The 114,320-nt window shown below is 71.0% G+C and carries 101 protein-coding genes and 1 pseudogene (2 of these 102 only partly in view); 27 read left to right on the forward strand and 75 right to left on the reverse strand.

Annotated features, from left to right (window positions below; genetic code table 11):
- A protein-coding gene (locus ACFS27_RS28180; protein WP_377190503.1) for a hypothetical protein crosses the window boundary here: on the forward strand, positions 1 to 1,467 show its 3' portion. 234 nt of this gene lie to the left of the window's left edge; 1,467 of the gene's 1,701 nt are visible here — the last part of the coding sequence; its start codon lies beyond the left edge, outside the window; it ends in the stop codon at positions 1,465 to 1,467.
- A 25-nt stretch (positions 1,468 to 1,492) separates the two neighbouring features.
- Here the strand turns inward: ACFS27_RS28180 and ACFS27_RS28185 are convergent, their stop codons facing one another.
- Positions 1,493 to 2,188 (reverse strand): demethylmenaquinone methyltransferase, encoded by a 696-nt coding sequence (locus ACFS27_RS28185; protein WP_377190505.1) that lies wholly within the window; start codon positions 2,186 to 2,188, stop codon positions 1,493 to 1,495.
- A gap of 190 nt (positions 2,189 to 2,378) precedes the next feature.
- Here ACFS27_RS28185 and ACFS27_RS28190 point away from each other — a divergent pair, with 190 nt between their 5' ends.
- On the forward strand, positions 2,379 to 3,902 hold the full coding sequence (locus ACFS27_RS28190; protein ID WP_377190507.1) for an isochorismate synthase: 1,524 nt from the start codon (positions 2,379 to 2,381) through the stop codon (positions 3,900 to 3,902).
- A gap of 74 nt (positions 3,903 to 3,976) precedes the next feature.
- On the opposite strand, the gene ACFS27_RS28195 is transcribed toward ACFS27_RS28190, so the two are convergent.
- Both ACFS27_RS28195 and ACFS27_RS28200 read right to left on the reverse strand, forming a co-directional pair.
- Positions 3,977 to 5,758 carry a DUF6114 domain-containing protein gene (locus ACFS27_RS28195; protein ID WP_377190509.1) on the reverse strand — a complete coding sequence of 594 codons (1,782 nt, stop codon included), beginning with the start codon at positions 5,756 to 5,758 and terminating at the stop codon, positions 3,977 to 3,979.
- Positions 5,749 to 6,342, reverse strand: coding sequence for a DUF6230 family protein (locus tag ACFS27_RS28200; RefSeq protein ID WP_377190511.1), 594 nt, complete (start codon positions 6,340 to 6,342; stop codon positions 5,749 to 5,751). Before ACFS27_RS28200 ends, ACFS27_RS28195 begins: the two co-directional genes overlap by 10 nt.
- Before the next feature lie 129 nt (positions 6,343 to 6,471).
- Between ACFS27_RS28200 and ACFS27_RS28205 the strand changes: the two genes are divergently transcribed.
- Both ACFS27_RS28205 and ACFS27_RS28210 read left to right on the forward strand, forming a co-directional pair.
- On the forward strand, positions 6,472 to 7,101 hold the full coding sequence (locus ACFS27_RS28205; protein WP_377190513.1) for a TetR/AcrR family transcriptional regulator: 630 nt from the start codon (positions 6,472 to 6,474) through the stop codon (positions 7,099 to 7,101).
- A gap of 116 nt (positions 7,102 to 7,217) precedes the next feature.
- Positions 7,218 to 8,192, forward strand: coding sequence for a hypothetical protein (locus ACFS27_RS28210; protein WP_377190515.1), 975 nt, complete (start codon positions 7,218 to 7,220; stop codon positions 8,190 to 8,192).
- 26 nt (positions 8,193 to 8,218) lie between these two features.
- Here ACFS27_RS28210 and ACFS27_RS28215 read toward each other — a convergent pair whose 3' ends face one another.
- The 4 genes from ACFS27_RS28215 to ACFS27_RS28230 all read right to left on the reverse strand — a co-directional run bounded on the left by ACFS27_RS28215 (position 8,219) and on the right by ACFS27_RS28230 (position 13,375).
- Entirely contained in the window at positions 8,219 to 8,758 is a 540-nt protein-coding gene (locus ACFS27_RS28215; RefSeq protein WP_377190517.1) for a GNAT family N-acetyltransferase, read from the reverse strand.
- 101 nt (positions 8,759 to 8,859) lie between these two features.
- Positions 8,860 to 10,503: a S1C family serine protease gene (locus ACFS27_RS28220; RefSeq protein WP_377190519.1), complete on the reverse strand. Its 1,644-nt coding sequence runs from the start codon at positions 10,501 to 10,503 to the stop codon at positions 8,860 to 8,862.
- 107 nt (positions 10,504 to 10,610) lie between these two features.
- A complete protein-coding gene (gene menD / locus ACFS27_RS28225; protein WP_377190521.1) occupies positions 10,611 to 12,398 on the reverse strand; it encodes a 2-succinyl-5-enolpyruvyl-6-hydroxy-3-cyclohexene-1-carboxylic-acid synthase in 1,788 nt (595 codons plus the stop codon).
- The gene (locus ACFS27_RS28230; protein ID WP_377190523.1) at positions 12,395 to 13,375 is read right to left on the reverse strand and encodes an o-succinylbenzoate synthase; all 981 of its coding nucleotides are present in this window, start codon (positions 13,373 to 13,375) and stop codon (positions 12,395 to 12,397) included. Before ACFS27_RS28230 ends, menD begins: the two co-directional genes overlap by 4 nt.
- A gap of 339 nt (positions 13,376 to 13,714) precedes the next feature.
- Here ACFS27_RS28230 and ACFS27_RS28235 point away from each other — a divergent pair, with 339 nt between their 5' ends.
- Complete coding sequence (locus ACFS27_RS28235; RefSeq protein WP_377190525.1) at positions 13,715 to 14,668, forward strand: 1,4-dihydroxy-2-naphthoyl-CoA synthase; 954 nt, start codon at positions 13,715 to 13,717, stop codon at positions 14,666 to 14,668.
- Here the strand turns inward: ACFS27_RS28235 and ACFS27_RS28240 are convergent.
- On the reverse strand, positions 14,645 to 15,730 hold the full coding sequence (locus ACFS27_RS28240; RefSeq protein WP_377190527.1) for a hypothetical protein: 1,086 nt from the start codon (positions 15,728 to 15,730) through the stop codon (positions 14,645 to 14,647). The two genes, ACFS27_RS28235 and ACFS27_RS28240, sit on opposite strands and share 24 nt — an antisense overlap.
- 129 nt (positions 15,731 to 15,859) lie before the next feature.
- Here ACFS27_RS28240 and ACFS27_RS28245 point away from each other — a divergent pair, with 129 nt between their 5' ends.
- Positions 15,860 to 16,537, forward strand: a complete 678-nt coding sequence (locus ACFS27_RS28245; protein ID WP_377190529.1) for a TetR family transcriptional regulator — start codon at positions 15,860 to 15,862, stop codon at positions 16,535 to 16,537.
- A gap of 52 nt (positions 16,538 to 16,589) precedes the next feature.
- Here ACFS27_RS28245 and ACFS27_RS28250 read toward each other — a convergent pair whose 3' ends face one another.
- From ACFS27_RS28250 to ACFS27_RS28260, 3 genes are all read right to left on the reverse strand, one after another.
- Positions 16,590 to 18,257, reverse strand: a complete 1,668-nt coding sequence (locus tag ACFS27_RS28250) for an ABC transporter ATP-binding protein (protein ID WP_377190531.1) — start codon at positions 18,255 to 18,257, stop codon at positions 16,590 to 16,592.
- Positions 18,244 to 19,494, reverse strand: coding sequence for a DUF1611 domain-containing protein (locus ACFS27_RS28255; RefSeq protein WP_377190533.1), 1,251 nt, complete (start codon positions 19,492 to 19,494; stop codon positions 18,244 to 18,246). Before ACFS27_RS28255 ends, ACFS27_RS28250 begins: the two co-directional genes overlap by 14 nt.
- 95 nt (positions 19,495 to 19,589) lie before the next feature.
- Positions 19,590 to 20,645 (reverse strand): DUF3048 domain-containing protein, encoded by a 1,056-nt coding sequence (locus ACFS27_RS28260; protein WP_377190535.1) that lies wholly within the window; start codon positions 20,643 to 20,645, stop codon positions 19,590 to 19,592.
- A gap of 115 nt (positions 20,646 to 20,760) precedes the next feature.
- Here ACFS27_RS28260 and ACFS27_RS28265 point away from each other — a divergent pair, with 115 nt between their 5' ends.
- Both ACFS27_RS28265 and ACFS27_RS28270 read left to right on the forward strand, forming a co-directional pair.
- Positions 20,761 to 22,044, forward strand: a complete 1,284-nt coding sequence (locus ACFS27_RS28265; RefSeq protein WP_377190537.1) for an AMP-binding protein — start codon at positions 20,761 to 20,763, stop codon at positions 22,042 to 22,044.
- Positions 22,045 to 22,129: 85 nt separating this feature from the next.
- On the forward strand, positions 22,130 to 22,999 hold the full coding sequence (locus tag ACFS27_RS28270; RefSeq protein ID WP_377190539.1) for a 1,4-dihydroxy-2-naphthoate polyprenyltransferase: 870 nt from the start codon (positions 22,130 to 22,132) through the stop codon (positions 22,997 to 22,999).
- A 71-nt stretch (positions 23,000 to 23,070) separates the two neighbouring features.
- On the opposite strand, the gene ACFS27_RS28275 is transcribed toward ACFS27_RS28270, so the two are convergent.
- A complete protein-coding gene (locus tag ACFS27_RS28275) occupies positions 23,071 to 23,367 on the reverse strand; it encodes a DUF4229 domain-containing protein (protein ID WP_377190541.1) in 297 nt (98 codons plus the stop codon).
- A gap of 105 nt (positions 23,368 to 23,472) precedes the next feature.
- On the opposite strand from ACFS27_RS28275, the gene ACFS27_RS28280 reads away from it, so the two are divergent.
- Positions 23,473 to 23,868 (forward strand): PLDc N-terminal domain-containing protein, encoded by a 396-nt coding sequence (locus tag ACFS27_RS28280; RefSeq protein WP_377190543.1) that lies wholly within the window; start codon positions 23,473 to 23,475, stop codon positions 23,866 to 23,868.
- Positions 23,869 to 23,990: 122 nt separating this feature from the next.
- Here the strand turns inward: ACFS27_RS28280 and ccsB are convergent, their stop codons facing one another.
- From ccsB to ACFS27_RS28305, 5 genes are read right to left on the reverse strand one after another with little or no spacing between them, the layout of a single operon-like run.
- Positions 23,991 to 24,971 carry a c-type cytochrome biogenesis protein CcsB gene (gene ccsB, locus ACFS27_RS28285; protein ID WP_377190545.1) on the reverse strand — a complete coding sequence of 327 codons (981 nt, stop codon included), beginning with the start codon at positions 24,969 to 24,971 and terminating at the stop codon, positions 23,991 to 23,993.
- Between the two features lie 2 nt (positions 24,972 to 24,973).
- The gene (resB, locus tag ACFS27_RS28290) at positions 24,974 to 26,734 is read right to left on the reverse strand and encodes a cytochrome c biogenesis protein ResB (protein ID WP_377190547.1); all 1,761 of its coding nucleotides are present in this window, start codon (positions 26,732 to 26,734) and stop codon (positions 24,974 to 24,976) included.
- Positions 26,734 to 27,549: a cytochrome c biogenesis CcdA family protein gene (locus ACFS27_RS28295; protein ID WP_377190549.1), complete on the reverse strand. Its 816-nt coding sequence runs from the start codon at positions 27,547 to 27,549 to the stop codon at positions 26,734 to 26,736. The genes resB and ACFS27_RS28295 overlap by 1 nt, the downstream gene beginning before the upstream one ends.
- Positions 27,549 to 28,145 carry a TlpA family protein disulfide reductase gene (locus ACFS27_RS28300; protein WP_377191211.1) on the reverse strand — a complete coding sequence of 199 codons (597 nt, stop codon included), beginning with the start codon at positions 28,143 to 28,145 and terminating at the stop codon, positions 27,549 to 27,551. Before ACFS27_RS28300 ends, ACFS27_RS28295 begins: the two co-directional genes overlap by 1 nt.
- Positions 28,145 to 28,789: a histidine phosphatase family protein gene (locus tag ACFS27_RS28305; RefSeq protein WP_377190551.1), complete on the reverse strand. Its 645-nt coding sequence runs from the start codon at positions 28,787 to 28,789 to the stop codon at positions 28,145 to 28,147. Before ACFS27_RS28305 ends, ACFS27_RS28300 begins: the two co-directional genes overlap by 1 nt.
- Positions 28,790 to 29,030: 241 nt before the next feature.
- On the opposite strand from ACFS27_RS28305, the gene ACFS27_RS28310 reads away from it, so the two are divergent.
- The gene (locus tag ACFS27_RS28310) at positions 29,031 to 33,698 is read left to right on the forward strand and encodes a family 78 glycoside hydrolase catalytic domain (protein WP_377190553.1); all 4,668 of its coding nucleotides are present in this window, start codon (positions 29,031 to 29,033) and stop codon (positions 33,696 to 33,698) included.
- Between the two features lie 81 nt (positions 33,699 to 33,779).
- Here ACFS27_RS28310 and ACFS27_RS28315 read toward each other — a convergent pair whose 3' ends face one another.
- Positions 33,780 to 34,292, reverse strand: coding sequence for a MarR family winged helix-turn-helix transcriptional regulator (locus ACFS27_RS28315; RefSeq protein WP_377190555.1), 513 nt, complete (start codon positions 34,290 to 34,292; stop codon positions 33,780 to 33,782).
- Between the two features lie 169 nt (positions 34,293 to 34,461).
- Here ACFS27_RS28315 and ACFS27_RS28320 point away from each other — a divergent pair, with 169 nt between their 5' ends.
- On the forward strand, positions 34,462 to 35,013 hold the full coding sequence (locus tag ACFS27_RS28320; RefSeq protein WP_377190557.1) for a YceI family protein: 552 nt from the start codon (positions 34,462 to 34,464) through the stop codon (positions 35,011 to 35,013).
- 76 nt (positions 35,014 to 35,089) lie between these two features.
- On the opposite strand, the gene ACFS27_RS28325 is transcribed toward ACFS27_RS28320, so the two are convergent.
- From ACFS27_RS28325 to ACFS27_RS28340, 4 genes are all read right to left on the reverse strand, one after another.
- Positions 35,090 to 36,277, reverse strand: coding sequence for a hypothetical protein (locus ACFS27_RS28325; RefSeq protein WP_377190559.1), 1,188 nt, complete (start codon positions 36,275 to 36,277; stop codon positions 35,090 to 35,092).
- A 329-nt stretch (positions 36,278 to 36,606) separates the two neighbouring features.
- On the reverse strand, positions 36,607 to 37,254 hold the full coding sequence (locus tag ACFS27_RS28330) for a redox-sensing transcriptional repressor Rex (protein WP_377190561.1): 648 nt from the start codon (positions 37,252 to 37,254) through the stop codon (positions 36,607 to 36,609).
- Between the two features lie 60 nt (positions 37,255 to 37,314).
- A complete protein-coding gene (locus ACFS27_RS28335; RefSeq protein ID WP_377190563.1) occupies positions 37,315 to 37,563 on the reverse strand; it encodes a glutaredoxin family protein in 249 nt (82 codons plus the stop codon).
- 14 nt (positions 37,564 to 37,577) lie between these two features.
- Positions 37,578 to 38,249: a Pr6Pr family membrane protein gene (locus ACFS27_RS28340; protein WP_377190565.1), complete on the reverse strand. Its 672-nt coding sequence runs from the start codon at positions 38,247 to 38,249 to the stop codon at positions 37,578 to 37,580.
- Between the two features lie 77 nt (positions 38,250 to 38,326).
- On the opposite strand from ACFS27_RS28340, the gene ACFS27_RS28345 reads away from it, so the two are divergent.
- Complete coding sequence (locus ACFS27_RS28345) at positions 38,327 to 39,121, forward strand: HAD family hydrolase (protein WP_377190567.1); 795 nt, start codon at positions 38,327 to 38,329, stop codon at positions 39,119 to 39,121.
- 91 nt (positions 39,122 to 39,212) lie between these two features.
- Here the strand turns inward: ACFS27_RS28345 and ACFS27_RS28350 are convergent, their stop codons facing one another.
- The 3 genes from ACFS27_RS28350 to ACFS27_RS28360 form a co-directional block, all read right to left on the reverse strand.
- Positions 39,213 to 39,311: a 30S ribosomal protein bS22 gene (locus tag ACFS27_RS28350; protein WP_003792170.1), complete on the reverse strand. Its 99-nt coding sequence runs from the start codon at positions 39,309 to 39,311 to the stop codon at positions 39,213 to 39,215.
- A 206-nt stretch (positions 39,312 to 39,517) separates the two neighbouring features.
- Entirely contained in the window at positions 39,518 to 40,186 is a 669-nt protein-coding gene (locus tag ACFS27_RS28355; RefSeq protein ID WP_377190568.1) for a potassium channel family protein, read from the reverse strand.
- Positions 40,187 to 40,383: 197 nt separating this feature from the next.
- On the reverse strand, positions 40,384 to 41,784 hold the full coding sequence (locus ACFS27_RS28360) for a TrkH family potassium uptake protein (protein WP_377190570.1): 1,401 nt from the start codon (positions 41,782 to 41,784) through the stop codon (positions 40,384 to 40,386).
- 112 nt (positions 41,785 to 41,896) lie between these two features.
- Between ACFS27_RS28360 and ACFS27_RS28365 the strand changes: the two genes are divergently transcribed.
- Positions 41,897 to 43,069, forward strand: a complete 1,173-nt coding sequence (locus ACFS27_RS28365) for an acetoin utilization protein AcuC (protein ID WP_377190572.1) — start codon at positions 41,897 to 41,899, stop codon at positions 43,067 to 43,069.
- A gap of 168 nt (positions 43,070 to 43,237) precedes the next feature.
- A complete protein-coding gene (locus tag ACFS27_RS28370; RefSeq protein WP_377190574.1) occupies positions 43,238 to 44,545 on the forward strand; it encodes a phytase in 1,308 nt (435 codons plus the stop codon).
- Positions 44,546 to 44,571: 26 nt separating this feature from the next.
- Here the strand turns inward: ACFS27_RS28370 and ACFS27_RS28375 are convergent, their stop codons facing one another.
- The 10 genes from ACFS27_RS28375 to ACFS27_RS28420 form a co-directional block, all read right to left on the reverse strand.
- Entirely contained in the window at positions 44,572 to 45,297 is a 726-nt protein-coding gene (locus ACFS27_RS28375) for an ABC transporter permease (RefSeq protein ID WP_377190576.1), read from the reverse strand.
- Entirely contained in the window at positions 45,294 to 46,052 is a 759-nt protein-coding gene (locus tag ACFS27_RS28380; RefSeq protein ID WP_377190578.1) for an ABC transporter ATP-binding protein, read from the reverse strand. Before ACFS27_RS28380 ends, ACFS27_RS28375 begins: the two co-directional genes overlap by 4 nt.
- A gap of 8 nt (positions 46,053 to 46,060) precedes the next feature.
- On the reverse strand, positions 46,061 to 46,687 hold the full coding sequence (locus ACFS27_RS28385) for a TetR/AcrR family transcriptional regulator (protein ID WP_377190580.1): 627 nt from the start codon (positions 46,685 to 46,687) through the stop codon (positions 46,061 to 46,063).
- 146 nt (positions 46,688 to 46,833) lie between these two features.
- Complete coding sequence (mmsB, locus tag ACFS27_RS28390; RefSeq protein WP_377190582.1) at positions 46,834 to 48,015, reverse strand: multiple monosaccharide ABC transporter permease; 1,182 nt, start codon at positions 48,013 to 48,015, stop codon at positions 46,834 to 46,836.
- Positions 48,012 to 49,583: a multiple monosaccharide ABC transporter ATP-binding protein gene (gene mmsA / locus ACFS27_RS28395; RefSeq protein ID WP_377190584.1), complete on the reverse strand. Its 1,572-nt coding sequence runs from the start codon at positions 49,581 to 49,583 to the stop codon at positions 48,012 to 48,014. The genes mmsB and mmsA overlap by 4 nt, the downstream gene beginning before the upstream one ends.
- Before the next feature lie 177 nt (positions 49,584 to 49,760).
- A complete protein-coding gene (gene chvE / locus ACFS27_RS28400) occupies positions 49,761 to 50,924 on the reverse strand; it encodes a multiple monosaccharide ABC transporter substrate-binding protein (RefSeq protein ID WP_377190586.1) in 1,164 nt (387 codons plus the stop codon).
- A gap of 263 nt (positions 50,925 to 51,187) precedes the next feature.
- Positions 51,188 to 52,090 (reverse strand): carbohydrate ABC transporter permease, encoded by a 903-nt coding sequence (locus tag ACFS27_RS28405; protein WP_377190587.1) that lies wholly within the window; start codon positions 52,088 to 52,090, stop codon positions 51,188 to 51,190.
- Positions 52,090 to 53,049 carry a carbohydrate ABC transporter permease gene (locus ACFS27_RS28410; RefSeq protein WP_377190589.1) on the reverse strand — a complete coding sequence of 320 codons (960 nt, stop codon included), beginning with the start codon at positions 53,047 to 53,049 and terminating at the stop codon, positions 52,090 to 52,092. Before ACFS27_RS28410 ends, ACFS27_RS28405 begins: the two co-directional genes overlap by 1 nt.
- Positions 53,046 to 54,398, reverse strand: coding sequence for an ABC transporter substrate-binding protein (locus ACFS27_RS28415; protein ID WP_377190591.1), 1,353 nt, complete (start codon positions 54,396 to 54,398; stop codon positions 53,046 to 53,048). The genes ACFS27_RS28410 and ACFS27_RS28415 overlap by 4 nt, the downstream gene beginning before the upstream one ends.
- A 203-nt stretch (positions 54,399 to 54,601) precedes the next feature.
- Positions 54,602 to 55,714, reverse strand: a complete 1,113-nt coding sequence (locus tag ACFS27_RS28420; RefSeq protein ID WP_377190593.1) for a LacI family DNA-binding transcriptional regulator — start codon at positions 55,712 to 55,714, stop codon at positions 54,602 to 54,604.
- 116 nt (positions 55,715 to 55,830) lie between these two features.
- On the opposite strand from ACFS27_RS28420, the gene arfA reads away from it, so the two are divergent.
- Complete coding sequence (gene arfA, locus ACFS27_RS28425; protein ID WP_377190595.1) at positions 55,831 to 57,366, forward strand: arabinosylfuranosidase ArfA; 1,536 nt, start codon at positions 55,831 to 55,833, stop codon at positions 57,364 to 57,366.
- Positions 57,367 to 57,445: 79 nt separating this feature from the next.
- On the opposite strand, the gene ACFS27_RS28430 is transcribed toward arfA, so the two are convergent.
- The 7 genes from ACFS27_RS28430 to ACFS27_RS28460 form a co-directional block, all read right to left on the reverse strand.
- Positions 57,446 to 58,225, reverse strand: coding sequence for a GTP pyrophosphokinase (locus ACFS27_RS28430; RefSeq protein ID WP_377190597.1), 780 nt, complete (start codon positions 58,223 to 58,225; stop codon positions 57,446 to 57,448).
- A 108-nt stretch (positions 58,226 to 58,333) separates the two neighbouring features.
- A complete protein-coding gene (locus tag ACFS27_RS28435; protein ID WP_377190599.1) occupies positions 58,334 to 61,954 on the reverse strand; it encodes an alpha-L-arabinofuranosidase C-terminal domain-containing protein in 3,621 nt (1,206 codons plus the stop codon).
- A gap of 110 nt (positions 61,955 to 62,064) precedes the next feature.
- On the reverse strand, positions 62,065 to 63,063 hold the full coding sequence (gene yjfF / locus ACFS27_RS28440; RefSeq protein ID WP_377190601.1) for a galactofuranose ABC transporter, permease protein YjfF: 999 nt from the start codon (positions 63,061 to 63,063) through the stop codon (positions 62,065 to 62,067).
- Positions 63,060 to 64,127: an ABC transporter permease gene (locus ACFS27_RS28445; protein WP_377190603.1), complete on the reverse strand. Its 1,068-nt coding sequence runs from the start codon at positions 64,125 to 64,127 to the stop codon at positions 63,060 to 63,062. The genes yjfF and ACFS27_RS28445 overlap by 4 nt, the downstream gene beginning before the upstream one ends.
- On the reverse strand, positions 64,124 to 65,650 hold the full coding sequence (locus ACFS27_RS28450; protein WP_377190605.1) for a sugar ABC transporter ATP-binding protein: 1,527 nt from the start codon (positions 65,648 to 65,650) through the stop codon (positions 64,124 to 64,126). Before ACFS27_RS28450 ends, ACFS27_RS28445 begins: the two co-directional genes overlap by 4 nt.
- Before the next feature lie 116 nt (positions 65,651 to 65,766).
- Positions 65,767 to 66,771: an ABC transporter substrate-binding protein gene (locus ACFS27_RS28455; RefSeq protein ID WP_377190607.1), complete on the reverse strand. Its 1,005-nt coding sequence runs from the start codon at positions 66,769 to 66,771 to the stop codon at positions 65,767 to 65,769.
- 171 nt (positions 66,772 to 66,942) lie between these two features.
- Complete coding sequence (locus ACFS27_RS28460) at positions 66,943 to 67,218, reverse strand: acylphosphatase (RefSeq protein ID WP_377190608.1); 276 nt, start codon at positions 67,216 to 67,218, stop codon at positions 66,943 to 66,945.
- A gap of 147 nt (positions 67,219 to 67,365) precedes the next feature.
- Here ACFS27_RS28460 and ACFS27_RS28465 point away from each other — a divergent pair, with 147 nt between their 5' ends.
- On the forward strand, positions 67,366 to 68,052 hold the full coding sequence (locus ACFS27_RS28465; RefSeq protein ID WP_377190610.1) for a GOLPH3/VPS74 family protein: 687 nt from the start codon (positions 67,366 to 67,368) through the stop codon (positions 68,050 to 68,052).
- A gap of 84 nt (positions 68,053 to 68,136) precedes the next feature.
- On the opposite strand, the gene araA is transcribed toward ACFS27_RS28465, so the two are convergent.
- The 12 genes from araA to ACFS27_RS28525 form a co-directional block, all read right to left on the reverse strand.
- Positions 68,137 to 69,651, reverse strand: coding sequence for an L-arabinose isomerase (gene araA / locus ACFS27_RS28470; protein WP_377190612.1), 1,515 nt, complete (start codon positions 69,649 to 69,651; stop codon positions 68,137 to 68,139).
- The gene (locus ACFS27_RS28475) at positions 69,648 to 70,412 is read right to left on the reverse strand and encodes an L-ribulose-5-phosphate 4-epimerase (protein ID WP_377190614.1); all 765 of its coding nucleotides are present in this window, start codon (positions 70,410 to 70,412) and stop codon (positions 69,648 to 69,650) included. Before ACFS27_RS28475 ends, araA begins: the two co-directional genes overlap by 4 nt.
- The gene (locus ACFS27_RS28480) at positions 70,409 to 72,076 is read right to left on the reverse strand and encodes a xylulokinase (protein WP_377191213.1); all 1,668 of its coding nucleotides are present in this window, start codon (positions 72,074 to 72,076) and stop codon (positions 70,409 to 70,411) included. Before ACFS27_RS28480 ends, ACFS27_RS28475 begins: the two co-directional genes overlap by 4 nt.
- 231 nt (positions 72,077 to 72,307) lie before the next feature.
- A complete protein-coding gene (locus tag ACFS27_RS28485) occupies positions 72,308 to 73,744 on the reverse strand; it encodes an RICIN domain-containing protein (RefSeq protein WP_377190616.1) in 1,437 nt (478 codons plus the stop codon).
- A 148-nt stretch (positions 73,745 to 73,892) separates the two neighbouring features.
- Positions 73,893 to 75,239 (reverse strand): ABC transporter substrate-binding protein, encoded by a 1,347-nt coding sequence (locus tag ACFS27_RS28490; RefSeq protein WP_377190618.1) that lies wholly within the window; start codon positions 75,237 to 75,239, stop codon positions 73,893 to 73,895.
- A 38-nt stretch (positions 75,240 to 75,277) separates the two neighbouring features.
- The gene (locus tag ACFS27_RS28495) at positions 75,278 to 76,138 is read right to left on the reverse strand and encodes a carbohydrate ABC transporter permease (RefSeq protein WP_377190620.1); all 861 of its coding nucleotides are present in this window, start codon (positions 76,136 to 76,138) and stop codon (positions 75,278 to 75,280) included.
- Entirely contained in the window at positions 76,138 to 76,959 is an 822-nt protein-coding gene (locus tag ACFS27_RS28500) for a carbohydrate ABC transporter permease (RefSeq protein ID WP_253877156.1), read from the reverse strand. Before ACFS27_RS28500 ends, ACFS27_RS28495 begins: the two co-directional genes overlap by 1 nt.
- Positions 76,960 to 77,231: 272 nt before the next feature.
- Entirely contained in the window at positions 77,232 to 78,140 is a 909-nt protein-coding gene (locus tag ACFS27_RS28505; protein WP_377190622.1) for a CPBP family intramembrane glutamic endopeptidase, read from the reverse strand.
- Between the two features lie 20 nt (positions 78,141 to 78,160).
- Complete coding sequence (locus ACFS27_RS28510; protein ID WP_377191215.1) at positions 78,161 to 79,162, reverse strand: LacI family DNA-binding transcriptional regulator; 1,002 nt, start codon at positions 79,160 to 79,162, stop codon at positions 78,161 to 78,163.
- Positions 79,163 to 79,209: 47 nt separating this feature from the next.
- A complete protein-coding gene (proC, locus tag ACFS27_RS28515) occupies positions 79,210 to 80,010 on the reverse strand; it encodes a pyrroline-5-carboxylate reductase (RefSeq protein ID WP_377190624.1) in 801 nt (266 codons plus the stop codon).
- Between the two features lie 69 nt (positions 80,011 to 80,079).
- Complete coding sequence (locus ACFS27_RS28520) at positions 80,080 to 80,745, reverse strand: hypothetical protein (RefSeq protein WP_377190626.1); 666 nt, start codon at positions 80,743 to 80,745, stop codon at positions 80,080 to 80,082.
- 34 nt (positions 80,746 to 80,779) lie between these two features.
- Positions 80,780 to 81,703 (reverse strand): phosphatase PAP2 family protein, encoded by a 924-nt coding sequence (locus tag ACFS27_RS28525; RefSeq protein ID WP_377190628.1) that lies wholly within the window; start codon positions 81,701 to 81,703, stop codon positions 80,780 to 80,782.
- Between the two features lie 166 nt (positions 81,704 to 81,869).
- Here ACFS27_RS28525 and radA point away from each other — a divergent pair, with 166 nt between their 5' ends.
- A complete protein-coding gene (gene radA / locus ACFS27_RS28530; RefSeq protein ID WP_377190630.1) occupies positions 81,870 to 83,303 on the forward strand; it encodes a DNA repair protein RadA in 1,434 nt (477 codons plus the stop codon).
- Positions 83,304 to 83,356: 53 nt separating this feature from the next.
- The gene (gene disA, locus ACFS27_RS28535; RefSeq protein ID WP_377190632.1) at positions 83,357 to 84,439 is read left to right on the forward strand and encodes a DNA integrity scanning diadenylate cyclase DisA; all 1,083 of its coding nucleotides are present in this window, start codon (positions 83,357 to 83,359) and stop codon (positions 84,437 to 84,439) included.
- Positions 84,440 to 84,859: 420 nt separating this feature from the next.
- Here the strand turns inward: disA and ACFS27_RS28540 are convergent, their stop codons facing one another.
- The gene (locus tag ACFS27_RS28540; RefSeq protein WP_377190634.1) at positions 84,860 to 85,723 is read right to left on the reverse strand and encodes a hypothetical protein; all 864 of its coding nucleotides are present in this window, start codon (positions 85,721 to 85,723) and stop codon (positions 84,860 to 84,862) included.
- Positions 85,724 to 85,925: 202 nt separating this feature from the next.
- Here ACFS27_RS28540 and ACFS27_RS28545 point away from each other — a divergent pair, with 202 nt between their 5' ends.
- Positions 85,926 to 86,822, forward strand: a complete 897-nt coding sequence (locus ACFS27_RS28545; protein WP_377190636.1) for an A/G-specific adenine glycosylase — start codon at positions 85,926 to 85,928, stop codon at positions 86,820 to 86,822.
- 19 nt (positions 86,823 to 86,841) lie between these two features.
- On the opposite strand, the gene ACFS27_RS28550 is transcribed toward ACFS27_RS28545, so the two are convergent.
- Complete coding sequence (locus tag ACFS27_RS28550; RefSeq protein ID WP_377190638.1) at positions 86,842 to 87,366, reverse strand: amino-acid N-acetyltransferase; 525 nt, start codon at positions 87,364 to 87,366, stop codon at positions 86,842 to 86,844.
- A gap of 183 nt (positions 87,367 to 87,549) precedes the next feature.
- On the opposite strand from ACFS27_RS28550, the gene ACFS27_RS28555 reads away from it, so the two are divergent.
- From ACFS27_RS28555 to glpK, 3 genes are all read left to right on the forward strand, one after another.
- Positions 87,550 to 89,295: a glycerol-3-phosphate dehydrogenase/oxidase gene (locus ACFS27_RS28555; protein ID WP_377190640.1), complete on the forward strand. Its 1,746-nt coding sequence runs from the start codon at positions 87,550 to 87,552 to the stop codon at positions 89,293 to 89,295.
- A 106-nt stretch (positions 89,296 to 89,401) separates the two neighbouring features.
- Complete coding sequence (locus tag ACFS27_RS28560; RefSeq protein WP_377190642.1) at positions 89,402 to 90,133, forward strand: MIP/aquaporin family protein; 732 nt, start codon at positions 89,402 to 89,404, stop codon at positions 90,131 to 90,133.
- 46 nt (positions 90,134 to 90,179) lie between these two features.
- Entirely contained in the window at positions 90,180 to 91,694 is a 1,515-nt protein-coding gene (gene glpK / locus ACFS27_RS28565) for a glycerol kinase GlpK (RefSeq protein ID WP_377190644.1), read from the forward strand.
- Positions 91,695 to 91,789: 95 nt separating this feature from the next.
- Here glpK and ACFS27_RS28570 read toward each other — a convergent pair whose 3' ends face one another.
- From ACFS27_RS28570 to ACFS27_RS28580, 3 genes are read right to left on the reverse strand one after another with little or no spacing between them, the layout of a single operon-like run.
- Positions 91,790 to 92,383 (reverse strand): TetR/AcrR family transcriptional regulator, encoded by a 594-nt coding sequence (locus ACFS27_RS28570; protein ID WP_377190646.1) that lies wholly within the window; start codon positions 92,381 to 92,383, stop codon positions 91,790 to 91,792.
- Complete coding sequence (locus ACFS27_RS28575; protein WP_377190648.1) at positions 92,367 to 93,077, reverse strand: YqeB family protein; 711 nt, start codon at positions 93,075 to 93,077, stop codon at positions 92,367 to 92,369. The genes ACFS27_RS28570 and ACFS27_RS28575 overlap by 17 nt, the downstream gene beginning before the upstream one ends.
- Before the next feature lie 40 nt (positions 93,078 to 93,117).
- Positions 93,118 to 93,366: a HepT-like ribonuclease domain-containing protein gene (locus ACFS27_RS28580; protein ID WP_377190650.1), complete on the reverse strand. Its 249-nt coding sequence runs from the start codon at positions 93,364 to 93,366 to the stop codon at positions 93,118 to 93,120.
- Positions 93,367 to 93,513: 147 nt separating this feature from the next.
- Here ACFS27_RS28580 and ACFS27_RS28585 point away from each other — a divergent pair, with 147 nt between their 5' ends.
- Positions 93,514 to 94,812: an alpha/beta fold hydrolase gene (locus ACFS27_RS28585; protein ID WP_377190652.1), complete on the forward strand. Its 1,299-nt coding sequence runs from the start codon at positions 93,514 to 93,516 to the stop codon at positions 94,810 to 94,812.
- A gap of 92 nt (positions 94,813 to 94,904) precedes the next feature.
- Here ACFS27_RS28585 and ACFS27_RS28590 read toward each other — a convergent pair whose 3' ends face one another.
- The 3 genes from ACFS27_RS28590 to ACFS27_RS28600 all read right to left on the reverse strand — a co-directional run bounded on the left by ACFS27_RS28590 (position 94,905) and on the right by ACFS27_RS28600 (position 97,912).
- Complete coding sequence (locus tag ACFS27_RS28590) at positions 94,905 to 95,558, reverse strand: ANTAR domain-containing protein (protein WP_377190654.1); 654 nt, start codon at positions 95,556 to 95,558, stop codon at positions 94,905 to 94,907.
- A 144-nt stretch (positions 95,559 to 95,702) separates the two neighbouring features.
- On the reverse strand, positions 95,703 to 96,380 hold the full coding sequence (locus ACFS27_RS28595; protein WP_377190656.1) for a hypothetical protein: 678 nt from the start codon (positions 96,378 to 96,380) through the stop codon (positions 95,703 to 95,705).
- A gap of 44 nt (positions 96,381 to 96,424) precedes the next feature.
- Positions 96,425 to 97,912, reverse strand: a complete 1,488-nt coding sequence (locus ACFS27_RS28600; RefSeq protein ID WP_377190658.1) for a helix-turn-helix domain-containing protein — start codon at positions 97,910 to 97,912, stop codon at positions 96,425 to 96,427.
- A gap of 175 nt (positions 97,913 to 98,087) precedes the next feature.
- Here ACFS27_RS28600 and ACFS27_RS28605 point away from each other — a divergent pair, with 175 nt between their 5' ends.
- Positions 98,088 to 100,019 (forward strand): phosphoenolpyruvate carboxykinase (GTP), encoded by a 1,932-nt coding sequence (locus tag ACFS27_RS28605; protein ID WP_377190660.1) that lies wholly within the window; start codon positions 98,088 to 98,090, stop codon positions 100,017 to 100,019.
- A gap of 121 nt (positions 100,020 to 100,140) precedes the next feature.
- Here the strand turns inward: ACFS27_RS28605 and trpS are convergent, their stop codons facing one another.
- The gene (trpS, locus tag ACFS27_RS28610; protein ID WP_377190662.1) at positions 100,141 to 101,274 is read right to left on the reverse strand and encodes a tryptophan--tRNA ligase; all 1,134 of its coding nucleotides are present in this window, start codon (positions 101,272 to 101,274) and stop codon (positions 100,141 to 100,143) included.
- A 280-nt stretch (positions 101,275 to 101,554) separates the two neighbouring features.
- Between trpS and ACFS27_RS28615 the strand changes: the two genes are divergently transcribed.
- On the forward strand, positions 101,555 to 102,034 hold the full coding sequence (locus tag ACFS27_RS28615) for a tRNA (cytidine(34)-2'-O)-methyltransferase (protein ID WP_377191217.1): 480 nt from the start codon (positions 101,555 to 101,557) through the stop codon (positions 102,032 to 102,034).
- A 41-nt stretch (positions 102,035 to 102,075) separates the two neighbouring features.
- Here ACFS27_RS28615 and ACFS27_RS28620 read toward each other — a convergent pair whose 3' ends face one another.
- The 5 genes from ACFS27_RS28620 to ACFS27_RS28640 all read right to left on the reverse strand — a co-directional run bounded on the left by ACFS27_RS28620 (position 102,076) and on the right by ACFS27_RS28640 (position 105,278).
- A complete protein-coding gene (locus ACFS27_RS28620; protein ID WP_377190664.1) occupies positions 102,076 to 102,819 on the reverse strand; it encodes a VOC family protein in 744 nt (247 codons plus the stop codon).
- 45 nt (positions 102,820 to 102,864) lie between these two features.
- On the reverse strand, positions 102,865 to 103,014 hold the full coding sequence (locus ACFS27_RS28625) for a hypothetical protein (protein WP_377190666.1): 150 nt from the start codon (positions 103,012 to 103,014) through the stop codon (positions 102,865 to 102,867).
- Between the two features lie 23 nt (positions 103,015 to 103,037).
- Positions 103,038 to 103,706, reverse strand: coding sequence for a ThuA domain-containing protein (locus tag ACFS27_RS28630; protein ID WP_377190668.1), 669 nt, complete (start codon positions 103,704 to 103,706; stop codon positions 103,038 to 103,040).
- Between the two features lie 106 nt (positions 103,707 to 103,812).
- On the reverse strand, positions 103,813 to 104,784 hold the full coding sequence (locus ACFS27_RS28635; RefSeq protein ID WP_377190670.1) for an NAD(P)-dependent alcohol dehydrogenase: 972 nt from the start codon (positions 104,782 to 104,784) through the stop codon (positions 103,813 to 103,815).
- Positions 104,781 to 105,278: a nitroreductase family deazaflavin-dependent oxidoreductase gene (locus ACFS27_RS28640; RefSeq protein ID WP_377190672.1), complete on the reverse strand. Its 498-nt coding sequence runs from the start codon at positions 105,276 to 105,278 to the stop codon at positions 104,781 to 104,783. Before ACFS27_RS28640 ends, ACFS27_RS28635 begins: the two co-directional genes overlap by 4 nt.
- Positions 105,279 to 105,381: 103 nt before the next feature.
- Between ACFS27_RS28640 and ACFS27_RS28645 the strand changes: the two genes are divergently transcribed.
- Positions 105,382 to 106,134: a TetR/AcrR family transcriptional regulator gene (locus ACFS27_RS28645; RefSeq protein WP_377190674.1), complete on the forward strand. Its 753-nt coding sequence runs from the start codon at positions 105,382 to 105,384 to the stop codon at positions 106,132 to 106,134.
- 19 nt (positions 106,135 to 106,153) lie between these two features.
- Here ACFS27_RS28645 and ACFS27_RS28650 read toward each other — a convergent pair whose 3' ends face one another.
- From ACFS27_RS28650 to ACFS27_RS28670, 5 genes and pseudogenes are all read right to left on the reverse strand, one after another.
- Positions 106,154 to 107,389, reverse strand: coding sequence for an NAD(P)/FAD-dependent oxidoreductase (locus ACFS27_RS28650; RefSeq protein ID WP_377190676.1), 1,236 nt, complete (start codon positions 107,387 to 107,389; stop codon positions 106,154 to 106,156).
- A 179-nt stretch (positions 107,390 to 107,568) separates the two neighbouring features.
- Positions 107,569 to 108,624: an aldo/keto reductase gene (locus tag ACFS27_RS28655; protein WP_377190678.1), complete on the reverse strand. Its 1,056-nt coding sequence runs from the start codon at positions 108,622 to 108,624 to the stop codon at positions 107,569 to 107,571.
- A 111-nt stretch (positions 108,625 to 108,735) separates the two neighbouring features.
- The gene (locus tag ACFS27_RS28660; protein WP_377190680.1) at positions 108,736 to 109,653 is read right to left on the reverse strand and encodes a glycoside hydrolase family 19 protein; all 918 of its coding nucleotides are present in this window, start codon (positions 109,651 to 109,653) and stop codon (positions 108,736 to 108,738) included.
- A gap of 159 nt (positions 109,654 to 109,812) precedes the next feature.
- Positions 109,813 to 110,067, reverse strand: a complete 255-nt coding sequence (locus ACFS27_RS28665; protein ID WP_377190682.1) for a DeoR family transcriptional regulator — start codon at positions 110,065 to 110,067, stop codon at positions 109,813 to 109,815.
- A gap of 241 nt (positions 110,068 to 110,308) precedes the next feature.
- A pseudogene (locus tag ACFS27_RS28670) lies at positions 110,309 to 110,491 on the reverse strand (Fic family protein); the annotation flags it as partial.
- A gap of 56 nt (positions 110,492 to 110,547) precedes the next feature.
- On the opposite strand from ACFS27_RS28670, the gene ACFS27_RS28675 reads away from it, so the two are divergent.
- On the forward strand, positions 110,548 to 112,032 hold the full coding sequence (locus ACFS27_RS28675) for a hypothetical protein (RefSeq protein ID WP_377190684.1): 1,485 nt from the start codon (positions 110,548 to 110,550) through the stop codon (positions 112,030 to 112,032).
- Positions 112,033 to 112,105: 73 nt separating this feature from the next.
- On the opposite strand, the gene ACFS27_RS28680 is transcribed toward ACFS27_RS28675, so the two are convergent.
- Together ACFS27_RS28680 and ACFS27_RS28685 are read right to left on the reverse strand one after the other, a co-directional pair.
- Positions 112,106 to 113,704: a UxaA family hydrolase gene (locus ACFS27_RS28680; protein ID WP_377190686.1), complete on the reverse strand. Its 1,599-nt coding sequence runs from the start codon at positions 113,702 to 113,704 to the stop codon at positions 112,106 to 112,108.
- Between the two features lie 117 nt (positions 113,705 to 113,821).
- On the reverse strand, positions 113,822 to 114,320 hold the final stretch of the coding sequence (locus ACFS27_RS28685) for an ABC transporter substrate-binding protein (RefSeq protein WP_377190688.1). The gene runs 848 nt beyond the window's last position; the window shows 499 of its 1,347 coding nt (coding positions 849-1,347); the start codon falls outside the window, past its right edge; it ends in the stop codon at positions 113,822 to 113,824.

The raw sequence follows: 114,320 nt of genomic DNA on the forward strand, positions 1-114,320 counted from the left end.
GGCTGGTTCGCGCTGCTGCCGATCCCCCGGCGGACGCTCGGCCGGGGTCTCCTCGTGAGCGTCTACGTGAGCATCGCCGCCGCGATCGTGCTCGCCGCGCTGCTCGCGGTCGGGCTGCACGCCGCCCTGCTGGACCCGGTGACGCTCGTCGTCGCCATCCCGGGCGCGCTGCTGACCTGGGTGCTCGTGATCGCGCTGTCCCGCCTGGTCTACGGCCTGCTGGGGGCCGCGATGGGGTCGCGCATCGGTATCGAGATCGCGTCGATCCAGTTCGGCCTGATGTTCGCGGGGATGTTCGCCGGCTGGATCCCGGTGACCATCGCCATCGAGCGCACGCCGGACCTGCTCGCGACCGGCATCACGGACAGCGCAGTGACCCGTGGCCTGGACCTGAGCCCGACGTCCTGGTCGGTGCTCGCCGTGGAGAGCGCCGCACGGGGGGACTGGGCCGGCGCACTGCTCCTGCTGGGCGGGCTCGCGCTGTGCGCGGGCATCGTCGTGGCGGCGGCGATCCCCCTCCTGGTGCCGTCGACCCGGCCGCAGGCCCAGCGGCGCCGTGGTCGGCGCCGCTCCGCCGGCCTGGTAGCGGGCGGCGGGTTGCTGCCCCGCACGCAGACGGGGGCCGTGATCGCCAAGGAGCTGCGGCAGTGGAGCAGGGACGGCTGGCGACTGGTCGAGGTGCAGTCCGCCGTCTGGGGCGGCATCCTCATCGGCGCGCTCGCGCTGACCAGCGACGACCTCAGGGTCATCGCCGCGTTCACCGGCCTGTTCGTCGCCTTCATGCTCGGTATCGCCGCCTGCACCATGTACGGCCAGGACGGCAGCGCGGTGTGGCTCGACGTCGTCGGGCAGGACGAGACGTCGGTCCGGGCGGACGTCCGCGGCAGGCAGTGGGGCGCCGTGCTGGTCTTCCTGCCCAAGGTGCTTGCCGTGACCGCGGTCTTCGTGGTGCTCAGCCAGGCCTGGTGGGCCGTCCCGATCCTGCTGGCCGCGACCCCTGCCCTGTTCGGGGCCGCCTCCGGCGCCGCGGTGCTGGTGGCAGCCGTCGGGGTGTCGCCGGGGGTCGACCCGCGCCAGCGCGTCGGCCCCAACGACGCCGTCGGGAACATCAGCCTGCACATCTGGGTGGTGATGCTGCTGATCTCGATCATGGTGGCGCCCACCGCGGGGATGATCGTGGCGCTCGCGACATCGCCGTCGGCGTGGCTGGCAACGCTCACGGTGGCCGTAGGGGTCGCCAACGGCTTCGGCGCCGCGTGGCTGCTCGGCCGGATCACCATCGGCTACCTGACCGCTCGGCTGCCCGACCTGTTCAGCCGCATCCGGTACGACCAGGTGTTCCGCGACACCAGGACGCGGGGCACCCTCGACTGGCTCGAGTCGACGACCCTCAAGGGCGAGCAGGAGGCCAAGGCCCGACAGCAGAAGGAGCGCGCGGACCGGATCGCCAAGAGCTCCGCCCGGTAGGGCGCCACCCGCCGTCCGGCCGGCCTCAGGCCGGCCGGACCGCCCGGTGCAGCGCCACGATCCCCCCGGACACGTTGCGGTAGGCAGCGTGCTCCCAGCCGGCCCCGAGGAGCAGCTGCGCGAGCTCGACCTGGGTGTGCCAGGTGCGGATGGACTCGGCCAGGTAGTCGTACGAGCCCTTCTCGCGGGTCACGGCGTTCGCCACCAGCGGCAGCGCGCGCATCAGGTACTCCTGGTAGACCTTCCGGAACGGCGCCCACGTGGGGGTGGAGAACTCGCAGATCACCACGCGCCCGCCAGGCCGGACGACGCGGAGCATCTCGCGCAGCGCCACGCTGGTGTCCGCCACGTTCCGCAGGCCGAAGCTGATGGTCACCGCGTCGAAGGACGCGTCGGCGAAGGGCAGGCGCATGGCGTCGCCCGCGACGAACGGGAGGTCCGGCCGGCGCTCCTTGCCGACCTGCAGCATGCCGGTCGAGAAGTCGGACGGGACGACGAACGCGCCGTCGGCGGCAAAGGGCTCGCTGCTGGTTCCGGTGCCCGCCGCGAGGTCGAGCACACGCTCGCCCGGCATCGCGGCGACCGCCTCGACCGTGAGCCGGCGCCAGCGCCGGTCCTGGCCCATGGAGATGAGGTCGTTCGTCAGGTCGTAGCGGGCGGCGATCCCGTCGAACATCGACGCGACCTCGGCCGGCTTCTTCTCAAGGCTTGCGCGAGACATGCCGCCATCGTTTCACGGCGGTCCGGCACACGAGGCCGTGTGGTCGGCAATCCGTCAGGTGTTCGGTAGTCCCGGCCTGCCGAACACCTGACAAGTTGCCGACCACACGCGCCAGCACCCTCGCCCGCGCCACTGTGACCTCCGCTACGGGCTGCTTCCGTCGGCCGGACCCGCGCTTATCCTGAGGGTGATGATCGCTTCACCGGCCGGCGGCTCCCCCGGCATACCCGGAACCCCCGGCACGCCTGCCGGTACCACCGAGTACGACACCTGGGTGACCGAGGCGCCGCCCCCGTCCGACGACGCGCCACGCGGCGCGCCGGACGGCCCGCAGCTCGTCGTCCGCACCGTCGCGATCGACGACCTCCCGGACACACCGACGGCGCTCGTCGACCGCCTCCCCGACACCAACGCGCTCGCCTGGGTGCGGCACGGCGACGGGCTCGTGGGCTGGGGCGAGGCCCTGCGGTTCGAGACGTTCGGCCCCGGCCGCTTCGCCGACGCCGACGACGCCTGGCGCCGGGTGCTCGACCGCGCCGTGGTGCACGACGACGTGACGCTGCCGGGCAGCGGCCTGATCGCGTTCGGCAGCTTCGCCTTCGACGACGTCTCCCCCGGCGACGAGTCCGAGGACCCCGCGCGGGCGAGCGGCGTGCTGATCGTGCCGCGCGTCGTCGTCGGGCGGCGGGGTGACCGCGCCTGGATGACGACGATCTCGCTGGTGGGCGACCGGTCCGCCCCGGTGGGCGAGGACCTGCTGTCCGCCTACCCGCACCAGCCCGTCCCCGAGCCGGGCGCCGTGGTGCTGGCCGACGGCGCCGTGGGCGCGGCGGACTGGCCGGCCGTCGTCGCGGAGGGCATCACGCGGATCAAGACCGGCGAGCTGGAGAAGGTGGTGCTCGCGCGCGACGTCGTCGCCACCGCGGAGCACCCGATCGACGCCCGCCACCTGCTCGGCCGCCTCGCCTCCGCATACGACGCGTGCTGGGCGTTCAGCGTGGACGGCATGGTCGGCGCGACGCCGGAGCTGCTGGTCCGCAGCGAGAAAGGGCTGGTCGCCTCACGCGTGCTGGCCGGCACGATCCGGCGCGAGCACGGCGGGAGCGCGCAGGCGGCCCCCACGGGCACGGAGCCGCAGCACAGCGCCGACGCGATGCGCGAAGGGGACGACGCCGACCTCCTGCACGCCGCCCAGCTCGCCCGCTCCTCGAAGGACCTGGAGGAGCACGAGTTCGCGGTGCGCTCCGTGGCGGCGGCCCTTGAGCCGTTCTGCTCGTCGATGAACGTGCCGGAGGCGCCGTTCGTGCTGCACCTGCCGAACGTGATGCACCTGGCGACCGACGTGACGGGAGTGCTGACGGACCAGAACCCGATGTCCGGACCCCGACCGCCGTCGTCGCTCTCGCTGGCGGCGGCACTGCACCCGAGCGCCGCCGTCTGCGGTACGCCGACCACGGCCGCCCGCAGCCTGATCCGCGAGATCGAGGGCCTGGACCGTGCCAGGTACGCCGGGCCCGTGGGCTGGGTGGGAGCGGACGGTGACGGCGAGTGGGGCATCGCCCTGCGCTCGGCCGAGATCTCGCCGACCGACAGCCGCCATATCCGGTTGTTCGCGGGCTGCGGAATCGTCGCGGCGTCGGACCCGCAGGCGGAGCTGGCGGAGTCGGAGGCAAAGCTGGAGCCGATGCGCTACGCCCTTGGCGCCTCGAACTAGCTTGTTGTGGGCGTGATCGTTGCGCCTAAACCGGGCACGTAGCCGCAACGATCACGCCCACAGCAAAAAGGGGGTCAGGGGGTGCCCGCCGTGGGGCCCTTGCCGATCGGCCGGGTCGGGTCGCCCCAGACCTGCTCCCGGAAGCTGTCCCACACCTGGATGTCGGACGTCGCGCCGATGAAGCCCATCCGCGCGTCCGTGGCGGTCAGCAGGAGCTCGATGAGCGATGCGCCCTCGAGGACCTTCGTCGCCACCTCCAGGAGGTCCTGCCCGTCGGGCAGGTTCGCGTGGATCGACGACACGTACATCTGGGCGTCGCCCTCGAGCGACACGAAGTTCGCCCGGGTGTCCGTGCCCGCCGTCGTGCCGTGGTCGTAGGCGTACGACTTGAGCCAGAAGCCGTCGACGACGACCTTGTCGGCCGAGATCTTGATGGCGTCCCTCCGGCCGCCGCCGTCTCCCTTGACCGGCACGTTCGCCAGGCCGATGCCGTTGATGCCCGTGAGCGGGATCGTCAGGTCCCGGCTCTCGAGGTCGGCAGGGAGCGAGAAGACCGAGCCGTCCTCCCTGGCGCCGCACTGGCCGGGCAGATCGATGTTGAGGTCGTACCTGCCACCGAAGCTCACCTTGACGCAGGTGCCGAGCTCCGTGTGCAGCGCCTCCTCGATCGTCTCCTGCGGGTCGATCTCACCGCAGGGGTCGGACGGCGCACTGTCCTCCGCCTCGGGCGGCACCTCGCCGTCCTGCGTCGGCTCCTGGCACTCGGCCTTGTCGTCGCCGGTGCTTCCGCCGGCGTCGCCGTCGGCCGCGTCGCCTGCCGTGCCGTCCCCGGCCTCGCCGCCGTCCGAACCGTCGGCCGGGCCGGTCACGCCGTCGGTGACGTCGTCCACCGCGTCCCCGACCGGGTCCTCGTCCGCGCCCGGCTCGGTGGTGCCGGGGTCCGACGTGCTCGGCGACGGGGACGCCGACGGGTCCGTCGTGCCGCCGCCGTCGTCGCACGCGCCGAAGACCACGCACCAGAACGAGTCGTCCTGCTGCGTTCCTGCGTCCGACGTGGAGGCCGGCAGGCTCATGCCGCCCAGCGCCATCGCGCCGGCGATCACCACCGCCGCTGACTTCTGCGACAGGGCGCGCAGCGCGGTGCTGAGCGACTCCACCTGCGGGATCGCCTCCGTGTCGGCGGCGGGCTCGCCATCTGCGCGCGGTGCGGCGTCGGACGTGCCACCGGCCGGCTCGGGTGCCGCCGCGTCGCCGGCCGCCTCCTTCTCGGCAGCGGCCGCTCCGGTCTCGGCGGCGGCGGTGTCGGCGGCCGCGGTGTCGGCGGTGTCGGCGGCCGCGGTGTCGGCATTGGCACCGGCATCCGTGTCGGTGGCCTCGCCGGCCGGTTCCGCCCCCTCGCCCGCCGTCGCCGCGTCCTCGCCCTCCGCGACCGCAGCGGGCGGCGCCCAGGACACCACGACGACGCCGCCGATCACGCCGAGCAGGAACCCGACGACCCAGCCGCCGAGGTTCACCCCTGCGATGGAGTAGACGGCGATCGCGAGCGCGATCACCCCGTAGAAGATCCGGTGAACGGGCTGGGCGATCGACAGGATCCCGAGCAGCACGAGCGCGAGCGGGAGGATCGTCGCCTGCGCGCCCTCGACCCCGAACTGCAGCACGACGTTCACACCGAGCTGGTCCAGCTTGATCGGGCCGGACAGAAGCATCTCCAGACCAGCGAGCGCTACCAGCACACCCCCGACGAACGGCCGCTGCGCGCGCCAGGGACGGAAGTCCCTGCGCCAGTCAGCAAGCTTCGCGCGAAGTCCGGGGCGGCCGGCAGGGGCCTGGCCGTCACCCGGACTCAGAAGCACTCGGTGCCGTCCGTGATCTTGAGGCTGAGGTCCGTCAGCTGGAAGACGGCGGCCTGCGTGCTCCAGGAGACCTGCTCGAGGCCCTCGATGTCGATCGAGTCGGAGTCCATGGCGAAGTCGCCGACGTCGCCCTTCTTGGCCGTGTTCACGGTCGAGGCATCCACGCCGATGCGGATGTTCTTGAAGATCGCGGTACCCGACAGGTCGTTCATGCCGATCTGCAGGTCGGTGGCCTTCGCAGGCTCGTCGCCCGTGCCTGCGGAGATGAGGATGCCCACCTTGCCGAGCGGAGTCTCCTCGACGACCGACTGGCAGAGGTTGTAGAGCTTCGCGTCCTTGATGTTCGCGATGGCAGCGGGGTGCTGCGTGCCGTCGGAGGCGGTGGCCACGCCCGCGTACTGCGAGAAGCCGGTGCCCGCGAGCTGGTCCGCGCCGATCTTGAACTGGCTGCCGGAGATGGCGAACGAGACGGGCACTGCGCCCTGCGCGACCCCACCAAGCAGAACGCTGGCGGCGATCGTGACCGGAATGACTGCGAGCGCCACGCGACCCTTGCGCGACCCCGTGAGCTTGGAGAGCTTCATTGGTTTTCCCCTCGATGCCAATGTAGGGACGACTACGCCGTCGTCCCGCCGAGACGTTAGCGCGATTACTGAGTGACCGTCAATTGGCACCCTGACAGCGTCGCAAAGCCTGACGGATATGCTCGAACCATGGCAACAGCCCGACGCACGCGACTTCGCCCGGAGGAACGCCGCAACCAGCTCGTGGCGCTGGGAGTCGCAACTCTTGCGGACCGACCGCTGGCCGAGGTGACCGTCGAAGAGATCGCCGCAGAAGCCGGTGTCTCGACGGGTCTCGTCTACTACTACTTCGGCTCCAAGAACGGCCTGCACCACGAGATCGTGCGCCGCGCGCGCGACTCGATGCTGCACGCGTCCGAGCCCCAACCGGAGCTCCCGCCTGCCGAGCGCCTCGCGGGCACGCTGACCAGGCTCGTCGCGTACGTCAAGGAGCACGGCCCCACGTTCTACTCGCTCGTCCGCGGTGCGGCCAGTGGCGACGAGGAGGTGCGCGCCGTCATCGAGGACGCGCGACGCCAGCAGACGGAACGCGCCCTCGCCGTGCTCCTGGAGCTGGGCGTACCCGAGACGGAGCTGCTGCGGGTCGCGGTGCGCTCGTGGGTTGCCCTGGCCGAGCAGGCCCTGGTCGACGGTGGCATCAACTCGGACCTCACCGACGAGGAGCTGGTCGGCTACCTCGAGCGCAGCCTCGGTGGCGTCGTCGCCGCCGTGGTGCCTGGTGCCTCGGAGGCGCTGTTCGGGGTTCCCTCCGCACTCTGAGCCAGGCTCCGGTCGGACACGACCGGCCGGCCGGCCCCGAAGATCCCCCTGCGGGGGGAGCGGTATCCCCCGGGCGTGCCAGGCTTTCGGAGTCCGGGTTCGCGACCGTTGCAGGCATGGTCACCGAAGACGTCACGTCAGTTCCACGACCCCGTCCCGCCGTGCTGCGCAGACTGACACCGGTCATCGTCGCGTGGGCAGTCCTGTACGGATCGGTACGGGTCTCCTTCGCGCTGGGGAACGCACCGACGTTCTCACCGCTGCCGCAGGATCTGCTGCTCTACTCGTACTGGGGAGCGGCAGCACTGTGTGCCGCCGCCGGCGTGGTGGCTGTCGCCTTGCGTCTGACCGCAGGCAATCGAGCGGTGCTGGCGGCCGGTTGGGCAGTCACCGCCGCGATCCTGCTGGCCTGTCCGCTGGTTCTTCTGGACATCGTGGGTGGGCTGCTCGCCGGCCTGGGTATCCCGGTCGATCTGGTCTCGCTCGCCAGCCGCGCCGGAATGCTGTCCGGCGCGCTCCTGCTGGGGGCGGCGAGCCTGGCCTACCAGCGCGAGATGCGTCGAGGCTGCCAGCGGTGCGGGCGAACCCGACCCACCGTCCGGGACGAGCGGACCCCCGCGTGGGCGTGGTGGGCGGCCTACCTGGCCGTCGCTGGGTGCCTGGTGCGCATCGCGGCCCAGCTGTCCGTCGGCTTCGGCGACCTCATCGACGAGGCAGGGGTAGCGCTGGTCGTCTTCGAGGCAGGCTTCGTCCTGGCAGGCACCCTGCTGCCGTTGGCGCTGGTGCATCGCTTCGGCATCATCTGGCCCGCCTGGGTGCTGCCGCTGGCCGGCCGGCGCGTGCCGCGATGGCTGGTGCTGGGCCCGGGCTTTCTCCTCGGAGGCATGATGACCCTGTACTTCGGGTTCGGCCTGGCGCAGATGGCGGGTGCGCTGGTCTCCGGCGCGGCCGCATATGGCGACGGGGTCAGCAGCGCCGGGTTCCTGTGGGCCTCCGTGTCGGCATATCTCGTGTGGGGAGCCGGTATCACGGCCGCTTCCGTCGCGCGGTTCCGGGCCACCCGGCCCAGCTGTCGCACGTGCGGTCTGTGAACCCGGCGGACCGGCCCTCTTCGCGTTCAGAGCGACTTGACCATCAGCAAGCAGGGGTCGTCGGCCCAGAGGTCGGGAAACTCCTCCACCGGGTGGAACCCGCAGGCGGCGTAGAAGGCGCGGGTCTGGTCGAATCCGGGGTCGGACGCCGACGGGCCGAGCGTCTTGACGCTGAGCAGCCGGACCCCCTGAGCGCGGAGGTCGTCCTCGACGCGCTCCATGAGGGCCCGCCCGATCCCCGCGCGGTGATGCTTGCGCCGGACGGCGAGCAGGTGCACCTCCGCCGACGTCGGATAGCGCTGGTCGAGGAGCAGCACGCCGAGCACGTCCTCGGAGGGGATCTCGCTGCCGTCGGCCCCGACCGGTGGCGCCGCGCCGGCCGAGACCGCCCACGCGGACGGGGTCTCGGGCGCGGCGACCGCCACATAGTTGGGGAACTTGGCCGCCGCCTCGACGTACTCGTGCGTGAACCGGTCGATGCCGAACCACTCCGGCAGCTCTTCGAGGATGTCGTGCGCGGCATCCGATCGGCCGAGGGTCCTGACCACGGTGAACGTCCCAGACACGCGGCCTAACTTAGACCCGTGGGGCGAGGTTCACCCGCTGAACGCGAATACGCCGAGGCAGGACCCTGGCGGGGTCCTGCCTCGGCATGGAAGGAGGGTTATCAGCCCTGGTCGCCGAAGAACTCCTGCATCCAGTCCGGGATGTTGTTCGGCGCGCTCTGGTCCGAGCCCGAGCCGGAACCCGAGTCCGAGCCGCCGTCCTGACCCGGCAGCTGCTGGTCCGACGAGCCCTGGTCCGACGCCGGCGACTCCTCCTTGACCGCGAGGGTGACGGTGACCTCCTGGGTGCTGCCGTCGCGGACCACGGTCAGCACCGACTCGTCACCGGCGTCCTTCTCACGGACGAACGCCGTGAGCGATGCCGAGCCGTTGACCGGGTCGCCGTCGATAGCGACGACGACATCGCCCTTCTGGAGGTCGGCCTCGCCGGCCGGCGAGTCCGGCACGACCTCGACGACGCCCGCTCCGCGGCGGGTGACGTCGTCGGCCGTGGCGGTGGCGTCCTGGAGCGTGACGCCGAGGAACGCGTGCTCGGCCGTGCCGTCCTCCTTGAGCTGGTCGCCGATCTGCGTCGCCAGGTTGGACGGGATCGCGAAGCCCAGACCGATCGAGCCGGAACCGCCCGACTGCATGCCGCCCGACAGGGTGGCGATCGATGACGTGATGCCGATGACCTCGCCGGAGGCGTTGAACAGCGGCCCACCGGAGTTGCCGGGGTTCACCGCGGCGTCGATCTGGATCGCGTTGGTGACGACCTGGTCGGACCCGTCCTGCGCGCTCGCCGTGACCGGGCGGTCCAGGGCGGACACGATGCCCGTCGTTGCGGTGTTGGCCAGGCCCAGCGGGTTACCGAGCGCCATCACGGGCTCGCCCACCACGACGCCGGCCGAGTCGGCGAACGTCGCCGCCTTGAGGTCGGACGGCGGGTCGGACAGCTGCACGACGGCGAGGTCGGTGGCCGGGTCGGTGCCGACGATGTCGGCCTCGTAGACCCGGCCGTCGCTCAGCGTGACCTGCACCGTGTCGGCGTCCGCGACCACGTGGTTGTTGGTCAGGATGCGACCGTCGGAGTCCAGCACGACACCGGACCCCTCCGCGCCGCCACCCTGGCTCGCCACCTGGATCGCGACGACGGACTCCTGCACGGCCGACGTGACCGACGTCCAGTCCGGGTTCTCGACGGTCGAGCTCTTCACCGGCACGTTCTCGCCGGCCGACTGTCCGACGTCGGCGAGGGAGGCCGCACCGTCGGAGTCGTTCGTGAGCGAGATGGCACCTGCGGTCCCCAGGCTGGCCAGCAGCGCTGCGGCCGCGGCCGCACCGACCACGGGAACCCAGAGACGGTTCTTCGCCTTAGGCTCGTCCGACGTCGACGCGGTGGCAGGGGCTGCGTACGGGTTCACGTAGCTGGGGCCCGTGCCCGGAGCCGCGTTCTGCGCGGGCACCGGGTGCTGGGCCGGCGGCCCACCCACGGGCACGGACGCGGGTGGCTGCGCGGAGTTCGAAGTCTGCTCGTGGCTCGCGGGGTGCTCCGGGCGCACGGGCTGCCCGGCGTTGGAGGACTGCGGGGTGCTCGCGGGCTGCTCGGCGTTCGAGGGCTGCTCGGGGGCCGCGTCCTGGGCGGACGCCGGGCCAGAGACCGGCAGCTGCTGGGTCGGCTGCGTGACGGGCGGCAGCTGCTGGGTCGGCTGCGCCGCGGGCGACTGCTGCTCCGGCTGCGGAGTGGTGCTGTTCTCGTCGGTCATCGTGACCCTCCTTGAAGTCAGAACCAGTTGACACCCCCTTCCTTGTCCCAGCCTTGGACGAGTCTGTGAGTTTGCTGCATGCCCTCAAGGTTCCGGCGCTGGAGCGCTCAACGAGAAGGGGCGCCTTCTTCCACGATACGGCGGGCCAGGTCCTTGGACTCGGCCAGCCGGTCGGCACGCGGCACCCGCACCTCGATGACCTGGACACCGTGGCTCGGCGCCTGCAGCGCGTGCCGCAGGGTCGGCACGTCCTTCACGAGCTGGTGGTCCACGCCGTACCCGGCGCACAGCTGCGCGAGGTTCGACCCGTGCGAGGTCCCGAAGACCCGCTCGAACGTGGCGCTCGCCGCACTGCCGGTCGCGGCGAGCGCGCCGTGCTCCAGCGTCGCGAAGATGGAACCGCCGTCGTCGTTCACCACGACGATCTCGAGGTCCACCGATGGTTCGTCGGGTCCTCGGAGCAGCCCGCCGACGTCGTGCAGGAACGTCAGGTCGCCGAGCAGCGCACGCGTGCGCAGGCCGCTCCGTGCGGCGGCGAGCGCCACGCCCACCGCCGTCGAGACGGTGCCGTCGATGCCGGCGAGCCCACGGTTGGCGAGCACCGCCGGGCCGGGCCCGTCGAGACCGAGCACCAGCTCGAGGTCCCGCACGGGGTTGGACGAGCCGACCAGCAGCAGGTCATCGGGCCCGAGCACCCCGGCCACGGCACGTGCCACGGAGAGCGCTGTCGGGCCGCCGATGACCGCGTCGTCGCAGGTGACCTCGTCGAGGACGCGGGAAGCTCGCGCCCCGGCGGCCCGCCAGCCCGCCAGGAACTCGGTGGGCTCCGGCGAGGAGGTCTCGAACCAGGCGGGCGCGACACCCGGGAGCACGACGGCGGCGTTGCGGGCGGCGTCGGGCCACGGGCCGGCACCCGGTGCGACGACGGTGACCGCGACATCGGGCCGCCCGAGGAGCCGCTGCACGGGCCGGGACAGCGTCGGCCGGCCGAGGACGACCACCTGCTCGACGCTCGCGGCGAGCTCCGGGGAGCCGAGCAGCAGCCGGTACGCCGCTATCGCGTTGGGGCCGCCGGTAGCGCCGGACGACGGCTCGGCGAACAGCGGCCAGCCCTGCGCCTCGGCGAGCTGCCGGGCCTCGGGACCCGCACCGTCGCCGGCCACGACGACGGTGCGGACGGGGTCGCCGGGCAGCGCCGGCGAGGCGACGTGCTGCAGCACGGCCGGGACGACGAGCGGCGGGTGGGGCTTCGGGTATCCCTCCTGCGCGCTGTCCGCCGGTCCCGGCAGAGGGGCCGACGGCGCCAGCGGGTCCCGGTAGGCCAGGTTGAGGTGCACGGGGCCGGGATGCCCGGACCGGAATCCGAGGGCCGCGCTGACCGCACGCCCGGTGATGCTCCTCAGGTCCCGCAGCTCCTGCGCGCTCGCGATGCCGGGCTGGGCGGCCGGCTCGGCGGCCGGGGTGCCCGACGGTGCCGGCACGTCCACGGCGAACCGCACGGCCGTGCCGAAGATCCCCACCTGGTCCGTGGTCTGCGATGCCCCGGTTCCGCGCAGCTCGTGCGGCCGGTCGGCGGTGAGCAGGATCAGCGGCAGCCCGGTGTGGCTCGCCTCCAGCACGGCGGGGTGCAGGTTGGCGACGGCGGTGCCCGACGTCGTGACGACGGCGACCGGCGCTCCCTCGGCGCCCTTCGACAGGCCGATCGCCAGGAACCCCGCCGTCCGTTCGTCGACGCGCACGTGCAGGGTGACCCGGCCGGCGTCGGCCGCCTCGGCTACCGCGTAGGCGAGGGGCGCGCTGCGCGACCCCGGGGCGAGCACCACGTCCTGCACACCCCTGCTGACCAGGTCGGCAACCAGTGCGCGGGCGGCGGTGACGGCGGGCGGGATCGTCATGCGTCCTCCAGGGTCCGGATCAGTCGGTGGTACCGCGCGAGCCAGCGCTCAGTCGTCGGGCCGTCGGCCGCGGCAGCTGCGAGCGCCTCGGGCGAGGGTTCGGGCCGGCGAACGGGAAGCGCGCCGTCGACGGGCAGCAGTGGCGCCGCGACGACGTCGTGCACCAGGAGCTGGGAGGTCGCGAGGCCACAGGCGTAGGGCAGCTCGGGGAGGGCCGCGGCGAGGGCCACCCCTGCTGCGAGGCCCACCGAGCTCTCGAGCGCGGACGAGACGACCACCGGCAGGCCCACCTGTTCGGCGAGCTCGAGGCACGCACGGACGCCGCCGAGCGGCTGGACCTTGAGCACCACGATGTCGGCGGCCTCCTGGCGCACCACGCGCAGCGGGTCGGCGGCACGGCGGATGGACTCGTCGGCAGCCACGGGGACGTCCTGCTTGCGGCGCACCAGCGCCAGCTCGTCGACCTCTGCGCACGGCTGTTCCACATATTCGAGCCCGCCGGCCGCGCGGTCGATCAGGGCCAGGTGCGTGAGCGCCTCCTCGGGGGTCCAGGCGGCGTTGGCATCGACCCGGATCGCACCGTCGGGCCCCAGGGCCTCGCGGACCGCCGCGACCCGCTCGATCTCGGCGGCCACGGGTTCGAGCGTCCCGTCGGGGCCGCGCTGAGCGACCTTGACCTTGGCGGTGCGGCACCCGCCGGACGCCAGCACAATCTCGCGGGCCCGTTCCGGCCCGACGGCGGGGACGGTCACGTTCACCGGCACGCTCTGGCGGACGGGTTCGGGCCAGCCCACGAAGGCCGCCTCGTGCGCGGCGCGCAGCCAGGTGGACGACTCCTCGTCGTCGTAGTCCCAGAAGGGCGACAGCTCGCCCCAGCCCGCCGGGCCACGGAGCAGGACGCCGTCGCGCACGTCGATCCCGCGAAAGCGGGTCCGCAGGGACGTGGACCAGACGACGGGCTCACCGATCAGCAGCACAGGGCCAGGCTAACGACCCGGGTGGCACCCCACGGCTTGGCAGGGCGTGAGTTCGGTCGGTTGCACGGTGAACGGTGTGAGTTCGGTCCGATGGGATGAGATCGGTCCATTAACCGACCGATCTCATCCCATCGGACCGAACTCACATCGGCCAGCGCTGCAACCGACCGAACTCACACCCGTCAGTGCAGCAACCGACAAACTCACACCCGTCAGCGCAGCAACCGACCGAACTCACGCACAGCACTCCGCCCCACAACCCCGTCAGCCGCCACCCGCCCCACTCCGCACGTCGCCAGCCCTTCCGGCTCACCGCACCGCCCGAACTAGGCTTGCCCGGTGAGCACGAGCACCGAACTGCCCCAGCAAGTCTCCGAGACGTTCGACCCGCAGCGCTGGCGCACGGTCACGGGCTTCGAGAACCTGACCGATCTGACGTACCACCGCGGTGTCGACCGCAGCGGCCCCGAGCCGCGCGACCTGCCGGTGGTCCGCATCGCGTTCGACCGGCCGGAGGTGCGCAACGCGTTCCGCCCGCACACGGTGGACGAGCTGTACCGGGTCATGGACCACGCGCGCATGACGTCCGACGTCGGCACGGTGCTCCTGACCGGCAACGGCCCCTCTCCCAAGGACGGCGGCTGGGCATTCTGCAGCGGCGGTGACCAGCGCATCCGGGGCCGCGACGGCTACCGCTACGCCGAGGGTGAGAACGCCGACAGCATCGACCCGGCCAAGGCCGGCCGCCTGCACATCCTGGAGGTGCAGCGACTGATCCGGACCATGCCGAAGGTGGTGGTCGCGGTCGTGGACGGCTGGGCCGCCGGCGGCGGGCACTCCCTGCACGTCGTCGCCGACCTGACGGTCGCGTGCCGTGAGCACGGCAAGTTCAAGCAGACCGACGCCGACGTCGGCTCGTTCGACGCCGGCTACGGCTCCGCGTACTTCGCCCGTCAGATCGGGCAGAAGCGCGCCCGCGAGGTGTTCTTCCTCGCCCGGGAGTACTCCGCCGACGACGCCGAGCGCTGGGGCTCCGTCAACGAGGTAGCTGCCCACGAGGACCTGGAGGGGCTGGCGCTCGAGTACGCGCGGATCATCGCCGGCAAGTCGCCGCAGGCGATCCGGATGCTGAAGTTCGCGTTCAACGCCGCCGACGACGGCATCGCCGGCCAGCAGGTGTTCGCCGGCGAGGCGACCCGGCTGGCGTACATGACGGACGAGGCCGTCGAAGGCAAGGAGGCGTTCCTGGAGCGCCGGGAGCCGGACTGGTCAGGGTTCCCGTACTACTACTGATCGTTCCGCCCACCCGGGCCTGGCCGCCACCCTCCGCGCGAGCAGCCTGAGCAGCACGACAGTCGCCAGGATCACGGCCGGTCCGGTGGTGAGCGCGACGGTCGTCGTCAGCGTGTCGACGGGGTAGCGCAGCACCATCACGATCATGAAGAGGGTATGGCCGACGAGCGCACCGCCGGCCGCCCAGATCGCGTGCTGGTCGGTCATCGCGGGCGAGCCGGACCAGCGGCGGAACAGCAGCAGCATCCCGATCGCGAGCAGGGCCGCCACCGCCATCGGCAGGTAGACGAGGTCGCCCTCCCCGAACGCGGGGCCCGACGGCGGGTTGCCCCGCGGCATCAGCAGCCCGAGGAAGCCCAGGGTCGCAGCGAGCGCGACGACCCCGAGGACCGGCGGACCGGGTACGGACGTCCCGGGGCCGACGTCGGGCGGCGGCACCGGGAAGCGCCGGGGAACCACCCGCAGGGCGAACCACGACAGGCCGAGCATGATCACCAGGAGTCCCGCGAGGAACGGCAGCGGCGCCTGGTAGCCCGGGTCGACCGACGGCGGGAACGTCACCCGGAGCAGCGCGACACCGACGACGGCGGTGGCCGCGATCCCGACGAGCCCCCGACCCCGGAAGTAGGGCTCGCGCCGGAGCTCCGGGAAGAGCAGGTCGGTGAGCAGGACCGGGATCAGCACGCTGAACACGATGTGATACCCGACCTGGGCCTCCCAGTAGGTCAGGTTGACGCCGAGGACGCGCGGCCCCCACTCGGCCGCGTTGTACATCACGGGGCTGGTCAGCGCCTGGAGCCCGAACCCGTCCTCGGCGAGCTCGTACACGAGCCCGAGCACGACCAGGGTGGGCCAGGCCCCGCCCGCCCGCACCGTCAGCTCGCGGACCAGCAGCACGCCGGCGCCGTACATCGGCACGAGGAACGGGAACGCGAGCCACATGATCGGCATCCCCACCGCGCTGAACATCAGCTCGCCGCAGATCGGGGCGAGCAGCATCAGGGTCCAGGCGGCCTTGCCGCCCCGTCGTCGCGGTTGCGTCGCACCCGTCGGATCGCCCACCGTCGCTCACTCCCCGCCTGCCTCGAGGCGCCGAGCCGAGGGCTCCCGCGCCGATTTACTCAGCCAAGTAATACCTTAGGGTTGGCCGTCTCCGCTGGGCAAGCGCGCGTACGACGAGACGGGGAGCAGATGGCGACAGTGGTGGGCGAAGGTTCAGCGGCTTCAGCGGCGCGCCGCGCGCAGATCATCGACGCGACCATCGAGACGGTCGCCGAGCTGGGGTTCGCGCAGACCACCTTCGCGCGGATCGCCGTCCGGGGCGGACTGAGCAGCACCCGGCTCATCTCGTACCACTTCCAGGGCAAGGCCGAGCTGATGCAGGCCGTGGTCGACGACATCTACCGCTCCATCAACGAGTTCCTGCTCGGCCGGGTCGACGTCGACCCGGCCAGCCGACCGATCGTCAGGCCGGCGGGCCGGCCCGACCTGCCGTCGCCCGGTTCGGCGCCGGCCGAGCTGCGGGCCTACATCACCGGCGTCGTCGCCTACATCGGGGCCCACCGTTCGCGGATGCGGGCCATCCGGTCGATCTCTGCGGCCGTCTACGACGAGCCGGGCAACCCGGCGGTCGGTCAGGCCGACCCGGCCAGCCCGGTGATGAGCCATCTGCAAGACATGCTGCGGCGAGGGCAGGCCGACGGAAGTTTCCGGACTTTCGACCCCCTCGTGGTTGCTGCCATGGTCCAGCAGCCGCTCGAAGGCCTTCCCTTGCTGCTGCAGAACCGGCCGGACCTGGACCTGGAGCGGTACGCCGCCGAACTGGCGACCGCCGTCGACCTCGCGACCCGGCGACCCGACCGCGGCTAGGCACGTGCGGGCCACCCGCCGGCGGAGCCCGGCGGGACCAGGGCTCGGGCGTCTACTCCTCGTCCCCCACGAACCCGCGCCCACCTGCGGCCGCCGGCTCGGGAGCCGGCGTCGCCTCGACCCGGACCTCCTCCGCGCCCAGCGCCCGCGCCAGGTCGTCCGGCCCGGTGAACACGACCACCCCCGGATAGCCCGCCAGGATCCGCCCCAACAGAGCGCGCCCCTCCTGGTCCAGGTCCCGGTCCAGGTCGGCGACCAGGAGCAGCGGCGGCTCACCGTAGATCGCGCGGGCGAGGGCGAGCCGCGCGCGCTCGTCGGTGGACAGCGGCTCGCCACCGGCGCGCAGCTCGGTGCGGAACCCGTCCGGCCACCGATCTGCAGCAAGCCCGACGGTCTCGAAGACCGCCACCGCCGTCTGCTCGTCCAGGTCGGGACGCCGGTAGCGCAGTGCCCGGCGCAACGGTCCGCGCTCGAACACGGCGCCCCTGGTCGCGAGCCCCACCAGGGAGCGACCACGCGCCGGTGCGACGGCCCGCAGGTTCTGGCCGGCCACCCACACCTCGTCCGTGGTGCCCCGCGGGGCGGCGTCGAGCCCCACGGCGCGACGCATCAGACGCAATGGCGCGTCCGGGTCGTCGCTGGTCAGGCGGATCCGGGCGCCGCCACCGCCACGCAGCGGCGCGTCGTCCCTGGTGAGTCCGGGGACGGCCACGTGCACCCGGTCGGGCCCCTCTGCGCCGTCGGGCACCGTGGCCGACGCCGCGGTGTGGCGCGCGTGCTCGTTCTCGGTGCGCCGACGGGCGGCGTCCGCGAGCGCCGGGCCGAGCACCGCGCGGGCGGCCAGGTAGGTCTGGCGGTACTCGACGATCCGGCCGAGGTCGATGATCGGCGTCGACGCGATGCCTGCCACGGCCATCGCGGCCATGGTGACCGCTGGGTCGAGGCCCCTGACCACGCCGATCGCCGCGACGGCGAGGGTGGCCAGCAGCGCCGCCACGGTGCCACCTGCCCGGATCGTCCCGACGATCACCGAGCGGTCGACCGCTCGGTCGACGACGACGTCCGAGGCCGAGTCGATGTGGCCCAGCTCGCGGCGGGCGCCCCGCGCCGCGATGATCCCTTGCGAGGCCCCGACGGTGTCGGCGATCCGGGTGGCCATGCGCCCCCTGGCGCGCCGCAGGCTCCGCGACTTCAGGTACGCGGTCCGAGCCCAGGGCACCATCACCGCGGCGAGCACGCCGAGCGGGACCAGGAACCCGATCCCGAGGAACGGGTCGATGATCGCGAGCCCCACGGCGGAGCCGGCGATCAGCGGGATCCCGGCCGCGAGCGGGCCGACGCCCTGCGACACCCAGTTGCGCACGCTGGAGAGGTCGTTGGTGGTCCGGGCGACGGTGATGCCGAGGTGGGTGCGGCTGCCCGGGGTGAGCTCGGCCTCCAGCAGGTCGCGGCGTACCTGCCGCACGTAGTCCTGACCGAGCCGCTCGGCGACGATCCGTTCCTCGACCCGCAGCCCGCCGAGCGCCACGGCAGCCGCCACGATGCTGACGACGACGACCGCCGTCGGCCACGGGCTGCCCGCCCGCAGCTGGGTCAGCGCCCACGCGCTGACCGCGCCGAGCGCACCCTGGCCGAGCCCCAGCCCGACCAGGCCGGACAGCCACGTCCGGCGGGCGCCGGTGAAGACCTTCGGCAGGTCGCCCGGCTCAGGCGACCGCATGACCGTCCCCTGCCCGCCCGGTCGCGGGAGCCCCGCCGGCGGGAGCGCCGGCGGGAGCGCCGGCGGGAGCCAGGCCGACGGCGCTCAGCGCGACCGAGGGCAGGCACAGGTCGTAGGTCGGCACGACCCGCACGTCGAGCGCCGCACGGGCCTCCGCGGTGGCGAGCGGCGAGGCCGTGAGCACTCCGGACACGACCGACGGCTCGCACCCGACCGCGCGGAGCGCCCCGACTCCCCCGCTCGCACCGAGCGCGTCCCCTGCGGCGAACACCACGCGGTCGACCACGGTGCGGAACGCGTCGTCCATGAGGAGCCGGCGGGTGTCGCCCTGGTAGAGGCCGTCGGCGATCTCGATCAGGACGACGTCAGGGGCGCCGCGGCCGGCTGGGGACGCCAGGACGTCGGCCATCGTCGCGAACACGTCGCGCACCTCCTCGAAGCCGAGGCCGAACGTGCTCGGGAGGCCGAAGTCGGTGAAGTCGATGACGTGGTCGGCGCCCGCGTCGGTGTAGTGGTGGGCGTCGTTGCCCGCGCCCGTCCCTGTCGCCTTTCCCGCGTGGACGGTGCGGCCGGCGGCGACGAGCCCGCGGGCGAGGCAGGCCAGCGTGGTCGACTTGCCGGAGTTCATCGACGTGCCGACCACGGCGACGACCGGCACGCGTGACGCCGCCCCGCTGACCGACGCCGCCGGGCGCACCGGGTGGGTCGCGAAGGCCGAGAGGTTCACCACCCCGTTCGCGTTCGAGAGCAGCCCGACCGGCTCGATCACCGTGGCGTCCTTGATCGCGGCGTGCTGGTCGACGACGCGCGAGGCGAGCCCGCCGGCGGCCGCGAGATGGCACGGTCCGAGGTCCTCCGGGATGACCGCGTGGAACTGGTCGGCGGCGTAGCGCGACCCGTAGGACACGACGATCTCGTCGCCCTCGAACAGGATCTGACGGCGGGAGGCCGGGGACTCCAGCCGACGGTGCTGGCCGATCGTCACGACCCGCGCCAGCACGACGTCCCCCGGCCGCGGCGCCTGCGCCGGGTCGGTGATCAGGTCGAAGGCCGCTGGGTCCGCCTCGACGGCCGCGGCGACGAACCGCGTGGAGTAGGCCTTCTTGGCCCGCAGCAGGCGGCGCACGAGCGGGTCGGGAGTCCGCGCCGCGACGTCGGCGGCGGGGACGCGCAGCGGGGTGGCGACGGGGCGCGGGGCGTAGCCGCGGGTGTGCGGGGACGTGTCGAGAATGCTCATGGCAGCCACGCTTTCTGGTCGAGGGACGCACGGTGCAACACCGTCACTCAACTAGGCCGCCATGAACCCGTCATGAGACCGGGATGAAAGGTCTCTCATCGAGGGACCAGCTCGATCCACGTGTTGCCGGGGTCGAGCTGCGCCTCCTTGCCGCCGGGCAGCTCGAGCACGACGGGCGCGCGGTGGTTCTTCTTGGACCAGCGCACCGCGATGCTGTGCCCCATGGAGGCCAGCGTGCCCTCGCCACCGCTGCCGGCGAGCCGGTGCTCGGGAACGGGAGCCCCGGACGGGTCCACCCACTTGGTGTTGAACACGAAGGTGGACAGGACGAGCACGTTCCGCGCCGCGTGCCGACGACCGTCCGCGGCGACCGACGCCACGGAACCCTCGCTGCGCAGGTAGCGCTTGCCCTTCGGGTCCCACGTCCAGACGCTCCGTTGGGCGGGAGACAGGCGCACGTCGAGCTCCCGTGCGGGCTTCCCCGCCCGCGGGGCCGACCCCTCGCCCACCGTGCGCGCGTACTCGAACTGCGCCGGCGGCGGGTTCGTCCGTCGGCCGTCGGCCTGCTCGAGGAACGTCGGGACGCTCCCGATCACGTTGTGCGGTGCGACCCGGCCGGGATCGCGCGTGAAACCGGCGGCGCCGTCGTCCATGATGACGGTCTGGGTGCCCTCCCGCTCCGTCGCGGCGATGAACGGCCCCTGGCCTCCGGAGAACGCCAGGATGCCGTCGAGCGGAGCCACGATCGCCGGGTCCATCGGCCGCACCGAGCGGACCGGCTCCACGGCGTCCGGGATCTTCGAGTGGTACGTCGCCACGAACCGGGAGATGCCGCCCTCGACCACCTCCTCCCAGACGATGTCGGCCTCCACGAGGCCGCGCTGGGGCCTGGCCTCCACCGCGTTCTCGACCTTCACCGACACCGCAGGGCGGTGCGCCACCTTCTCGGTCTCCACCCCGGTGAGCGGCCAGACCAGCGGCACGTCCGGCTTCGGGGGCCCGCTCCGGTCGCCGCGCACGGGGGCGTCGACGGTCGTGGTGGGTGTGGGCACCGGCTCCTCCGGCTCACCGAGTCCGCACCCGGCCAGCCCAAGGACGATCACGAGGGCAGCGCCCGTGACCCGCACGGCAGTCGTCCAGCGTGCTGTCATCCGACCTCCTCCGCCGGCGCTCGGCCCCCGGGCACTCCCGGGAAGCCGGTCCGGGTGGCGCACACCCTACCGATACGGTAGTCCCGCACACCTGAGGCACGCTTACCCTCGTGAGGTGGCCTCGACCGACCCCCTGACCGACCCCCTGACCGACGTCGTCCGCGCCGTCCGGGACGCCCTCGACGGTGGTCCCGCCTACGCGCCGGAGCCCCGCCTGTCCGACGCCGCCCCGCCGCCCGGCACCGCGCTCGTGCTGCGGACGTCCGGTTCCACGGGAAACCCGCGCGAGGTCGCGCTGAGCGCCGCCGCCCTGCGCGCCTCCGCCGGGGCCACCCATGATCGGCTCGGCGGCCCCGGCAGCTGGCTGCTCGTGCTGCCGCCCACCCATGTCGCGGGGGTCCAGGTCATCACCAGGTCCCTCGTGACCGGCAAGGGGGTGTACCCGCACACGCTGGACCGCTTCACGCCGGAGGGCTTCGCGGCCGTCGCGACCGACTTCGCGGACCTGCTCGTGCACGGCCCGCGTGCCTATGTCTCCCTCGTCCCCACCCAGCTGCACCGCCTCGTCACCGCGGCCGACGGCGGTGACACGGCCGGCCTCGACGCCCTCACCCGGTTCGACGCCGTGCTCGTCGGCGGTGCGGCGACGCCCTCCCCCCTGCTGGCCGCCGCCCGGTCCGCCGGCGTCCGCGTCGTCACGACCTACGGCATGTCCGAGACGAGCGGCGGCTGCGTGTACGACGGCGTCCCGCTCGCCGGGGTGCGCGTCCGGGCCGCCGGCACCGGAGCCGGGCCAGGACCCGGCGCAGCCCGCGGCGCCGGAGCCGGCGTCGTCGAGCTGTCCGGTCCGGTGCTCGCAGAGGGCTACGTGGGCGACCCAGCGGCGACGGCAGCCGCCTTCCGCACCGACCCCGACGGCACCCGCTGGTTCCGTACCTCCGACCTGGGCCGCCTGGACGACGACCGCCTCACGATCCTCGGCCGGGCCGACGACGTCATCGTCACCGGCGGGGTCAACGTCGCCCCCGCGGCCGTCGAGGAGGCGATAGCCGAGCACCTCACCGGGCTCGGCAGCCCCGGCGAGGCCTGCGTCGTCGGCGTGCCCGACGCCGAGTGGGGCCAGGCCGTCGTCGCCGTCGTCTCCGTCGTCTCCGTCGGGCAGGCGCCGTCCGCCCGGGTACCCGCCGACGGCACCAGCCTGACCGACGGCGGCGGCGAGCTGCTCGCCGGGCTGCGGTCCGCCGTCGGGCAGCGGCTCGGGGCTCCGGCCGCGCCTCGACGGGTATACGTCACCGCCGCCCTGCCCGCCCGCGGTCCGGGCAAGGTGGACCGCCGGGCGGTCCGGGACGCCGTCGTGCGGGCCGAGCGGGAGGCAGGCCGGGAACCCGTGCGACCATGACTTCGTTCCTCCGCCAGGGCCGCGCACAGGCGCGGCGCCGGCGTCTGAAGAACCAGACAGCACCCCACGAACGAAGGACACCCTGATGGCGACTGCCGCCGAGTGGATCTCCGGGGCACGGCCCCGCACGCTGCCGGCGGCGGCGGCACCTGTCATGGTCGGTACCGGCGCGGCCGCCCAGGTCGACGCAGCCGCCTGGCTGCCCGCACTGCTCGCGCTGGGCGTCGCCCTCGCGCTGCAGGTCGGGGTCAACTTCGCCAACGACTACTCGGACGGCGTGCGCGGTACGGACCTCGACCGGATCGGCCCGATGCGCCTGACGGCGTCCGGCGCCGCACCCCCCGGCGCGGTGAAGCGCGCGGCGTTCGCCGCGTTCGGGGTGGCTGCGGTGCTCGGCCTGGCCCTGAGCGCCGTGTCGGGCCACTGGTGGCTGATCGCGGTCGGCGCGGTGTGCATGGCGGCGGCCTGGTACTACACGGGCGGCAAGACGCCGTACGGGTACCGGGGGCTCGGCGAGATAGCGGTGTTCGTGTTCTTCGGCCTGGTCGCGGTGCTCGGCACCACGTACACGCAGGCCGACCGCGTCACCTGGCCGGCGGTGCTCGGCGCCGTCGGCGTCGGCCTCATCGCGTGCGCGCTGCTCATGGTGAACAACCTGCGCGACATCCCGACCGACGTGCTGGCGGGCAAGCGCACCCTGGCGGTGCGGCTCGGCGACCACCGGGCCCGCAGGGCCTACGTCGCGATGCTGTGGATCCCGGTGCTGCTCGCCGCGGTGTGCGCGTTCTGGGCGCCGTGGTCGCTCGTCGTGCTGCTGCTGCTCGGGCCGGCGGCGCTGCTGACCATCCCGATCCTCGCCGGGGCGCGCGGGAAGCTGCTGATCCCGGTCCTGGCCGGCACGGGGCTGTACGAGCTGGGCTACGGCCTGCTGCTCTGGTTCGGCCTGTCGGTATGAGCCGGCCGAACCGGCGGTGATCGGTAGAACGTCAGGAGGTCGGCAACCCGGGTTGCCGACCTCCTGACGTTCTACCGATCATCCGCGGTCGGCCTGGTCAGCTTCTCGTCCAGCGCGGCGTCCTCGTGGGCCGCGTCGGCGTCCACCTTGGGTGTCGCGGCGCGTACTGCGGCACGACGGTCGGCCCGGCCCGCCATCCACCGGGTAGCGGCGTCCCGCGGCCTGCGCAGCGTCAGGTACGACAGCGCCAGCGCGACCACCACCGCAACGATCGGCAGCAGCACGCCCCGCAGCCCCACCAGGTAGAGCAAGCCGAGCACCACGCCGAACAACGCCAGGCGGAGCAGGGAGTAGATCAGAAGAGGCACCTACCCATGGTAGGCCGCGCCCGGGCACGCTCCGGCGGTCCACAAGGCGGGCAAGGTCACAGCACGGGCTCACGTATCGCCCCTCACCCGCCGTAGGCTGGGGGTATGGCACGCATACTCCTGATCCTGGTCGTCGTCGGACTCATGGCGTATGCCCTGGCCGACGTCTGGGGCGCGGACGAGGACGAACGCGGCGGGCTGCCCCGCTGGCTCTGGGTGCTCCTGATCGTGCTCCTGCCCCTGCTGGGCGCGATCTCGTGGATCGTCGTGCGCGTCGCCGCCCGGCGCAACAACGCGGGTCCCTCGGGACCCGGCCGCGGTGGCAGCCGCCCGACGCCGCCCCCGCGCTCCCCTCGCCCGGGCCCGCGCCGCCCGGCCGGCCCGGTCGCTCCCGACGACGACCCCGAGTTCCTCTGGCTGCTGGAGCAGGAGAAGCGCAAGCGCGAGCGCGAGGCCAGGAGCCACCAGGACGCCAAGGACGACGACGCAGAGAACGGCTGACCGCACGGGCTGTCGCCGGACCAACAGCGGTCCGTCCCGGACATGACCTGAGGCACCGATCCGAGCCGGATGCGGTGCCTCAGGTCATGCTCCAGAAGGACTGCGGACGGTAGCGGTCACCGTCAGAGGCCCGAGTACGAGTGCTTCCCGTTGAAGATCAGGTTCACGCCGGTGAAGTTGAACAGCACGCAGGCGTAACCGGCCACGACGAACCACGCAGCACGCGTCCCGGACCAGCCGCGCGTGGTGCGCGCGTGCAGGTAGGCCGCATAGACCACCCACACGATGAAGCTCCAGACCTCCTTGGGGTCCCAGCCCCAGTACCGGCCCCAGGCGTCCTCTGCCCAGATGGCGCCGCCGATGAGCGTGAAGGTCCACAGCACGAACGCGACCGAGTTCAGCCGGAACGAGAGCGACTCCAGCGACGCCGGCGCCGGGGTGTGGTCGAGCCAGCCCCAGTTCTTGCTGCCGAGCAGCGGCGAGCCGTTGTCCCGGCCGTCCCGCAGGAGCTGCAGCACCGACGTCACGAACGCGACGGTGAAGATGCCGGTCGCACAGATGGCGACGCCCACGTGGATCACCAGCCAGTACTTCTGCAGCGCGGGCTGCACGCCCATGGCCTCGACGAAGAACTGCTGCTGCGCCAGCACGAGGAACAGCACGCCGAGCCCGGTCACGAAGGCGCCGAGGAACCGCACGTCACGGCGCGTGTTGACGCCGACGAACACCGCGATCGCCACGAACGTGCCGACCAGCGCGAACTCGTACATGTTGGCCCACGGCGCGCGCCCCGCCGCGACACCGCGCAGCACGACGGCAACGAGCAGCAGCGCGGTGGCCAGCCAGGTCACGGACATCCCGATCCCGGCCAGCCTGCGGTTCACCGCACCGGCAGCCGGCGTTCCGGTGTCAGTGTCGTGCGGCGAGCTCGGCTCGGCGCCCCTGGCGCCGACCGCCACCTGCTCGCGGCTCCTGGCCGCGTCCCGTGCGTCGACTTTCGCTCCCGACAGGCGCGACAGGTCCACCGCGAACGCGATGAGCGCGACCGCGAGAGCAGTCGCGGCGCCCCAGACGAGCAGCACACTCAGGTTTGCCAGGTCCATGTTCAGTCCTTTTCCGATCTGGTCCGGGTCTCGACAGGCTCGACCACCGGGTCCGGTTCGACCACCGGGGCACGCTCGACCACCGGGTCGGGCACCGCAGCGAGCGCGCGGTCGACCTCGGCCTGCAGGCCGGCGTCGTCCCCGCGGGCGAGCCCCGCGACCTCGACCACGGTAGCCCCATCCTGCGCCACGTACGCCCGCGCCCAGACGCGCCGCCGGGGCGTGAAGAGCGAGACGGTGAGCCCGCCGAGCGCGAGCAGCGAGAACACGAGCACGAACCCGAGCGACGGGTCGTGCCGCAGGTCGAGCGCCACGTACCGCGGCAGCTCCTCGCCGAGGGTCAGGGTGCCGAGCCCGTCCGGGAGGTCGACCGTCTCCCCGGGCCGGGCCAGCACCTTGACCCGCTCGCCGGAGTCCTCGACGGCGGGGGTGAGCGACGCCGTGTCGAGCTCGTACACGTTCTGCGGGGTGCCCTCGTCCAGCCCCAGGTCGCCCGTGTACACCTCGAGCACGAGCAGCGGGTCGACGGGCTGCGGGAACACCGAGCGGGCGGATCCGTCGGGCTCGACCTCCGCCGTGGGCAGGAAGTAGCCGACGAGCCCGATCTGCTCGAGCCCAGGGGACACGTCGGGCACCTTGACCACGCCGCGGGACGTGTACATCGTGTCCTGCGGGACGAAGGTCACGCGGCCGGAGAAGGCGAGCTCGCCCTCGGCGTCGCGCACCGTGATGTCGGGCGCGAACCCGTTGCCCTGCAGGTAGATCTTGGCGCCGTCCACGACGAGCGGGTGGTTCACCTTCACGGTCTCTGGCCGCTGCTCGCCGGAGGGCTCCGTGACGGTCACGTAGGCCGTGAAGTCACGCGCCTGCGCGAAGGCCACCGTGTCGCTCGCGAACTCCGACACGAACCTGTCGAGCGTCATGGAGAACGGCATCAGGGACTCCGGCCGGAACCACGAGCCCTTCTCGAAGGTGTCGTAGTCGACGACCGCGTTGGCGAACCCGCGGCCCTCCGTGACGATCGCCTGGCCGCGGTAGTGCAGCAGCTGGCCCGTCGCCACCGACACGAGCAGGCCGACCAGGGCGAGGTGGAACACCAGGTTCCCGGTCTCCCGCAGGTAGCCACGCTCGGCGCTCACGGTGGCCGACGCAGGGCGCACGCCTCTGGCGGGCTCCTCACCACGGTCGACACGGAAGGTGGGCAGCCAGGAGATCTTGCCGCGCAGGCGGGCCGCGACGGCGTCGGCGGCCTCCTCCGGCGAGGCGTCGGTGGTTGCCGACGCCTTGGCCGGGAACCGGTCGAACCGGAACGGCACGCGAGGCGGGCGCCCGCGCAGGGCGCGGTAGTGGGCCATCGACCGCGGCAGGATGCAGCCCACCAGCGACACGAACAGCAGGATGTAGATCGCGGAGAACCAGACCGAGGTGTAGACGTCGAAGAACCCGGCCCTGTCGAGCCACTCGCCGGCCGTCGGGTGGTCGGCGAGGTACTCGATCACGCCTGCCGCGTCCTGGTTGCGCTGCGGGAGCACGGACCCGGGCACCGCTGCGACGGCGAGCAGCATGAGCAGCATGAGCGCCACGCGCATCGACGTGAGCTGGCGCCACATCCAGCGCAGGGTTCCCACCAGGCCCAGCGCTGGCGCGCTGGGCCGGCTCGGCCGCGGCTGCTCCTCGCCCGACGCCGGAGCGCCCCGCGCAGGCTCACCCTGCGTGAACTCGTCGGCTATCCCCTCGGGGACGTACCTACCCTCCTCGGCCATCAGATCACCGTCTCGAATCCGCCGATCCAGAGCTGCATGGCCCCGGTCAGCCGCGTCCACAGCCCGGTGACCAGCAGCAGCCCGACCAGCACCAGCATTCCGCCACCGATCCGCAGCGCCGCGAGGCGGTGCCTGCGCAGGAAGTCCAGCATCCGCTCGGAGCTCTGCAGCCCCAGGGCGACGAGCAGGAACGGCACGCCAAGGCCCACGCAGTACGCGACGCCGAGGAGCGCGCCGCGGCCCGCCGACGCCTCGTCGATCGCGAGCGCCTGCACGGCGCCGAGGGTGGGGCCGATGCAGGGCGTCCAGCCGAGCCCGAACACGACGCCGAGGAGGGGCGCGCCCCACAGGCCCGCGCGCGGGGTCATGTGGATCCTGGCCTCACGCTGCAGGAACGGGACGGCGCCGAGGAACCCGAGGCCGAGCAGGATCACCACGGCGCCGAGCACGCGGGTGATGACGTCCTCCCAGCGCACCAGGTAGGTCCCCAGGCTGCCGAACGCGGCGCCGAACGAGACGAACACGACGGTGAAGCCGAGCACGAACAGTGCGACGCCGCCGACGACGCGGCCGCGGGCGGGCTTGACGCGGGTGCTCACGGCCCCGGCCGTGGTGTTCATCGAGGCGGCAGCCATGCCGCTCACGTAGCCGATGTAGCCCGGCACCAGCGGAAGCACGCACGGCGAGGCGAACGAGACCAGACCGGCCAGCACGGCCACCGGTACCGCCAGCAGGAGGGATCCGCTGAACGCGGTGCTCGCGAGGCCGTCGCCGACGGCGGTCGCGACGGCGCCGAGAGGACTGCCGGGAAGCATCAGGCGGCCTCCGCCAGGACCTCGTCGATCAGCGCCTCGAGCGTGGAGTGCTCCGCCTGCCCGATGACGCGTGCAGCGACGTTGCCCTCCTGGTCCAGCACCACGGTGGTGGGCACGGCCTGCAGCGGCACGACGCCGTTCAGGCCGGCGATCACGACGCCCGTGCGGTCCTCGATGCTCGGGTACGGCACCTCGAACGTGCGCTGGAACGCCAGGGCGGCACCGGCGTCGTCCTCCGTGTTGATGCCGAGGAACTGCACGTCGTCCTTGGAGTTCGCGAGGTCCACGAGGTCGGGCGCCTCGGCGCGGCATGGCGCGCACGAGGCGTACCAGGTGTTCACGACCACCACGTCACCCGCCCACTCGGCGGTGTCGACGTCGTCGCCCTCGAAGGCGGTGCCCGTGATCGCGACGGGACCCTTGCGCTCGCCGGGGTCGTAGGTCTGCACCGACCCGTCCCCCGACACGTATCCCTGCCCGACGACGTCGCCGGCGCCGGAGTCCTCCGGCGAGCACGCCGTGAGTGCCGCGACGAGGCCGATGACGATACCGACAGCTACCACTACCTGAACGACCTTGAAGGCCTTGCCCCGCATCACGCGCCGGCGACCTTGCTCGCGCCGTCGTACAGCTCCGCGGCGGGTTCCGTGTAGTGCAGGCCCACGAACCGGTCGTCCTCGAAGCTCAGGGACGTCAGGGAGGCGAGGTTGCACTGGCGGCTGCGCGGGTCGTGCCAGAGCTGGCCGCCCTCGAACGACCGGCGGGTGAGCCACACCGGCAGCTGGTGGCTGACGAGCACGATCTCGTGGCCCTCCGCGGCTCGGCGCGCGTCCTCGACGGCGCTGCGCATGCGCTCGACCTGGTGCGTGTACGGCTCGCCCCAGGACGGGCGGAACGGGTTCCACATGTACGGCCAGTTCCGCGGGCTCTTGAGCGCGCCGCCGCCGTCCCCGACGGGGAGGCCCTCGAACCGGTTGCCCGCCTCGATGATGCGGTCGTCCGTCGCGAGGTCCAGGCCGAAGCTCTGCACAAGGGGCGCTGCGGTCTCCTGCGCGCGCTGCAGCGGGGAGGCGACGACCTTGATCACGTCCCGGCCGGCGTTCGTGAGGTGGTCGGCGACGATCTTCGCCATCGCCTGGCCACGGTCGGAGAGGCGGTAGCCGGGCAGCCGCCCGTACAGGACACCGTCGGGGTTGTACACCTCGCCGTGACGCAGCAGGTGAACCGTCGTGGAAACCATGGCGCCCAGTCTCGCACCCGACCCTGGGTGCCTGTGACCTCGAACGGGTGTGGATTGCCGTATCTCACACCGATCCGCGCCCGCAGGCCCTCGGACGGAGGGCGGCGGTCGCTCACCATGGGGTGAAATCCGAAGATCGGGATAAAACCGCCCTGACGACCTCTTGACCTTTAACGTTTAAGCCGCTTAACGTCTCCGCCAGTTTCACCATCGCCGCTGAAACGATTCAAGGGAGATCCCGATGTCGCTCGCCCTTCGCGCTCCACGATCCCGGAGCGCCCGGCTGTTCAGCCCGTTCCTCGTCCTCGCCCTTCTCGTCCCGCTGGCGGCGGCGCCACCAGCCGCCGGTATCCCCGCGCTCGAACCCACCGGTCCAGCCCTGGCCGTGACGGCGCCGACCGTGGACCGCCGCACCGACCCGACCGGGATCCTGCCGACGGATCCGGTCAGGTTCTCGTGGCAGCTCGACACCGACCGGCGCGGCGTCGTGCAGCGGGCCTACCAGGTGCGCGTCTGGGCCGGCGAGACCAGCTCGGGCAGAGCCATGTGGGACTCCGGCCGGGTCACCTCTGACCAGTCCGTGGACGTGCCGTACGGCGGCCCGGACCTCACCGCCCAGAGCGAGTACACCTGGTCGGTCCGGGCCTGGGACGACGACGACAACGCCTCCCGGTGGAGCACGCCGGCGCACTTCGAGACCGCGCTCGCCGACGCCGCAGCCTGGACCGGGCAGTGGATCGGCAAGGACACGTCCCAGGTCGGCGACGAATGGACGGACTACACCGTCTCGGTGACGGCGTCGCGCATCGAGGGTGCGCTGGGGATCTACGTCCGCGGCTCGGACCGGGCCAACGCGTACATGTGGCAGCTCAGCGAGACCGGGCACGCACTGCGTCCGCACGTGAAGGTGAACAACGGATACACCGTGCTCGACGCGGCGCCCTTCTCCGCGGACCTCGACCTCGCCGACCAGCACGAGTACACCCTCGAGGTGGCGGGAGACACCCTGACCACACGCGTCGACGGCGAGGTCGTGGACACCCGGACCGACGCGACCCACGCGGCGGCGGGCCTCGTGGGCCTCCGCACGAGCGGGGGCGAGTCCGCGCTCGTGCACGACATCAGCGTCACGACCCCGGACGGCGACAGCCTGCTGGACGCCACGTTCCCCGGCGACGAGCACGAGCTGTCCGACGGGCGGGCCACCCCCGACGGGCTGGCGGTGAGCGAGGGCGACGAGCCGTGGGCCGAGCAGTCGACCGACGTCCAGCTCCTACGGACGGAGTTCGACCTGCCGGACGTCCCGGTGACCAGCGCACGCGTCTACGCGACGGCGCGCGGACTGTACGAGCTCGAGCTGGACGGCACCGCGGTCGGAGACCACCAGCTCGCCCCCGGGTGGACGGACTACGAGGACCGGATCCAGTACCAGACCTACGACGTCACCGACCTGCTCCGCCCCGGCACCAACGTGCTCGGGGCGCAGCTCGCGAAGGGCTGGTTCGCCGGCCGCATCGCCCAGGCCGGATCGGAGCGGTACGGCACCACGCCGAGCCTGCTCGCCCAGCTCCGGGTCGAGCTGGCCGACGGGACCACCCGGACCATCACGACCGGGGACGACTGGTCGGTCGGGGAGAGCCCGATCCGCACGTCCGACCTCCTGGACGGCGAGGGCTTCGACGCGCGCGCCGCGCACGACACCGACGGGTGGTCGTCCCCCGGCTTCGACGCGACGGGCTGGGAGCCCGCCGACGTCATCGAGCCGCCGGCAGCCGAGCTCGTGCCGCAGCAGGACCAGCCGGTCCGGGTGCTCGAGGAGCTGGGCGCCACGGCACTCCCGTCCCCTTCCGAGGGTGTCCACCTCTACGACCTGGGGCAGAACATGGTGGGCCACGTCCGCGCCCGGCTCACCGGGGCCCCAGGCACGACGGCGACCCTCCGGTTCGGCGAGGTCCTCAACCCCGACGGGACCCTGTACACCGACAACCTGCGCACCGCGAAGGTCACCGACACCTACACCTTCGACGAGTCGGGGACCGGCGTCGTCGAGCCGACCTTCACGTCGCACGGGTTCCGGTTCGTCGAGATCACCGGGGTCACCGAGGCGCCGGCGCCCGCCGACGTCGTCGGCGTGGTGGTCAGCACCGACACCGAGGAGTCCAGCGAGCTGTCGACGGGCTCTGCCATGGTCGACCAGCTCGACAGCAACATCCGGTGGGGCCGGCGCGGCAACTTCCTCTCCATCCCGACCGACACCCCGGCCCGTGACGAGCGGCTCGGCTGGACCGGTGACATCAACGTGTTCGGCGAGACCGCCGCGTACACGGCCGACTCGCGCGAGTTCCTCCGCAAGTGGCTGCGCGACCTGCGCGACAGCCAGCGGGCCGACGGCGCCTTCCCCGGCTTCGCGCCGATCATCCCCGGCCACTCCGACGGCGGGATGGGCACCGCCGGCTGGGGCGACGCCGGCGTGCACGTGCCATGGACCCTCTGGCGCGCCTACGGCGACACCGACGTCGTCGAGGAGAACTACGAGGCGATGCGGCGCTACGTCGACTACCTGCACGCCGACTCCGAGGACTGGATCCGCGACGAGGGCGGCTACCTGGACTGGGTGAACCTCGACGACCCGACCGAGGCCGGCGTGGTCTCCACCGCCTTCATGGCCAAGAGCACGCAGGAGCTCGCCGAGATGGCCCGCGCCATCGGCCGGACGGCGGACGCCGACGCGTACGACACCGCCTTCGCGGAGATCCGGGCCGCCTACCAGCGGGAGTTCGTCGCCGACGACGGCACCGTGAGGTCCGACAGCCAGACGTCGTACGTCCTGACGATCACGCACGGCCTGATGCCCGACGAGCTCGAGGACGAGGTGGCGGCGAAGTTCCTCGCGAGCCTCGAACGGCGCGACCGGCACCTGTCCGTCGGCTTCCTCGGCGTCGAGGGGCTGCTGCCCGCCCTGTCCCAGATCGGGCGGGACGACGTCGCCTTCGAGATGCTCCAGCACGAGGACTACCCGTCGTGGGGCTACGAGATCGCGAACGGCGCGACGACCGTGTGGGAGCGGTGGAACTCCATCCTGCCGGACGGCTCGTTCCACGACCCGGGGATGAACTCGTTCAACCACTACGCGTACGGCGCCGTCGGCCGGTGGATGTACGGGACCATGGCCGGCGTCCGCTCGCTGGAGCCGGGCTACCGCAGGTCGCTCGTCGCGCCCCGGGTCGACGAACGCGTCGGGCACGTCGACTACCGCCTGGACACCCCGTACGGCGCGGTCGAGAGCGGGTGGGACGTCGAGGGAGACCGCCTGGAGCTGACCGTGACGGTGCCCGCCAACACCACGGCGGAGATCCGGGTGCCCGCCACGTCGCGGCACGCCGTGCTCGAGTCCGGCACACCGGTCGCCCGGGTGCGGGGTGTCGAGTTCGAGCGCATGGTCGACGGTGCGGCCGCCTTCAGCGTGGGCTCCGGGACGTACCGGTTCGTGGTGGACGAGGCGCTGGGCGACCTCGGCGACGCCCTGCAGGGCCTGGCCGAGCTCGGGGACGCCGTCGACGACGCGCGGGCCGACGGCCACCTGACCCGGTCGCAGGCCGCTCGCCTCGGCCGGCTGGCCGACGGCGCCGACCGGGACACCGCGCTGGCCTGGTCGGCCTACCTCCGCTCCGACGACGACGCTCCGGCGCACGTCCACGCGGCCCTTGCCGACGTCGGCGAGCTCAGGACCGCGATCGAGGACGCCGTCGGGAACGGGCTGCCCGAGACCGTCGCCGAGTCCCTGCTCACCGCCACCTCCGCTGTGGCCACCACCCTCGCGGATGCCTCGGGGGCGCTGCTCGGGGCGCGCGCGGAGCTGGCGGTTCCCGACGGGACCGCCCTGCCTGGGTCGGTCGTCCCGGTCGAGCTGAGCCTTGCGAACACCGGACGGCAGGCCCTCCTGCGGCCCGAGGTCGAGCTCGCCCTGCCGGACGGCTGGACGGCGACCCCGGTGGGGCAGCTCCCCGACCGGGTGGAACCGGGGACGACCGCGGTGCAGCGCCTCGACGTGTCGCTGCCCGCAGGGCTCGCGGCGGGCAGGGCAGAGCTCGCCGGGACGGTGGCCTACACCTACGGCGACTCGACGGCAGAGCTCCGGGTCGCCGGTGGGCTCTCCGTCGTGCCCGCCGTCGTGGTCGACTCCGCCCGGACGACGCCCGGCGCGGCGGGACCGGGAGACAGGGTCACCGTGCGTACCGCGATCGAGAACCGGTCGGCCGTGGAGCAGTCACGCACCGTGACGGTGACGGTCCCGGAGGGCTGGCCCGCACCCGAGCCCGCCGAGCTGACGCTGGCGCCCGGGGAGGCCGTCGACCACGAGGTGGAGGTCCGGGTCCCCGGGTCGGTCACCGGCGGTCCGACGTCGATCGGGGTCGCCGTCGGCGCGCACGACGACGAGTCGGCGCGGGCGACGCTGGACGTGCGCGTGCCGACGCCGCCTGCGGGCGTCGTCGACCATGTCGACGTCGGCGACGCCGCGTCGGAGGCGGCGCACGGGCTGACCGCCTCCCCCGGCTCGGGGACCAACGTCGAGGCGGGGCTCACCCGCAGGTACACGGGCGTCACCGGGGGCGACGGACACTTCGAGCTCGACCTCGACGTCCCGGCTGGTGAGGCGTTCGTGCTGACCGTCGTCGAGACCTACGACGGCGCGCAGCGCAAGACCTACGACGTCCTCGCCGACGGCACCCGGGTGCTGGGCAGGGACTACCGCAAGACGTCCGGCGGTGCCGGGACGGTCACGTACCGGTTGGTCGTCGAGCCGTCGGCGGCGACGGCGGACGGCGTGGTGCGGCTCCGGTTCGAGGACGTACCGGGCGACTACGACCCGTCGGTGGCCGACGTCTGGACCAGTACGCAGGAGGTCTAGCGACAACGCCTACCCAGCGATCCTGCCCGCATCTCCCCGGGGAGGCGGGCAGGATCGCTGGGTAGGCGCAGCCAACACCCGCTAGTCGCAGAGGGCCGTCAGGCCCTCCTCCGTTCCGCCGGAGAGCTTCGACGACTCGGCGACCTTGGCCATGATGCGGCCCAGCACGGCGAACTCCTCCGGCTCCAGCGCGTCCACCATGATGCGGCGCACCGCGGCCACATGGCCGGGGGCAGCGGTCTCGAGAGCCGCGTACCCGGCGTCGGTCATGGTGCAGTTCACGCCACGCCGGTCGCCCTCCGCCGCACGTCGCTCGACCAGGCCGCGTTGTTCCATGCGCGCGACGGTGTGCGTGAGCCTGCTGCGCGAGAGCACCAGGCCGTCGGCGAGAGCCGACATCCGCATGGTGCGCTCCGGTGCCTCCGAGAGCTGCACCAGCAGGCTGTACTCCCCGAGGGAGAGGTCGAGGGTCCGGTCGTGGACGGCACCGAGCGCCTCGACGAAGCGCGCGGTGCCCTCGAGGTAGTGCCGCCAGGAGCCCTGCTGCTCCTCGGTCAGCCAGCTGTCGCGCTGCTCGATCGTCTCTGCTGCCATGTTGCCCATCGCTTTCGTGCTTGCCGAGCCGCTCGTTCCACCGCCATCCGCGACCAGTGGAAACATGCTGTGGGAATACGTTACGGGACCGGCTATGTTAGATGTGATCGTGACTAGTTGATCTCTCAACTATCTACCCGAACCGCCGCACCGACAAGGAGCCTCACTCATGGCCACCTCCCTTCCCGCAGGTCTGACCACCGGCACGTACGACCTCGACCCGTCCCACACCACGGCCGCCTTCTCCGTCCGCCACGCGGGCATCGCGAAGGTCCGCGGCACCATCGGCGTGGCCTCCGGCACCATCACGGTGGGCGACGACCTGGAGTCGTCGAGCGTCACCGCCGAGCTGGACGCGGAGTCGGTCAACACGGGCGACGCCGGTCGCGACGGCCACCTGAAGAGCGCCGACTTCTGGCACGCCGAGGAGAACCCCGCCTGGACCTTCACGTCCACCGGCATCCGGCCCGAGGGCGACGCCTACATCATCTCGGGCGACCTGACCATCAACGGCGTCACCAAGGGCGTCGAGCTGGAGACCGAGTTCACCGGCACCGCCAAGGACCCGTTCGGCAACGACCGTGCCGGCTTCGAGGCCAGCCTCGAGATCAACCGCAAGGAGTTCGGCCTGACCTGGAACGCCTCGCTGGAGACCGGCGGCTTCCTGGTCGGCGACAAGGTCAAGATCACCCTGGACGTCAGCGCGATCGCCAAGGCCTGACCCGTCCCGGTGCGCCGACACCGGCGCCTCCCACTTCGCGTTCAGCAGGCTGCAGGCGACCGTAACCCCCCGGGGGTTATGGTCGCCTGGAGCCTGCTGAACCGCTGTCAGGGGCGGACCGTCGGCGGCCTTCTGACGCCAGCACCAGCCAGGTCACGAACCACGGGACGCCCCATGCTGCGGACAACACCGCCGCACGGCCGAGATCAGCCTCGGTGGCGATGTCACCGGCGTCGGCGAGGTCCGTCCCCGCGACGACCAGGTCAGTGTCCTCCGGATGCTGGACCACGGTGAACGTGCCGGCATACGGGGCGGGTGCGTCGGTCCACGTGCGCATCGGGGTGCCCGGCAGATAGGGGTCCTGGTGGTAGTCCAGGTGAACCTGCCTCGCGCCGTCGGCATGCTCGACGACAGCCCGCACCTTGACGTTCCGGCCGCCACGGCCCCTGCTGAACTCCGCGTCGTGAGCAGTGATCCGTACGCCGTCCGACGCCAGCTCCGCCAGCCGCGCACTCTGGTACGTCCCGTAGACGGCGCCGCCGACCAGGGGCAGAGCGAGCCCGAACACGGTGATCCAGACGGACATAGCAAGGCCGCGGGAGTGCGTGCCCCCTCCCGACGGCCGGTGCTCGCCACGGTCCTGGCCCCCGGTCCTCAGGAGGTCGTCGGCCCGACGGCTCGCCACCATCATGACTGCCCCGCCAAGAACTGCCGACGCCAGCACCACGCCCAGGACGATCGGCGCGGCGAACCGCGTCTCGTCGTAGCCGGCCAGGAGCTCGACGACGAAGAACCCCAGCGGCGCCAGGGCCGCGAGCATCCAGCCCCAGACCACACCTTGCCGAACGCTCCAGGGCAGTGTGACGAACGTCCTGGGCCTGCCGGCGAAGAGCTCCTCGTCCACGCCCTCTTCCGCTTCATCGGCGATCGCGGGCGGCCCGTGCCCGCGCCGCCCGCCTCCGTGCCTGGCATCGGCGCGGATCGCCGCGACCCGCGCCGCACGTTCTGCCCGGGTCAGGTCCTCTCCCGCGAAGCTGACGAGCCTGCCCGTCCGCGGGTCCACGTGCTCCACATCGACCGGTCCGGTGCCCTCGACGAGCGTGATGTATGCCGCCGCGTGCTCCCTCGCCGTTCGCGTGCTCGCCATGCTGTCGAGAACCCGCGCCGCAGTCACCCCGAACGCACCAGGAATGGCGAGCACCGCCGCGAAGATGGGCTGGTCAGCGCCCCACAGCAGCACCATGCCCACAACGAGGCCGACCATACCGACGCCCAGGCACCAGCTCCCGGCGGCGGAAAGACTCCGCGCGGAGACGCCCGACAGCATCCTTCGCCCGATCCTCGGGTGCCATCCGTCAGCCACTCACGTCCCCCGGTCCATCAGCTCGGTCAACAGGTCAGCCTGCTGTGTATAGCACCGCGCCCCACGTCACGGTGGGCCCCGACCCGAGAATCACCCGGCCCCGGTCGGACGTCGGACCGAACTCGCTCAGTTCGGTCCGATGACCTGAGATCGGTCAGTTAACCGACCGATCTCATCCCATCCGACCGATCTCACCGGTGTGGTGCAGCATCATCCGCGCCCGAGCAGCCTCAGAGCGCTGCGGCCCGGGTCGCCGCGTGGAACGCCAGGATCTGCAGCTCGCCACCGACGTCGACGGACCGCACCACCACGTCGTCCGGGACCTGGAGCGCTATGGGCGCGAAGTTCAGGATCTCGCGGACGCCCGCGCCGACGACGGCGTCGGCCACGTCCTGGGCACCATGACCCGGCAGCGCGAGCACGACCATGGTGACCCGCTCGCGGTGGATGACCTCGGCAACGGCGCGGACGTGCTCGACGGCCACTCCGGCCACCCGCGTGCCCACGACGTCGGGCGACGCGTCCAGCAGTGCCACCACCTGGAAGCCGCGCGTCGCGTACCCGGAGTAGTTCGCGAGCGCGTGCCCGAGGTTACCGATGCCGACGATCGCGAGCCGGTGCTCCGTCTCGAGCCCCAGGGCGACGGTGATGTACGAGGCGAGCGACTCGACGTCGTAGCCGACGCCGCGCGTGCCGAACGAACCCAGGTACGACAGGTCCTTGCGCAGCTGGGCCGAGCTCACGCCCGAGCGTTCGGCAAGCTCCGTCGACGAGGTGAGGCCCACCCCCTCGGCAGCGAGGTCGCGCAGGGCGCGCAGGTAGTACGGCAGCCTCCCTACGGTTGCTGCCGGAACTGTGCCGTCACTGAGTTCGACCACGTGCTGCTCCCCTCCCCGCGACCACTGTGTCGCGGGCGTACGCACACACTGCCGGGATGATCATGCCAGGAGGCGGGCCAGGCGCGCACCGTCCACGCGCCAGAATCCTTGCTGGACCCCGTCCACCTCGACCACGGGGACGTATTCCCCGTACTTCTCCCGCAGTGCGGGCGCGCTGTCGATGTCGACCTCGCGCCATTGGGCTCCGGCACCCTCGCACACCTGCACCACGACGGCTCGTGCGTCTTCGCACAGATGGCACGCCTCGCGTGTGTACAGGACTACCCGGGCTCCGGCAGGACTTGTCACGCCCCGAGGTTACGTCACGCGCGCGACGGCGAGCGGTCGGTGTCCGGCAGTCGTCGGTCCACCCACAGCGCACCCCACGCCAGGACGAGGAAGACGACGGCGACGAGCCCCGCGTTGGTCAGCGCACCGGGGTAGCCGAGCACGTTGACGTCGAGGAACGGGTACGGGTACCAGTCGGTCGCCGCGCCCCGGAGGAACGTGTAGACGAGCCAGGCGATCGGGTAGACGACCGACCACCACACGGTCCGCGCGGACACCCGTGGGCGCGGCCCCGCCCACAGCCAGACGATGACGGCGAACAGCGGTGCCAGGACGTGCAGCATCGTGTTGGAGACCAGGCCGGCCCCGGTCAGCTCGACGATGCCCCGCAGCACGGTGTTGTAGACGACGCCGGTGACGGCTATGCACAGCAGCGCGTCGAGGCGCAGCACGCGGAAGACCGGACCGTCCCGGCGCGGGTCCACCGCGAGCGCCAGCGAGACCCCGCCGATCAGCAGATTCGACTCGATGGTGAAATAGCTGAAGAGCCGGACGATGCGCTCGGCATGCGTCGGGGCCAGGCCTGGGCCCTCGACGATCGCCACGACGAGCTCGATGGCGAAGCCGCCGAGGGCGAACACCGCGACCAGCAGGTGCAGTGCTCGTGCCAGCGTGGCCCGTTCCGGCATCCTGCTCTCGTGCGTCACTCCCCGGTTTTATCACGGTCGGCCCCGCCCACCGGGTGGGGACTTGCGCGACGTGACACGCGGATAGAGTGACCTCCATGCCGTCGACGCACCCCTCGTCCGCCACTGCGGCGTTCTTCGACGTCGACAACACGATCATCCGCGGGGCGAGCGCCTTTCACCTGGCCAAGTCCGCTTATCAGCGCAAGTTCTTCGGCACGCGCGACATCCTGAGGTTCGCGGTGATCCAGGCGCGCTACCTGATGTGGGGCGAGAACAAGGAGCAGATCGACGAGGTGCGTCACCGCGCCCTGTCGCTCATCGCGGGCCGCAGCGTCGCGGAGATCGCCACCCTCGGCGAGGAGGTGTGGGACGCCGTCCTGTCCTTGCGGATCTATCCGGGCACGCGCCGCCTGCTCGACGAGCACATCGCGGCGGGTCACCAGGTCTGGCTCGTCACCGCTACCCCGGTGGAGGTCGCACAGCTCATCGCCCGCCGGCTGGGCGCCACGGGGGCGCTCGGCACCATCGCGGAGCACAAGGACGGGTTCTACACGGGCCGGCTCAACGGTGACCTCATGCACGGGCAGGCCAAGGCTGCGGCCATCGTCGAGCTGGCCGAGATCAACGACATCGACCTCGCCGAGAGCTACGCGTACGGGGACTCGCTGAACGACCTGCCGATGATGGGCGTGGTGGGCCACCCCTGCCCGATCAACCCCGACCTGCGGCTGCGCAGGCACGCGCAGGAGGTGGGCTGGCCGATCCGGGAGTTTCGCGGCCGGTCGCAGCGGGCGGCCGGGCGCGGGGTGCGGACCGCCTCGTGGGCCGGTGCCGCGTGGGTGCTCGGCCTGGTACTGCGCGCGGCGCGGCGCCGGCTCCAGGGCCGCTAGCTCTCCCCGAACCACGCTCCCGCAGACACGAAGAAGGCCCGGCCCCCACAGGGGGCCGGGCCTGCTCGTCACGCGCCAGAGGGCGCGCGCGTCACTTCTTGTTGCGGCGCTGGTGGCGCGTCTTACGAAGCAGCTTGCGGTGCTTCTTCTTCGCCATACGCTTGCGGCGCTTCTTGATGACGGAGCCCATAGGTCCTCGCAATGTTCGATCGGTCGGCGGCAGCCCGACGACGGGCCGCTCAGCGAAATGGTCCACGGTTGGTCCGGGACAGTGACGCCAGAGTGACGATGGCCGACCAACACGAAAGGGAGTCCGTTGCCTAGGCTACCTGGTCCAGCGCGCGCCCCGTAATCGGCGGGGGTGTGAGTTGCGCCGACCGGGACCTGGCGACCGGGTCACGGCCGCGCGGCGAACCGGTCCAGCAGTTCGGCGTGGCCCGAGCAGACGAGCAGGTCGTTGGCCGAGACGCGGGTCTCCGGCGTCGCGTAGACGAAGTCGACACCCGGTGACTTCACGCCGATCACGGTGACGCCGTACCGCCTACGGATGTTGGACTGGGCGAGCGTGAAGCCCTGCGTCTCCTTGGGCGGGCGCATCTTCACGATGGTGAACCCGTCCTCGACCTCGATGTAGTCGAGCAGCTTGCCGCTCACGAGGTGGGCCACGCGCGAACCGGCGTCGGCCTCCGGGAAGACGACGTGGTGCGCACCGATGCGGGTCAGGATCCGGCCGTGCTCCGCTGAGATCGCCTTGGCCCAGATCTGCGGCGTGCCTATGTCGACCAGGTTGCCCGTGATCAGCACCGACGCCTCGAGGGACGAGCCGACACCGACCACGGCCACGCCGAAGTCCTTGGCGCCGAGCTGCTCCAGCGCCTCCGGGTTGGACGCGTCGGCCTCCACCAGCGGCAGCCGGCCGGACCACTGTGCGACAAGGGTCGGGTCCTGCTCGACCGCCAGCACGTCCTGGCCCAGCCTGTCCAGGGTCCCGCCGATCGACGACCCGAACCGCCCTAGTCCGATCACGAGCACCCCAGCGTCACGCTCGGGCTTCTTCTCCGGCACGGTATTCCTCTCTGGCCACTTGTCAGACGTACGGGTCACGATAGTGACCTGCGGTCCGCCACGTCCTCATCCGATGTTGTCCTACGGTCGAGACCTGCGTTCCGGGCTCACCCGATGTTGTCTGTCGCGTGAGGCCTGCGTTCCGTTCCGGGCGAGTGCCTCGTTCCTCGGCCCTCACCCTGCACTGCACTCCGGCCTCACCCGATGATGGGTCGTTCCTCCGGGAAGCGTACGATGCGCCGCCGGTCGCGCAGCGCCAGCACCGCCACGACGGTCACCGCGCCGGTCCGCCCGACGAACATGAGCGCCGACAGCCAGTACTTGGCGGCGTCGGGCAGCCCCTGCGTGATCCCCGTGGACAGACCGACGGTCGCGAACGCCGACAGCACCTCGAACAGGACCTTGGACAGGCTGTGGTCGGTGAGCTCCAGCAGCGCGACGCAGGAGACCAGCACGATGGACGCCCCCGTGAACACCACGGCGATCGAGAGCCTGAGCACGTCGCGCGGGATGCGCCGGCCGAACGCCTCGATGTCCCGGTCGCCGCGCGCCTCGGCGAAGATCGCCAGCAGCATGACGGCGAGCGTGGTCACCTTGATGCCGCCGGCGGTCGACGCCGACCCACCGCCCACGAACATCAGGGCGTCCTGGATGAGCCAGCTCGACTCGGTCATGGCTCCGACGTCGACCGTGCTGAACCCGCCCGAGCGGGGCATGATCCCTGCGAAGACGGCGGCCAGGAGCTTTTCCCCGAGGGTCAGTGGGCCGAACGTGTCCGGGTTGGTCCACTCCAGGACGAGGAGCAGCAGGGCACCCACCCCGAACAGCACGAAGCTGGTCACGAGCGTGAGCTTGGTGTGCAGGGAGAACCGCTGGGTCCAGCCGTGCCACCGCTGGCCCGGCCGCGGCAAGGACCGCTGGATGTTGAGGATCACCGGGAAGCCGAGCGCGCCGATGAACACGCCGAGCGCGATCGGCAGCACGAGCGTCCAGTCCCCGACGTGCGGTGCCAGGCCCTCCACGGTCGGCACGAAGCCCGCGTTGTTGAACGCCGAGATCCCGTAGAACAGCGAGTGCCAGGCCGCGGTGCCCACGTTGCCCTCGATCACGAGGAAGCGGGGAAAGAGCAGCAGGGCGATCGACAGCTCGAGGGTGGTGGCGGTGACGATGATGACCCGGATCAGCGAGCCGACGTCGCCCAGCTTGCTGGTCTTGGTCTCCGACGCGGTGAGCAGCTTCTGCGTCAGTCCGATCTTGCGCGACACGATCATGCCGAGCAGCGAGGCGACGGTCATGATCCCGAGGCCGCCCACCTTGATACCGGTGAGGATGACGATCTGCCCGTACAGGGACCAGTAGGTAGCGGTGTCCTGCACGACGAGGCCGGTGACGCACACGGCGGAGACCGCGGTGAACAGCGCGTCGACCAGGCGTGCGCCGTCGCCGTCCGCCGTGGCGAAGGGTGCGAGCAGGAGCAGGGTGAACACCCCGATCACGCACGCGAAGACCGTGACGGCCAGTCGGGCCGGCGCCCGGAACGCGAGCACGTCGATGTACTCCCGGAGACCGAACAGCCCGTGCCGCAAGCTCGGCGCCATCCGACCCGCTCCTTCCCCCAGCTCCCGACGATCGACGCCTTACTCTGCCACGCCGCGGGGCCCACCCCGGGCAGAAACCCGCTCACCGGCGCCAGTCCGTTACCGTGGGCGAGTGCACCTCGCCCGGCTGGTCTGGAGTCCGCGACTGCTCGAGTACGACTTCGGACCCGGGCATCCCATGTCGCCTGCCCGCCTCGACCTCACGATGCGGCTCATCGACGCGCTCGGCCTGCTCGAAGAGCCGACGCTCGAGGTGGTGGACGCCGAGCCCGCCTCCGACGCCGTCATCGAGACGGTGCACGACGCCGACTACGTGGCCGCCGTCCGGCACGCCGGGACCACGCTGGAGCCGGACCTGGCGCGCGGACTGGGCACGGACGACGACCCGCTGTTCGCGGGGATGCACGAGGCCGCCGCACGCCAGCTCGGTGGATCCGTCGACCTCGCCTCGGCGCTCTGGAGCGGGGAGATCGCGCACGGCGTGAACGTCGCCGGCGGCATGCACCACGCGATGCCCGGTGCGGCGTCGGGCTTCTGCGTCTACAACGACGCCGCCGCAGCCATCCGGCACCTGCTGGACCAGGGCGCGGAACGGGTTGCCTACCTGGACTTCGACGCCCACCACGGCGACGGCGTCGAGGCCATCTTCTGGGACGACCCGCGCGTGCTCACGATCTCGATCCACGAGGACGGTCGCACCCTGTTCCCTGGCACCGGCGCGTCGACCGACATCGGTTCCGGTCCCGCCGAGGGCAGCGTCGTCAACATCCCCGTCCCCGCGCGGACCTCCGGCGCAGCCTGGCTGCGGGCCATCGACGCCGTGGTGCCAGCCCTGGTCCGGCAGCACCGGCCGGAGGCGATCGTGTCCCAGCACGGCTGCGACGCCCACGGCCGTGACCCGCTCTCGAACCTGAACGTGTCGGTGGATGCCCAGCTGACCGCACAGAAGTGGGCCCATGCGCTCGCGCACGAGCACGCCGAGGGCCGCTGGCTCGCGCTGGGCGGTGGCGGCTACGCCGTGTCCGACGTCGTGCCGCTCGCCTGGGCGGCGCTCGTCGCGGAAGCCGCGCACGTGCCGCTGGAACGCGGCTCCGAGCTGCCTCGCGCGTGGCGTGCGACGGTCGAGGCCCTGGACCTGGAGGCGGCACGCACGCTCGGCTCGGCGGAGGTGCCGTTCCGCGGCTGGCGCGACGGCTACGACCCCGCCGACGCGGTGGACCGCGCGGTCCAGGCGACCCGCAGGTCGGTCTTCCCCCTCTGGGGCCTGGACCCCCTGCTGGACTGACCCGGCTCGGCGGGGCCCGGCGGGCTGTCTGCCGGGTGATCGGCAGTTCGTCAGGTGATCGGCAGCCCGGGAATGCCGATCACCTGACGGATTGCCGATCACCCGGCAGACAGCCCACGTTCAGGCGCGCGCCATCCGACCGCCACCCCTGTCCGGGAGCCTCGGGCCATGCGACGTCGCTTCGCCGCCCTGCCGGCCGCCCTGCTGCTCCTGTCCACCCTCGTCCCGGCCTCTGCGGCCGCGAGCGGCGCGCCGGAGCGGCCGGTGTCCGCCCCCGCGACCGTCACCACCTCGGTGGAGACGCCCCCGCTGTACGACGACGCGGCCGGCGGCAACGCGTCGGGCGACGACCCCGCGATCTGGGTGCACCCGGACGACTCGGACCGTTCGCTCGTCGTCGCGACGGCCAAGGAGGGCGGCCTGCGCGTCTACTCCGTGGCCGCGACCGAGCTGCAGTCGGTCGCGGCCACGGCGGCTCCCCGCGCCGACGGCGTCCCGGGCCGGTACAACAACGTGGACATCGCCTACGGCCTCGATGTGGACGGCGAGACGACGGACGTCGCCGTCGTCTCGGACCGGTACAACGACCAGATCCGCTTCTTCGCCATCGATCCCGCCGGGGCCGACGCCGCCACGCCGCTCACCGAGGTGACCGCTCCCGAGCTGGAGTTCCTGTTCAGCCCGGACCGCGCGACGGTCGCCGAGGACCAGACGGCGTACGGCCTGGCCGTCTACCAGCCGCGTGACGGCGAGACGTACGCGGTGGTCACGCAGGAGGGGAACCCCACCATCGCGACGGCCCGGCTCACGACCGGCCCCGACGGCATCGGCTACACCGATGTCGAGCACCTGGCGGTCCCTGGCGAGTTCCCACTGCCCGACGGCTCGACCTGGGTCCCGTGCGAGGAGCCGGGCGTCGGGCCGCAGCTCGAGGGCGTTGCCGTGGACCGCCGCACAGGGACGCTCTACGCGGCACAGGAGGACGTCGGCCTCTGGCGGGTGCCGCTCCCGCTGGGCTCCGGCGAGCCGCGCCTGGTCGACAAGGTCACGGACTTCGGCGTCCACGACGCCTACGACCCCGAGACGGAGGAGTGCGCCCCCGTGGACCCGGCCGCACCGTCGTACGGGGGCAAGAACCTGACCGCCGACGCCGAGGGCGTCGACATCTGGTACGGCCCCGGCCGCACGGGCTACGTGCTCGTGTCGAGCCAGGGTGATGGCACCTACGGCGTGTACGCCCTGACCGGCAGCAACCGCTCGCTCGGTACCTTCCGGGTGGCCGGCGACGGAGTGGACGACGTCAAGGGGTCGGACGGCCTCGCGGTGTCGAACGCGCCCGTCGGCGAGTACGAGTCGGGGCTGCTGGTCACGCACGACGAGCCAGAGACCGGCCCCGACGCGGACCCGGACCGGGACGCGACGGGCTTCTCCTACGTCCACTGGGCCGACGTCGCGCAGGCACTCCGCCTGCCCTGACGCCTGCCCGGACAAAGGTTGGGGGCTCACTCCGTCCGACGGCGGAGAGTCAGCACGCCAAGGAGCACCGCCCCCACGATGAACAGGGCGATGACCCCGACCGCACCTCGGATGCCTGCCCACTCGTCGCCCGCCGCGAGCGACGTCATCGCCTCGACGGCGTAGGTGAGCGGGAAGACGCGGGACAGCCACTCCAGGACCTCGGGCATCTGGTCGCGCGGCATCAGGAGCCCGCAGGTGATGAGCTGCGGGAACAGGATCGCCGGCATCATCTGGACCGCCTGGAACTCGCTGCGGGCCAGCGCCGATGCGGCCAGTCCCAGCGTGCAGCCGAGCACCGCGTCGAGCATCGCCACGACCAGCACGAGCCACAGCGGTCCCGCCACGTCCATGCCCACCCACGTCGCGAAGCCCACCACCACGAGAGCCTGGACCAGGGCCAGCGTCGCGAACGCGAGGCCGTAGCCCGCCACGAAGTCGCCCTTGCGAATGGGCGTGGTCATGAGCCGCTCCAGCGTGCCCGACTGCCGCTCGCGGAGCGTCGCGACGCTCGTGACCAGGAACATCACGATGAGCGGGAAGATGCCCACCAGCATGGGGCCGAACCGGTCGAGCACCTGCGGCTGGTCGTCGAACATCCAGGCGATGAGGCCGATCAGCAGGCACGGGAGCACGATGATCAGGGCGACCGTGCGGTGGTCGCCGCGCAGCTGGGACAGCACACGGCCGGCGGTGGCGAAGGTCAGGTTCATCGTGCCGTCTCCTCGGTGGGCGCCGTCCCCTGAGCCGGCTGAGCTGCGTCGATCAGCGCGAGGAACGCACGCTCGGCGTCGGGCGCCCCGGTCGTGGCCAGCAGCTCGTCGGGCGTGGTGTCCGCGACGAGGGCGCCGTCGCGCATCAGGAGCAGCCGGTCGCACTGCACCGCCTCGTCCATGACGTGGCTGGAGACCAGGAGCGTGCGCCCCTCGGCGGCCAGCCGGCGGAACACCGCCCACAGGTCGCGGCGCAGCACGGGATCGAGGCCGACGGTGGGCTCGTCCAGGACGAGCAGCTCCGGGCCGCCCACGAGGGCCGCGGCGAGAGAGACCCGCGACCGCTCGCCGCCGGACAGCGTGCCGACGCGCTGCTTCTCGTGCCCGCCGAGGTCGACGGTGCCGACCGCCGCAGCTACGGCCTCGGCCGACGCGGGTACGCCTGCCAGAGCCGCGAAGTACCGGAGGTTCTGGACGACGGTGAGGTCGGTGTAGACGCTGGCGTCCTGCGTCATGTAGCCGACCCTGCGGCGCAGGCCCGGACTGCCCGCGGCGCTGCCGAGCACCTCGACCGACCCGGTCACCTTGTCCTGCACGCCGACCAGCGAGCGCATGAGCGTCGTCTTGCCGGAGCCGGACGGCCCCATCAACCCGACGACGGAACCGGCGGGCACGCTGAGGTCGAGCCCGTCGATGATCGGTCTGCCGCCGCGGACCACACGCAGGCCACGGATCACCACCGCGTTTTTCCTCATGTGAGGAATTATGCGCGCTCGGTCGGCGGCGCCGCAAGGTCTCCCGTCAGATACCGCTGCAGGTTGGGGCCGACGAGCGCGGCCACCGCCGCCGGGCGCATCGAGGCGAGCGGCTCCACCGGGACCAGGAAGCGGGTCATCATGAGGCCGGCCATCTGGGACGCCACGAGGGCGGTGCGCAGGGGCGCCTCGGGCACGTCGAGCGCACGCACCACCGGGCCGAGGATCGCTGCGCCGATGAACTGGGACAGCAGCCCACGCAGCGTGGCGTCCGACATGACGGCCGGCACGACCACCCGGACCGTGTCACCGCCGTACTCGTCCCAGAGGCCGAGCAGCGCCTCGACGAGCCGCTCCCCCAGCGTGTCCACCGGGCCGGTCGCCACCTGCCCGACGACCGCGCCGGGGTCGATCCCGACGACCCCGAGCATCGCCGTCAGCAGCTGGGCCTTGTCAGGGAACCAGTGCCGCACCGTCCCCGGGTCCACGCCGGCGCGACGGGCGACCGAGCGCAGGGAGGCTGCCTCGTACCCGCGCTCGACGAACTCCGTGCGGGCCGCTGCGAGGATCTCGGCACGTGCGTCCTGCCCGGCAGGACGACGGCCCCGGCGCGGCGCGGAATCGGGTGATGCCATCCGGCCATTCTCGCCCACCGCCCGACGACAGAAGCTCCCGAGCTGGAGCGCTCGGGAGCTTCCGACGGTTCGGGCGAACGTTCTACCGAGTGGCGGCCGGCCCGTGTGGGCCGACCGCCGTTCGATCCAAGGTTCGCGCAGGCCGCTCAGCGGGCCACGGTCGCCCGCTTCTTGTTCCAGACGTCGAACGCGACGGCCAGGAGCAGCACGACGCCCTTGACCACCTGTTGGGTGGACTGGTCCACGCCCATGAGCTGCATGCCGTTGGACATGACGGCCATGATGAGGCCACCGACCATCGCGCCGGTCACGGTGCCGATACCGCCGGTCACTGCGGCACCACCGATGAAGCAGGCCGCGATCGCGTCGAGCTCGAACATGTTGCCGGCCGCCGGCTGGGCGGCGCTCGACCGGGCGGAGAACACGATGCCCGCGATCGAGGCGAGGAAGCCCATGTTCACGAACATCCAGAAGTTCACGCGCTTCACGCGGACGCCGGACAGCTGGGCCGCCGCGAGGTTGCCACCGATCGCGTAGACGTGCCGCCCGAACACGCTGTGCTTGGTGACCAGCGTGTAGACCATGACCAGCACGGCCAGGATGATCAGCACCGTCGGCAGGCCGCGGTAGGAGGCGAGGTTCCACGCGAACCACATGACGAGTGCGGCGATCACCACGAGCTTGAGCACGAACAGCACCGGGGCTTCGACCGTCTGGTTGTAGGCGACGCGCGCGCGGCGGTTGCGCCACGAGTTGTACGCGAAGCCCAGCACACCGATGCCGAAGACGACGAGCGTGAACGTGTCGTAGCCGTACCCGCCGAGCAACCCGTTGAGGAAGCCGGTGGCGATGCCCGTGTACTCGCTCGGGAACGGCGAGAGCGAGACGTTGTTGAGCACCTCGAGCGTGAGGCCACGGAAGAGCAGCATGCCCGCCAACGTGACGATGAACGCTGGAATCCCGACGTAGGCCACCCAGAACCCTTGCCAGGCACCGACCAGGAGCCCTGTGCCGATCGCGGCAAGGACACCGACCCACCAGGGCAGCCCGTTCCGGATCACGGCCACTGCGGCCACCGCTCCGGTCAGTGCGACGACCGAGCCCACCGACAGGTCGATATGCCCGCCGATGATGATGATCACCATGCCGATGGCGAGGATGAGGATGTACGAGAACTGCAGCACGAGCGTGGTCAGGTTCCGCGAGCTGAGCAGCAGCCCGTTCGTCAGCACGCTGAACAGCACGACGATCAGCACGAATGCGATATAGATACCGCTCTGGCGCAGGTTGCGGGTGAACAGCTCTTTGAGATTCGCGATGCCGGTCATGCCTTCGTCTCCTGCGGGTTCTCCTGGGTCATGAGAGCCATGAGCCCTTCCTGGGTGGCTGAGGTCACGTCGACCTCGCCAGTGATGCGGCCAAAGGCCAGGGTGTAGATGCGGTCACAGATCCCGAGGAGCTCGGGGAGCTCCGAGGAGATGACCAGCACGGCCTTCCCCGCCGCGACCAGCTCGTTGATGATGGTGTAGATCTCGTACTTGGCGCCGACGTCGATGCCGCGCGTGGGCTCGTCGAGGATCAGCACCTCAGGCGCGGTGTACAGCCACTTGGACAGCACCACCTTCTGCTGGTTGCCGCCCGAGAGCTTGCCCACCTCCACCAGCACGTTGGGGGTGCGGATGTTCATGGACTCGCGGTACTCGCCCGCGACCTTGAGCTCCTCGTTCTCGTCCACGAAGCCGTGCCTCGACAGCTTGCCGAGGCCTGCCGCCGAGATGTTCCGCCGGATGTCCTCGATGAGGTTGAGCCCGTACTGCTTGCGGTCCTCGGACACGTAGGCGATCCCGGCCTTGATCGCGTCCGGCACGGTCCCGACGCTCACCTGCTTGCCGTCCAGGTAGACCTTGCCGGAGATGTCCCGGCCGTAGGAGCGACCGAACACCGACATCGCGAGCTCGGTACGCCCGGCGCCCATCAGGCCCGCGATACCGACCACCTCGCCGGCCCGGACGTTCAGGTTCGCCTTGTCGACGACGACGCGCCCTGGCTGGGTCGGGTGATGCACCGTCCAGTCCTCGACCCGGAGCACCTCCGCACCGGGGTGCGATTCCCGGTCCGGGTACCGGTTGTCGAGGTCACGACCCACCATGCCGCGGATGATGCGGTTCTGGATCGCCTCGGACGACCCGCCCGCCTCGGCCATGTCGAAGGTCTCGATCGACCGGCCGTCGCGGATGATGGTGGTGCGGTCGGCGATCTCGGCGATCTCGGCCAGCTTGTGGGAGATCATGATCGACGTGATCCCCTGCTCCTTGAACTGACGGAGCAGCTTGAGCAGGTGCTCGGAGTCGTTGTCGTTCAGGGCCGCCGTCGGCTCGTCGAGGATGAGCAGGCTGACGTCCTTGGAGATCGCCTTGGCGATCTCCACGAGCTGCTGCTTGCCCACGCCGAGCGCGGAGATGAGGGTGGTGGGCGTCTCGTTGAGCCCTACTCGCTCGAGGAGCGTGGCAGCCTCGGCGTTCGTCCTGTTCCAGTCGATCGTGCCGCCGGCCCGGCGGCGCTCGTTGCCGAGAAAGATGTTCTCGGCGATCGACAGGTACGGGACGAGCGCGAGCTCCTGGTGGATGATCACCACGCCCCGCGCCTCGGAGTCGTTGATGGTACCGAAGTGGGCGGTCTCGCCGTCGAGCACGATGTCGCCGTCGTAGGTGCCGAACGGGTACACGCCCGAGAGCACCTTCATCAGGGTGGACTTGCCCGCCCCGTTCTCGCCGCAGATCGCGTGGATCTCGCCTCGACGGACAGTGAGGTTGACGTCCTGGAGTGCCTTGACCCCGGGGAATGTCTTGGTGATGCCGCGCATCTCGAGGATGTCGGTCGGCGCCGAATCGGCCATGCCAGTCCTTGTCGCGTACTTGTCGCCAGTGGTGGTGTTGCGGTGCCCTACGCCGGTCCGGTCCCGGCTGGCCGGCCGGTGGTCGAGCTATCGAGACCTAGGTCCCTGGAAGCGCGACCACCGACCGGCCGTCGGGTCGTCAGCGGAGTCGGTACCGGTGCTGCCCGGGCGTCAGACCTAGTCGGTCTGGCCGGAAGCGACCTCTTCCTCGGTGAGGTAGCCGGACTCGATCAGCTCGGCCTCGAGGTTGTCCGCGGTGACGATCACCGTGGGGAGCAGGTACGACGGCACGACCTTCACGCCGTTCTCGTAGGTCTCCGTGTCGTTCGCCTCGGGCTCCGTGCCCTCAAGGAAGGACGTGGCGGCGATGACGGCCTGCTCGGCCAGGAGCCGGGTGTCCTTGAAGATGGTCGAGTACTGGTCGCCGCTCTCGATCAGCTTGGCCGACGCGGCCTCGGCGTCCTGCCCGGTGATGATCGGCATGTCGAGGTCGCCCTTGCCGTAGCCGGAGTTCTGCAGAGCGGTGATGACACCGCGCGACAGCACGTCGGCCGGGGCAAGCACGCCGTCGATGGTCGTGTCGCCCCCGGTGTAGGTGGACGTCAGCAGGTTCTCCATGCGCTCCTGCGCGCCCTCCTGCTCCCAGCGCTGGATGGCGACGGTGCCGAAGTCGGTCTGCTTCGATGGCACGACGAGCGTCTTGTCGTCGATGTACGGCTGGAGCACTTCCATCGCACCGTCGAAGAAGAACCCGGCGTTGTTGTCGTCGGGCGAACCGGCGAAGAGCTCGATGTTGAACGGCCCCTCGGGCGCGTCAGCGGCCTCCTCGCCGTTCTCGTCCAGGATGCCGAGCCCGGTGAGCAGCGAGGTGCCCTGCTGCACGCCGACCTCGTAGTTGTCGAACGTGACGTAGAAGTCGACGTTCTCCGAGTCACGGATCAGGCGGTCGTACGAGATCACCGGGATGTCCGCGGCCGCGGCCTGCTCGAGCTGGCTGCCCAGCGCGGTGCCGTCGATGGAAGCGATGATGAGTGCCTCGGCGCCCTTGCTGATCATCGCCTCGATCTGCTGCTGCTGGGTCGGGATGTCGTCGCCCGCGAACTGCAGGTCGACGTCGTACCCGGCCTCCTCGAGACCGCTCTTGACGGCGTCGCCGTCCGCGATCCAGCGCTCGTACGTCTGGGTGGGCATGGCAACGCCCACGAGGCCGCCCTCTTCGTCGTCCCCGCCACCGCCACCGCCGCCACCTGCGCCACCGCCGCCGCACGCGGCGAGCGAGACAGCCATCGCACCCGTTGCCAGCGCGGCCATACCGCGCTTGGCCCACAGCTTCCTTGCCATGACATCTCCTCTTCGAGGTTCCCTCCGGGCACGTCTGCGACCCGGCCGACTACCGATTGTTAACGCTCACACGAGCGCCGGTCAAAATCGTGTCGAGGTGAACTCCGCCACGATCGATCGGCGACGCTATCACCGTAGCCGCGGTCGAGGAAATGTAAGGAACCCTTCTCGAATGGTTACGGCATTGATACCGTCAACCAGCTGGGAGCCAGGTCAAGGAAGCCTGAACCCGCTCACCTGCTGCGCGAGGCGTCACGCGCCCCTCACCGGACGCTCCCGAGCGACAACCCGCCCTGCCAGTACTTCTGCAGGGAGAGAAACGCTGCAACCAGGGGAACTACGGACAGGAACGACCCGGTGACGATGAGGTTCCACACCTGCTCGCCTCCCGCACCGGCATTGGAAAGGGCTTGCCAGTTATAGATCCCCACCGTGACCGGCAGCAGATTCGGGTCCCGGAGCACGGCCAGGGGGAGGAAGAAGTTGTTCCACGTCGCGACGGTGGTGAGCAGCAGCACAGTCACGATCGCCGGCCGCAGCAGCGGCAGCACCACCTGGAAGAAGAGCCGGATCTCACCCGCTCCGTCCACCCGGCCGGCGTCCAGCACCTCCTCGGGGACCGCGTCCTGCGCGTAGACCCGCACCAGGTAGACGCCGACCGGGCTGAGCAGCGACGGCAGGATCACCGCCCACATCGTGTTGAGCAGGCCCATCCCGCTGAGCAGCACGAAGGTCGGGATCACGAGCGCCGTCATCGGCACCATCACCGAGCCGAGGAGCAGCGCGAAGAACACGCTCCGGCCGCGGAACCGGTACTTGGCCAGGCCGTACCCGGCCAGTACCGAAAGCACCGTCGCACCGACGCCGCCCGCGAGGGCGTACACGAACGAGTTGCGGAACCAGATCCAGTAGATGCCGCCCTGGTGGCTGAAGAGGCCGGCGATGTTGTCGGCGAGGGCGAAGTCGGAGCCGAACCAGAGCGGCGCTCCGCCGAACAGGCCCGCGTTCGTCTTGGTGGACGCCACCAGGAGCCACCACAGCGGTACGACGAAGTAGAGCGCGAGCAGCACGAGCACCACGTGGGAGCCCAGCCGGCGGCCCTGGCCGACGGGTGCGCCGGTGGCCCGCTCCGCGCGGGTTCCGGAGAGAAGTGTCGAGTTCGCCATCACTTGAGCCCGCTCTGCTTGCGCGTCAGGAACAGGAACAGGTACGAGCCCACGAACACCAGGAAGCCCAGCGAGAACGCGAGCGTCGACGCGTAGTTGAACTGGCTGTAGTTGAACGCCGTGGCGAACGCGTACATGTTCGGCGTGTAGTCGGTCGGGATGGCGCCCATCGCGGAGGACCGCAGCACCTGCGGCTCCGTGAAGAACTGCAGGGTGCCGATGAGCGCGAAGACCACGATCATGACCATCGACGACGAGATCATGGGCACCTTGATCCGCAGCGCGATCTGCCGGCGGTCGGCGCCGTCGAGCACCGCTGCCTCGTAGATCGACGGGTCGATCGACCTCAGGGCCGCGTAGATGATGATCATGTAGTAGCCGACCCACTGCCAGGTCACGATGTTGACCAGCGATCCGAAGATGTTGGCGGAGCTGAGGAAGTTCGGCGCGGTCAGACCCACGAGGCCGAACAGGTCCTGCGCCGGCCCGAACCGCGGGCTGTAGAGGAAGCCCCACATGAGGGCCCCGATCACGGCAGGGATGGCGTACGGCACGAAGATCAGCAGCCGCGAGACCTGGCTCAGCCGCGTGGCGAGCGTGTCGAGCAGGAGCGCCGCCACGAGCGCGACCAGGATCTGGACCGGCACCATGACCAGCACGAACCGGAGCACCCGCCACAGGCCTTCCAGGAACACCGGGTCCGTGAAGGCCTTGACGTAGTTGTCCGCGCCCACGAACACGTTGCGGCCGGCCGTCGCGATGCCCTTGTTGTGCAGGCTCATCCACAGCGCATAGCCGAGTGGCAGCACCAGGAACACGGCGAACACCACGGCGAACGGTGCCACGTACACGTATCCCCAGCGCTGCCGCCGGCTGGCGATCTTGCTGGTGGGCCGGCCCGTCCTCGTCGTGACGGCGCTCTTGCTCTCGCTCAGTAGCGAGCTCAGTCCCGAGCTCATTCGGAGACCGTGAAGCCCTGCTCGGTGGCGTACTGCACCAGACCGTCCTGGATGGTGCCCAGCGTGGTGGCGGCGTCGGTGTCGTTCTCGACCATGTCGAAGAGCGCTTGCGTCTGCTGGTCGTAGGCGTAGACCTGGAACGGGCTGAACGAGAAGCCCTCGTACCCGTTCGCCGCGTCGAGGAACACCTCCTCGTTGATCTTCTGGCCACCGAAGAACGGCGCCTCGAGGCCCGTGAACCAGTCCGACTCGAGCATCGGCTTCCACTGGGGCCAGAGGGCAGCCTCCTCGACGCCGAGCTTCCAGGTCTCCTCGTCGCCGAACAGCTCCTTGGCCACCGTCGCGGCGGCCTCCGGCTGCTCTGACTGGGTGGTCACGGCGAACGTGGAGCCGCCCCAGTTCACCTGGACGGGGTTCTCCGGGTCCCACTGCGGGAGCGGAGCCGCGCGCCATTCGGCACCGGCGTCGGCCTCCGACAGGCCCTGCAGGTAACCGGGGCCCCACGCCGCCGCGAGGTAGACGGCGTAGGTGCCGTCGACGAGCGCCGCGTTGTAGTCGGTGGTGAACGCGTCCTCCGTCGCCACCAGGTCGTCGTCGATCAGACCCTTCCAGTAGCCGAGGACCTCCTCGGCCTCCGGGCTGTCGACGTTGATGCCGATCTCGGTCGGCTTCGCGGCGTCGTACTGGAACGGCTCCCAGCCGTTCTGCGCGAACAGCGCGTAGTTGAGCGCGTTGCCGTTCGTCGGGAAGTCGGTGATGTGGCCGTCGAAGCCGGCGTCGCGCAGGTCCTGCGCGGCCTTCGCGAACTCGTCCCAGGTGGTCGGCACCTCGACGCCGTGCTCCTCGAAGATGTCGGCCCGGTACAGCATGCCCATGGGGCCGCCGTCGACGGGGATCGCGTAGACGGAGTCGCCGTTGGAGACGTCGGACCAGGAGCCCGCCGTGAAGTCGGCCTCGAGCTCGCCCGCGCCGTACTCGGACAGGTCCACGAGCGAGTCGAGGATCGTGAAGGTGGGCAGCACCTCCGCCTCGAGCATGATCACGTCGGGTGCTCCGGTACCCGCCTCGATGGCGGTCTGGAACTTGTTGTACTCGTCGGCACCCTGGCCGGCGTTGGTCCAGCAGACCTGCAGGTCGGTGTGGGTCTCGTTGAAGCGGTCCACGATCGTCTCGAACGAGGGGTACCACGCCCACACGGTCACCTGGGTGGCGTCGGCCTGCTTGATCTCGTTGGTGCAGGTCGCTTCCGCTGCGCCACCGCCGCCATCGGAGCAGGCCGCGAGACCGGCGGCGGATACGGCCATGGCGGCTGCGGCAGCCACGCCTCGGCGTCGGGCTGATCTACGCATCCGAGTCCTCCTTGATTCGGTGCCACGGCCGAAGGGCCGGGGCTCGCCCGGCGTCGTCGCCGGGGCTCTTTTCAACGTTGTAGGAACGCCGAGCACCGTTCTACCGGCAACTGGCCCCCGTGGCAAGAGGCCGACGCCAGACGATCGGCAAAACGTCAGGTGATCGGCAGCCCCGGACTACCGATCACCTGACATTCTGCCGATCACACGACGGTCCGGACCGATACCAGCTCGGTGCCGCCCGCCTGGGTGCCCACCACCCGGCTGGGCTCGCCCGTACCGACGTCGCCCGTGGACTCCCTGCCCACGATCCGCGAGTCCGGCACCACCTTGCGGAACGGCGCCGGGTCGCCCGCACCGTTCGCACCGCCCGGACCGGTCGCGCCGATACGCTCCAGCAGCAGCTCCACGGCGGTGTGCGCGATCTGGTCCCGTCCAGGATCCACGGAGGTCAGCGCGGGGACGGAGTACTTCGCGTCGTCGACGTCGTCGAACCCGATGAGCGCCACGTCCCCGGGGACGTCGATCCGGTGCGCGTGCAGGGCATGCAGGGCACCGAGGGCGAGCGCGTCGTTGAGTGCGAAGACGGCGTCGAGCTCGACCCCGTCGTCAAGCATCCGGCTCATCGCCTCCGCCCCGGTGGAGCGGTGCCAGAGGCCGGCCTCACCGACGAGCTCCGGCACGAACGGCAGCCCCGCTTCCTCGAGCCCTTCGCGGTATCCCGCGGTCCGGAGAGCCGCGGACCCGACCTGCTCCCCCTCGTGCGCCCCGATCACGGCGATCCGACGGCGGCCCAGCGAAGCCAGGTGCAGGGTCGCCGCCTTGGCCGCAGCGACGTTGTTCATCGTCACGTGGTCGGCGGGCGCCCCGAAGACGCGCTCGCCGAGCAGCACCAGCGGGAAGTCGACGGCGAACAGGCCGAGATCGTCGGGCCCGAGCGCCAGGGGCGAGAAGATCAGCCCGTCGGTGAGGTGCCTGCGCCGGCCGGAGAGCACCTCGGTCTCCCGTTCCCGGCTCGCGCTCGTCTGCTCGATGAGCACCGTCCACCCGGCGGCGTCGGCGGCGGAGATGACGGCGTCGGCCAGCTCCGCGAAGTACGGGAGCGACAGCTCCGGGACCGCCAGCGTGATCAGCCCGGTACGTCGCGTACGGAGGTTCCGGGCGGACATGTTGACCCGGTAGCCCAGGTCGTCGATGGCTGCCTCGACGCGCTCACGGGTCTGCGCCCGGATGTACGGATAGCCGTTCACCACGTTCGACACGGTCTTGATGGACACGCCTGCGCGCTGCGCCACGTCGTGCATCGTCACGGCCACGCTGCCAGCCTCCACTCCGCGAGTTTTCCCACAGGGTAGAGGACCGTCGTCGCCCACGCGTCGTCCATCGGCTAGTGTGCAACGTTGTAGAACCGCCGACCGATCAGCGAGGAACAATGACGACCTCCCGCACCCGCGTCCTGTTGCACCCCGACTTCACCGTCGGCGCCGTCGACCGTCGCCTCTTCGGCTCCTTCGTGGAGCACCTGGGGCGCGCGGTCTACACGGGCATCCACGAACCGGGCCACCCGACGTCCGACGACCACGGCTTCCGCAGGGACGTCGCCGACCTGACGCGCGAGCTCGGCGTCACCACCGTCCGGTATCCGGGCGGCAACTTCGTGTCGAACTACCGGTGGGAGGACGCCGTCGGCCCGGTGGAGCAGCGCAAGCCGTTCCTCGACCTCGCCTGGCGCACCGTCGAGCCCAACCTCGTGGGGACCGACGAGTTCCTGCAGTGGGCCGAGCGCGAGGGCATCGAGCCGATGATGGCGGTCAACCTCGGCACCCGCGGTGTGGAAGAGGCGGTGGCCCTGCTCGAGTACTGCAACGGCCGGGCGGGCACGCGCTGGGCCGACCTGCGCATCGCGAACGGCCGCGCGGAGCCCTACGGCGTCAAGCTCTGGTGCCTGGGCAACGAGATGGACGGTCCCTGGCAGATCGGGCACAAGGACGCGCACGAGTACGGCAAGCTCGCCCGCAACGCCGGCGCCGCGATGAAGCTCGTCGACCCGTCGATCGAGCTCGTCGTGTGCGGGTCGTCGTCGATGCAGATGCCCACGTTCGGCGAGTGGGAGCGCACCGTCCTCGAGTACACCTACGACCTGGTGGACCACATCTCGATGCACGCCTACTACGAGGAGGTCGACGGCGACCGCGCGTCGTTCCTCGGCTCCGGTACGGCGATGAACCGGTTCATCGAGCGGGTGGTCGCGTCCGCCGACGCCGTGGGCGCTCAGCGCCGCTCCGACAAGCGCATCACCATCTCGTTCGACGAGTGGAACGTCTGGTACCTGCAGACCCGCTTCCCCGGCGAGGAGAACCTGCCGATCCAGCGGGACGCCCCGCGCATCATCGAGGACGTCTACTCGGGGCTCGACGCCGTGGTGGTCGGCGACCTGCTCGTCACCCTGCTGAACCACGCCGACCGCGTGCCCGTCGCCTGCCTCGCCCAGCTCGTCAACGTGATCGCGCCGATCATGACAGAGCCCGGCGGAGAGGCCTGGCGCCAGCCGACGTTCCACCCCTTCGCGACGACGGCGCGGCTCGCCGAGGGCGAGGCGCTCGAGCTGCGCGTGTCCACCTCGACCATCACGACGAAGGCCCACGGCGAGGTGCCTGCGGTGACGGCGGCGGCCACCCTGTCGGACGGCGCCGTCGCGCTGTTCCTGACCAACCGCTCCGCCGAGCCGGTCGAGGTCGAGCTGGCGCACCTGGGTGCGGCGCTCGAGGTCACCGAGGGCTGGGCCATGACGGCCGACCACGAGCCCGCCGTCGTCGGCCCGGAGCACGCGGAGAAGGTGGCCGCCGAGCACTGGGGCGCGTTCGACGTCGCAGGGCGGGTCGCCGCCGGCGACGGTGGCACGACGACTCGGGTGACTCTGCTCCCCGAGTCGTGGACAGCACTGTCGGGGACCCTCACCACCCACTGAACCCCTTGGCTGTGGGCGTGATCGTTGCGGCTACGTGCCCGTTTTAGGCGCAACGATCACGCCCACAGCCAAGGGGGGGTCAGTTCTCGCTCTCGAAGTCGAACCCGCCGTCGGCCTCGGCGGCCCGCCAGAAGTCGCGCAGCATCTCCTCGGGGGTGTGCAGGTTGTGCCGGCTCGTCACCGGCTCTTCGTCGCCAGAGATGGCCTTGACCTCGTCGTGGATGCGTTCCATCGACGTGTCGAGCGACCAGGCGACGTCGGCCGCGAGCTTGAGCGAGTCCGTGAGGTGCCTGGGCACGTCGCCGTCGTACTTGTAGTAGATCTTGTGCTCGAGGCTCGCCCAGAAGTCCATGGCGATGGTGCGCAGCTGGATCTCGACGATGACGTTCTCGACCCGGTCGGACAGGAACACCGGGATCTGCACGATGAGGTGCAGCGACTTGTACCCGGCCGCCTTCGGGTTCTTGATGTAGTCCCGCTCTTCCAGGACGGTGATGTCCGACTGCTTCAGGAGCATGTCGCGGACCAGGTAGATGTCGTTGACGAAGCTGCAGGTGATCCGCACCCCTGCGATGTCGAACATCTGCGCCCGGACGCCCTCCGGCGTCAGCGGGATGCCCTTGCGGCGACACTTGGCGACGATCGACTCGAACGACTTGAGCCGCGAGCCCACGTGTTCGACCGGGTTGTAGTTCTGCATGTGCCGGAACTCGTCGCGCAGGATCGAGACCTTGGTCATGATCTCGTCGATCCCGAACTTGTAGGTCAGCACCAGCCGGCGCATCTCTCCGACGAGCCTTCGGAGCTCGGCGGGATCTGGTATCGGATGTTCCCTGACATCCTCGGGCAGCTTGCTCACGGGTCCACCGTACGGGTTAGGGGCGGTCCCATGGGCTCCAGTTCGTTGTGGGCGCGACCCTTGCGACGACGTGCACGTTCCAGCCGCAAGGATCACGCCCACAACCAGCTATCCGGCGTCGGTGAGGCGGAGGAACGTGATCGAGTGCGCGGGGAAGTCGTACGTGAACTCCGTGCCCCCGTCGGACGGCGACACGTCGAGCGTCGCCGTGTCCTCCACCGGCACTATCCGGTCGGGTCGCGTCTTGGTGTTCACTGCCGACGGCGCTCCGCTCATCTGGGTCACGGACGCCTCCGGACCCACCTGGGCCCCGTTCACGGACACCGCCGTGCGCGCGACCGACTCGTACGGGTTGACGACCTTGAGCACCAGGTCGCCGGACTCCGCGTCGCGGGTGACCACCTGGTAGAGCGACTCGGTGGTCGGCTCGGAGTACTTCATCTGCAGCTCACCGTCGAGGTACAGCTCGATGGTCCGCCCGGACACCACGACCTTCACGCGGTAGTCCTTGCCGGTCTCCATGCGGTGACCCTCCACAGCTGCCACCTCGCCCGCCGGGCCGCCGTCGGCCCGCTGGAGGGCCTGGCGCGTGTTGTTCCACCCGCCGAGGTTCCACCAGTAGAAGTCGTCCTGTCCCCCGGCGGCGAACCCGACGAGGAACGCCTCGCTGCCGGCCAGCTTCCGGGCGTCGAGCTCGAGGGTGTAGTTGTCCCAGTCCTTGGAGTAGGCGTCGGTGATGATCGAGCGGGCGTCGGTAACGTTGCCCGCCGACTGCACGTACTCGCCGTCGGACACCGCCCACGAACCGGACTTGGGGTCCCACTGCGACCCGTCGTCGAACGAGTCGGAGAAGAGCACCTCGCCGGACTCGTTGTCGGTGACGCGCACGTCGTCGTAGGCGGCCTGGGTGTTCCAGGTCGACAGGAAGACGCCGCCCGACAGGTCCTCCGGCGTCTCCTCCGGGCCGTCGTGCGTGGACGGGACCACCTGGTCGCCGGTGTTCGTCATGAACATCTGCTGCGTGTAGTACGACGTCGAGCCCCACGACTCGTCGTTGTCGAACCACATCATGTCCGGGGACCACTGGACGTGGTCCTCGTTGGCGAACATCGGGGCATAGGACGCGAGCTCGACGACGTCGGAGTTCCGCTCCAGACCGGTCATGTACGCGGCCTCCGAGAGCGCGTTGGACCAGGCGTTGCCGCGCGAGGCGTACTCGCCGAGGAACACGTGCGGACCCTCACGGTCGTACGAGTCGTAGCGCTCCGTGTTGCTGAGGAACCACGACGGGTCGTTGTAGTAGTGCTCGTCGACCATCGCGACGCCCTGCTCGCGGTTGAAGTCCCAGAGCTCGTCGAACCGGGCGCCGGCGTCGTCCGGGCCGGAGTTCGAGATCACCGTGACGTCCGGGTGCGCCGCCTCGACGGCGTCCCGGAACCGCGGGAAGTTGGCCTCGAACGTGCGCGTGTTCTCCTCGTTGCCGAGCCCGATGTACTTCATGTCGAACGGCTCGGGGTGGCCCAGCGCGGCGCGCTTCGCGCCCCACTCCGTGTCCACGGAGCCGTTGGCGAACTCGATGAGGTCGACGGTGTCCTGCACCCAGCGGTCGATGCCCGCGTCGTCGGTCAGCTCGGGGATGGTGCTGCCGCAGCCGTTGGCGCCGACCGACAGCACCGGCAGCGGCGTGGCGCCCAGGTCCTCTGCGAACTCGAAGTACTCGAGATAGCCGAGACCGTAGGTCTGGTTGTAGCCCCAGAAGTTCCAGTTGGTCGGGCGCTCCTCGACCGGCCCGATCGTCTCCTTCCACTGGTAGGTCCGACGGCGGTCCGCACCGTCCGACTCCAGGTACGTGTCGAAGGTGCCGACGTTGGTGACGCAGCCGCCGGGGAACCGCAGGAACGACGGCTCGAGGTCGGCGACCTTCTGGGCGAGGTCCTCGCGCAGCACCGAACGGCCGTTGACCGGGCCCTCCCACGTGTCCCGCGGGAACAGGGAGACCATGTCGAGCCGCAGCGCGCCGGCCGCGCCACCCGTCACCACGAGCCGGGCGTCGTTGACGGTCCCGCTCGCGGTCAGCTTTGCCGAGTGCTTCTTCCACCGGTCGCTGCCGTTGACGTTGATCGTGGTGGAGGCGTACGTCGTAGCGCCGTCCGGCGACTCCAGGCTGACGGTGAGGCGCTGCTTGCGCTCGGCACGCGCGAACACCGAGAAGTCGTACTTCTTGCCCTTCTCGATCGCGAAACCCTCGTTGTAGCTCGCGTTGCGCACGCCCACGCCCGGGCCGTCGGCGTCGACGGTCAGGTAGGCCCGGTTCGAGTCGTTGAGCCACTCGCTCCGCTCGGACTCCACCGTCGCGGTGCCCGCGCCGCCGCGCTGCACCACGTCCCACCCCGTCATACCGGTGAAGCTGCTGTTGTCGGTCGGCGCGAACTCGAAGGACCGGTTGCGGACCAGTTCGGCATACAGGCCGCCGTCGGCCGCATAGTTGATGTCCTCGTAGAAGACGCCGTACAGGTCGTCGCTCATCTCCGTGCCCGCTGCCGCGGCGTCGACGTCGAGCGTGTGCTCCTGCACTGGTGCCTCAGCCGGCGGGTACGCCGCCAGCAGCGCGGCCTGCTCCTCCGCGGTGATCGGCAGGACGGTGCCGTGCCGCGGGCTGGCCGGAAGAGTCGCGTCGAGGTTGGCCGTCCACTCGCCGCTGCTCAGGTCGTCGGACTCGAAGAGCATGTAGCCCTGGCCGCCGTGGTAGCTCGGCTGGTCCTGCAGCAGGAACCAGCGGTCGTCGGTGAGCGACGGGAACAGGGTCGGTCCCTCACCCCCGGTGAACGTGCCGCCCCAGGGGTTGGGCTGCCCGAACCCGACGCGCTCGGAGATCAGGTCCCAGCCGTCGCCCTCGGTCACGCCCTGCGTGCGGCGGAGGTCGGTGGACGACTCCTGGCGCATCCCCATGTACGACTCGTCCTTGGTGAGGCGGTAGTAGACGCCGTCCTCCTCCTGGACCGTCGAGTCGATCATGCCGAGGCCGTCGCCCTGCGGCTCGTCGATCCACACCTCGGGCTCGGAGAAGGTCTCGAAGTCCGTGGTGGTCGCGTACATCATGCGCTGGTACGACGTCCGGATGTCGCGCTCGGCGGGCGGGACGTCGGCCGGGTACAGGGCTGAGGCCCAGTAGACGACGAACTCGCCCGCCGCCTCGTCCCAGTACGCCTCGGGCGCCCACAGGTTGCCCGCGTTCTCGGGGGCCAGCTCGATCTCGCGCTGCTCGCCCCAGTTCACCAGGTCCGTCGACTCCCACACCATGAGCGACCGGCTGCCCGTCTCCTGGGCGTCGCCGAAGTTGCCGCCGCCGTAGATCTGCAGGTCGGTCGCGAGCAGGTAGTAGGTGCCGTCGCCGCCCCGGATCAGGAACGGGTCGCGCAGGCCCTTGGTGCCGAGGGCGGAGGTGAGCACCGGCTCGCCGCCGTTCAGCGTGGTCCACTCCAGCGGGTCAGGGCCGTTCGAGACGGCGAACGAGATGGTCTCGCCGTCCGCGGTGGACTCGCCGGTGAAGTAGGGGAAGAAGTAGGCGGCGTAGTCGCCGTCTGCCGACGCCGCCGTGGAGGACGCCGCCGGAGCGGCGCCCGGTGCGGCGCCCGGTGCGGCGACGGAAGGTGCCACCGCTCCTGCCAGGCTCACCGCGAGCGCGGCGCCCATGGCGAGCGCACCTCTTCTATATCGTTGTAGATCCATGTCGTATCGATCCCTTCGTCACGTCAGTGTGGAGTGGGTCGTCGTGCGGTAGGTGGTTCTGCGGCCCTGACTCGACGTACCGGGTACGGCGAGTCAGGGCCTTGGTCCTACTACGTGCGGCGCAGGCTGAGCACGCGCTGGAGCGCCACGAAGATCAGCAGCAGCACGCCGATCACGATCTTGGTCCACCAGGAGCTGAGGGTGCCCTCGAACGTGATGATGGTCTGGATCAGGCCGAGCACCAGCACGCCGAGCACGGAACCGAGCACGAAACCGGTGCCACCCGTCAGCAACGTTCCGCCGATGACGACCGCCGCGATGGCGTCGAGCTCCATGGCGACGCCGGTCAGGGAGTAGCCCGACCGGGAGTACATGGCGAACAGCAGCCCGCCGAGCCCGGCGCACGTGCCGCTCACCACGTAGGCGAGCACCTTGGTGCGGGCCACGGGCAGACCCATGAGCAGGGCCGACTGCTCGCCGCCGCCGACCGCGTACACCGTGCGGCCGAACCGCGTGAAGTGCAGCACCAGGAAGCCGATACCCACCACGATCAGGGCGATGAGCACACCGGACGACATGCGCCACCCGCCGAAGATCTGCACCCAGCTCGCGAGCGAGACGAACGACGCATCGTCGATGGCGATGGACTCGGGCGCGATGACGAAGCACAGCCCGCGCGCGAAGAACATGCCGGCGAGCGTCGCCACGAACGGCTGCACCTGGAAGTAGTGCACCATCACGCCGTGCGCCAGGCCGATCACGGTCCCTGCGCCCACGGCGAGCGGGATCACCACGGCCGTCGGCCAGCCGGCCTGGAGCAGAGCCGCCGTGACCACCGTGGACAGCGCGAGCACCGACCCCACCGACAGGTCGATGCCGCCCGTGAGGATCACGAAGGTCATGCCGACCGCGAGCACGATGAGGTGCGCGTTGTTGATGAACAGGTTGGAGACCACGGCGGGCGAGACGAAGTTGTCGTACCTGCTGCCGCCCACGACGAGCATCAGCGCCAGCACCACGAACGTGCCCACCACCGGCAGGTAGCGGCGGTCCAGCCGGGTCGGGATCTTCCAAGCGCGCGAGGCGCGGGCGGGGGCCGACGTCGTCATCGGGCCTTCACCTCCGTCGAGTCGGGGCGCGCAGCGGGCTGCGGCTCAGGCGGCGTCGTGGCGACCGGTCGGCGGGTGGCGGCCGTGAGCCGCTCTCGCATCCTCGGCGACTGCAGGAGCGTCACAGCGATGACGACCAAGGCCATGAACAGGGGCGTGACCAGCGGCGAGATGCCGACCACCGTCACCGTCCGCTCCAGGGTCGCGATGACGAGCGCGCCCACGAGGGTGCCCGACAGGTTGAACTTGCCGCCCGAGAGCGCCGTCCCGCCGATCACCACCGCGAGGATCGCGTCGAGCTCGATGAACAGGCCGGCGTTGTTGGCGTCGGCTGCCATGGTGTCAGCGCTGATGAGCAGGCCCGCCAGGCCGGCGAACAGGCCCGATGCCGCGTACACGGTCCAGGTCAGCGTCTTGGACCGCACCCCGGAGAGGCGGCTGGCGGACGGGTTGATGCCCGTCGCCTCCAGCAGCATGCCGAGCGCTGTGCGCCGCACCACGAACGCGACGACGGCGAACACGCCGAACGCGAGGACCGCCGCGACGGGTAGCCCGAACCAGAACCCCGAGCCCAGCACCTTGAACGGTCCGCTGTTGACGGTGGTGATCATGCCGCCCGTGATGAGCATGGCGACGCCGCGGCCCGCCGTCATCAGGATGAGCGTGGCGATGATCGGCTGGATGCCGAGCACCGAGACCAGGAACCCGTTCCACACGCCGAGCAGGAGGCACAGCGCCAGGGCCAGGGCGACCGCGGTGAGCACTGTGCCGGGCGAGTCCGGGTCGGGCGACGACGAGATGTACGACAGTGCCACGGCTCCCGAGACGGCGACGACCGCGCCGACCGAGAGGTCGATGCCCCGTGTGGCGATGACCAGCGTCATGCCGAGGGCGACGAGCAGGAGCGGTGCGGTGGTCCGCAGGATGTCGATCGGCGCACCGAACAGGTGGCCGTCCCGGACGGTGATCGCGAGGAAGCTGGGGCTCGCGACGGTGTTGGCGACCAGCAGGGCCACCAGGGCGGCCACCGGCCAGAACAGGTGGTGGCGAAGAAGGTTCGTCATGCTGCACCGCCGCCGGCGATGAGGTCGACCACCTGGTCCATCGTGGCTCCTCCTCCGTCGATCTCCGCCACCTTGCGGCGGTCCCGCATCACGGCGATGCGGTGGGATATGCGCAGCACTTCCTCGAGCTCCGCCGAGATGAAGACGACGGACATGCCGTCGACAGCGAGGTCGGCCACGAGCTTCTGGATCTCTGCCTTGGCGCCGACGTCGATGCCGCGCGTCGGCTCGTCGAGGACGAGCAGCTGCGGAGCCGTGGCGAGCCACCGCGCGAGCAGCACCTTCTGCTGGTTGCCGCCGGACAGGTTGCGCAGCAGTGCCTCCGGGTTGGCCGGCCGGATGCCGAGCTGCTCGATGTACGAGGCGACCAGCTCGTCCACCTGCTTGCGCGGCAGCGGGCGCATCCAGCCGCGCCGCGCCTGGAGGGCGAGCACGATGTTCTCCCGCACGGTCAGGCCGTCCACGACGCCCTCGCCCTTGCGGTCCTCCGACGTGTAGGCGATGCCGAGATCCATGGCCGCACGCGGTGTCCGCAGCCGGGCCACCTTCCCCGCCACGCGGGTCTGGCCGGCGTCGGACCGGTCGGCGCCCGTGAGCAGGCGGGCCAGCTCGGTGCGCCCCGAACCCAGCAGACCAGCGAGGCCCACCACCTCGCCCTGGTAGAGGTCGAGGTCGAACGGCTGCACCGAGCCCTTGCGGCCCAGGCCGACGACCTGGAGCAGCGGAGTGGTTCCCGCCGGCCGGCCGGCGCGTTCCACCACGTGCTCAGCGGCCTCCAGCACGTCCATGGAGCGACCGATCATGTGCTGCACCAGCTCCGCCGTCGGCAGGTCGGCGGTGACGAACTCGCCGACGAGGCGGCCGTTGCGGAGCACCGTCATGCGGTCGGAGACCTCGTACACCTGGTCGAGGAAGTGGCTCACGAACAGGATGGCGACACCGTCGTCGCGCAGCGCGCGCATGACGGTGAACAGGTGGGCCACCTCGTCGGAGTCCAGGCTGGAGGTGGGCTCGTCGAGGATGAGCACCTTGCAGTCGCCCACGGTCGCCCGGCAGATCGCGACGAGCTGCTGCACCGCCAGCGAGTGCGACCCGAGGGACGAGGCCGGGTCGATGCTCAGGCCCATCCGCTTCAGGTGCGTCGCTGCCTCACGGCGCATCGCCCGCCAGTGGAGACCGCCCAGCAGGCGCGGCTCCGCGCCGAGCATGATGTTCTCCGCGACCGTGAGGTTCTCGCAGAGGTTGACCTCCTGGTACACGGTGCTCACCCCGTGCGTCCGCGCGTCGGCGGGGCCGGTGAACCGGCGCTCGACGCCGTCGACCCGGATCGTTCCCTCCGTCGGGGAGTGGATCCCCGTGAGGGCTTTGATCAGGGTCGACTTGCCCGCCCCGTTCTCGCCCATCAGGGCGTGGATCTCGCCGGGGCGCAGGTGGAAATCGACCCCGTCCAGGGCCTTCACCGGGGGAAACTCGACGCTGATGCCCGTCATCTCGACGACGGGCGGTGCTGTCTGCTGGGTCATCCTCGACCTTCTCACTCAGCCCTCATCGGTTGTGAGCGTGATCGTTGCGCCTATAACGGACGCACAGTCGCAACGATCACGCTCACAGCCAACGGGGGTACGGCGGGACTGGCGCGTCAGTACTCGCGCGTGGGGAGCGCTTCCTCGGCGGCGGCCTGGTCGAACGCCTCGTCCTTGACGACGATGCGCTTCTCGACCTCTTCGCCGGCGATGACCTTCTGCGCGACCTCCGCCAGGTCCGGCCCGAGCAGCGGGTTGCACTCGACGATGTAGTTGATCTTGCCGTCGACGAGCGCCTGCATGCCGTCCTTGACGGCGTCGATGGTGACGATCTTGATGTCCTCGCCCGGCGTCATGCCTGCTGCCTCGATGGCCTCGATCGCGCCGAGCCCCATGTCGTCGTTGTGCGCGAACACGAGGTCGATGTCGTCGTGCTTGTTGAGGAAGCCCTCCATGACGGTCTTGCCCTCGGCCCGCGTGAAGTTGCCCGTCTGGCTGTCGATGATCTCGACGTCCGAGCCCTCGATGGCCGACTCGAAGCCTTCCTTGCGGTCGATCGCGGGGGCCGCGCCCGTGGTGCCCTGCAGCTCGACGGCCTTGTAGCCCTCGCCGTCGTACTGCTCGACGACCCACTCGCCGGCCATCTCCCCCTCCTTGACGAAGTCGGAGCCGATGAACGACTCGTAGAGGGTCTCGTCGTCCGAGTCGACGGCGCGGTCGGTGAGGATCACGGGGATCCCTGCCGTCTTGGCTTCCTGGAGCACGGCGTCCCAGCCGGTCTCGACCACCGGGGAGAACGCGATGACGTCCACACCCTGGGTGATGTAGGAGCGGATGGCCTGGATCTGGTTCTCCTGCTTCTGCTGCGCGTCGGAGAACTTGAGGTCGAAGCCGTTGTCAGCGGTGAGCGTGTCCTGGATGGACTTGGTGTTGGCGGCGCGCCACCCGGACTCGGCGCCCACCTGCGAGAAGCCGAGGGTGATGACGCCGTCGTCGGCGGCTGCCGGCTCTCCCCCGCCTCCGGTCTCGTTACCGGCGTCCGAGCTGCACGCACCGAGCGTGAACAGCGCTGCTGCCGACACCGCGGCCAGGACGGTACGGGTCAGGGTAGTGCGTGCCATGTCTCCTCCTTGAGATCCCGCACGACTGCGTGCGGGGGTTAGCGGCGTTTTTGCCCGAGTGGAATGTTAGCGCTCACATGGGGGAGATCGGTAGTGGCCCACGTCACATTCCAGTAACGAGTCTGCACGCTTTACCCCATTAGGGGAATAGTCCGAATTGCACCGCAGTCCTCAGCGGATCACGAAGCCCGCGAGCCCCTGCGGCGCGACCTCGCGCACGTCGACCGAGCCGACGACGGCGTCACGCGGGCCGTGCCGCATCCACGCCAGGACGTCGTCGACGGCCGGCGGCGCGCCCTCGAGGACCGCCTCCACCGTCCCGTCGGGGGTGTTGCGCACCCAGCCGGCTACGCCTGCGGCCACCGCCTCCTGCTCGAGGAGGTAGCGGAAGCTGACGCCCTGTACCCGTCCGCTCACCACGACGTGCCGTGCGACGAAGGTGTCCATACCCCCATGGTCACCGATCCGGCGCCACGGTCCCACCGGGCGCGGTGCCGGTCCGGAGCCGCCGCCAGGATCATCCCTGCGGAGGATCACGGGGCCGCGTCGTCCGTGGTCTGCTGGTCTCGACCAGTCCTTCCTCGAGGAGTCACCATGGATCTCAGCCTTGCCGAGGAGTACCTGCTCCTCGCCCTCGACGACACCTCTGGCCGGCCCCTGCTCAGCTCCCAGCACCTTCAGTTCGCGCTGGCCGGCGCCTCGGTCGCCGAGCTCACCCTGCGGGGTGCGCTCGACGTGTCGGACGGCGCGGACGGCGGACGCAAGGGCCGGTTCCGCGCGACCGGCCGGGCGACGCCGTCGGACCCGCTGCACCGCGAGATCCTCGAGCTGATGCAGGATCGCAGGCCCAAGGACGCGATCCGGAAGATCGGGCAGGGCAGCTTCGCCAGGAAGCTGCGCGAGTCGGTGCAGCACGAGCTGGCCGCCCGCGGGGTGCTGCGGGAGGAGCAGGTCAAGGTGCTGGGGCTGTTTCCCAGCACCGCGTGGCCTGCGCACGACGCGGCCCCGGAGGCTGCCGTCCGCGAGCGGATCCAGGCAGCCCTGACCACGGGCGGGACCCCGGACGGGCCGACGTCGGCCCTGGTCTCGCTGCTGCTCGCGACCGACCTGCTCCGCAAGGTGTTTCCCGGCCAGGACCGGCGAGCGCTGAAGCGCCGCGCCAAGGAGATCGCCGAGTCGGAGTGGGCCGGTGCCGCGGTGAAGCGGGCGATCGACGACGTCAACGCCGCGATGATCGCGGTGATGGTGACGACGAGCGGCGCGGCCACCGCCGGCAACTGACCTCCCGCGCTCGAGGTGGAGCCAGAGCGAGGAAGGGCTGCAGCGCACCGGAGCGCGCGCGCTGCAGCCCTTCCCCGCGGAGGGTCAGAGACCCTGGGCCACCCGGTAGTAGACCTGGTTCCAGCGGACCTGGTCGGCGAACCCACGGCGGGTCGTGTCCTCGTCGATGACGAGCAGCTCGGTCCGCGCGATGTTCGCGAAGACCTCGAACGCCTCGATCCCCGCCGCCGTCGACATGACGGTGTGGTGCGCGCCCCCCGCCGTCAGCCACGACTCGGCGGAGGTCTCGAACGACGGTCGCGGCGCCCACATCGCGCGGGCGACCGGCAGCTTCGGCAGGTCGTGCGGCGGCGTGACGACGTCGACCACGTTGGCCGTGAGCCGGAACCGGTCGCGCATGTCGGCGAGCGACACCACGACGGCCCCCTCGACGGCGTCCGCCGAGAAGACCATGCGAACGGGGTCCTCCTTGCCGCCGATGCCGAGCGGGTGGATCTCGATCCGCGGCTTCGACGTGGTCAGCGACGGGCAGACCTCCAGCATGTGCGCGCCGAGAATGAGCTCGGATCCCGGGGTGAGGTCGTAGGTGTAGTCCTCCATGAGGCTCGCACCCCCGGGGAGGCCCTCGCCCATCACCTTGGCGGCCCGGACGAGCACCGCCGTCTTCCAGTCGCCCTCGGCGCCGAAGCCGTAGCCCTTCTCCATGAGGCGCTGGACCGCGAGGCCGGGGAGCTGGCGCAGCGCGCCCAGGTCCTCGAAGTTCGTGGTGAACGCCTTGGCGCCGAGCGCGGTGAGGAACCCCTCCATCGCGATCTCCTGGCGCGCGGCATAGCGCAGGGCGTCGTGCCGCTCGCCGTCAGCCCGGAGCTCTGGCGCGACGTCGTACTTCTCCTCGTACTCCGCCACCACGGCGTCGATGGCGGTCTCCTCGACCGCATCGACCGCCGCGACCAGGTCGTTGACGCCCCACGTGTTCACCGAGACGCCGAACCGCAGCTCGGCCTCGGTCTTGTCCCCCTCGGTGACCGCGACGTTGCGCATGTTGTCGCCGAAGCGGACGAGCTTGAGCTCGTGCGTCGCCGCCCAGCCGGCCGCGCCGCGCACCCAGGTGCCCACGCGGCGGGTGACCGCAGGGTTGGAGACGTGCCCCACCACGGTGGTCCGCGCGACGCCGAGGCGCGTGGCGATGTACGCGTACTCGCGGTCGCCGTGCGCGGCCTGGTTGAGGTTCATGAAGTCCATGTCGATGTCGTCCCAGGGGAGCTCGACATTCGCCTGCGTGTGCAGGTGCAGCAGCGGCTTGCGGAGCGCGTCCAGGCCGGCTATCCACATCTTCGCCGGGCTGAAGGTGTGCATCCAGGTGACGACGCCCAGCACCTTGTCGTCACCGTTCGCGTCGAGCATGGCGCGGCGGATCGAGACCGAGTCCTTCAGGACGGGCTTCCACACGACCTTGACGGGCACGTCCGACGACGCGTCCAGCGCGCGGGCCACCTCCTGCGACTGCTCCGCGACCTGGGCAAGGGTCTCCTCGCCGTAGAGGTCCTGGCTCCCGGTGAAGAACCAGACCTCACGGTCCGCGTAGGGCTTGGTGCTCATTCCTGTCCTTCCGTGTTCGCTGCGGCGGTGCCCGACGGCGTCGTCGCGGGCTGGCCGTAGACGTTCTGATAGCGGTCGTAGAGGGAGTCGATGTGCTGCTGCTCGATCGGCACCGGCTCGCCGAGCTGGCGGGAGACGTGCACAGTGCGGGCGACCTCCTCGACCATCACCGCGGCCTTCACGGCGGCCCGTGCGTCCTTGCCGATCGTGAACGGCCCGTGGTTGCGCATCAGGACGGCGGGGCTGCGGTGACCCGTGAGGGTCTCGACGATGCCCCGGCCGATCGAGTCGTCGCCGATGATCGCGAACGGGCCGACGGGGACCGGTCCGCCGAACTCGTCGGCCATCATCGTCAGCACGCACGGCACCTCCTCGCCGCGCGCCGCCCACGCCGTCGCGTACGTGGAGTGCGTGTGCACCACGCCGCCCACCTCGGGCATGTGCCGGTACACGTAGGCTGCAGCCGCGGTGTCCGACGACGGCGCGCGCGTCCCCTCCACGAGGTTGCCGTCCAGGTCGCACACCACCATGCCCTCAGGGGTCAGGTCGTCGTAGGAGACGCCCGACGGCTTGATGACGAAGAGGTCCTCGCTGCCGTCCGGCACGTCCGGGTTCGCCACCCGCTGCGAGACGTTGCCGGCGGTCCACACCACCAGGTCCCAGCGGGGCAGCTCGGCGTGCAGGTCCGACACGACGACGCGCACGCGCGCGACCTCGTCCCGGACTGCCTGCGGGTAGTCGGCCAGGGCTCTCGTGGTCATCGTGCTGCCTCCTGCGTCGTGTCTCGGGTCCGGAGCGTCTCGACGGCGGCGCGCTCGATCGCGAGGCCCGCGCTGTACCGCTCCAGGAAGGCGGAGAACCCCGCCACGTCCTCTGCGTCGGGCTCGACGACGTCGAGCTCGGCGTCGGAGAACACCTCGGCGCCCAGGTAGGCGCCCAGGTCCTGCTCGGGGGCGGCCGCACCCTGCGCGGACGCCCGGTAGGCGGCGAGCACGGCGATGCCCCAGGCACCGCCCTCCCCCGCCGTCCGGCCAACCGCCACCGGCGCGCCGAGCGCCGCGGCCAGCAGCCGCTGGGCCACGCCCTCGGTCTTGAACAGCCCGCCGTGCGCGAACATCGCGTCCAGCTCGACCTGCTCCTCGGCCAGCACGCGCATGCCGAGGCTCAGCGTGCCGAACACGCTGTACACCTGCGTGCGCGCGAAGTTGCCCAGGGTGAGCCGGCTGTCGGGCGTTCGGGTGAACAGCGGCCGTCCGGCTTCCAGCCCTGTGATCGGCTCACCGGACAGGTAGTTGTACGCGAGCAGGCCGCCACCGTCGGCGTCGCCGTCCAGCGCGGAGCGCAGGAGCGCCTCGAAGACGGCGCCGGGCTCCGCCGGCCGCCCCAGCGCGGTGGCGAACTGGCCGAACAGCTCGGCCCAGGCGCCCAGCTCGCTGGCGCCGTTGTTGCAGTGCACCATCGCGACCAGGTCGCCGGCCGGAGTGGTGACGAGATCCAGCTCCTCGTGCACGCGCTCCAGCGCCTTCTCCAGGACCACCATCGCGAAGATGCTGGTGCCCGCGCTGACGTTCCCGGTGCGGGGGGCCACGGAGTTGGTGGCGACCATGCCGGTACCCGCGTCACCCTCCGGCGGGCACAGCGGGATACCCGGCCGGAGCGTGCCGGTCGGGTCGAGCAGCGCTGCACCCTCGTCGGTCAGCACGCCGGCGTCCGCTCCTGCCGGAAGGACGCGCGGCAGCAGGTCCGCGACGGTCCGCCCAGGGACGGCGTCCGCCAGCAGCCCGTCGAGCTGATCGAGCATCCGGCGGTCGTAGTCCTTCGTCACCGGGTCGATCGGGAACATGCCCGACGCGTCGCCGACACCGAGCACCTGGTGCCCGGTCAGGCGCCAGTGCACGTACCCGGCCAGCGTGGTGAGGTGCCGCACCTGCGATACGTGGGGCTCGTCGTCGAGGATCGCCTGACGGAGGTGTGCGATCGACCAGCGCAGCGGGATGTTGTGCCCGAGCAGGGCGGTCAGCTCGGCGGAGGCCCGCTCCGTCGTGGTGTTCCGCCAGGTACGGAACGGCACGAGCAGCTCGTCCGCGTCGTCGAACGCCAGGTAGCCGTGCATCATCGCCGAGACGCCGATCGCGCCGAACGTCGTCGGGCGCACGCCGTACCGGCCCTCGACGTCGGCCAGCAGCGCGACGACCGAGGCCTGCAGGCCGGACCAGACGGCATCCAGGGAGTAGGTCCACGTGCCGTCGACGAGCTGGTTCTCCCAGTCGTGGCTGCCGCTCGCCAGCGGCGCGTTGTCCGGGCCGATGAGACATGCCTTGATCCGGGTGGAACCGAGCTCGATGCCGAGCGCCGTCCGCCCCTGCTCGATCGCCTCCCGGAGCCCGGTGGGCTGCCCTGTTCCTTCGTCCTGCCGCTCCACCATCGTGGACCGCTCCGTCCTGCCCGCATCGTCGCGAGGCGTCGTTCGTGTCACCGTCGGTCGACCGTCACGATAAGCCGTCCGCTCCCCTGTCCACGGCGATGTTAGCGCTCACACGATACGTTACGAAACCGGGGTGGACGGGTCCGCCCCGAGAACGACCCCGGGCGCCGGACCAGGTTCGGTCCGGCGCCCGAGGTCGTTCTCAGGTGCTGCACACCGGGATGCCGCCCGTCAGCCCCTTGTCCACTGCTGGTTGGTGGCGCCGTTGCAGGCGTAGGTGATCACCGCTGCGCCGTTCGCCGTCGAACCGCCGTTCACGTCCAGGCACTCCCCGGTCGCCCGCGACCGGACGGTCACGTAGCTGCCCGACGTCGCGACGACCGACCACTGCTGGTTCGTCCCCGACCCGCAGCCCTCCTGCGTCACGGTCGTCGCGTTCTCCTGCAGGCAGAGCGCGCTGTGCCGGGCCACGAGGTTGTAGTAGCCGCTGCCCGCGCTCCGGAACCAGAACCGCTGGTTGCCACCGCCGTTGCAGTCGTACTGCTTCACCTGGGCCCCTGCGGCGTAGGACTGGCTGGTCACGTCCGCGCACCTGCCGGAGTGCCGTGCGGTGAGCGACTCGAACGGCCCGCCCTGTCCGCTGACGGTGCCCGCCGCCGCGTCGATGGAGAGCTCGGGGTAGTAGTCGAACGACATCGAGGTCGAGGTGGGGAACGTGATCGGCGCCCACACGTAGCGCGAGCCGTTCACGTTGCTGCCGATGGAGTTGCCCCAGCGGTCGCCCAGGTAGAGGTAGCTGGTGCCGGAGGTACCTTGCACCGGCAGCACGAACGTGGTCTGCGAGCCGTAGCCGGTCGGGTCGCCCGCGTTCCGCATGGCCGACCAGCCCGACGCCAGGTTGCTGGTCGTCGCGTACTTCTGCTGGTTGGGGCTCCAGCCCGTGGCCCCGGAGGTCAGCATGAAGTAGGTGCCACCGCGCTTGAACAGGGCGGGCGCCTCCCGGTGGCCGCCGGGCCACGGGTTCGCGACGAGCGTCGCCACGTCCGTGTAGTCGCTGGTGAGCCGGTAGATGTGCAGGTCGTAGTTCTCGTTCGCGGCCGAGTACATGTAGCCGGTCCCGTCGGTGTCGACGAACACCCCGATATCGCGGGACATGTGCCCGAGCGGCCGGAAGCTCCGCTGGTAGGTGTAGTCACCGTCCACGGTGTCGCTCACGGCGACCGCCGCCCGCGCCTCGGAGTAGTCGCTGCCGTTCTCCTTGTGCATCCACATGACGAACTGGCCGGTCGCCTCGTTGTACATCACCTTGGGCCGCTCGATGTTGGCAACGGCCAGCTCCGGGTGGCTGGCCTCGGTCAGCACGTGGTTCCGGAACTCCCAGTGCACGAGGTCGGTGGAGCGATAGGCCGACACGTACCGGAAGGTGTTGTCCTCGTTCCGGTTCTCGCCGAACCAGTAGTAGTACTGACCCACCTTGACCATCCCGCCGCCGTGGGCGTGCAACGGGGCGCCGGCCGTGTCGGTGAACTGGGTGGCGTTGACCACCGTCTCGGGAGAGGCCGCACGGGCGGTCTCCTCCGCCCCGGGCGAGGCCTGGGCAGAGACCACTCCGACGGCCGTCGCCAGTACGCAGGTCAGGGCAGCGAGGGCAGCAAGAAGACGCCTCACGGGGACCACACTCCTTCATCGCGGTGCAGGGTTCGGGGCAGTGCAGGCGGTGCGGGTGCTGGGTGGTGCCTGGTGGTGCGGGCAGTGCAGCGCGGGCGGGGGTCCCGTGGTCCGGGACCCCCGCCCTCTGCGGGAACCGACGGCCAGGTCAGCCGTCGACCGTGAAGCCTTGCTCCTGGCCGTACCGGACGTTCTCCGCCTGCCACTCGGCGAGGCCGTCCAGCAACGACGTCTTGTCGAGATAGGCCTGGCCTACCGTGTCCGAGAAGATGCTGTTCGCGTACGACTGCCACGGCAGGTAGCGCCAGCCTTCGACGACGTCGTCCGCACCGGCCGCGAGCACCTCGTTGATCTTCTGACCGCCGAAGTACTCGGACTCGTAGCCAAGGAACTCCTCGGAGCCCAGCTCTGCGACGGTTGCGGGGAACCCGCCCGTCTCCATGAACACGCGGATGCTCTCCGGGTCACTGTTGAGCCACTTGAGGAAGCCTGCGGCGAGCAGCTTGTCGTCGGCGCCGGCGGGGATCACGTCCGCCGAGCCGCCGTTCTCGGCGTTGACCGGAGTGCCGTCGTAGGTAGGCATCGGGGCGACCCGCCACGCGCCGTCGCCACCAGGGACCCCGTCCTCGAAGATGCCGGGCATCCAGGCGCCCACGACCATCGAGGCGATCGAGCCGTCCCCGAGCGCCTGGTACCACTCGTCGCTCCAGCCGGTGATGTCCGACATCAGCTCCTCGTCGATCAGCTGCTGGTACATCTCGGCCCACCGAGACGTGCCTTCGTCGGCGAGGTCGATCGTGACGGTGTCGCCCTCCACCTGGAACGGCTTGCCGCCGGCCTGCCAGATCATCGACGTGACGGTGCCCGGCCCGTTCCCGTCGTCGTTGAAGAGGAACTTGTCGGGGTCCGACTTCTTCAGCTTCCGCGCCTGCTCGACGTACTCGTCCCAGGTCTTTGGCACCACGAGGTCGTTCTCCTCGAAGACCTCGGCGTTGTAGAACAACGCCATCGGGCCGGAGTCCTGGGGCAGGCCCCAGAGACCGTCGCCGAGGGCCACCGAGCCCCAGGTCGACGGCGTGTACAGGTCCTCGAGCTCGCCGAGGCCGTACCCGGTCACGTCGGTCAGCTGGCCGGGGAGCTGGAACTGCGGCACCGACTGGTACTCCAGCTGGGCCACGTCAGGAATGCCCTTGTCCGCTGCTATCGCGTTCTGCAGCGCCGTGTTGTGCTCCTCGGCGCCCTGCGTGTCCGTGAGGTTCACGGTCATGTTCGGGTAAGCCTTCTCGAAGGCCTCGATCTGCTTCTCCGCCTGCGGCGTCCAGGTCCAGTAGTCGATGGTGCCGCCCTCTTCGAGGGCGGCCTCGATCTCCTCGGCGGTCGCGCCCTCGCCGGGCTCTCCTCCGCCGTCGCCGCCTCCGGAGCAGGCTGCGAGGCTCCCGGCCAGCACGGCCGCCATGGCGCCCGCCGCGATCCGGCTGTTACGTGTGATGCTCATGATTCCTCCTCCTTGAGGTAGTTCATCCTTGAAGCCGCTCATCCCTTCACGCCTCCGGCGCTCAGGCCGGACTGCCAGTAGCGCTGCAGCAGCAGGAACGCTGCGACGATCGGCAGGATGGTCAGCACTGCACCAGTGATGACCAGGTGGAACACCGGCGTGGCCCCGACACCGGTCGCGTCGGCGTTCCAGCTCGCGAGCCCGATCGCGAGGGGGAACAGGTTCCGGTCGGAGAGCATGATCAGCGGCAGGAAGTAGTTGTTCCACGTGGCGACGATCGCGAACAGCGCGACCGTCACGATGCCGGGCGCGAGCAGCCGCAGCGAGATGGTGAAGAACGTGCGCCACTCCCCCGCGCCGTCGACCCGTGCGGCCTCGAGCAGCTCGGTCGGTATCGCCTCGGTTGCGAACACCCACATCAGGTACAGCCCGAACGGGGAGACCAGGGTCGGCAGGATCACCGACCACATCGTGTTCGTCAGTCCCAGCTCGCTGAACATGAGGAACGTCGGCACGGCGAGCGCAGCGCCGGGGACCGCGACGGCGCCGATGACGGTGGCGAAGACCGCCGAACGCCCCTTGAACCGGTACTTCGCCAGGCCATAGCCCCCGAGCGTCGCCAGGAGCGTGGCCCCGCCTGCACCGGCCACGACGTAGACCACCGTGTTGCCGAACCAGCGGACGAAGACACCGTCCTGGTAGGTGAGCACCGCCGCGATGTTGTCGAACAGCGCGAACGGCCCAGCCGGCCACAGGCCGAAGGAGTCGGCGAGCGCCTCCTGCGTCTTGGTGGAGCTGACGAGCAGCCACCACAGCGGTGCCAGCGAGTAGACGACCAGACCTGCCATCAGCAGGGTGAGGACCACGGACTTGCGCGGCCGCGAGAAGGAGTGCGCCATCAGCTGTCCCTCCTGGTGCCCCTGAGCTGGACCACGTAGGCGATCGCGGCGGTCAGCACGCCCATGATGATCGCGACGGTCGCGGCGTAGTTGACCTGCTGGCCGAGGAAGCTGAGGTTGTAGGCGTACATGTTGGGCGTGTACGACGACGAGATCAGCGTCGGCGCGAGGACCTTGAGGATGTTCGGCTCGTTGAACAGCTGGAAGCTGCCGATGATCGAGAAGATGGTCGCGATCACGAGTGCCCCGCGCAGGGCCGGGAGCTTCACCGCCCTGATCACCCGCCACTGCCCGGCGCCGTCGATCGCCGCCGCCTCGTAGAGCTCGCCGGGGACGGTGCGCAGCGCGGAGTACAGGATGAGCATGTTGTAGCCCACGAACTCCCACGTCACGATGTTGCCGATCGCGACGAGCATCCACTCCCTGGAGAAGGGAGTGAGCACCTGCGAGCCGGCCGCCTCGTTGATCCAACCGACCAGCCCGATCCGGTCGCCGTACAGGAAGCCCCACATCAGGACGGCGACGACGCCGGGTACCGCGTAGGGCACGAACAGCGCGATCCGCGTGAAGCGCTTCCCGAAGAGGCGCCCGCTGTCGATCACGAGGGCGGCGGCCAGGGCCACGGCGAGCATGATCGGCACCTGCACCACCAGGAACAGGAGCACCCGGCCGGTGCCGTCCCAGAACTTCGGGTCGGTGAACGCGGCGGAGTAGTTCGCCAGTCCCACGAACTGGTTGCCGCCCATGAGCTGGTTGCGGAACAGGCTGAGGTAAAGCGAGTAGAGCACCGGAGCGAGGAACGCGAAGGCGAACGCCACCATGAACGGTGCGACGAAGCTCCAGCCTGCCGCGGAGACGCGGAGGCTCGGTGGGCGGCGACCAGGCACAGGCGCACCCCTTTCCCCGGACGACGTCGTCCGGACTCCCCTGGACTTCAATGTCCTGGACCACGCTGGGCAACGCTGCCCGGCGACGGAATGTGAACGTGAACATCTCCGTGCGCGGTGACTCTGCCACCCCGGCAGGGGGCTGTCAACGCCCCTCGCCACGGGTGGGACGGGTCGTCGGAGAGGTGCCGGGGCCGCCTGGTCGGTCAGCCCAGCGGGGCGCTCCCGCCGAGCACCGCCCAGGCCATCACCCCGGCGTCCTGTCCCACCTCGACGGCACAGTGTGCCGCGTACGCGAGCCAGACGGATCCGCTCCGGGCGCGCACCCAGCCCAGCAGCAGGCCGATGAACCCGGTGCTCAGCACCGCCACGGGATCCACGACGAACCCGTCGGCGGTGAGCACCAGCCCGTGCCACAGGCCGAACCACAGCGACGTCAGCACCAGGCCCCAGCCGACGTCCGCGCCGAGGAACCGCCAGGGGGTTCCGCAGGCCCGGTCGAGGACGGCCAGCATCGCGCCACGGACGAGCAGCTCCTCGACGAGGTTGGCCTGGCCGACGTCGAACAGGAAGCGCTCGGTGTCCATCGGGGCGGGTGGCGCACCGGCGTCGGCCAGGTACCACACGGAGAGGAGCGCGAACCCGGCGAACAGCCCCACCACCACCCAGCCCGCCGGCCGCCAGCCGGCCCGCAGCCGGAGACCGAGACCCGCCTCCTCGCGCGCCCACGGCCCGAGGGCAAGGAAGAGGGCGACCAACCAGAGCAGCTCGACCGTCTTGCCCTGCCAGTTCCATGCGAGCCCTGTCCCGAAGGCCTCGGGCATGCCGTGCGCCCACCGGCTGCACGCGATCAGGACGGCCAGCACCGCCACGACCCGAAGCGCGCCCGGTCGGCGCCACAGCGCTACGGCCAGCAGCGGCCCGACGACGGCGACCGTGATCGCGGTGTCGGCCAGGCCGATCGCACCGGACCGCAGTACCGCCACCGGCCCGGCGACGACACCTACCAGGACCGTTGCGACGGCCAGGACCAGCAGGACAGGCCCCACCCATCGCCAGGTGTCCACGGGTCCCACCCGGACGGCGGCGACGCTCTGCGGTGGGCTCGTGCTCATTCTGGGGGGTTCCCTTCGTCTCAGCGTCGTGGAGCGGCCGCGCTTCTGCGCACCACCAGCTCCGGGGCGATCAGCTCTGCCGCGGGCTTGCCACCGTCGACCGCCGCGAGGAGCAGCGCGACGCTCCTCCGGCCGAGGTCGACGAACGGCTGGCGCACGGTCGTCAGCGGCGGGATGAAATGGCCGGAACCGTCGACGTCGTCGAACCCGACCACCGAGACGTCGTCGGGCACGGAGACGCCGCACTCCCAGAACGCGCGGAGCAGCCCGAGGGCGAGCTGGTCGTTGGCGGCGAAGACCGCCGTCGGTCCCGAACCGGCCTTCACCCGCTGCGCCAGGTCCAGGCCCACCATGTAGCCGCGGTCCGCGGTCCAGCCCGCCACCACCGGCTCGAGGACCGGAAGGCCGTGCTCGGTGAGGACCGCGCGCCAGGCCTCCTCGCGCTCGACCGCGTCCAGCCAGTCCGGCGGGCCCGCGACGTGCAGGATCCGCTGGTGCCCCAGCCCGATCAGATGCTCGACGGCGAGCCGCGCCCCCGCACGCTGGTCCACGGCCAGCGGGATGGTCGGCACGTCGGGCTTCAGGTCCCGCGCCGCGATGATGACCACGGGCACGGGGGCCTGGAACGACTCCACCGCGTCGGCGACGTCGGTGTGCGGCGCGATGACCACGATGCCCTCGACCGCCTGGTCCATGAAGTGCTCGAGGGCCTTGTGCATCGTCTCGGCGTCGTACCGGCGCAGCGTCGCGACGCTGACGTACCAGCCCTGCTCTCGCGCGGCCTCCTCGACGGCGATCAGGGTGCTCGACGGGCCGAACAGCGGCGACCCGGTGGTGACGACGCCCACGGTCGTCGATCGTGCCGTGACCAGGGCACGCGCAGCACTGTTGCGGCGGTAGCCGAGCTCGGCGATCGCCTCGAGCACCTTCTCCCGCGTGGCCGGGCGCACGCTCCGGTGCCCGTTGAGGACACGCGAGACGGTCTGGTGGGACACGCCGGCGAGCGCGGCGACGTCGGCCATGGCCGGCGGCCGCGTCGTCGCGGGTCGAGAGATGGTCACGGAAGGAATCATCCACCCAGCTCGTCGGCGCGGTCACGCGCGGCGGCCGCGGCGGCCAGGAACGAGGCACGCACCCCGCCGTCGTCCAGAGCCCGCAGGGCGGCCGCAGTGGTGCCGCCGGGCGAGGTGACCTTCTCCCGGAGCAGGACGGGGTGCTCCCCCGACTCGTCCATCAGACGGGACGCGCCGAGCAGGGTCTGGACGGCGAGGCGGCGTGCAACATCACGCGTCAGGCCGAGGAGGACTCCGGCCTCGGCCAGCGCGTCGGCGACGTAGAAGACGTATGCCGGTCCGGACCCGGAGATCGCCGACACGGCGTTCAGGTCCTTCTCGGCGGCGCGGACCACTGCGCCTGTGCCCGTGAACAGGTGCTCGACCGCCTCGAGATCCGCCTCCGTCGCGCCGATACCCGCGATCGCCGTGATGCCGGCACCGATCGCGGCGGGCGTGTTGGGCACCGCTCGCACGACGGGCGTACCGGCAGGCAGCCGCTGCTTGTAGAACGACGAGGGCAGGCCTGCCGCGACGGTGACCACGACGGCCTCCGGGTCGATCGCGGTCGCGATCTCGTCGAGCAGCGCGCCGACGTCCTTCGGCTTCACCCCCACGAGGACGAGGCCGGCGCCCCGGACCGCCGCCACGTTGTCGCTGGTGGTGGCCACCTGGTAGGTCTTACGCAGGTGCTGGGCCTTGGCCTCGGTCCGCACCGTGGCCACGACGTCGGAGGCCGCCCAGCCCGCCGACAGCGCGCCTGCCAGCACCGCCTCGCCCATGTTCCCGGCCCCGAGGACCGCAAGTCGCTGGTTCACGGCGCTATTGTCCCCCGCGCCGCTCGGGCCGTCGGCTGAGCAGGTGTCGGCCGAGCAGGTCGAGACCCGTCACAGCGGGAACGCCGCGTAGAAGTCCTCCATCGTGTCGGCCGGGCCGGTCGCCTGCATCACGGCGGTCCCGTTCTGCCAGACCGCGACGGCCCTGCCGTCCTTGGCCGGCATGATCGCGTACTGCCCGACGACCTTCTTGCCGACCTTCACGTCGCCCTCGCGCTCCGGCTCGCCGGCTGCCTTCGTCCAGGCCGCTGCGGCCTGGGCTGCCTCGTCCGACGTGGCCCACTGGCCCGCACGGAGCGCTACCTCGCCGGAGCCGCCGTCCGAGTACTCGGCGTTCCAGGCCTCGAGCGCGCCCTGCTCCTCCTTGATCTTCCTCGCCTCGGCGACCGAGCCGAGCGCGAACTGCAGCACGGTGGACGGGAGCGCCTTCTGGAAGGCGGTCTCGTCGCCGCTGCGGTCCATCGCCTTGACCGTGGGGGTCGGCACCGGCGCCGTGACCGTCACGGTGGGGACAGGCTGCGGCGTCGCCTCGGCCCGCCAGAACCCGGGCCAGACGAAGCCGCCGACGAGCACCACCGCGAGCACGATGGTGAGGAGGCCCACGACCACCACGAGGCGACGGCGGCGGTACACGGCGGGCGAAGCCTTCCTCGCGCCCGGCCCGGCCACCGATGCCGTTGCGCCGGTGCGCGGTGAGTTCACGCGCTGGTCCGTCATGTCTGGCTCCCCCGTACTCTGGCCACCGGGTACGTCACGGTGGCTCAGTTGGCACCATATGGTGCGGCACCGACATCCGGGGGTAGGCACGCCCAGGAGGGTCCGGTACCGCGTTCCGCCGGCCGGACGACGGCGGCCGCGCCGTCGCCTGGCACAACGGGAGCAGCACCGCGAACGCCGCCGCTGCGACGGCGCACGCCGCGAGGAGGCCCCCGGTGTAGGCGGTGAGGCCACCGGCCCACGGCAGGCCCGTCCAGGTGTGGCCCTCGGTCGCCGCGGCGGCCAGCACGGAGAGACCTGCCGTCGGCACTGCCAGGACCCCGAGGACGGTGGTCACCAGCCGCGTCGGGACGTCGGCCCGGCCTTCCGGGTCGTCGGCGGTCCGATCCGCCGGTCCCGCCGGTGCCACGGCGCACACCAGCGCGGTCCACACCACCACCACGAGGACCGCTGCGACGACGTCGGACGGGCGGTGCCAGCGGTCGCCGAGCGTCGCGAGGCCGATCGCGCAGGCGGCGACGGCTCCGGCGAACCCCGTCAGGGGCCGCCAACTGCGCGGCGTGACGAGGAGCAGCGCCGCCCAGGCCGCGACCACGACCGTGACGTGACCGCTCGGCAGGGTGTTGATGTCACGGTTCCACTCGCCGACGAGCCCCGTGCGGTCGAACACCCCGTCCTTGATCACCTGCGTGGTCACGTTCGACCCGATGATCACGACGGCGGCGAGGCCTGCGGCCACCCATCGCCGCCGCAGCAGCCCGATCCCGCACACCAGGACGAACCCGGTCAGGAGCCACGGCAGCGAGCCGAGCAGCAGCACCGGCTCCACCAGGGGGTTGACGACGTCCTGGAACCGGTCGGCGGTCTCGAAGACACGCTCCTCGACCCGCTGCCCCGGCCACGTGGTCACCATCGCCCACCAGACGAGCCAGGTCCCCACCGCTGCCCCGACAGCCACGGCCAGACCTGCCGCACGGGCCGTGCGACGGGCTGTGGACCGCGAGGGCTTCATGGGGTCGGTGCCGGTGCGCGCGATGCTTCCCTGCTCACCAGGTTTCCGTCGGAGACCAGCATGGACGCAAGGTACCCCGCCAGTGTGGGTGGCGGCACGTACGGTGGCGCACGTGACCTCATCGACCTCCAAGCGGGCTCGGCCCGCGTACCGCTGTGCCGAGTGTGGCTGGACCACCGTCAAGTGGGTCGGCCGCTGCGGGGAGTGCCAGGCGTGGGGCACCGTGTCAGAGGACGGGCCTGCGGCGGCCGGCCCCCGCACGGCCACCGTGTCCCCCGCACGTGAGCCCGCGCGGCCCATCGGCGACATCGATGTCGAGTCGGCACGCGCCAACCCGACCGGCGTCGGTGAGTTCGACCGGGTGCTCGGCGGCGGGCTCGTGCCGGGAGCCGTGATCCTGCTCGCGGGCGAGCCGGGCGTCGGCAAGTCGACCCTCCTGCTCGACGTCGCGAGCAACGTGGCCGACGGCGCCCTGGGCCCGGACGGGTTCGAGTCGCCCCGCACCGTGCTGTACGTGACCGGCGAGGAGTCGGCGGGACAGGTGCGGCTGCGCGCCGAGCGGATCGGCGCGCTCTCGCCCACCCTGCTGCTCGCCGCTGAGACCGACCTGGGGACGGTGCTCGGCCACCTGGAGGTGAACCAGCCGGACATGCTGATCGTGGACTCGGTGCAGACCATCGCGTCCGCTCAGGTCGACGGCGCCCCTGGTGGCGTGTCGCAGGTCCGGGAGGTCGCCGGCGCCCTGATCGCCGTGGCCAAGGAACGGCAGATCCCCACGATCCTCGTCGGGCACGTGACCAAGGACGGCTCCGTCGCCGGCCCGCGCACGCTCGAGCACCTGGTGGACGTGGTCTGCCAGTTCGAGGGCGACCGGCACTCGCGCCTGCGCATGATCCGGGCGGTGAAGAACCGGTACGGGCCGACGGACGAGGTGGGCTGCTTCGACCTGTCGGAGGACGGGATCGTCGGGCTGCCGGACCCGTCGGGACTGTTCCTCTCGCACGCGGGCTCCGGCGTCGCGGGCTCCTGCATCACCGTCACCCTGGAGGGGCGGCGGCCGCTCGCCGTCGAGGTGCAGGGGCTCGTCGCCCCGAGCCCGCTGAACAACCCGCGTCGCGCGACCAGCGGCGTCGACTCCAGCCGGCTCGCCATGATCCTGGCCGTGCTTCAGCGGCACGGCGGGCTACGGCTCGCCGATCAGGACGTCTACGCCTCGACCGTCGGCGGAGCCCGGATCACCGAGCCGGCGTCGGACCTCGCGGCCGCGCTCGCGCTCGTCTCCGCACGGACGGGCCGGCCCCTGCCGGGGGCCACCGTCGCCGTCGGCGAGGTGGGCCTGGCCGGCGACCTGCGCCCGGTCGCCGGACTGGACCGCCGCCTGGGTGAGGCGGCACGTCTGGGCTTCGCACACGCCGTCGTCCCGCACGGAACCGGCGTCAAGGCGCCCGAGGGGCTCCAGCTGGTGGAGGCGGCCCACATCCGCGACGCCGTCGAGTGGGCGCAGTCCGCGGGTGGCGGCACCGGAAGCGAGACGGACCGTGATTGACCGGTCTGCGAAACGAACTGCTTGTGAGCCGCCGTACAGCGTAGGATTTCTTCGTGGCCACCACCTCCTCGCACCCTGACGAGCTGCTCCGGGAGACCCTGGCCGCCGTCGCGCCCGGGACCGAACTCCGCGACGGGCTCGAGCGCATCCTGCGCGGCCGTACCGGCGCGCTCATCGTGCTCGGCCTCGACCCGACGGTGGAACAGATCTGCTCCGGCGGCTTCTCGCTCGACGTCGACTTCTCGGCCACGCGACTGCGCGAGCTGTCGAAGATGGACGGCGCAGTGGTGCTGGACCGGGCCGCCACCCGCATCCGCAAGGCCGCGGTGCAGCTGCTGCCCGACCCGACCATCGAGACCACCGAGTCGGGCACCCGCCACCGCACCGCCGAACGGGTCGCCAAGCAGACCGGCTTCCCCATCATCTCCGTGAGCCAGTCGATGCGGATCGTCGCGCTCTACGTGGGCGGACAGCGGCACGTGCTGGAGGACTCGGACACGATTCTCGGCCGGGCGAACCAGGCCCTCGCGACGCTCGAGCGCTACCGCGCCCGCCTCGACGAGGTGTCCGGCACGCTGTCCGCGCTGGAGATCGAGGACCTGGTGACGGTGCGCGATGTGTGCTCGGTTGTCCAGCGCCTCGAGATGGTCGGCCGCATCTCCGACGAGATCGCGGGCTACGTGATCGAGCTCGGCGTGGACGGCCGCCTGCTGGCGCTCCAGCTCGACGAGCTGATCGGCGACGTCGGCTCGGACCGCGAGTTCGTGATCCGCGACTATGTGCTGGGCCGCAAGGACCGCACCCTCGCCGACGTGCAGGCCGAGCTCTCCGCGCTCACGTCGCAGGAGCTGCTCGACATGAGCCAGATCGGCCGGATCCTCGACCTGCCCGGCGGCGGAGACGCGCTCGACGCCGCCGTCGCACCGCACGGCTACCGGCTCCTGTCCAAGGTGCCGCGCCTGCCCAACACGACCATCGAGCAGCTCGTCGGCCACTTCAGCAGCCTGCAGAAGCTCCTCGCCGCGAGCGTGGACGACCTGATGTCGGTCGACGGGGTCGGCGATCAGCGCGCCCGGACCATCCGCGAGGGCCTGTCCCGGCTGGCGGAGTCCAGCATCCTCGAGCGATACGTCTGACGCGGCGCGTCTGACGCAGACCGCCCGACGCGGCACACCTGACGCGGACCGCCCGACGTGGCACGCCCCACGCAGCACACCTGACGCGGCACACCTGACGCGGCACGCCCCACGCCGCACGCCCCACGCCGCACACCCGACGTGGCACGCCCCACGCAGCACACCCGACGCGGCATACCTGACGTGGACCGCCCTGGACCGCTGCCCGGGCCGGACTGGCGAGTGCAGACTTGGTCGCGCCCCCGACCGGCGAGTGCAGACTTGATTGCGGTTTGAGCGCCTCTCACCGCGACAAAGTCTGCAGTCGGCATCTGCGACCGCAACCAAGTCTGCAGTCGGCGACCGCGACCGCGACCGCGACCGCGACCGCGACCGCGACCAAGTCTGCACTCGCGCGTTGGTGCTGGCCGGCGGCGGGTGTCAGGGCTTCTTGTCGGAGTCGCTACCCGGCTCGTCCGGCGCGCCCGGGTCCGCCGATGCGTCCGCCTCGCCCGACCCGTCCGCCTCGCCCGACCTGTCTGCCTCGCCCGACTCGTCCGGTTGGGCCGACCCGCCCGACGCACTGGCCGAGGCATCCGGCTCGGCCGACGGGCTCGCGGACGAGTCCCCGGACGGGCTCCCCGACGGTGACGGCGACCGGCTCGGCTCCGGCACCGTGTACGTCATTCGCACCACGTCGCTGGACACCCCCTCGATGTCGGCGAGCGTGACCTGCGCGGTGTACTCGCCGGCGGTCAGCTTGGGCTGGCCCGGCTCGCAGCCGGGCACGGACCGGGAGTCGGACCAGCTCACGTTCGTGGTGTCGACGTCGCCGGGCCCGAGCAGCAGCAGCCGCTCCTCCTCCTGGTCGGCGCAGTCCGCCGACGACCAGGCCCGCTCCGCCGACGACTCGCCCGCCTCGCCCTGGTACACGGTCACGGCGAGACCGTGCCGGGGTGCCTCGACCAGGCACTGCACCGACCCCTCGTTCCGGAGCGACACCGTGAACCCGACCGGCACGCCAGGGGTGACCGTCAGCCGGTCCGCCGCGAGCCCGATGTCGAGGTCGTCGGGCTCGCACGGCGCCGCTGCGGCGTTCGGGTCCACGGGGTTCGGCGGGTTCTCCTTTGCCGACACGATCGGCACGTCGGACTCCGGCCACGTCCACGCCACCCCGAGGCCGCCGAACGCCAGGACTGTCAGCACCACGAGCACCCGCCCGAGCCGTCGCGGGCGCCGGCCGGCGGACCCCCACTCCGCGTCGTGATCCTGGGGCCCTTCGGCCTCCTCCGGCGCACTGACCACCTGCTGAACCCCCTGCTGGACTCCTGGACACGGTCTGACGTGCGGTAACACCGCGCGGCACCAAAATACGACGCTCCACACCGCCGTGGCGGCAGCCGCGCCGCCGAGTCGGTCACATGTCCTACTTCACCGCTCTCGCGGCCCCCGCGCGCCGTCCGGTCCGCTTCGGCCGAGCGACGATCGTGGGGCAGGATGAGTCCCCGTGACAGCACGGGAAGCGACACGACGCACCGAGGTGCGCTCCGGCGTCGTGCACTGGTTCGACGGCGCCGCACGCGACCTGCCCTGGCGCGCACCGGACCGGACCCCCTGGGGGGTGCTCGTCAGCGAGGTCATGCTGCAGCAGACGCCGGTGGTGCGCGTGGAGCCCGCCTGGTGCGCGTGGCAGGAGCAGTGGCCGACCCCCGCCGACCTGGCCGGCGCGGCGACCGCCGACGTCCTCAGGGCCTGGGGCCGGCTCGGGTACCCGCGCCGCGCGCTGCGGCTGCAGGAGTGCGCGAGGGTGGTCGTCGAACGGCACGACGGCGTGGTGCCGAGCACCGAGGCCGAGCTGCGGGAGCTGCCCGGCGTCGGCGAGTACACGGCGGCAGCGGTGCTGGCGTTCGCCTACGGCAAGCGATCGGTGGTGGTCGACACCAACGTGCGCCGGGTGCTGGCGCGTGCGGTCGGTGGGACGGCCCTGCCCGCGCCGTCGTACACCGCGGCGGAACGCGCACTGGCCACGGCCCTCGCTCCGGAAGGGGACACGGAAGCCGCCCGCTGGGCCGCCGCTTCGATGGAGCTGGGCGCACTGGTCTGCACGGCGAAGGCCCCGAAGTGCGGTGCCTGCCCGGTCGCCGACCTGTGCGCGTGGCACCAGGCCGGCTCACCGGAGGACGCGCACGCCGCCCGACGCCGGACGCAGGCCTGGGCGGGCACCGACCGGCAGGCGCGCGGCCGGGTCATGGCAGAGCTCCGGCAGGCGGCCGAACCGGTGGACCGCGCTCTGCTCACGTCCCTGTGGCACGACCCGCTGCAGCTCGACCGTGCGATCGCCGGCCTGGTCGAGGACGGTCTGGCCGAGCAGGACGACGCCGGCCGCCTCCACCTCCCCGGCTAGCTCGGCAGGGGGCGGCGGGTCAGAGCTCCAGGAGCATCCGCGAGTTGCCGAGGGTGTTGGGCTTGACCCGCGCCAGGTCGAGGAACTCCGCCACGCCCTCGTCGTAGGACCGCAGCAGCTCCGCGTACACCTCGTGGGTCACGGGCGTGCCGTCGATCTCGCGGAACCCGTGCGCTGCGAAGAAGTCGACCTCGAAGGTCAGGCAGAACACGCGGCGCAACCCGAGGGCGCCGGCTCGCTCGATCAGCGCCTCGAGCAGCGCGTGGCCCACCCTGCGGCCGCGCCAGTCACGGTGGACGGCCAGCGTGCGCACCTCTGCGAGGTCGTCCCACATCACGTGGAGCGCCCCGCAGCCGACGACGGCGTCGCCCGCCGGGTCGGTCGCCACCAGGAACTCCTGGACCGCCTCGAAGTAGCCGACCATCTCGTACGGTCGGAGGATCCGCTCCTGGCTGAGCGGCGCGACGAGGTCACGAATCGTGCGCACGTCTGCCGGGAGCGCTGGGCGGATCACGGGCGCTGCCGGCGCCTCGGGTGTCGTCACGGCGACACACTACGACCGAGGCACCGCGCGACGCCCGCCCGGCACACCAGTCGGGCATCTCCGGCGGGAACACCAGACGAAACGTATGGTGAATCGGAAAGTGAGCAAGAGAACCTCCCAACACACCCTGCCCAACAGGGCAAAGGTCTTGCCAAGTCAAGGAATGCGTGGTGAGTTTGGCGCATGGCATCCACACGCCTGACCGCAGACGCGAGGACGCAAGCACTGGCCGCGCTCGAAGCCAGTGTCAGCCCCTCGGCCGAGCTCGACGTACTGGTGATCGGGGGCGGCATCACCGGCGCCGGCATAGCACTGGACGCGGTCACCCGCGGGTTGTCGACGGCCATCGTCGAGGCACAGGACTGGGCACAGGGCACCTCCAGCCGGAGCAGCAAGCTGGTCCACGGCGGGCTGCGGTACCTACAGATGCTCGACTTCGAGCTGGTCCACGAGGCGCTCACCGAGCGTGACCTCCTGCTCCGGGACCTCGCACCGCACCTGGTGCGGCCGGTCCCGTTCTTGTATCCCCTGGAGCACCGGGTCTGGGAGCGCGCCTACGTCGGCGCCGGCATCGCCATGTACGACGTGCTCGCGACGCTCACGCCGGGCCGCCGTCCGATGCCGTTCCACCGGCACCTGAGCAAGAACCAGATGGAGGCCAAGTTCCCGGACCTGGCGCACGATGCCGCGGTCGGCGCCGTCCAGTACTGGGACGCCTCCGTTGACGACGCCCGGCTGGTCGCCACCGTCATCCGCACCGCCGCGAGCTACGGGGCGCACACCGCGAGCCGTACGCAGGTGGTGGGCCTCACGCAGGGCGCGACGGGCGCCGTGAACGGCGCGGTGGTCGTGGACCTGGAGACCGGCAAGGAGATCACCGTCAGGGCCCGCTCGGTCATCAACGCGACCGGCGTGTGGACGGAGGACACCGAGGCCCTCGCCGGCTCGGAGGGCGGTCTGCACGTGCTCGCCAGCAAGGGCGTCCACCTCGTCGTCCCGCGGGAACGCATCCGTGGTCATGCCGGGCTGATCCTGCAGACGGAGAAGTCCGTGCTGTTCGTCATCCCGTGGAGCCGGTACTGGATCATCGGGACCACCGACACGCCCTGGGACCTCGACCCGACCCACCCGGTCGCGACGAGCGCCGACATCGACTACGTGCTCGACCATGCCAACGCCGTGCTGGCACACCCCCTGACCAGGGAAGACATTATCGGTACCTACGCGGGCCTGCGCCCGTTGCTCCAGCCCGGCACCAAGGCGGGCACGAGCAGCGCGAAGGTCAGCCGCGAGCACACCGTCGCCTCGCCGACGCCGGGCCTCACGGTGATCGCGGGCGGCAAGCTGACGACCTACCGGATCATGGCCAAGGACGCGGTCGACTTCGCGATCGGGCAGCGCGCGGCCGCCCTGCCCTCCATCACGCACCAGATCCCGCTCACGGGCGCGGTCGGACTACGGGCCGTGCAGCGCCAGGCGCGCACGTGGGGCAAGCGGTTCGGCTGGGCTCCCCCGATGCTGGACCACCTGCTGCACCGGTACGGCGCCAACCTCGCAGAGATCGTCGAGCTGTGCGACGCCGACCCGTCGCTCGCCCAGCCGCTCGAGCACGCCCCCGCCTACCTTCGGGCCGAGGTGTACTACGCCGTCAGCCACGAGGGCGCCCTCCACCTCGAGGACGTGCTCGCGCACCGCACACGGCTCGTCTACGAGGTAGCCGACCGGGGCACCGAGGCCGCCGAGGAGGTCGCCTCCGTCGTCGGCCCGCTCCTCGGCTGGGACGCGTCCGACACGGAGCGCGAGGTCCGTGCGTGGCAGGCGCGGATCGAGGCCGAACGGCACGCCGAGGAAGCTCCCGACGACGAGGCCGCCGAGCGGGCGCGCCTGACCACCCCAGACGTAGCGGCCATGCAGCCGCTCCGAAACTAAGGAAGCCAAGGAACGTAGCTACTGACCTGCCGACGAGCCTCGCCAGCCGAGCCGCCGGGTACCCCCTTGTACGCCGACAGTGCGGTCGGCAGAAAGTGAGTCAGCGATGAACGCATTCACAGACATCATGGTGCCGGAGTTCCTCGGCACGATGATTCTGATCCTCGGTGGTGCCGGAGTGGTGGCCAACGCCATCCTGCCGAGGACCAAGGGCTTCAACGGCGGCTGGTTGCTCATCAACTTCGGCTGGGGCCTCGCGGTCTTCGCGGGCGTGTTCGTCGCCTTCAGGTCCGGCGGACACATCAACCCCGCCGTGACGCTGGGCATCCTGTCCAACGGGGCCGAGGAGTTCGCCGAAGGGGTCCCGGCCAACTTCGTCAACATGCTCCTGTACTGGGTCGCCCAGCTCGCCGGCGCCTTCGTGGGTGCCGTCCTCGCCTACCTTGCGCACAAGCAGCACTTCGACCAGGACGCCGACCCGGCCGTCAAGCTCGGCGTCTTCTCCACCGGCCCCGAGATCCGCTCGTACACGTGGAACTTCGTCACCGAGGTCATCGCCACGTTCATGCTGGTCTTCGTGATCCTGTCGTTCGGCAACTGGCCCGGCGACCTCGGGCCGCTGGCCGCCGCCCTCCTCGTGGTCGGTATCGGTGCGAGCCTCGGTGGCCCCACGGGGTACGCCATCAACCCGGCTCGTGACTTCGGGCCGCGCATAGCGCACTTCGTCCTGCCCATCCCTGGCAAGGGATCCAGCGACTGGTCGTACTCGTGGGTGCCGGTGGTCGGACCGCTGGTGGGTGGCGCGATCGGAGGCCTGCTGGCTGCGGCGGTCTTCTGATTCGACATGGACTTCGACACGGACACAGACAAGGGAGTCAACACCGATGGCTGACTACGTACTCGCGATCGACCAGGGCACGACGAGCACCCGGGCGATCGTCTTCAACCACTCCGGGACCATCGTGTCCAGCGGCCAGATCGAGCACGACCAGATCTTCCCGAAGGCCGGGTGGGTGGAGCACAAGCCCGACCAGATCTGGGACAACACCCGTCAGGTGGTGGGGCTCGCGCTGACCAGGGCGAACATCAACCACAGCGACCTCGCCGCCGTGGGCATCACCAACCAGCGCGAGACCACCGTCGTGTGGGACAAGACGACCGGCAAGCCGGTCTACAACGCGATCGTGTGGCAGGACACACGGACCCAGGCCATCGTCGACGAGCTCGGCGGGTCCGAGGGCGCGGACAAGTACAAGGCGATCGTCGGCCTGCCGCTCGCCACCTACTTCTCCGGACCCAAGGTGAAGTGGATCCTCGACAACGTCGAGGGGGCGCGCGACGCGGCCGAGCGGGGCGACCTGCTGTTCGGTAACACCGACGCGTGGGTCCTGTGGAACATGACCGGTGGGCCCGACGGCGGCGTGCACGTCACCGACGTCACGAACGCGTCGCGCACCATGCTCATGGACCTCGACACGCTGTCCTGGCGTGAGGACATCGCGGCGGACATGGGTATCCCGCTGTCGATGCTGCCCGAGATCCGTTCCTCCTCCGAGGTGTACGGCAAGGGCCGCCCCCGTGGCATGGTGCCCGGCGTGCCGATCGCCGGCATCCTCGGCGACCAGCAGGCGGCAACGTTCGGGCAGGCGTGCTTCGAGGTCGGCACTGCGAAGAACACGTACGGCACCGGCAACTTCATGCTGCTCAACACGGGCACAGAGAAGGTGCCGTCCGAGAACGGCCTGCTCACCACGGTCTGCTACAAGATCGGTGACGCGGCGCCCATCTACGCGCTCGAGGGTTCCATCGCGGTCACGGGGTCCCTGGTCCAGTGGCTCCGCGACAACCTGGGCCTGTTCCACGACGCGCCCGACGTCGAGTGGCTCGCCCGCAAGGTCGAGGACAACGGTGGCGCCTACTTCGTCCCCGCCTTCTCCGGCCTGTTCGCGCCGTACTGGCGGCCCGACGCGCGGGGTGCGCTCGTCGGCCTGACCCGGTACGTCAACCGGAACCACATCGCGCGGGCCGCGCTGGAGGCCACAGCGTTCCAGACCCGCGAGGTCATGGACGCCATGCGGGCAGACTCCGGGGTCGAGCTCACCGAGCTCAAGGTCGATGGCGGCATGATCGCCAACGAGCTGCTCATGCAGTTCCAGGCGGACCAGCTCGGCGTGCCCGTCGTCCGGCCGGTCGTCGCGGAGACCACGGCACTCGGTGCCGCGTACGCAGCGGGTATCGCTGTCGGCTTCTGGAAGGGCGAGTCCGACGTCACCGCGAACTGGGCGGAGGACCGGCGGTGGGAGCCCGCCATGGAGCAGGACGAGCGGGAGCGGCTGTACCGGAGCTGGAAGAAGGCCGTGACGAAGACGTTCGACTGGGTGGACGCGGATATCGGCTGAGTTTTTCGGTCGGGTCCGCTTGCCCTCCGTGGCCAGGACCGCGGAGGGGAAGGAAGGCCTTCCTTCCCCTCCGCTCCGTAGGTATGTCACCTCGGTCAGGGGGACAGGAAGCGCCTCGCCGTGTCGACCAGGGTGGCTTTCTCGGCCTGGGCCGTGAAGGTCTCCTCGTCCGCTATGCGGCCGAGGAAGCCGTCGGTCAGCAGGTAGAGCCAGGAGGTGATCCGGTAGGGGTTGAGATCGGTCCTGATCTCCCCCGCCCGCTGGGCCCTCTCGACCCAGGCGAGGAGCAGGTCGCGCTGTGCCCGTGTGTCCTCCTCCAGCGCCTCTGCGACCTCGGGCACGCGCATGACGCCTGCCACCGCCCGGACGAAGCCGGGCATCCTAGGGTCCGCCGCCTCGTCGGCCCCCTTCGCCACGATGTCGAGGAGCACACCGAGCGGGTCGGTACGGTCCGCGTAGAGCCCTGCTGCCTCTCGCGCCTCGGCCGTACCGAGCGTCAGGATCGCCAGCAGCAGGTCCAGCTTGGTCGGGAAGTAGTGGAAGAACGTGCCCGACCCGATGCCAGCCCCCCGGCAGATCGCGGCGGTGGTCGCGCCGTCGTACCCACGCTCCGCGAAGACGGTCAGTGCAGCATCGATGATGGCGAGCCGGCGCGCCTCGTGACGCTCCGGGTCAACGGTCCGTGCCACGGGCTCCCTCACCGGCCGACGTCGTCCGGCGCACCTGGATCCGGTCGTCCCGGACACGTGCCACCAGTCCGAGCGCGGCCAGGTCCTCGTCCGCCGTGCGGACCGCGGCGGCGTCCTTGCGCTCCTCGAGCCGACGGCGGAGGGCTTCGTTCTCGACGGCGGTGAAACCGGGGCGGCCGTCAAGCCATCGCTCGAACCGCTCCTCGTAGGGATCCGCGTCCCGCCACGGCCAGCGGTGCTGCTCCAGGGTGTCCTTGACCTTGGTCCAGGACAGGGTGTCGGCGTCGACCCGGGCGCGGAGGCCGCCGTCCGGCCGCAGGAGCACGAGGTACCTCGTGTCGCGGAATGCGGCGCCGACGTCGGACCGCTCGATCCACACCTCGCGCTCCTCCTGCCGGTGCTCCAGGTGGTCGTCGGTGACGCTCAGAGCGGGTGCCTCACCCACTGTCATGAAGGCGATGAACCCACCGCCGAGCAGGCCGAGCCCACCCAGGATGCCGAGCGTCCAGGCCAACGGCAGCGTCTCGACGAGCTGCAGCACCCTGGGCACCGGCAGCGGCGACGCGTCGATCAGATCCACCAGAGCGCCGGCCAGCGGGGACGCGAACCAGCCAAGAACTACGCCGATGGCGAGCACGCCGAGGCCGAGGAGGACGGGGAGCGAAGGTGGCTGGCGCACCTCGGTGGTCGTCATACCGAATTATTAGAGCACTCACTCCAGTAATGCAACCACGTCAGTCGTCGGGGACCAGCTGCGCGACCATCCGGGGCACGCGCTTCTCCAGTGCACGCCACACGAGCTCGTCGTCAACACCGTCGTGGACGTGGGCGATCAGGTTCCGGATGCCCTTGAGGGCCGGCCAGCCGACGTCAGGATGCTGCTCCTTGAACCAGTCCGGAAGTCGCTCGGCCACCGTCCCGATGTTCAGGACGATGTGCTCGCCGAAACCCCTGCTCCGCTCTCCGTCGAATGTTTGAGCCATGTAGGCCTCATGCCCCTCGGAGACCAGCTGATGCGCTTGTTCCCCGAAGCGAGCGAGGTCCCGTAGTCACCCATAGCCGAGATTATGTCGACTTGTGATCAGCATGCCGGGCGGCGCTGCCCAGCAGAGCACCGATAGCGTGAGCCCGTGCCCATCAGCTACACCCTCCCCGGGGTCCATGTCACCGACCACTCCGTCGACGTCCCGCTGGACTGGTCCCAGCCCGACGGTTCACCCACGATCACCGTGTTCGCCCGCGAGCTCGTGGATCCCGCGCGCCGCACCGAGGACCTGCCGCTCCTCGTGTTCCTGCAGGGCGGCCCTGGCGGCAAGAGCCCGCGCCCGACAGGCCCGGAGGGCTGGGTCGGCACCGCCCTGAAGCGCTTCCGCGTGGTCCTGCTGGACCAGCGCGGCACCGGGCGGTCCACCGCCGTCCGCGGCGGCACGCTGAACGCCATCGGCACGCCCGCGGCGCAGGCCGAGTACCTGAGCCATTTCCGCGCGGACAACATCGTGCGCGACGCGGAGCACGTCCGGAAGACCCTTTTCGACGGCCGGCGCTGGACCTCCCTCGGCCAGTCGTACGGCGGGTTCATCACCATGACCTACCTGTCGTTCGCGCCGGAGGGTCTGAACGCGAGCCTCGTCACCGGCGGCCTGCCCGGCCTGACGGCATCGGCCCGGGAGGTGTACGAGCGCACCCAGCCGCGGGTGGTCGCAAAGAACGAGCGGTTCCGTGCTCGCTACCCGCACGCGGTGAAGACGCTCGGCCGGATCGCCGACCGCCTCTCGACCGGCGAGGTGACCGCGCCGGGCGGCGACATCCTCACCACCCGCCGGTTCCAGACCCTCGGCATGGACTTCGGCATGCAACCCGGCTTCGACAGGGTGCACTGGGTCGTCGACGAGGCGTTCGACTCACCGCACGGCGGCCCGCTGAGCGACACCTTCCTCGCCACGGTCGCGGCCGAGACGTCCTTCGCGACCAACCCCCTGTACGCGCTGCTCCACGAGTCGGTCTACGCCCAGTCCCACACCGGCCCGACGGCGTGGGCCGCCCAGTCCGTGCGCGACGCCGACCCGGCGTTCGCCGAGGCCGCGCGGCCGCTGCTGATGACCGGCGAGATGATCTACCCCTGGATGTTCGCCGAGATCAGCGCCCTGCGGCCGTTCGAGGCTGCCGCCGACGCCCTCGCGGCAAGGCAGGACTGGCCCGACCTGTACGACCTGCACCGCCTCGCGGAGAACCAGGTCCCGGTCGAGGCGGCGGTGTACTTCGACGACATGTTCGTGGACTCGTCGCTCTCGCTGGAGACGGCGGCGCACGTGGGCAACGTCGCACCCTGGGTCACCAACGAGTTCGAGCACGACGGCCTGCGCCTCGGCGACGTCCTGGCGAAGCTGCTGGAGCGCCTGGACGCGCGGGGCGGCCCGCTGCGGGACTAGCGGACCACCGCCCCGGCTGCCCGACGGCGGCGGCCGGGGCGCCTGCGCATCAGCCAGACCTCCGCCACCACCAGCGGCACCCGGCCACGGTCCTACGTTTCCTTCTCACCACCGAACACCAGTGCCCGCAGGACGGTCTCGGCGACCTCTCGCGCCTCGACGTTACGGTGCTGCGAGGCGGACTTGAGGATCTGCCGGGCCTGGCTCTCGTCGCACTGGTTGGTGTGCATGATCGCGCCGACTGCGCGCTCGGTCACGATGGAGTCCGACATCTTGCGATACAGGCCGACCGTGTGGTCCTCGAGCTTCGCGACCTCGAGGCGCAGCCGGACCGCCGACGCCGTCAGCTGTGCGTAGGAGTCGGCTGCGGTGAGCAGCTGTGGCGTCCAGGGGTCGACCAGACGGGAGTACAGGTTCAGGGCGATCGAGACGCCGGGCTCCACGAGAGCGGGGACGGCGACCGCCGACCTGAACCCCTCCTGGAGTGCCTGCTCCCTCCACGCCGCCCAGCGGGCCTCCTCGACGATGGCCGGGACCACCTGCGCGTGGAGCTCGTCCATGGCATCGATGCATGGTCCGACACCGGTGAGCGCCTCGACCCGGTCACAGCGGCCGGACGCCTCGCTGTTGCTGCCTGCGCGGATGGCAAGGCCGTGCTCGCGCATCGTGATACTGACCTCGAGGCCGGGGCTGAGCAGCGTGGCGGCCCGGACGGCGAACTCGTACGGATAGTTCGAGAAGTGCACGACCTCGTCCATTTCTGGCCAGCCGTGTCAGGTCGAGCAGCCCAGCATGTCGACGCGTCCAGCCGTGCCGGCGGGAACGGGCGGCGAGCCGCCCCAGGTCACTTCACGGTACGTGAACATCGGCCACGTAGCGACGGGACCGGCTCAGACGCGCAGGGCCGGGATGGAGGCGACCACGTAGCCGTCCACCTCGACGACGTCGCCGGCGGCCAGGACCGGCTTGCCCTCCGGGACGCAGAGCGTGACCTGGAAGCCGTCGGTCTGCACCCGCGCGGCAGTGAAGGCCTGGCCGGTCCGGCCGACGGCGCGCTCCTCGATCGCGAGCACGACGCCGGTCAGGTGCGCGACGGCGTCGGTCGACAGGGCATAGGCCCCGGTGGGCTCGAAGACCAGGTCGGGCGCCACGCCGTCGGCCCGCCCGATCACCTGGGTGGAGTTGCCCAGGACGACGATCGACACCGGGCCCTCGACGGGCGGTGCGGCCGAACCGAGCAGCGCGAGCTCCTCGAGCTGGCAGGCGATCTCGGTGATGACCTCGTCCTCGTCGTTCACGAGCTCGGCGAGCACGAGCCCGCCGTCGACCGCCTGCGGCTCGGAGATGACGGCGCCGGGCGCGGCGTAGAACGTGGGCGTGACAACCCGGACCAGGTCGCCCTCCGTGGTGATGATCAGCCGGGCGCCGGACACGTCGGTCCAGATGTGGACGCCGACCTCGCCGTCCTTCGCGATGGTCTCCGCCTCGGAGCGCGCTGCCGCCACCATGTCGCGAAAGTCGCTACGTCGCCAGACGTCCAGTCCGATACAAGCCAGGTTCGATGCCACGGTTGACTACGCTAACCCGTCCGGCAGACGGCAGCAGCCGGGGTCTACTCGGGCGCGTGCTTGTCCAGGAACGCGTACACCTCGGCATCGTCCACGCCAGGAAAGGCACCGCGCGGCAGGGCAGCGAGAATCTGCTGGTGCATGCGTCCGGACGGCCAGGCCTCGCCCGCCCAGCGGTCCGTGAGCTCCGGAGCCGGGCGCTGGCAGCACGCCGGGTCGGGGCAGCCGGAGCTGCGGCGCACCTGGGAGTCGCGCCCGCGGAACCACTTGGCATGGGCGTAGGGCACGCCGACCGTGATCGAGAACGCACCCGACCCGCCGTCCGGCCCGCCCGACGGCGACATGGAGCCCGTCTGGGTGGAGCACCAGAAGGTCCCTGCCGGCGTGTCGGTGTACTGGTAGAACTCGGTGGCCCGGTCGCGCCGCTCGAAGGCCTCGCGCGCCGCCCATCGCCGGCAGATCAGCTGCCCCTCGATGGCGCCCGTGACGTCCTGCGGGAACGGCAGACCGTCGTTCGCGTAGCCGCGGAAGAGCGCGCCGTCGGCCCCCACCCGCAGGAAGTGGAGCGGGATGCCGAGGTGATGCGTGGCGAGGTTCGTGAGCCGCATGGCGGCGGCCTCGTGCGTGATGCCGAACGCGTCGCGGAAGTCCTCGACCGCGAGGTCGCGCTCCCGCTTGCGCGCCTCCAGGAACGGCACGGCCACGAACTGCGGCGCGAGGCAGGCGGCGGCGAAGTACGTGATCTCGACGCGCTGGCGCAGGAACTCGCCGTAGGAGCGCGGCCGGTCGTGCTCGAGCACCCGGTGCGCGAGCGCCTGCAGCGCCAGCGACCGGAGCCCGTGGCCGCCAGGGGTCGACGCAGGGGGCAGGTAGATCCGGCCGTTGTGCAGGTCGGTCACCGAGCGTGCGGACCGGGGAAGGTCGTCCACGTGCAGCAGGGTGAAGCCCATCTGCTCCGCCATCCGCGCCACCGTGCGGTGGGTGAGGGCGCCGCCCGTGTACCCGGCGGCCTTGACCAGCTGTTCGGCCACGGCTTCGAACTGCGGGTAGTGGTTGTCGCGGGCCTCGCGCTCCAAGCGCAGCTCGGTATTGGCGCGCCGCGCCTCCTCCGGGGTGGCGATGGCCAGCTGCTCGCGCCGGGCGAGCTCCTCGTGCAGGCCGACGAGCTGCTCCAGCACCGGCATCGGCAGCTTCTGGCTGGGCTTGACGGCGGGTACCCCGAGCGTGGTGAACAGCGGTCCGCGCTGCGCCCGGTCGAGTGCGATCTCCAGGGCCGCACGGCGCGACGGCGGCTCCGCGCTGAGCAGCTCGCTCATCGGCACGCCGAGCGCCTCGGCGATGGAGCGCAGGAGGCCGAGGCGCGGTTCGCGCCGCCCGTTCTCCACGAGGGACAGGAGGCTCGGCGCCGAACCCACCTTCTCACCGAGCGCGTCGAGGGTGAGCCCTTGCGTGGTGCGCAGGTGCCGGATGCGGCGCCCCAGGGTGATCGGGTCGGTCTCGCCGCGCGATGTCGCCTCGCTCGAGCTCGGCACGTCGTCCTCCGTCCATTCGTGTGATGGCTGCCACCCGAAGACACCCGGGATGGGCCAACAGGAACCCGCTACTTCACACTACGTGAAGATCGGCGTTTCTTGACAGGCCATCGACTGGAAATCGGACAGATCCACCCCCCAGAGTGGAAACAAGCCCGCTACCGTGGCCTGCCGCATGACGATCGGAGCGCACATGTCCGTCCTCGCGAACCCCCGCCGTACCCGGCTCGTCGCCGAGCTCGTCTCCGACCTGACGACCGGCCAGGGCTCCACCGCGTCGTCCGAGGCGACCGCGCAGGCCGCGCCGCCGGTCGTAGAGCACGACGTGCGCGCCTGGGTGGCCGGTGTCGCCGAGCTCACGCAGCCCGACGAGATCGTCTGGTGCGACGGTTCCGCCGACGAGAAGCAGCGCCTCATCGACCAGATGCTGGCAGCAGGCACGCTCGTCGAGCTGAACCAGGAGAAGCGCCCTGGCTCGTACCTGGCCCGCTCCAATCCCGCCGACGTCGCGCGCGTCGAGTCGCGCACCTTCATCTGCTCGCAGGCCGAGGAGGATGCCGGCCCCACCAACAACTGGGTGGCCCCCGCCGAGATGCGCACCGAGCTGGAGGGCGTCTTCGAGGGCTCGATGAAGGGCCGCACCATGTACGTGGTGCCGTTCTCGATGGGTCCGGTCGGCGGCCCGATCTCACAGGTGGGCATCGAGATCACCGACTCGCCGTACGTCGTCGTCTCGATGCACGTCATGACACGGGTGTCGGACGAGATCCTCGGGCTGATCGACGCAGGGCAGCCGTGGGTCCCCGCCGTGCACTCCGTCGGCGCCCCGCTGGCTGACGGCGAGGCCGACGTCGCCTGGCCGTGCAATGACACCAAGTACATCGTGCACTTCCCGGAGAGCCGCGAGATCTGGTCGTACGGCTCCGGCTACGGCGGCAACGCCCTGCTGGGCAAGAAGTGCTTCGCGCTGCGGATCGCCTCGGCGATGGCGCGCGACGAAGGCTGGCTCGCCGAGCACATGCTGCTCATCCGCATCACGTCACCCGAGCAGCGGCAGTACCACCTTGCCGCCGCCTTCCCGAGCGCCTGCGGCAAGACCAACCTCGCGATGCTGCAGCCCACGATTCCGGGCTGGAAGGTCGAGACCCTCGGCGACGACATCGTGTGGATGCGCCCCGGACCCGACGGCACCCTGCGCGCCATCAACCCGGAGGCGGGCTTCTTCGGCGTGGCGCCGGGTACCGGCATCGACACCAACCCGACGGCCGTTGCCACGTTCGACCGCGACACCATCTTCACGAACGTCGCCCTGACGGACGACGGCGACGTCTGGTGGGAGGGCTTGACGCCCGAGGCGCCGGAGCACCTCATCGACTGGCAGGGCAACGACTGGACGCCCGCCTCCGACAAGCCGGCCGCCCACCCGAACTCCCGCTTCACGGTGTCCGCGGCCCAGTGCCCGACCATCGCGGACACCTGGGAGGACCCGGCCGGCGTGCCGGTCGACGCCATCGTGTTCGGCGGCCGCCGCGCCACCAACGTGCCGCTCGTGGCCCAGTCGTTCGGCTGGGAGCACGGCGTGTTCATGGGCGCGACGATCTCGTCGGAGCGCACTGCCGCGGCCGAGGGCGCGCTCGGCGAGCTGCGCAGGGACCCCTTCGCGATGCTCCCGTTCTGCGGCTACAACATGGCCGACCACTGGGCGCACTGGCTGGAGGTCGGCGCCGGCATCGAGGAGTCGAAGCGTCCGCGGATCTTCCAGGTCAACTGGTTCCGCAAGGGCGAGGACGGCCGCTTCCTCTGGCCGGGCTTCGGCGAGAACTCGCGGGTCATCGAGTGGATCGTCGGCCAGGTCGAGGCCGGCCGCGGTCTGCGCGCCGACACCTCCGTCACGTCACCGGTGGGCAACCTGCCCGCGCCGGGCACGCTGAACCTGGACGGCATCGACGTGTCGGAGGCCGACCTGGCCGCCCTCTTCGACGTCCCCACCGAGCCGTGGCTGGCCGAGGCCGCGCTGACCGACGAGTTCTTCGCACGGTTCGGCGACCACACCCCGGACGCGCTGCGCGCCCAGCTGGACGCTCTCAAGGAGCGCCTGGCCCGCTGACTTCGGACGGCTGACGCGCGACACTCCCGGGTGGCTACCCCGTCGCGCCGTCGGCCGTCCGAACCACGTTCCCCGGCCGGGTTATTGAGGCATCCCGGCCGGGGATCACTTCTGCCCGCTGTCAGTACCGCATGCCCATCAGGCCGCGGACGTCGTCGAGGGTGCGGTCGGCTATCTCGTTCGCTCGCGCGTTACCGCTGGCCAGCACCTCCGCGAGGTAGCGAGGTCCGGCGGAGGCGAGCTCCGCGCGTCGGTCACGGAGCGGGCGCAGACCCTCGACCACGGCCTCGCTGACGAGGGTCTTGAGCCGACCCGCTCCGGCCGAGCCCACCTCGTCGGCGAGCGCCTGGGGAGAGCCTCCGGTGAAGTGCGCGCCGATCTGGAGCAGGTTCGCGATCTCGGGCCGCCGCTCGGGCTCGTAGGTGATCGTGCGGTCGGCGTCGGTCCTCGCGCGCCGAAAGAACGCCACGGTCTCGTCCTCGGTAGCGCGCAGCTCCAGCGCGTTGCCTCGGGTCTTCGACATCTTGCCCCCGTCGCTGCCCAGGATGGTCGGGGACCGTGCGATGAGCGCGTCCGGCTCCGGGAAGTACGGCTGCACCGCCGAGTAGCGCTGGTTGAACCGGCGGGCCACGGTACGCGTGGCTTCGAGGTGCGGCAGCTGGTCCTCGCCGACCGGCACGAGGTTGCCGTGGCAGAACAGGATGTCCGCTGCCTGATGCACCGGGTAGGTGAACAGCAGGCCGCTCATCCCGCGACCGCCTCGTTCGGCCGAGGCGGCCGCCTCGGCCTTGACCGTGGGGTTGCGCTCCAGCTCGGCCACGGTGACCAGCGACAGGAACGGCAGCAGCAGCTGGTTCAGGGCCGGAACCGCCGAGTGCGTGAAGACGGTGCTGCGCTCGGGGTCCAGGCCGGCCGCGAGGTAGTCGAGCAGCACCTCGCGGACGGTGGCGGGCAGGTCGCCTGCGTCGTCCCGGTCGGTGATGACCTGGTAGTCGGCGATGATGAGGAACACCTCGACTCCGAGGTTCTGCAGACGCACGCGGTTGGCCACGGTGCCGAGCAGGTGGCCGAGGTGCAGCGCCCCCGTGGGCCGGTCCCCGGTCAGGACGCGGTACTCCCCCGGGTTCTGGGCGATCAGCTGCTCCAGCTCGGCGGTGCGTTCGCGGGCCGCGGCGGCGGAGCGAGTCGTGCTGGCCGGCCCGCTGGAGGTGCCCGACGGCGGTGTGGTCGCCTCGGGCGTGGTGGTGACGGACATGTGGGTCTCCTTCGTCAGGGAGCTGCCCGCGGACGGCGTCGGGCACAGAAAAGTCCCGGGCTGCGGTGAGCAGCTCGGGACGTCTGTGCGGGTGGGCGCGTCAGGTCACGGCTGCGTGTGCAGCCGCCACCAGCTGAGCCCGTGCGTCATGCGCTCAGGCTATGTGGCCGCTCGACGCCGGGCAAGGACCGCTTCGACGCTCGAGCGTGGCCGTGTCGTCACGCGCCCGCCGTCGGGCAGCGAGAATGGACCCGTGCCGCACCAGCCCGACGCCTCCGCGCTGTCCGAGTCCCCGCTCGCCCACATCGTCTACTTCGAGCCCCGCATCCCCGGTAACACCGGGTCCGCGATCCGGCTCGCGGCGGTCACCGGCGCCCGGCTGCACCTGGTGGAGCCGCTGGGCTTCGACCTGTCGGAGGCCAAGCTGAAGCGCGCGGGCCTCGACTACCACGACCTCGCCGTCATGGACGTGCACCCGTCGCTCGACACGGCGCTCGACGCCTTGCCGGAGGCCCGGGTCTTCGCGTTCACCACGCGCGCGACCACGCGCTTCACCGACGTCGAGTACCGGCCGGGCGACGTGCTGCTGTTCGGCCCGGAGCCCACGGGGCTGCCGCCGGAGGCGCTCGCCCACCCGCGTGTCACCGGCGAGCTGCGGATCCCGATGCTGCCCGGGCGGCGGTCGCTCAACCTGACCAACGCGGCGTCGGTCGCCGTGTACGAGGTGTGGCGCCAGGCAGGGTTCGCCGAGGGCGCGTGAGATAGCGACCGCAGAAGTGGTACTGAGACCATGGCTCTGACCTACGACCGGACGACGAGCACGCGGCCCGGCGCAAGCTGATATCTCCCGGCCACCGCACCGGGGCTCGCGGCTCCGGCCTGCGCGATCACCGTGACGGGCGGTTCGCCCACCACGCGGTCCGACGTCGGGAACCAGGTGCGGCCCGGCCGCACCAGGATGAGCATGCCGTCGATGTGCCCAGCCGGAGTGAACGTCTCCGAGCCGTCCGGGTAGCGGCCGATGCCCGCGTCGGTGAGGCGGTCGGCGGTACCGACGACGTCGGGCACCGCGATACCCACCTCGCTCACGGAGAGCAGGTCGCCGGGCCGGAACGGGGTGGGCTGAACACCAGGCACACGCGGGTTCGAGGCCTTCGCACCCCTCGCGTGCCTGGCGCTCAGCGTCTGGGGGAGATCGCGGCGCGCGATGACTTCCAGCACCGACCGGTCGGGGCCCGGGAAGTAGAGGGACCGCGCGTTCCAGGCCGCCTGCGACTCGAACTCGGTGCGGTCGCCGTCGCCGAGCAGCCCGGGGCCCTCTGCGAGGAAGGCCCTGGCCGCGTCGAACCGCGAGTCGTCGACGAGGAAGGCGTAGTGCTGGTCGCCCTCGGCGCCCGGGTCCTCCCGGAACCGGATGACCGAGCGCCCGACGGCAACCTCCACCGCACCGATCTCTTTGCGCACCGGGAGCCCGAGGACCGACTCGTAGTACGCGGCGGTCTCCGCCGTCGACCGGGTCACCGTGTCGACGCTCATGATCTCCATGCGCCCCAGCCAACAACCTCAACGCCGGTTGAGGTCAAGCGTGGATCAGGAGATCCCGACGGCCACAGTCACGTCCCACATCTCGGCTTCACCCGAGTCGTACCACTCCACGATCGCCTGTTCTGCCTCCAGCGTGAGCGTGTCGGTCAGCTCGAGGAAGCTCAGCACCTGCCCGGTGGAGAACCTGGTGCTCATCGAACCGTCACCTTCGGACAGTGTCATGAGAGCAGCCAGGACGCCGACCGGCGCAGCAGCTCCCGGTGGCCTCCCGCCGCGAACGAGCGAACGTCGTGGCCCAGCGCCGAGTACACGCTGCGACCGCCGTGCGCCTCGTTGACCCACACGACGGGCTGCTCGGCGCCGTCGTCGTCCAGGGTGGTGCCGAGGACCCGCGCTCCCGGGGCGACCCTGAGGCGGCAGTAACGCTCGTCGAAGGCCTCGACGGCGCCCAGCCCGTCCGTGACCGGGTGACTGTCGGCGAGCTCGAACCGCGCCTGGCCGATCGGGGGGTGCATCGACTCGCCGGGCACCCATCGCCCGCCGAGCACGGCAGACCAGTCGGGGGCGTCGTAGAAGGTGTTCGCCGCCTGGTGCAGCCCGAGCACGGCGCCCCCGGCCCGCGCCCAGCCCGCCAGCCGGGTGTGAAAGCCGAGCCAGTCGTCGTCGGAGCCGTCGAAGTCCGCGTCGCGGCGGCCCGATCCCCCGTTGACGACCAGCAGGTCCACGGAGTCGAGGTCGTCCAGCGCGTGCCGGAAGAGCCCGCGCACCTCCACCGCGCCGAGCTCACCGAGGATGCCGGCAACCACGTGCGACGTCGCCGCGTGGTCGTGCCAGGGGTCCTCGTAACGTCCACGGCCGGCCAGGATGAGGATGCGCTTCGTCGTCACGATGCGATCCTGCCACGGGCTGCCTGCTCAGTTCAGCCCGCCTCGAGAACGCGATCATGCACGTCCAACGTCTCGAAGCGTGCATGATCGCGTTCTCGAACAGCGACTACGGCACCATCAGCACCTTGCCCCGCGCCTTTCCCGACTCGAGGCGGCGGAACGCCTCGACCACCTCGTCGAGGCCGTACCGCCGGTCGATCCGCGGCACGACGTCGCCAGCGACCAGGAGCGCGGCCAGCTCGTCCAGGTCGGCCCGCTGGTTCGGGCGCCAGGGGAAGACGCCGATCCGGTTGCCGGTCAGCCGGCCGACCACCGGGCCGAGCAGCGCCTTCTCCGCGAACGAGCCGAGCCGCCGGGCGATGAGCGCGTACCGTCCGCCCGGGGCCAGGGCACGGCGGAGCGCCAGGACGGACCGGGTGTCGGCGATGTCGAGGATCACGTCGAACCTCCCGTCGCCCCGCGTGAAGTCCTCGCGGGTGTAGTCGATGACGTCGTCCGCGCCGAGCTCGCGGAGCAGGTCGAGCTTGTCCCCGTGGTCGACGGCGGTGACCACGGCTCCGCGAGCCTTCGCGATCTGCACGGCGAACGGTCCGACGCAGCCGCCGGCCCCGTTCACCAGCACGCGCTCACCCGGCCGGATCGGTCCGGCGGCCCGCAGCCCCTGCAGCGCGAGCGACCCCGAGTGCGGCACGGTGGCGGCGGCGTCGAACGGCACCGCGTCCGGCAGCGGCGAGAGGGCCGACGCCGGGGCGCTCACCTGGTCGGCCAGCGCACCGTGCCCGACCTCGAACAGGTCGGCCCAGACGCGGTCGCCCCGCCGGAGGCCGGTCACGTCCGGCCCGACCTCCTCGACGGTCCCTGCGACGTCGACCCCCACCCGGGAGTGGGTCGGCCGGAACAGCCCGGTCCCTATCCGTGCGAGGCGGGGGCGTCCGAGCACATGATCGAGGTCCCCCATGTTCAGCGAGGCGGCACCGATCCGGACCACCGCCTCGCCCGGACCAGGGGCCGGCCGGGCGAGCGCGGCCACCCGCAGGACGTCGACCGGACCGTACCCGGCCCGCACCACCGCCCTCACGGGGTGCCTCCCGAGGCGACCGGAGCCCGCTCCAGCACGAGGAAGTCGGTGACGCCGAAGAGGCGCGCGACGCGACGGTCCGCCGCGGACAGGTGGGGCAGCGCCTCGGCCGGCTCGACGACCCGTGGCGCCACCACGTGCGTACGCCCCTCGGTCCGCAGCTCCGCGGAGCCCGCGGCGAGGACGTTCCGCAGCCAGTCCACCTCGGTTCCGTACGGGAGATAGACGAGGAAGTCGTCGCCCAGCGGGTACACCCCGATCGGCGTCGCGTACGGCGCGCCCGACCGCCGGCCGACGTGCCGGATCACCGCGGCGGACGCGCCAGGCTCCCCCGCGGTGCGCATCTCGACGGGGCGGCCGAACCGCCGGCCGAACCTGCGGACGAGCAGGAGGCCACGCCGGTTCTTGGTACGCATGATGACCACGAGCGCGAGGAACCCGCCGAGCCCTACCACCAGCAGCCCTGCGAGCACCCAGAGGATCCAGACCCACATGACGTCACCTTCCTGAGGAGGCTCACGACGTGAGCCTTACACCGTAAGGTAGGCCCGGGACCCAGGCCCGTCAAGGGTCTGAGCGACGTAGGATCGCGACATCATGACTTCACCCCGGGCGACAGGCACAGCACCGCGGAGCGCCCTGACCCGCGCCCGGGTGCTCGATTCCGCGGTCGCGCTGGCCGACCGCGACGGCCTCGGGGCGCTCACCATGCGGAGCCTGGCCAAGGAGCTGGGGATCGAGGCGATGTCGCTCTACCACCACGTCGCCAACAAGGAGGACCTGCTCGACGGCGTGGTCGACGTCGTCGCGGCCGAGATCCAGGACGCCGTCGGCCGGCTGGAAGCCCTCCCCGACGACGCGCCACCGTCCGCGTGGAAGCCGGCGATGCGCCGGCAGATCCTCGCGGCGCGTGCGGTACTGCTCCGCCACCCCTGGGCGTCGACGGTCCTCGAGACCCGGAAGTCGTTCAGCCTGCACGTCGTGCGGTACTACGACTCACTGATCGGCCTGATGCGGCGCGGCGGCTTCTCCTACGACCTGGTCCACCACGCCATGCACGCCCTGGGCAGCCGCGCGCTCGGGTTCTCGCAGGAGCTCTTCGAGCCGGACGGCGCCACGGCAGGTTCCGGACCCGGCGGAGGGACCACGGACGGTGCCGACGACGCCGCCACCGCGATGCTCGCGCAGATGGCCGACGAGCTGCCCCACATGGTCGAGATGCTGGCCGCGGTCGGGCACGAGGGTGCCGACTCCACGCTCGGCTGGTGCGACGACCAGACCGAGTTCGAGTTCGGTCTTGACCTCGTCCTCGACGGGCTCGACCGGCTGGCCGAGCGCGAGCAGCACTGACCGGCGCTACCTCAGCGGACTACCTGAGCGGGTCGAACGGCCGGATCTCCTCCGGCGTCTGCCCGGTGGTGATCATCTCCGCCAGCGCCCTGCCCGTCGCCGGGCCGAGCACCATGCCCCACATGCCATGGCCGCCGGCCACGTAGACGCCTGGCGCGGCCGTCCGGCCCACGAGCGGCAACCCGTCGGGCGTCACCGGCCGGGAACCTACCCACTCGTCCTCCCGGGAGTCCAGGTCGACCCCGTCGAAGAGCCCGCGGACCGAGTTCACCATCGCCCGGACGCGCCCCTCCTGGAAGGGCTCGTCCGGCCCGCGGAACTCCATGGTCCCGGCGATCCGCAGCCGCCCCTGGTACGGCGTGCACGCCACGCGCCGGGCCGGGAAGTACACCGGGTGGTCGATCGGCGGCCCCTCCACCGGCACGCTGAACGAGTAGCCACGCCCTGCCTGCACCTTGGTCCGCACGCCGAACTGCTCGGCCAGGCCGGGAAGCCACGCGCCCGTCGCGAGCACCACCGAGTCGGACGTCATCCGGCCCTGGCCGTGCACCGCGATCTCGATGCCCCCTGGCACCGGGCGGACGTCGTCGACGCGGGCATCCGTCAGCACCTTCGCACCTCGCGCGCTGACCGACGTCGCGAGCGCCTGCGTGTACGGGCCCGGCTCGATGTACCGCTGCCCCTCCAGCGTCCAGGTCGACCGGACGGCTCGGGAGAGGTGCGGCACGCGGACGCCGTCGGGCACCCGCGAGAGCCGGATCTCCTGGCCTGCCTTCGCCACTCCGCGCAGCTCGTGCACGAACGGGCGCGACTCCCGCTCCCGCTCGAACCCGACCACCCAGCGGCTCGCGTACGACGTCGCGTGCACGCCGCCGGCCTCCAGCTCGTCGTACGCCTCGAGCGCGAGCCGGTCGATCGGAGTGAGGGCGGCCATCGCACGCCGCCACTCGCCGGGCGTCGCGTGCGACATGAACCGCACGAGGAAGCCCCAGAGGGCGCGGTCGAACCGGAACGGGACGCTGAGGGCGGCGTCGGGGTCGAGCATCGCCTTCGGGCCGTAGGCCCAGAGCGCGGGGTCGGCCAGCGGCATCGCCATGCCAGGGGTGAGCCAGCCGGCATTGCCCCAGGACGCTCCGGACGCAACGCCGCGCCGGTCGAGGACCGTCACCTCAACACCACGTTCTTGCAGGTGCCAGGCGGTGGCGAGGCCGACCATGCCGGCGCCGACGACTGTAGCGGTCTTCGTTTCGGGCACGCTCGTGCTCCTTCATTTCAGGGCAGTACCTTGCAGGACCCCTCCCCGTCGAGCGGCGGATACCTTCATCGTCCGCCCCGCGGATCGATTCGGCGCGACAACGCAGTGAAGTGCGGTGAAACGAGGGGTGTGGATCCGCCGCCCGACGTCGGCCCGGGGGCCTGCGCTCCGATCAGGGCTCAGCCGATCGGCTGCGCGAGGGGCTCGATCACCCCGATCTCGTCGTCGGTCAGGGGCCCCGCACCGAGCGCCGCCACGTTGTCCTCGAGCTGCGCCACCGACGACGCGCCGATCAGCGCCGAGGTCACGCGGGTGTCCCGCAGCACCCAGGCGAGCGCGAGCTGGGCGAGCGTCTGGCCCCGGCCGGCCGCGATGTCGTTCAGCTCCCTGGCGCGGCTCAGGTAGTCCTCGGTGAGAGCGCCGGACGAGAGGAACGGGGAGTCGGAGCGGGCAGCCCGGGACCCCTCGGGCGCCGCACCAGTGAGGTACTTGTCGGTCAGCAGACCCTGCTGGAGCGGCGAGAACACGATGGTCCCGACGCCAAGCTCGCCGACGACGTCGAGCAGGGACTCGCTCTGCCTGCCGTCGTACGCGTCCTCGTGGTCCGGGTTCTCGATGTGCCGGTTGAGCATCGAGTACGACGGCTGGTGGATGAGCAGCGGGACGCCCAGGTCGCCGAGGATCCGTGCCGCCTCACGCGTCCGCGCCGGCGAGTAGTTGGAGACGCCCACGTACAGGGCCTTGCCCTGCTGGACCGCCGACGCGAGCGCACCCATCGTCTCCTCGAGCGGCGTCGAGGGGTCCGGCCGGTGGTGGTAGAAGACGTCGACGTAGTCGACGCCCATCCGGGTGAGCGACTGGTTCAGCGAGGCGATGAGGTACTTGCGGGACCCGTGGTCCCCGTACGGCCCTGGCCACATGTCGTAGCCGGCCTTCGTGGAGAGGATCAGCTCGTCGCGGTACGGCTTGAGGTCGGCGGCGAAGTGCCGGCCGAAGTTCTCCTCCGCCGATCCGTAGGGCGGGCCGTAGTTGTTCGCCAGGTCGAAGTGGGTGACGCCCAGGTCGAGCGCGCGGCGCAGGATGGCGCGCTGGGTGTCGAACGGGCTGGTGTCGCCGAAGTTGTGCCAGAGGCCCAGGGAGAGCGCGGGGAGGTCCAGGCCGGAACGGCCGGTGCGGCGGTAGGACATGGTGTCGTAGCGGTCGTCGCCGGCCAGGTACGGAGATGCGAGAGGCATGTGGCAATCGTGGCACGGGCGCTGCGGGTCGATCGCACGTGTCGGACGCTCAGGTCACTCGGTGACCTGAGCGTCCGACAAGGTGCAGGGTGTTCCGGCAGATCTCCCAGATCAGCAGTAGAGGTTGCCGCCAGGGTCCACGCCCAGCGCGCTGGTGAAGCGGAGATAGGTGTCGACGCGGCTCTGCACCTGAGCCGGGTTGCCACCGTTGCACTCGATCCGGCCGTTGATGCTGCGGATGGTCTCGCCGAACCCTGCGCCGTTCACCATCGCCGCGTGCGGCGTCATCGTGCCCGGCCCGTTCTGCGTGTTCCAGTACCAGAGCCCGGTCTTCCAGGCGACTGCGGAGTTGGTCTGGACCAGGCTCGGGTTGTTCAGCAGGTCGATCCCGAGGGCGTCGCCCGCTGCCTTGTAGTTGTAGTTCCAGCTCAGCTGGACCGGACCGCGGCCGTAGTACTGGGCGGTGCCCGCCGGGCAGCCGAAGGGCTGGGTCGTGTCGCAGTAGTGCGGGTAGTTGTCCGTGTTCTGCTCCACGATGTGGACCAGGCCGCCGGTCTCGTGGGAGACGTTGGCGAGGAACGCGGCAGCCTCACGCTTCTGGACCGTCTCGCTGCCGGTGTTGGCGAAGCCGGGGTACGCACCGAGCGCCTCGACGAGCCCGGAGTAGGTGTAGAACGAGTTCCGGTTGGGGAAGAACTGGTTGAACTGCGCCTGGCTGACCGGGAAGTCCTCGGTACCGGGCGGGTCGGTCGGGCCCTCACCACCGTCGCAGGCGCCCACCCGCTCCCAGACTCCCCACTCGCCGGTGGTTCCGGGCGTCTCACCCTGGGTCCACCACTTGGCCCGCCACGCAACACCGGCGTGCGTGACCTGGTTGCCACCGACGTAGACCCCACTGCTGCTCCAGGCCGGCGAGCCGCAGTCGGCCACGGCGGCATGAGCCGCAGGGACGGTGACCGCTGCCGCCCCTGTCGTCAGCAGCGCAGCGACAAGGGCTGCGATCAGTAGCGGTGCGCGACGAGATCTCACGGGGAACCACCTCGCTTCCGGTTTCTGGGCCGTCGGTGTGACGACCGATTTGTTCGGAAACCTAGCAAGATGGAGGACGGGCGGTCGTGAGGGATTCCCACACGAAGGACACGTACGGGCGACCAGTGGGACCACAGCACCCGCCTCCGGCACTGCACGTCAGGGGCGGAGTACATTCATGAGCTGCCGGTTGATGAACATCGCCTCACGCCCAGCCTTGACTTCCGCAAGGACTCCCGCGCCTACCAGGTCACGCAGCCAGCGCACAGCAGTCTGACGGGTGACCCCGCAACGTTCGACCACATCCCGGACGCGACAGTACGGCTGCTCCATGAGCACCTCGACAAGATCCGAGTTGACCGAACGAAGCGTGTGCCGGACCACGTCGACGGTCTCGACCCGCACTGCCTGCACCTGCTCGACCAGCTCGATGCTGCACGGCGGTCACGCGGACGCCCTCAAGCATGTAGAGAACCCACTCCTCCCAGCCGTTGGACGCTGTGACACCCCGAAGCAGACGGTAGTAGTCGTCCCTGCTCTCGATGATGTAGCGCGAGAGGTACAGCAGCGGAAGGTGGAGCAGGCCGGCATCACAGAGCATCAGCACGTTGACGATCCGGCCCGTGCGGCCGTCGCCGTCGCCGAATGGGTGGATGGCCTCGAACTGATAGTGCGCAACCGCCATCGTCACGAGCGGGTCCAGGTCCGACGGTTCGTTGATGAAGGCCGCCCAGTTGTCGAGGAGACGCTCGATCACCTGAGGCCTGGCTGGAGGCGTGTAGATGCGCCTGCCTGCCAGAGAGTCGCCGATATACACCTCGCCGCGCCGAAACGACACCTCGTGCCCGCGGATCGCCGAGGTTCCTGTTCGAGCCAGGCACCTATCCGGTGCACGTGAATGCCGGGTTCCACACCTCGATCGCCGGTCTGGGCGCCGACCCTGACGACGTGAACATCACGGGCGGCGTCTGGGCCGACGCCGAGTGGTTCGAGGGGAACGCCACGCAGAACTTCTGGCGCTCCGTCGAGAACCTCGCCGTCACGCCGACCGGCGGGGACATGCGGTGGGCGGTGTCGCAGGCGGCGCCCATGCGGCGGGTCCACGTCAAGGGCAACCTGATGCTGCACTCGTCGCGGTACGGCTGGGCGTCGGGCGGCTACATCGCCGACTCCGTGATCGACGGCGAGGTCCGCGCCTGGACGCAGCAGCAGTGGTACACCCGCGACTCCACCCTCACGGGCGGCTGGGCGGGAACGCTGTGGAACATGACGTTCTCCGGCGTCGAGAACGCACCGCCGACGTCGTTCCCCGAGCCTGCCGTGACCACCCTCGACACGACGGGAACGATCCGCGAGAAGCCGCACCTGTACCTCGACGGCGAGGACTACGCGGTGTTCGTACCGTCCGCCCGCGAGGGGACGAGGGGCGCGACCTGGGACGGCGGGACGACGTCGGGCACCTCCGTGCCGCTGGACGACTTCTACGTGGCCCGCCCCGGCGACACCGCCGAGCGGATCAACCAGGCGCTGGACCAGGGCCTGCACCTGCTGCTCACGCCCGGGATCTACGAGCTGGACGAGACCGTCGAGGTGAATCGCGCCGACACCGTCGTGCTCGGGCTCGGGTACGCGACGATCGTGCCGACGGCCGGGCAGACGGCGATGCAGGTGGCCGACGTCGACGGCGTCCGTGTCGCCGGCGTCCTCTTCGACGCCGGGGCCGCCGAGTCGCCGTCGATGCTGACGGTCGGCACGGAGGGTTCGGCCGCCGACCACGCGGACGACCCGATCTCGCTGCACGACGTGTTCGTCCGGGTCGGCGGGGCGCACGCCGGTCGGGTGGACCAGGCGATCGTCGTGAACGCCGACGACACGATCATCGACCACATCTGGTCGTGGCGCGGCGACCACGGCGAGGGCATCGGCTGGGACGTGAACACCGCGCGCAACGGGCTGGTGGTCAACGGCGACGACGTCGACGGGTACGGGCTCTTCGTGGAGCACTACCAGGAGTACAACACCCTGTGGAACGGGGAGCGCGGCCGCACGATCTTCTACCAGAACGAGCTGCCGTACGACCCGCCGAACCAGGCGGCCTGGAACCACGACGGCGTCCGCGGCTGGGCGGCGTACCAGGTCGCGGACCACGTGACGCAGCACGAGGCCTGGGGTCTTGGCTCGTACTGCGTGTTCACCTCGGACGCGTCCATCGTCTCGGACAACGGGTTCGAGGTGCCCGTCACGCCGGGGGTGCGGATGCACTCGCTGCTCACCGTGTCGCTCGGCGGGGTCGGCACGTACGAGCACGTCATCAACGGCGTCGGCCCGAGAGCGAGCGGGACGGAAACGATCCCGGCAAAGGTGGTCACCTACCCGTAACCCCTTGGTTGTGGGCGCGATCGTTGCTGCTACGTGCCGGGTTCAGGCGCAACGATCACGCTCACAACCAATGTCAGGTGACGGCACCCATGTGCCAGGGGATGAACTCCTCGGCGCCGATCGCCAGCTCCTCGCTGACCGTCTGCTCCCCGGACGCGACGGCGAGGATACGGTCGAAGATCCGCCTGCCCACCTCGGCGACGGTCGCGGTGCCGTCCACGATCACACCCGCGTTGAGGTCCATGTCCTCCGACATCACCGAGTACATCGGGGTGTTGGTCGCCACCTTGATCGACGGCGTCGGACGGCAGCCGAAGACCGAACCCCGCCCGGTCGTGAACACGACCACGTTGGCGCCGCCCGCCACCAGGCCGGTCACCGACACAGGGTCGTAGCCCGGGGTGTCCATGAAACCGAACCCACGCTCCGTGATCGGCTCGGCGTACTCGTAGACGGCGCCCAGGTCGGCCTGACCGCCCTTGGCCACGGCCCCGAGCGACTTCTCCAGGATGGTGGTGAGCCCGCCGGCCTTGTTGCCCGGCGACGGGTTGTTGTCGAGCGTCCCGCCACCCGCCTTGACGTAGCCCCGCCACCAGTCGATCCGGTCCAGCAGCTTCTTCGCGACCGCAGGCTCGGTCGCCCGGGCCGTGAGCAGGTGCTCCGCCCCGTACACCTCGGGCGTCTCGGCCAGCACCGACGTCGCCCCGTAGGCGACCAGACGGTCCGAGGCCCAGCCCAGCGCCGGGTTGGCCGTGATGCCGGAGTACCCGTCCGACCCACCACAGTTCAGCGCGAGCACCAGCTCCGACACGTCGCACTCGACCCGCTCACGCGCGTTCACCAACGGCAGCATCTCGCGCACGGCAGCAACGCCCGCCCGCACCGAGGCCCGCACGCCGCCGGCCTCCTGGATGGTCAGCGACCGCACGACCGTGTCGTCCGGGATAGACGCCAGCAGCCCCTGCTTCGCGTCGTCGGGCGGGCCGACCGTCGGCATCCCCAGGTCGGCGACCTGCCCCGACCGGGCGGACAGCGCGGCACCGGGCACCATCTCGCAGCCCAGCCCCAGCACCAGCAGACCCGCCACGTTCGGGTGGGCGGCGTACCCGCGCAGGGTACGCAGCAAGATCTGCCCGCCCTCAGAGTCCGGCACCAGGCCGCAGCCCGACGTGTGCGTCAGCGCGATGACGCCGTCGACGTTGCCGAACTCGTCCAGGGCCGAGCCGCTGAACTGGTCCGCGATCATCTTCGCCGTCGAGGCCGAACAGTTCACGCTCGTCAGGATCGCCACGAAGTTGCGGGTCCCGACCCGGCCATCGGCCCGCCGGTAACCGCGGAACGTGGGGCGGGCGCCGTCGGGCACCGGAAGCTCGGTGTGCGTGCCGCCCAGCGGCGTCTCACGCTCCCCCTCCTCGAACCCGAGGTTGTGCGCGTGCACGTGGTCGCCCGGCGCGATGTCGGTGGTCGCCACCCCGATGACCTGCCCGTACTTGTGCACCTCCGCACCCGCCGGGACCACGCGCAACGCGAGCTTGTGCCCCCGCGGCACCGGCTGCCCGACCACGACCGGACCGGTTCCGGACGCCGAGACCTGGTCACCCGGGCTCAGGTCGCGGGTCGCGACGGCGACGTCGTCACCCCGACGCAGGACGAGCAGACCAACCTCTGACACGTCAGCACCTCTCTGTTCTGAACCGTTTCACCCTACCCACACCCGACACGCTGAGTGCGGGGCATCTGTTGGCTGGACGGTCCCAGGTCAACAGATACCCCGCACTCAACGAGGGTGTCAGCCGGCTATGGCCGCGTTGACCTCATCGATGAGCTGGGTCGCCGCCTCCTCCGGGGTGATGCGCTCGAAGAGCACCTCGGTGTTGACGCGCTCCATGATGTCGGCGAGCTCGGCGGAACCGTGCGGCGGCACCGGCGGGGTGTCGACGATCTCGTCCTCGATGTCCGCCATGAAGTCGGCCATCTTCTGGTCGGTGGGCGACAGGTCGCCGAGGATCGCCTCGCGCACCTCGGTGTTCGCCGGCAGGCCGCGGTCGGTCAGCATGATCTTCGCCGCCTCCTCGGAGTTCAGCATGAAGTCGACGAACTTCGCGGAGGCCTCCGGGTACTCGGTGTCCGCCGAGACCGAGTAGAACATCGCCGGCTTGTAGTACATGCCGGTGCGCTCGCCCTCGGTCTCACCCGGGAGCCGCAGCAGCTCGAGCTCGTGCCCGGACGAGTCCGTCAGCGCTCCCAGCTGGTTGGTCCACCAGACGCCCATGGCGCCCTGGTTGGTA

The sequence above is a fragment of the Promicromonospora vindobonensis genome, from assembly GCF_042685865.1.
GTDB lineage: Bacteria > Actinomycetota > Actinomycetes > Actinomycetales > Cellulomonadaceae > Promicromonospora > Promicromonospora vindobonensis.

Bases quoted from the DNA above. Each gene is read 5' to 3' on its own strand.
- ACFS27_RS28560 (WP_377190642.1), top strand. From the start codon at position 89,402: ATGAACGCATTCACAGACATCATGGTGCCGGAGTTCCTCGGCACGATG.
- ACFS27_RS28435 (WP_377190599.1), bottom strand. From the start codon at position 61,954: ATGGATCTACAACGATATAGAAGAGGTGCGCTCGCCATGGGCGCCGCG.
- resB (WP_377190547.1), bottom strand. From the start codon at position 26,734: ATGGCCGAGGAGGGTAGGTACGTCCCCGAGGGGATAGCCGACGAGTTC.
- yjfF (WP_377190601.1), bottom strand. From the start codon at position 63,063: ATGACGACGTCGGCCCCCGCCCGCGCCTCGCGCGCTTGGAAGATCCCG.
- ACFS27_RS28350 (WP_003792170.1), bottom strand. From the start codon at position 39,311: ATGGGCTCCGTCATCAAGAAGCGCCGCAAGCGTATGGCGAAGAAGAAG.
- ACFS27_RS28475 (WP_377190614.1), bottom strand. From the start codon at position 70,412: ATGACCACGAGAGCCCTGGCCGACTACCCGCAGGCAGTCCGGGACGAG.
- ACFS27_RS28220 (WP_377190519.1), bottom strand. From the start codon at position 10,503: ATGACCGACGAGAACAGCACCACTCCGCAGCCGGAGCAGCAGTCGCCC.
- ACFS27_RS28460 (WP_377190608.1), bottom strand. From the start codon at position 67,218: ATGGACACCTTCGTCGCACGGCACGTCGTGGTGAGCGGACGGGTACAG.
- ACFS27_RS28405 (WP_377190587.1), bottom strand. From the start codon at position 52,090: ATGGCGAACTCGACACTTCTCTCCGGAACCCGCGCGGAGCGGGCCACC.
- ACFS27_RS28580 (WP_377190650.1), bottom strand. From the start codon at position 93,366: ATGGCTCAAACATTCGACGGAGAGCGGAGCAGGGGTTTCGGCGAGCAC.
- ACFS27_RS28625 (WP_377190666.1), bottom strand. From the start codon at position 103,014: ATGAGCACCAGGTTCTCCACCGGGCAGGTGCTGAGCTTCCTCGAGCTG.
- ACFS27_RS28465 (WP_377190610.1), top strand. From the start codon at position 67,366: ATGGATCTCAGCCTTGCCGAGGAGTACCTGCTCCTCGCCCTCGACGAC.
- ACFS27_RS28205 (WP_377190513.1), top strand. From the start codon at position 6,472: ATGGCAACAGCCCGACGCACGCGACTTCGCCCGGAGGAACGCCGCAAC.
- ACFS27_RS28415 (WP_377190591.1), bottom strand. From the start codon at position 54,398: ATGCGTAGATCAGCCCGACGCCGAGGCGTGGCTGCCGCAGCCGCCATG.
- ACFS27_RS28380 (WP_377190578.1), bottom strand. From the start codon at position 46,052: ATGAGGAAAAACGCGGTGGTGATCCGTGGCCTGCGTGTGGTCCGCGGC.
- araA (WP_377190612.1), bottom strand. From the start codon at position 69,651: ATGAGCACCAAGCCCTACGCGGACCGTGAGGTCTGGTTCTTCACCGGG.
- ACFS27_RS28210 (WP_377190515.1), top strand. From the start codon at position 7,218: ATGGTCACCGAAGACGTCACGTCAGTTCCACGACCCCGTCCCGCCGTG.
- ACFS27_RS28260 (WP_377190535.1), bottom strand. From the start codon at position 20,645: ATGACAGCACGCTGGACGACTGCCGTGCGGGTCACGGGCGCTGCCCTC.
- ACFS27_RS28280 (WP_377190543.1), top strand. From the start codon at position 23,473: ATGGCACGCATACTCCTGATCCTGGTCGTCGTCGGACTCATGGCGTAT.
- ACFS27_RS28490 (WP_377190618.1), bottom strand. From the start codon at position 75,239: ATGAGCATCACACGTAACAGCCGGATCGCGGCGGGCGCCATGGCGGCC.
- mmsA (WP_377190584.1), bottom strand. From the start codon at position 49,583: ATGGCCGATTCGGCGCCGACCGACATCCTCGAGATGCGCGGCATCACC.
- ACFS27_RS28480 (WP_377191213.1), bottom strand. From the start codon at position 72,076: ATGGTGGAGCGGCAGGACGAAGGAACAGGGCAGCCCACCGGGCTCCGG.
- ACFS27_RS28300 (WP_377191211.1), bottom strand. From the start codon at position 28,145: ATGCGGGGCAAGGCCTTCAAGGTCGTTCAGGTAGTGGTAGCTGTCGGT.
- mmsB (WP_377190582.1), bottom strand. From the start codon at position 48,015: ATGACCGGCATCGCGAATCTCAAAGAGCTGTTCACCCGCAACCTGCGC.
- ACFS27_RS28245 (WP_377190529.1), top strand. From the start codon at position 15,860: ATGGCGACAGTGGTGGGCGAAGGTTCAGCGGCTTCAGCGGCGCGCCGC.
- ACFS27_RS28310 (WP_377190553.1), top strand. From the start codon at position 29,031: ATGTCGCTCGCCCTTCGCGCTCCACGATCCCGGAGCGCCCGGCTGTTC.
- ACFS27_RS28640 (WP_377190672.1), bottom strand. From the start codon at position 105,278: ATGTGGGTCTGGATCCTCTGGGTGCTCGCAGGGCTGCTGGTGGTAGGG.
- ACFS27_RS28655 (WP_377190678.1), bottom strand. From the start codon at position 108,624: ATGCCTCTCGCATCTCCGTACCTGGCCGGCGACGACCGCTACGACACC.
- ACFS27_RS28360 (WP_377190570.1), bottom strand. From the start codon at position 41,784: ATGGCGCCGAGCTTGCGGCACGGGCTGTTCGGTCTCCGGGAGTACATC.
- glpK (WP_377190644.1), top strand. From the start codon at position 90,180: ATGGCTGACTACGTACTCGCGATCGACCAGGGCACGACGAGCACCCGG.
- ccsB (WP_377190545.1), bottom strand. From the start codon at position 24,971: ATGGACCTGGCAAACCTGAGTGTGCTGCTCGTCTGGGGCGCCGCGACT.
- ACFS27_RS28370 (WP_377190574.1), top strand. From the start codon at position 43,238: ATGCGACGTCGCTTCGCCGCCCTGCCGGCCGCCCTGCTGCTCCTGTCC.
- ACFS27_RS28620 (WP_377190664.1), bottom strand. From the start codon at position 102,819: ATGGAGATCATGAGCGTCGACACGGTGACCCGGTCGACGGCGGAGACC.
- ACFS27_RS28575 (WP_377190648.1), bottom strand. From the start codon at position 93,077: ATGACGACCACCGAGGTGCGCCAGCCACCTTCGCTCCCCGTCCTCCTC.
- ACFS27_RS28555 (WP_377190640.1), top strand. From the start codon at position 87,550: ATGGCATCCACACGCCTGACCGCAGACGCGAGGACGCAAGCACTGGCC.
- ACFS27_RS28520 (WP_377190626.1), bottom strand. From the start codon at position 80,745: ATGACGGACCAGCGCGTGAACTCACCGCGCACCGGCGCAACGGCATCG.
- ACFS27_RS28505 (WP_377190622.1), bottom strand. From the start codon at position 78,140: ATGAGCACGAGCCCACCGCAGAGCGTCGCCGCCGTCCGGGTGGGACCC.
- ACFS27_RS28510 (WP_377191215.1), bottom strand. From the start codon at position 79,162: ATGGCCGACGTCGCCGCGCTCGCCGGCGTGTCCCACCAGACCGTCTCG.
- ACFS27_RS28295 (WP_377190549.1), bottom strand. From the start codon at position 27,549: ATGCTTCCCGGCAGTCCTCTCGGCGCCGTCGCGACCGCCGTCGGCGAC.
- ACFS27_RS28410 (WP_377190589.1), bottom strand. From the start codon at position 53,049: ATGAGCTCGGGACTGAGCTCGCTACTGAGCGAGAGCAAGAGCGCCGTC.
- menD (WP_377190521.1), bottom strand. From the start codon at position 12,398: ATGACGATCCCGCCCGCCGTCACCGCCGCCCGCGCACTGGTTGCCGAC.
- ACFS27_RS28255 (WP_377190533.1), bottom strand. From the start codon at position 19,494: ATGAGCATTCTCGACACGTCCCCGCACACCCGCGGCTACGCCCCGCGC.
- ACFS27_RS28605 (WP_377190660.1), top strand. From the start codon at position 98,088: ATGACGATCGGAGCGCACATGTCCGTCCTCGCGAACCCCCGCCGTACC.
- ACFS27_RS28500 (WP_253877156.1), bottom strand. From the start codon at position 76,959: ATGGTGGCGTTCGCCTTCGCGTTCCTCGCTCCGGTGCTCTACTCGCTT.
- trpS (WP_377190662.1), bottom strand. From the start codon at position 101,274: ATGTCCGTCACCACCACGCCCGAGGCGACCACACCGCCGTCGGGCACC.
- ACFS27_RS28375 (WP_377190576.1), bottom strand. From the start codon at position 45,297: ATGAACCTGACCTTCGCCACCGCCGGCCGTGTGCTGTCCCAGCTGCGC.
- ACFS27_RS28315 (WP_377190555.1), bottom strand. From the start codon at position 34,292: ATGGCAGCAGAGACGATCGAGCAGCGCGACAGCTGGCTGACCGAGGAG.
- ACFS27_RS28455 (WP_377190607.1), bottom strand. From the start codon at position 66,771: ATGGCACGCACTACCCTGACCCGTACCGTCCTGGCCGCGGTGTCGGCA.
- ACFS27_RS28185 (WP_377190505.1), bottom strand. From the start codon at position 2,188: ATGTCTCGCGCAAGCCTTGAGAAGAAGCCGGCCGAGGTCGCGTCGATG.
- ACFS27_RS28450 (WP_377190605.1), bottom strand. From the start codon at position 65,650: ATGACCCAGCAGACAGCACCGCCCGTCGTCGAGATGACGGGCATCAGC.
- ACFS27_RS28325 (WP_377190559.1), bottom strand. From the start codon at position 36,277: ATGGTCGGCCTCGTTGTGGGCATGGTGCTGCTGTGGGGCGCTGACCAG.
- arfA (WP_377190595.1), top strand. From the start codon at position 55,831: ATGACGACCTCCCGCACCCGCGTCCTGTTGCACCCCGACTTCACCGTC.
- ACFS27_RS28200 (WP_377190511.1), bottom strand. From the start codon at position 6,342: ATGAAGCTCTCCAAGCTCACGGGGTCGCGCAAGGGTCGCGTGGCGCTC.
- ACFS27_RS28345 (WP_377190567.1), top strand. From the start codon at position 38,327: ATGCCGTCGACGCACCCCTCGTCCGCCACTGCGGCGTTCTTCGACGTC.
- ACFS27_RS28495 (WP_377190620.1), bottom strand. From the start codon at position 76,138: ATGGCGCACTCCTTCTCGCGGCCGCGCAAGTCCGTGGTCCTCACCCTG.
- chvE (WP_377190586.1), bottom strand. From the start codon at position 50,924: ATGGCAAGGAAGCTGTGGGCCAAGCGCGGTATGGCCGCGCTGGCAACG.
- ACFS27_RS28320 (WP_377190557.1), top strand. From the start codon at position 34,462: ATGGCCACCTCCCTTCCCGCAGGTCTGACCACCGGCACGTACGACCTC.
- ACFS27_RS28645 (WP_377190674.1), top strand. From the start codon at position 105,382: ATGACTTCACCCCGGGCGACAGGCACAGCACCGCGGAGCGCCCTGACC.
- ACFS27_RS28270 (WP_377190539.1), top strand. From the start codon at position 22,130: ATGGCGACTGCCGCCGAGTGGATCTCCGGGGCACGGCCCCGCACGCTG.
- ACFS27_RS28190 (WP_377190507.1), top strand. From the start codon at position 2,379: ATGATCGCTTCACCGGCCGGCGGCTCCCCCGGCATACCCGGAACCCCC.
- ACFS27_RS28445 (WP_377190603.1), bottom strand. From the start codon at position 64,127: ATGACGAACCTTCTTCGCCACCACCTGTTCTGGCCGGTGGCCGCCCTG.
- ACFS27_RS28250 (WP_377190531.1), bottom strand. From the start codon at position 18,257: ATGCGGTCGCCTGAGCCGGGCGACCTGCCGAAGGTCTTCACCGGCGCC.
- ACFS27_RS28305 (WP_377190551.1), bottom strand. From the start codon at position 28,789: ATGGTTTCCACGACGGTTCACCTGCTGCGTCACGGCGAGGTGTACAAC.
- ACFS27_RS28385 (WP_377190580.1), bottom strand. From the start codon at position 46,687: ATGGCATCACCCGATTCCGCGCCGCGCCGGGGCCGTCGTCCTGCCGGG.